The sequence below is a fragment of the Aliivibrio sp. 1S175 genome (genome assembly GCF_001690985.1).
Classification (GTDB): Bacteria; Pseudomonadota; Gammaproteobacteria; order Enterobacterales; family Vibrionaceae; genus Aliivibrio.
The window spans coordinates 1-108,849 of the sequence record NZ_MAJS01000018.1 but is presented as its reverse complement, the minus strand read 5'-3'; the positions used below and the strand labels follow the sequence as shown (position 1 = coordinate 108,849).

Sequence of the window (108,849 nt, the reverse complement as noted above, 5' to 3'; positions counted from 1 at the left end):
ATTGTGGTCTGTATTATCGTTGCCTTTATGCTTGGCCCATTGGCTTTTGTTGGAGCAGGGGCTTTTGCGCTCATGTCATTTGGGATGACAAATTTCCAGTCAACCGTAGATAAGAGCTATATATTCATTGATGAACGTAGTGTTGCTTTTAATGTGATGAATGATGGTGTGGTATCACTCTCGGTCCCTGGGAAGGGAAGCTTTGAATATGTGGGTGATATATATACGCCGACTCTCGAAAAAAAAGCTGAGCTACTTAATCATTTGATTTCACTTTTCCCAGAAATGGAAGTAGTCAAGATCAAAAGACTAAATGATAAATATAAACATCCAATTTATCAGCAAGATGAAGTTACAGAGTGATTTATTGAACCTAAATGTCTGAACACTGAAATGTATAGTATCATAAAATTAGGAGTATTTAAGGTGCAATACTTTACCAGCTCCAACCAACGAAGAATTTGTGATTGCTCAACAATCGGTAGAGCTTTTATAGTCGCTCTATAATGTAATAGATTGATAAAAGGCTCAAATTTTGGTTTGAGCCTTTTTTATGTCTTTCCAACACAATAATAGTACTAAAAAGACCGTTGATAAGATCAGACTTTTGTTTTTTTGAGAACATACTTATTTATAATATTCTTTCGAGTATCAAGTTATACGACATAAAGCACAGTATCTGATAAAAGAATGATACTGTGCTTTAAAATTCAAAAAATAGGCTGTTAAGTTATTGAAAAGTAATTAAGTAGAATAAAAAGTGATGTAAATCACAAATGCTGCTATAATCACCTGAAATTTGAAAAGCTGGACATTCGGGCCAGCTTTTTTATGTCTATTTGAATAACTAATTGGAATGTACTGTGCTAACGACTGCTAACATCACAATGCAATTTGGCGATAAGCCACTTTTTGAAAATATTTCTGTTAAGTTTGGTAACGGTAACCGTTATGGTTTAATCGGCGCGAACGGCTGTGGTAAATCTACCTTTATGAAGATCTTAGGTGGCGAGTTAGAACAGTCTGGCGGTACAGTTTCAACAGATCCAAATGAACGTATGGCTAAATTAGGCCAAGATCAGTTCGCATTCGAAGAATACACAGTAATCGATACTGTAATCATGGGCCACAAAGAGCTATGGACAGTTAAAGAAGAGCGTGACCGTATTTATTCTTTACCTGAAATGTCAGATGAAGATGGCATGCGTGTTGGCGATTTAGAAACTCAATTCGGTGAAATGGATGGTTACTCAGCAGAAGCTCGTGCTGGTGAACTTCTACTAGGTCTAGGCCTTCCTGAGTCTCTACACTTTGGCTTAATGAGCGAAGTTGCTCCTGGTCTTAAAGTTCGTGTTTTACTAGCACAAGTTCTATTCGCTGAACCAGACATCATGCTTCTTGATGAACCAACGAACAACTTGGATATGCATACTATTGCGTGGTTAGAAGACATTCTTCTTGCTCGTAACTGTACAATGATCATCATCTCGCATGACCGTCATTTCTTGAACGCAGTATGTACACACATGGCTGATGTGGATTACGGAAATATTTGCCTATTCCCAGGTAACTACGACGAATACATGACAGCAGCAACACAAGCTCGTGAGCAACTTCAAGCAGACAATGCTAAGAAGAAAGCACAAATTGCTGACTTACAAACGTTCGTAAGCCGCTTCTCTGCAAACGCATCAAAAGCGAAACAAGCGACTTCTCGTCAGAAGCGTTTGGATAAAATTGAACTTACAGAGATTAAAGCATCTAGCCGTCAATCTCCGTTTATTCGTTTTGACCAAGAAAAACCACTTTTCCGTAATGCATTAGAAGTTGAAGGTCTAAAGCAAGGTTACGGCGAAAACATCTTGCTTAACGGCGTTAACCTGATGGTTGAAGTGGGTGAGCGCATTGCGATCATCGGTGAGAATGGTATTGGTAAATCAACACTATTGAACACGCTTGCTGGTGCAATGGAACCAATGTCAGGCATGATCAAATGGTCTGAGAACAACAATATTGGTATGTACGCACAGGATCACGGACATGATTTCGCTGAAGATCTAAATCTATTGGATTGGATGGGACAGTGGAAACAAGAAGGCGATGACGAGCAAGTTGTTCGTGGTATTCTTGGCCGTATGCTTTTCTCTCAAAGCGATATCAAGAAATCAGTTAAAGTGATTTCTGGTGGTGAGCAAGGTCGTATGTTATTTGGTAAGTTGATTATGCAACAACCAAACATCCTATTAATGGATGAACCAACAAACCACATGGATATGGAATCTATCGAAGCATTGAACTTGGCGCTTGAGAACTACAAAGGCACATTAATGTTTGTATCTCATGACCGTCAGTTCGTATCTTCAATCGCAACACGCATCATCGAAATCACAAAAGATGGCGTTAACGATTTCCACGGTACATACGAAGAACACCTAATCAAACAAGGTTTAAAAGGCTAATTTAGCTAAAAACCTAAACAGATAAAATAAAATGGAAGCTTATTAATAAGCTTCCATTTTTTATGTCTGGACTATTATTCACCAAGTTGGATATGTTTTTGGGTTGTGTTGTGACTTAAAAAAGAGAGAGGATATCAATTGTGTTTTTGATAACTACCTCTACTCAATATAAGCTATGGTTCACCTTAAGTACTGGAGATAAGTTATGTCGGCAGATATCGATAATGATAAAACATTCAATCGAATTGATACTATTTTGGCGTATATCCATGAAAATATGGATAGCCCATTATCTGTTGAGATACTTGCAGAAATGAGTTGCTGGTCTCGTTGGCAATTACAACGAGTGTTCCTAAGCCATACCGGAATGAATGTGGCTCAATATGTACGAGAGCTACGTTTAAGCATGGCGGCTATTGAGGTGCTGAATAAAAAATACCGTATGTTAGATATTGCTTATTTATATGGGTTTACTTCAGAGATAGCCTTTAGCCGTTCTTTTAAACAATACTTTAAAATGTCGCCGCGAGAGTATCAAAAACAAGGTAAAAAAATAGGTATTCGTAAACCGTTTCTAAAAAGTCAAAGTCTGACAGAGATCCAAGGCTCTGGTTTTTATCAAGTGCGATTAGAATATAAAGAGAGTTTCACGTTAACGGGATTACCTATCACGCTGCAAGGTTTGCTTTCAGATGTTCCTGATTTTTTAGATAAAGTTCCTCAAATATGGGAAGATCTCGATGGGTATTTAACTCAGATGTCTTCATCTCCAGAGAGTAAATATGGCGTAATTGACACTCGAAATGATACCGAGTCCCTAATCTACTGGGCAGGTATTATTGAAGATGAAAGTCTATCGTCAGTATTAATGTCGTTAAATGAAAACGTATCACAAGTTATCATCCCATCTCAAGAATATGCGGTTCTCCCTTATATCGGGCCTTCAAGTGGTTTAGCTAAGTCCGTTGAATGGTTGATCTCAGAATGGTTACCGTTATCAGGCCATCAAGGCATTGAAGGATTTGATATTGAAATTTATCACCTGAATGAAAATGAAGAAATTATTGATGTTGAGTATTGGTTGCCGATCCGTAACTCGTAGCTTTTGTTATAAATCAATTTATCAGTAAAAATATTTATTCATGCCCCAAATTGTTAACTTTTCATAAAATAAATCATTATACTCATGCGCAAGAGAATCATTCTCATTAGCATTCAATTTAAGAAATTGTAAACAGGATTATAATGAACGTATCTACAAACCATTCAACATTTAATGTTTCGTTACTTGCAACGGCAATTGCTGCTTCTTTTTTCTTTCCCATTTCAGCAATGGCTAATGACAATAACTCTTCTGATGACATTGAGACGATTTCAATATTTGGTCAGGCTTATCGTAATACCGCAACAAAAACATCGTTAGAGCCAGAGGAAACCCCTCAGGGCATTACTATTCTCGATGGTGAAGCATTAGAACAACGCAGTGTTAAATCTCTTAATGAGGCACTACGCTATGTTCCTGGTGTGACAACCGAGCAGAAAGGTGGTGCAGTGACAATGTACGATACGTTCAATATTCGTGGGTTTGATGTAAACCAAAGCTATTATGATGGTTTGGTTTTACAAGGCTTAAATGGGTGGAATTTACAACCCCAGATTGATCCTATTGCGCTTCAACAAATTGAAGTATTTAAAGGGCCAACGTCAGTATTATATGGGTCAATGCCACCGGGTGGTATGGTCAATATGATCGCCAAATCACCACAAAAAGAAAAAAGTACAGATGTAAAATTAGCAACAGGTACTGGTAATTTAGTGGAAGCCTCTATTGATACGACAGGGCAGTTTGGAGACAGTGATTTCTCTTATCGTTTTATTGCCCTTGCTCGTCAAAAAGATGGTCAAGTTGATTACACAAAAGAAGAACGCTACGTTATTGCACCATCAGTTGATTGGCAAGTTAGTGACCGAACGCTGATCAACTTTAATATGTATTATCAGAATGATCCGTCAATGGGTATGAATTCTTCGATGCCATCTTCTGGAATGATTTACGACAATCCAAATGGCAGTACTGATCCATCCACATTTGTTGGAGATAAAAACTGGAGTACGTTTGAGCGTGAATTCTTTATGGCTGGTTATAAGATCAACCATGAGTTCAATAATAACTGGTCATTCTTACAAAACTTCCGCTATATGAATGCGTCGTTGTATCAAGAGAATACGTATCATCTTGAAAGTGGGTTTGATTCATCAACGGGTAACCTTGATAGAAATATTTACAGTACAGATGAAAGCTCAACGGGTTATACGATTGATAACCAATTATCTGGTCGTGTGATGGCTGGAGGTATTGAGCATAACTTATTATTTGGTATTGATTACCAGAAATTAGATGGTGACTCACTTTATCAAGAGTTTGGTACTACTAATCAGTTTGGTAATTTTAATATTTTTAATCCAAACAACGATATGATCGATAAAAGTAAGTTAACACAATCTTATGAATCGAAAGAAAAAATCAGTGTTGAACAATTAGGTTTCTATACTCAAGATCAAGTGCGAATTGATCGTTTAGTTCTGATTGCTGGCGGTCGTTTCGATCAATATAAATCAAGCAATACAACAAGCACAACGTCTAAAGATGCAGATCAAAGTCAATTCTCATACCGTGTTGGTGCACTGTATGAGCTTGAAAGTGGTTTCTCACCATTTATTAGCTACGCAACCAGTTTTGAACCAGCTGCCGGTCTTGATGGAAAAGGTAACGCTTATGATCCTGAATTGGGTGAGCAAATAGAGGCGGGTGTGAAATATGATTCAGCTGATTATACAAAAACAGCGTCAGCGTCTGTGTTTAGAATCGTGAAAAGTGACGCATTAATGTCAGATCCGACAGACCCATGGGGACCTCAATTGCAAATTGGTGAAATTCGTTCTCAAGGTGTTGAGCTGCAAGGTCAGTGGATGATTAATGATAGCTGGGACGTCGCTGCAAACTATACGTACATTGATATGGAAATTACCAAAGACAGTGGTAATGACTTAGAAGGTAAAACACCAATTTATGTACCAACCCATGCTGCTAGCCTTTGGTCTAACTACTATATCTACGATGGTATTCTAACGGGAACACGCATTAGTGGTGGTTTACGTTATGTGGGTGAAATGGAAATGGATGCGAACAATACAGACAAAGTGCCTGATTATACGGTTGCTGATGTCTCTATTGGTTATGAGTTGGATGGATTAAGTGAATCATTGGCTGGTGCAACGGCACAACTAAGTGCAACTAACCTATTTAATACTGAATATTACAGTTGTTATGACTCGGCTAACTGTTGGTACGGTGCAGAGCAAACGGTAGAATTGAGTGTTAATTATAACTTTTAAGCTTAATTAAGAAAAAGGGGGAAGTGCGTATCATTTTACGTGCTTCTTTTCTTGCGTTTTTGCCATGAAAGAAATGAATTAGGCATGACATAAAGAAGTCCATTTACACACATAAATAATGTAGCAGTATGTATCAACTAAACAATATAAAAGTGATCAGGGACGAACGTACGATTCTTGATATTGATGAATTAACAATAGATCCAACGGCTTTAACTGTCGTGCTTGGCCATAATGGCTCGGGTAAATCGACCTTGGTGAACTTGTTGGCGAATCAATTTTCACCAGAAGAAGGTGAAGTGAGATTAAATCAACAACGACTGTCTACGTTAAATTCGAAAAAATTCGCTCAAAAAGTGGCATTTTTACCTCAAAAATTACCAGAAGTCGCAGGGCTTAATGTTGAAGAGCTTGTTCGCTTAGGCCGTTATCCTTGGCGTGGGGTTCTTGGGCGTTTTAATAAAGAAGATGCTCAGATTATTGAAGAGTCGATGATCAAAACTGGCGTACAAACTTTTCGTTCAACATTGGCTGACCAACTTTCTGGTGGCGAAAGACAGCGAGCGTGGGTGGCGATGTTATTAGCTCAGCAAGCAGATATTTTGATTTTAGATGAGCCAACATCCGCATTGGATATCCATCACCAATATCAACTCATGGGGCTATTGAGCGAGTTAAACCAACAAACGAAAAAAGGGATCATTGTTATTCTGCATGATCTTAATTTAACGCTGCGTTATGCCACACAAATCATTGCACTTAAAGGCGGAAAAGTGGCCTTTAAAGGTGAAGCAGGTCATTTGCTTGATGATGCGTTATTGTCTGACTTGTATGGCACTCCGATCACCTTAATTGATCATCCTATTCATAATCATAAAGTTGCTATCGTATGTTGAAAAATCGTATTCCTTCGCTTATCACTCTTCTATTTTTGATGGTAAGTCACACTGCATCGGCTCAATTTGTTGTGCAAGACAGTCGTGGTGAACAAGTTCTGGATTCCATACCTCAGCGAGTTGTGGCCTTAAATTGGGATCTTGCTGAGCAAGTGATAGAACTCGGTGTCACACCTGTCGCAATCACAGATACCGCGGGGTACCGTGAGTGGGTAGTACAACCCGCACTGTCGAGTGATATTGAAGATGTAGGTACTCGCGCAGAACCAAATTTTGAGAAAATAGCGGCGGTAAAACCGGATGTGATTCTTGTTGCTTCTCCGCAGGCCGATTTAATTCCTCAGTTAGAAAAAATAGCCCCTGTGTTGTATTTTCAAACTTACTCTGCGGATCATGATAATAGCTTGATGGCGATTAATAACTTTGAAGCCATTGCCCTTGTGTTAGGAAAAGAGAAAGTCGCACAAGAAAAGTTAATTGAGATGGATACCGAGATAGCAGAATTAAAGCAGCAGTTAGCTGACGCATACGGTAATGCGTTACCAGCCGTGTCTGTGTTTCGATTCGCAACGATGACCTCGGTCTTTATGTATGGTGATAATTCAACAGCGCAATACGCGTTAAATCAGTTAGGGTTTACCACTGCGTTACCTCAAAAAAGTAACCAATGGGGAGTAACCCAACTTCGCTTAACAGAGCTTCGTCATATTGATGATGGCATTGCGTTGTATATAGAACCGTTTAATGAAGAGAGTAAATTAAACAAATCAGTTATTTGGAATGCGATGCCTTTCGTACGTGCCCATCGAGTGAATAGTGTTGAATCGGTATGGAGTTATGGTGGCGCAATGTCGATCAAATACACAGCGCAAGCATTGGCAAAAAGCCTACTTGAGGTAGCACCTAAATCAATCAATGTTAGTGGTAATAATGAGTAGTCAGTTAAAGGGCGTCTCTTTCCGTTATCTGTCGGTACTTTGTGTATTGATTGGGTTGGTGGTTGCTACGTTTCAATTTGATGCTGTATTGAGTTTATCTCAGCAATGGCAAGCAATAAGCCAAGCGAGTGTGGATCTCACTTTACTTGATGACTTTGATAAGATCATCTTTGTTGAGTCACAATTGCCTCGTTTAATCATGGCACTTTTGGTTGGTGGAATGCTTGGGTTAGTCGGTAGCTTAATGCAACAATTGACTCAGAATGCCCTCGTTTCCCCAATGACACTGGGTACGGCATCTGGTGCCTGGCTAGCCTTAGTGATTATGAATGTGTGGTTTGCTGAGTATGTGGCTGATTATGCGTCTATGGCGGCACTCGTTGGGGCATCGCTCACGTTTGGTTTAGTCGTTGCTATTGCTGGTATTCGAAATTTATCAGGCTTACCTATCGTATTATCTGGCATGGCTGTGAATATTTTTCTGGGTGCTGTTGCCACCGCTATTATTTTATTAAATGAGCAATATGCAAAGAACTTGTTTATTTGGGGGGCAGGGGATCTGGCTCAGAATGGATGGGATCAAATTGTATGGTTATTACCAAAACTATCAGCCGCTGTACTTATTTTTATCTTCGCGCCCAGAGTCTTAGCATTATTACGTTTGGGTAATGTTGGCGCTGCAGCTCGCGGACTTAATGTTATTCCTTCTTTCTTTGGATTATTTACCGTTGGTTTATGGTTGGTTTCCTCTTCGATTACTGTGGTCGGTGTGATCAGTTTTATTGGTTTACTTGCACCAAATATTGCGCGCCATTTAGGAGCTAGAACTCCAAGAGATGAATTGTGCTTTAGCTTATTATTAGGCGCTACGTTATTAGTTGGTACTGATTTATTGGCGGTCGTGTTCAGTCATTACACAACAGATATGATCCCAAGTGGAACGGCGGCGGCATTCATTGGCGCACCTGCACTTATTTGGTTTACTCGAAGAAGCATGACCTCGCAAGATCAACTGTCGATCAGTTTACCAAAAGGAAAATCGTATTTACCAACAGGGTTAATTCCATCATTGATTGTGGGTCTTGTGGTGGTTGTGGTTTTAGCGGTTGTGATAACAAAAGATTCAACCCAAACACTTCATCCGTGGGTAATGATGATCCCAAGTGAGTTCAGTTGGGAGTTAAAATGGCCAAGGCTACTTACCTCTTTATCTGCAGGGGCCGGATTGGCAGTTGCCGGCGTATTATTGCAACGATTGATTTATAATCCTTTAGCAAGTCCTGATATTTTAGGTATCTCAGCGGGAGCGACATTGAGCTTAATTGGTGGCAGCGTTTTCTTAGGGTTTAATATCTTTGAAGCTGCGCCTCTTGTGGCTTTTTGTGGAAGTTTAGCGGTATTAGTGCTGCTACTGGTGCTAGGGAAACGTCATCAGTATGCGCCTTCTATGCTCATTCTTACTGGGATAGCATTAACGGCATTAATCGATGCTTTAGTCCAATTTTCATTAGCAAAAGGGAATGAGGACTCATATTCATTATTGAATTGGCTTGCCGGTTCTACTTATCGAGTGTCTCCCCAATCTGCTTTTGTTTTGTTTTTTTGCGTCGTTTTATTGGTGGCTTTTGCGTTATTAACCCATCGTTGGCTAACTCTTATTTCAGCTGGTCGTTTGTTTGCACAAGCCAGAGGATTAAACGTAACTAAGAGTTTTATCGCATTGCTTATTTGTGTTGCGTTACTTTGTGGTGCAGTAACTGCTACCATGGGGCCGATTGCATTTATAGGCTTACTTGCTCCTCATATGGCGGTTCTTTTAGGGGCGAAAAAAGCATTTGAACAGATTGTCGTAGCGGCATTAATTGGCGCTTGGTTAATGGTGATTTCTGATTGGTTAGGTCAGCATATTTTATTTCCATCTCAAGTGGCGGCAGGAACGTTAGTGTCAGTGATTGGTGGCATTTACTTTATTGGTTTACTGATAAAAGGCCAACGCTCTGCACATTAACAATAGACGTTCAATAATGGCTAGCCTTGCATTGATATTGGCTAGATGAATTTAATTAATTAGCGATTTGATTATGATAAAAATGACGAAAAAAGCATGGCTATTGGTCATGATGGCACAACCAATAGCGGTATATGCCAGCGATTTAGGAACGGCTCAAGCCATTCAAAATAAGACCAATACGGCTTCAGCCCAAAGCCAGACTCGTATTAGTCATAGTGCCGATTCTACTTTATCGTTGCGTTCTGATATTGAGCAACTGGAAGAAGAAGTTAAAAACCTCGATGTTTACCGTAAGCATTTAGAAGCATTAGTAAAAGATCAACACAGTGAATTGAGTAATATTGATCAGCAAATTTCAGACATTGAACAAACTCGTCAAGGGGTCGTGCCTTTGATGTATAAAATGATTGATGGTCTAAAACAAACGGTTAAGAACGATAAGCCTATTCGTATTGAGCAACGTAATCTTCGCATTGAAAAGCTAGAGACCATGATGACAGTGGCGAATGTCAGTGATGCTGAGAAGTATCGTCGTATTTTAGAAGCGTATCAAATCGAACTGGATTACGGCATTAAGTTGGGTGTTTACCAAGGTAAAATTACGCTTGATGATGATAAAACCATTGAAGCTAACATTTTGTATTTAGGTCGAATTTCTTTAATTGCACGTAACTTTAACCAAGATAAATATTGGGCTTGGGATCAAAAAGAAAAGTCATGGACATTATTAGATTCTTCACTTAATTCGGATCTTAATCATGCGTACGCGGTAGCAAATAAAGAGGTAGCCCCAAGCTTGCTTACATTACCTGTATCACTGAATGTTACTGAGGAGAAATAAGATGAATTACGTATCCACACTTCTTAGTGTTTTATTATTAAGCCTTTCTTTTTCAGTGGCAGCTCAAGGTGATTTAGCAAGCAGTGCACAAACTCAAAATAAATCACAAAAATCGCATGATGTGCAGCGAGAATCGGGGTTTAAGCAAACAGAACAAACGTATCTACAACAGAAAAAAGAACTTGCAGAACGTAAACGCCAAGTTCAAAAAAAGATTAATGCATTGACGAAAACCTTCAGTGAAAATGAAGGGCTATTAGCAAAACGTGAAGAGAAACTTCGTTTAGATACTGGCAGTTTAGGTGAATTGTTTGGTGTGGTTCGTCAAGCTGCGAAAGAGTTGAAAAGCGAAAATCAAACCAGTGTTACCGGTGCGGATAATCTTCAATACTCACAAGCGGTAAACACCATCGTATCTGCTAAAACGTTGCCAACCTTACCACAGTTAACTGAATTATGGATGAGCATGGATGAACAAATCCAGGCCAGTGGTGAGCTGAAAAAAATTAATACCAATGTGATTGATGGTGAAGGTCAAACCGCTTCTCAAGCGTCGTATCGCTTAGGTTCGATAGGCTTAATTGCCGATCAAGGCTACTTGAATTGGAATGGCACACGTAAAGACGCCACTTATTATGTTAAGCAACCAGATAATGGCCCAAGCTTGAGTTCACTGTCTGATCTTGCAAGTGGCGATATGGAAACCATGGTTGTCGATCCGTCTCGTGGCTTTATGATAGACCAACTGGCATTAACACCAACCTTGGTTGAAAGACTGCAAGCGGGTGGTGTTGTAGGTAAAATCATTCTTGCGTTATTAACATTAGGATTGGTGATTGCGATTTTCCGAGGCGTTAAATTAGCGATTATTCAACAACAAATAAAAACACAGTTGAAGAACCCAGAAGCACCAACCGACAATCCGTTAGGCCGAGTGTTATCTGTTTACGATGAAGAAAAACATCGCAGTGTTGAGTCATTAGAATTGCGTTTATTAGAAGCGATTGTGGATGAACAACAAGGGTTAGAAAAAGGCCTTTCAATGTTGAAATTACTTGCAGCCCTTGCACCAATGCTTGGTTTGTTAGGCACCGTTACTGGCATGATCGAAACATTCCAAGTGATTACTCAGTTTGGCAATGGGGATCCAAAAGTCATGGCTGGAGGGATTTCGATGGCACTGGTCACTACCGTTCTTGGCTTAGTTGCTGCAATGCCGTTGTTGTTTGCTCATAATATCTTAAGCACTCAAGCTGAGAATATACGCAGTATTTTAGAGAAACGAGGCATTGGGTTAGTGGCAATACAGGCTGAAAATCAACCAAACCCGACAGCGAAAACGACGGTAGGAACTAACATCTAATGGCAATGTCATGGCTATCTAATTGGCTTGATACGTTACTGCAATTTATGGCACAAGGCGGTCATATCTTGTGGTGGCTGGCAGGGGTTGTGGTTGTATGTTGGTTATTTGTGGTTGAGCGTGTGATATATCTTGGTTTTTATTTTCCAAAGCGCCGCCAACAATGGGTAACACAATGGCATCAACGCAGTGAACATGAATCTTGGTATGCTCATGCGATTCGTGACAGTTGGTTAAATCAAGCGCACATAGAATTAAATCAAAATTTAAACCTAATCAAATGGTTAGTATCAATTTGCCCAATGTTAGGATTGTTAGGTACGGTTACAGGGATGATTTCTGTTTTTGATGTGATGGCGACATTAGGCAGTAGCCAACCGAAACTGATGGCCTCAGGCATCTCACTGGCTACGCTACCAACGATGGCGGGTATGGTTGCCGCTCTTGCTGGATTGTTTGTTCATGCCCGTTTAGCAAAAACGTGTCGTTTACGTGAATTGAAGTTAGAAAAATCATTAAGGAGTCCAACATGAGACTCGGAAGACGCGATACCAAAACAGAAGAAGCCCAAATTGACTTAACCTCAATGTTGGATATTGTCTTTATCATGCTGATATTTTTTATTGTGACGAGCTCATTTGTGCGTGAATCTGGGGTTGAAGTGAATCGCCCTCAAGCATCTAATGTGACGAGCCAGAAAGACGCAGGCATCTTTGTTGGCATTAATGCATCAAATGATATTTACATCGATAAACGAATCGTAGATGTAGAGCGTGTGCAAGCGACGTTAGAGCATCTGTTATTAGAGCAACCAGAGGCTTCTTTGGTAATCCAAGCGGATGAACACGCGTATAACGGCACCGTAGTTAAAGTGATGGATGCAGCAAAAGGCGCGGGCGTGAAGCAAATTGCATTGGCTGCGGAGAAACGATAGTGCTTAGGTTATTGATGGCGTTACCTATTGCACTGGCTATTAGTATTGCCTTATTTTCCGTGATGGCATGGATGATAGACAATGGTAACCAAGGAAAACCGGAAGCCAGTGAAAATCTAAGCTTTACTATGATGATGGTTGAACCTGAAAGTGATCTTCAACGTCGTCAACGTTCTGTTCCTGAGCAGCCTAAACCGCCAGAATTACCACCAGAAACGAAAGTATCTCAATCGCAATCAGAGATGTCTTCGGTGATGCCTGTAACACCAATGTCTTCGGTTGGTTTAGATACGGCGATTAACGGATTAAAAATAAGTGCGCCAACGTCGTTCGGAAGTTTTACGACCAATCAACAGGCAATGCCATTGTATCGCGTAGAACCACGATACCCGAGTAGAGCATTGAAACGAAAAATTGAAGGCTACGTTATTATGTCTTTTTCTATTGATGAAACGGGCGAACCTTTTGATATCGAAGTCAAAGGGGCGGAGCCAAAACGAATTTTTGACCGTGATGCGGTTCGAGCATTAAAGCAATGGAAGTACCAACCTAAGTTGGTAGAAGGAAAGGCCATTGTTCAGCAGAATCAAACCGTTAGACTGGAGTTTAAATTAGCCAAATGATAAAGAAAATTGCACTAATGGCTCTTTTTACCTTGCTCTGCAATGGTGTGACGGCCGCTGAATTGAGCCGATATACCGCTACAAAAGTACAAAGGGCACAAAACCTTCAGCAAAATGAAAAATTGAGTGAAGCCATTGATGTTCTTGCGGATGTTGATACATCGAAAGCCTATGATAAAGCATTCGTAGCTCGAATGTTGGGTGTGTTTTATTGGCAGAATAATCAAAGATCACAAGCGATTAAACAGCTTGATTATGCTGTTTCGAGTGGTCAATTACAGGATAAACAAGCGTGGACAACCCGAAAAATGTTGGCCGATATCCTCTTAATGGAACAAAAGTATAAAGCGGCGCTACCCCATTATTATCAATTGGTTAAAACGGTACCAAAGAATGAAAAAGGGGATGAGTTATGGCTTAGGATCGCTCAGATCCATTATCAGAGCTCAGAGTTTGCACCAACCCTTAAAGCGATTGGTCGATATGAATCGTACCGTAAGCCTGATGAATTAACGCCATTGTCGTTAAAGTTTGGTGCGCAAGTTCAACTCAAACAATGGAAGCAAGTTGTTCCTACCTTAGAGCGGTTAATTGCTCTACAACCTGAAAAATTAACGTGGTGGCGTCAGTTAGTTACGGCTCACTTGCAGTTAGGTCAAACCAAGCAAGCATTAAATGTATTGGTGTTAGCGGATATCAACAAATTATCTCTTCCTGAGCAAGACATTAAATTGTTGGCTCAGCTATACGCAAAACAAGGTATTCCAGAGAAAGCTGCACAGACATTAGGACGCTTATCAACAGCAAATACTGACGTTGATTTATTGGTAGAGCAAGCCGTGCATTGGCAAAATGCGAAAGAGTGGAATAAGTCCATTGCCTTCTGGAGTAAAGCCGCAAAGATATCGTCTCGTTATTACTGGCAAGAATCCCAATTACTTCTACAGCAAAAACAGTATGAAGCCGCATTGAGATCGTTAAATAAAGTGAACGATCCTAAGAAAAAACAAGCGGTATTATTAGCGAAGGTAAAAGCGTATTACAAACTGAATCGTTTAGAAGAAGGGTTGATTAATGCGAAAAAAGCCAATGATATATCAGCGTCTAATGAAACGAAGGGGTGGGTTAACTACTTGTCTAATTTGAGGCAATTAGAATCTCAATCTAAGATCTAAAAAAATGGAAGGTTAGCGATAACCTTCCATTTTTATATATCGATCTAGAACTAAAATTAGAACACGTTGCAAGCTATTGTGCTAATGCGTCAAATTCTGTAATTGGCGCTCGTCCACGTAGAGCAAGAAAGCTTAAAAACTGCTTAGGAGTGTGAGTAATAATCTTATCTAATGGAAAATCGACAGTATCAATTAACAATTCTACTTTCTCAAACTTACCAATATCATCACAGAAATGTGCATCACTACCCGTAGTGATAAACGCGCCTAATTCTTTTGCTGTTTTTGCTATCTCATAACAACGGTCAATACTTCCTATTCGACTTCCGCCTTTAAGAGACGTGTTATTAATTTCAATGGCGACATTATTATCGGCAGCACATTGAATCACCTCTTTAAAGTTAAAATCAAAATTGGGATTACCCAAGTGACCTAAGGCATCAACTCGACCTGATTCTATAATCTTGATTAATGCTTGAGTGTGTACTAACTTATTTGTAGGAGTAAAAACGGGTTCATGAAAGCTAGCAATCACCCAATCGAGGTTTTGCTCAACAGAGGGGGGGATATCGATATCTCCGTCAGTATTACGGATATTGACTTCGCAGCCTCTGATGATGGCAACGCCATGAAGAAAACGGGGTAAGACTCGCTGATTGCTAAAGAACCAATAATGTGGCGCCCCAGGCATTAAAGAGGCATGGTCAGTTGTACAAAACATAGGTAAACCAAGCAGAGAGGCTGAAAAAGCGTTTTCACTAATGGTGCTGTAAGCGTGACCACTAGCGTAAGTGTGAGTATGTGTATCTACCTGAATGCGCATTTGTTTTCTCCATTAAACAGCGATGTGGTTAGTATAACTTATTTATGCAACTTTTAGCTTTGACATTTGTCTGACATTTGTCTGACAAAGTGTAGGAAAAAGAGAACTACTATTCACGCTATTGATATAAAACATTATATATTCGAGATTTATTATGATTAATACTGAAAAACTAAAGAACGAGTTAAATGAGCTAACGGTCTACCAATTACGTAGTCTACAATATGCAGTCGCAAAAAAATTAGAAGAAAAAACAATGACTAAATCAGAAAATGCACTGCTTACTGATGAAGAATTAGATATGCTAGCAGAAGTAATGAGAAGTAATGAGAAGTTGATTGTTACCTGATCTAAACCGCTATTTTACCGTTAATTTAAACAATCATGCCTTCTTTTTATCCGCTGCTTTATCATTCTTGATGTACTACAAAATAATAGCAGTTTCCCCTTTTCGTTCAAACTCTAAATCAAGCGACCCTAATGCAGATCGCCTTATCTAGAGCCGATTAAACTACGCTATTACCCTACGAATAACCAAATCGCGACACCAATCATTAAACTGCCTGAAATACGGTTCATAATTTTCACGTTATTAGACTGACCTAATACACGTTTTAAGCCTTTTCCGCCTGCCGCATAAAGTGTCATACATAAAAATTCGCAGATCAAAATAATAGAAACAAGAGCGATTAACTGCGGTCCAATTGGATTACTTCCATCAATAAATGGAGGAAGTAAAGAAACCATAAAAGCCCAACCCTTAGGGTTTGCTATTGCAGTGACAAAACCCTGAATGACTAAATCCCAATCTTTACTTTTAGGTACTTCAGTTTGCTCTGCACTCATAGCAAGTTTGCCTCTTGAGCGCCACATTTGAATCCCAATATAAGCAAGGTATGCTGCACCAATGGCCTTAAATATAGTAAATAACCAAGGGTAATTGAGCATAATGGCTGCAACGCCTAACACCGCAGCAACCGCAACAACTGCGACACCGACTAATTCGCCCATCATCATCCACAGGGTACGACGATAACCAATACTCATTCCTAAGCTAAGTGCTAATGTCATGCACATACCAGGAGTAACAGAAACAAAGAAAAAGGTTGGGATAAATGCCCATAAAATTGCAGTATTCATTTATATGTATCAAGTTTAAAGAGGTAAGCAAAATAGAGTACGGAAATCAGGATTAAAATCAATGTAAATGTTTACATATTAATATGGTACTTGTTAATAGTGTTACTCGTATCAACTTAGTTTACTTTTTAAGTACTTAATAAAAAGTTGAGTTCGAGTGTGTTCATACTCTAATGTTGGATAATAAGCATTAACCAAGGTGTGATCTGCCGTAAATTCAGGAAGAACCGCAACTAGATTACCTGATTTTATATCGTCAATTAACATCTGCTTACTGGTTAATAATATACCCATCCCACGTTTGGCAGCATGGAAAAGAGCTTCAGGATTAGTGGTGGAAAAATTACCTCTTAGAGTAATGCGCTTTCCGTTTGCTAATTTAACCTCTCTAACGGGGCGCTCACCCCAAATAAGCATATTATGGCGTTTTAAATCATCAAGATCGCTCGGCATTCCTTTTTTTTCTATGTATTCTTTAGACGCAAAAAAACCTGAATGGTGTTCAAATAACGGGGTTGATTTATAACTGAACGTATTTAATTGTTCTAATTCACGACTAATAAAGACATCAATATTTGTGTCAGGTACTTGCCCTGGTAATGTCGTAATTAACAGTATTTTAATTTTTGGATAAATGACTAAAAATTCATCTAAATATTGAATGATAAATTTAGAGCCTACCGCAAGGGTGGCGCCTATTTTTAATAATCCCGTTGGGGTTTGATTAATCGCTCTAGTTTCATCAACAAGATGCTGCCATTGGTCAAGTTGTAAGCGTGCTCGTTGGTAAAATAAGATCCCTGCATCAGTTTGGTGTACCGAGCGAGTCGTTCTAGTAAGTAGTTGTACGCCAACTCGTTCTTCAAGCCAATTGATGCGTTTACTTATCGCAGAGCCTGATGTATTTAATTGAACAGCAGCACCATTAAAACTGCCTTCTTCAACCACTTTTATATAGCTTCTTACGCTTTCAATCCAATCCATGATTAATTCCTATAGGGACTCAATGTAATTCCTCTGCTGACTATTATCAATTATATTGATTGAATGTAAACTAATAAAATGAATGAAAATAATCCCCAAGCTCTGCCTGTTGGCCGCTTAAATAAAACACCCTTACTTCTTGCGATGATGATAATTGCAACGGGGCAAGTTGGTGTCAGCATTTATCTACCCTCATTGCCTTTAATTAGCCAAGATCTGGGCGTTTCCCCCGCGGATGTTCAGTTACTTATTACGTTATTTTTGGTTGGCTTTGGTGGTTCTCAGTTATTTTATGGGCCTCTATCTGATGCATTAGGTCGACGACCGATATTTATTTTAGGGCAGGGTGTTTATTTGTTAGGTACAGTTTTGTGCGTTTCAATGACAGATAATTTTACGGCTTTAGTGTTAGGGCGTTTGTTGCAAGGCCTAGGTGCGGGTAGTGCATCTGTATTAGGGCGTAGTGTATTAAGAGACAGTTATAGTGGTTACCATTTAACTAAAGCAATGTCTTATATTTCAATTACAGCTTCTATTCTACCCATTCTTGCTCCTGTGATTGGCGGTTGGATTGCGTGGCATTTTAGTTGGGAGTGGGTGTTTGGTTTTGTTCTGATTTATCTAATTTGCATTTTAACTCTTGGCTATTTCATTCTGCCTGAAACGCTACCTTATGAACCTCAAAAATTCAGTTTTAGACAAACATTACGGGATTATGGTTCTCTCTTTTCTAACGCTCAGGTTATGTCTAGCGCAAGTTTAAATTGGGTGAGTTATTTAGGAAGTCTTGTCTCCGTTTCTTTGCTACCTTTTTTACTGCAAGGTGGATTAGGATTAACGACAGCTGAATATGGGGAAGTAATGATTATTCCTTCTGCAGGTTTAATGATAGGCAGTTTCATACTTAATAGTTTGAATAAACGTTATTCAGTCGATGTATTGATTGGTCTTGCTTTAAGCATAATGACAGTCTCAGGCTTATGGTTAATTTTATTTGATACTTCGTTATTTTCATTAATATTTGCCTTCACATTACTTGCGGTGGCACAAGGTATTTCATTCCCATTATCGATCAACTTATTACTTGCTCCACATACGAAAAAAGTAGGGACGATCTCAGCTCTCTCTGGTTCAATTCAAATGTGCTTGGCAGGGTTACTTGGTGGTTATTTAGTAAAAAATTGGGTGGTAGACCAAGACAGCTTAGGGCTGTTTTATCTAACGATCACAATTATCATGCTTTTTGTTTTACTGTGGAATAAGCAAGTAAGAAGGAAACTTAATAATTATAAATCATAAACTTAAATTTTATTCAGTGAAGAGTTCTGGTTTTTTGATATAGCTAGAACTTAAACTGAATTTTAATTCTTACGTATCACAAAAAAGTAGTTCATTGTGCTTATTTTTTATATTTGTGAGAATTAAATCATGGATTAGTTTGATTTAATAGTATTTCTGCGTAAATAATGAAGTGTAACTAAATTGTTAAATTACTTATGCGGGAGGCAATATGATTCACTCACATGACACTACATTACAGCTGACACAGTTAAGCCATGCTGCTGTCCATCAACTCGCACCCTCATTTACGGGTCTACCTAAAACCACTCATGCAGATGGGAACTTTCGATTACGTCGTTATTCAGTGATCGAGGTGATTAATGACGAGGTGGTTGAAACCAACAAACATAATTTTGTTCAGAGTGAAGATATTAATCATTTTCAAGGGGACATAGTTCGTGAATTTGAAGGTATTGAAACGCATATTTTACACAGTGAAGGTATGGCAGAAATGTGCCAAGTCTTTATGGATTTAAATCATCTACCTAATGGGCAAGAGATTGAGATACACCAAATGCGGATCTCAGCAATCTATGCAGAAACGCAAATAGCACCAGAGGGTGTCCATCAAGATGGTTTTGATCATATTGCTTTGATTGGTATTGATCGATCTAATATCGAAGGTGGAGAACTGCTTGTATATAAAAATTCTAACGAAGAACCGTTTTTTAAAAAAATTTTAGAAGATGGAGAAGTGGCGATGGTGGATGACAGAAAGTTGTGGCATAACGGAAAACCGATACGCTTAGTTGACCACGCTCGTGAAGGGCATATGGATGTATTTGTATTAACAGCTAAGGATAAAGCTAATGATTTTCACGCCTGATAGCGTTCGTTCTCAATTTCCAGCTCTGTCACAAACGGTTGATAATCATCCCGTTTTATTTTTAGATGGCCCTGGAGGATCTCAAGTTCCAACATCAGTGTTAACGGCTATGGCAGAGTATTTAGGCTATTCGAACTCTAATCTAGGCGGTCATTTCTTCTCAAGCCAGAAGACAAATGCGGTTATGGATAATGCTCGAACTTGTTGTGCTGCTTTATTGAATGCACCAAGCAGTAATAATATTGTATTTGGCGCAAACATGACTTCGCTCACTTTTCAGTTAAGTCGTGCGATCAGTCGAAATTGGACAGCAGGCGATGAGATCATTGTTACAGCATTGGATCATTATTCGAATGTATCGAGCTGGCAGCAGGCTGCTGAAGATAAAGGCGTTATCGTTCATCAGGTTCGTGTTAATACAGACGATTGTACTTTGGATATGGATCATTTTCATTCTTTACTGTCTGATAAAACGGTACTTGTGGCGACAACGTATGCGTCAAATACAACAGGATCTCTTGTTGATGTGAAGTCAATGGTTGCGGCTGCCCATCATTTTGGTGCCATGATTTATGTTGATGCTGTTCATTATGCTCCGCATCATTTAGTTGATGTTCAAGATCTTGATTGTGATTTTTTAGTATGCTCTGCGTATAAATTCTTTGGGCCTCATGTTGGCATCGCTTATGTCTCTTCCCAATATCTCCAATCGTTGTCTCCTTATAAAGTTGAACCTGCAACAGATATTGGCCCAGGACGTTTTGAAACAGGAACACAGAGCTTTGAAGGGTTAGCGGGAGTAACGGCTGCAATTGAATATTTAGCTCAATGGGGCGATAAAGAGTGCAGCTTAAGAGAAAGATTAGTTAGCTGCTTCACCCAATATAAACAACACGAATTAGCATTAACACATTACTTTTTGAATAAGCTCGAAGAGCGTTCTGGGATGTCATTGTTTGGTATAAGTGATCCTGAAAATGCAGGTAATCGAACACCTACATTTGCAATCAGTTTTAAAGGCCACTCACCCGATCAGATAGCAAAAAAATTAGGGCAACATCAAATTTGTGTTTGGAATGGCCACTTTTATGCGTTGGGATTGATAAAGCAACTTGGTTTAGAGGAAAGTGGAGGGGTTGTTCGTATTGGTTTTATGCATTACAACACGTTCGATGAAATCGACTACCTATTCTCGATATTAGATACATTCGAATAGCAGAGGAATGGTTTTAAGGTGATGGATGTAATGACGATACAAAAAAGCCCCAGCACACCAAAGTGTCGAAAAAGGTTTCAGAGTATTAAAAAATTGTCTATTTACCGCAATGCAGTCTTTTAAGGTCTTACTGCTTAATTTTTGGTTGAGTAATCGGTCTCTATAATGCATTGCATTGGTGGGCTTATCTGCATTTAATTCTTTTAGATAGTACAGATACAAAAAAACCGCTGTAAAAACAGCGGTTTAATCTTTTAATTTGGTGGAGGGATAGGGATTTGAACCCTAGAACCGCTATTAACGGTTGCCGGTTTTCAAGACCGGTGCTTTCGACCACTCAGCCATCCCTCCAATGCCGCGTATAATAGGGTGTTCACCGTTTCTTGTAAACCCTTAAATGCATTAAAACTGACTGTTTGATTCATTATTCTACTATTATTGCTGTTTTTAAGTGTTTTTATTTATTCGCATTTTGATTTTAACCTAAAAAAACATGAGCTAAATATAAAGAAAACATTTTGATACATCTAATTAACTTTGTTTTATTCCTTATATATCAAGGCTGTTTACCTTGGATTTATTTTTTATTGTGTTTTTTGTTAACGTTTAACTCCTTCTGTATGAAAATTTTTATTATCTTGTTTTTAAATTGTTGGTCGCACTGTTTTTCTGTGAGACTTCATTTCATAGGAGACAAATTAAATGGAAATTAAAATGAATAAAAAACTACTCGCTTTAGCTATTGCTGCTGCTTCTTCAAATGCCGTTGCTGTTGAATTATATAATGAAGATGGGACAACATTTGATATCGGTGGGCATGTATCAGTAGCATTAGAAGGATCTGATGAAGGCGATACTGATATAACCGCAGTTTCTCCACGTATTAATTTTAATGCAACACATGACTTAGGTAATGGTTTTGTTGCTGATGCTAAAGGTGAATGGGCTCTTAACTATTTAGATGGTGGTGAAAATGCATTCACAACTCGTCTAGGCTACATCGGTTTGACACACGAAGATTTCGGTCGAGCAGTTGCCGGAACCCAATGGTCACCTTATTACGCTGTGGGTGGTGTAGCGGATATGCCAATAGCGTTTGCGAATGACTTTCTTTATGAGGACCATGGCAATTTAGGTACAGGCCGCGCTGAAGAAATGCTGAGCTACGGAAAAATGTTTGAACTGGGTGATGCTGGTAAATTTGGTGTTGCCGCTGGTTGGCAAGGACGTAAGACTGATACAGTTTCAAATGACTGGGATACTACAAAAATAGAGAACAATTACGGAAATCGTGGACAGGTTGCACTAAATTATAGCGTGATGGGATTCTCGGCGAATTACGCATATAACACCGGTGACGTTACGTATGGTTCAAGTGCAAAGTCAGTGACTTCTGAATCTCATGTATTGAGTGGGACTTACGGTACTTATGGAAGTGGTTTATACGTAGCAGGTGTGTATGCAATGAATGAGTATATGAATACTCCTCATCAATTGTCTACGACAGGAAACCCAATTGAAGACAGTTCAGCATACGAAGCTTTGGTTGCCTACGCTTTAGACAACAGTTTAAACCTAAGTTTGAACTATGAATCGGTTGTAGATAACGATGCAAGTAAAACGGTTTACAGTACATCAGCAATTCAAGCAGAATACAATTTCACTGATAAGTTTGTAGGCTTTACTGGTTACCAACTTGATTTAGGTAATGATTACAATAATAAAGAAGATAATAAGTGGATGCTAGGTGCGCGTTACTACCTATAATCTACAATGATTATTAATCTTTAACTTTCCTAAGATAATCCAGTGTACCTGCAAAGTACGCTGGATTTTTTTATAGCGCAACTTACTCTAGGGGAACCAATACTATTTTGCTACAATCGGCGAAAATTATTGTATTTAAAGGTTCATCATGTCATTTGCTTCACTAGGGTTATCTGAACAGCTTCTTAATACCGTCTCGGAATTAGGTTTTAAAGAAGCGACTCCAGTTCAAAAACAAGCTATTCCTCTCGTATTACAAGGACATGATGTACTTGCAGGAGCACAAACTGGTACAGGTAAAACTGCCGCTTTTGGTTTGCCTCTTATTCAACGTTTAATTGAAAACCCAATGAATCGTAGCCAGAATTCAAAAGTGATTGGTAGTTTGATTTTGACGCCAACTCGTGAATTAGCACAGCAAGTATTTGATAGTTTAGTTAGCTATGCAAAAAATACAGACATCAAAGTGGTGGTTGCTTATGGCGGCACGAGTATTAATGTTCAAAAAGATAACTTAGTTGGTGGCGCGGATATTTTAGTTGCGACTCCTGGGCGTTTATTAGATTTATTGCACATCAATACGATTACGTTGAATCAAGCAGGATATTTAGTACTAGATGAAGCTGACCGTATGTTAGATATGGGCTTTATTCCGGATATTAAAAAAGTACTACGTAAGATGCCAGCTGAACACCAAACGTTATTTTTCTCAGCAACGTTCAGTGCAAAAGTGAGAGAAATTGCTCATTACATGTTGCATAAACCAAAAGAAATACAGGTAACACCTACGAACAGTACCGCTGATACTGTTGAACAGATAGTATATCCAGTCGATAAACACCGTAAAAGTGAGTTGTTGGCGTATTTAATTGGCTCTCGTAATTGGCAACAAGTTCTTGTCTTTACAAAAACAAAACTAGGTTCTGATGAATTAGTTAAAGAACTCAAGAAAGACGGCATAAAAGCAGTTTCTATTAATGGTGATAAAAGCCAAGGTGCTCGCTTACGTGCGTTAGAAGAATTTAAAACTGGGAAAGTTCGTGCATTAATTGCAACGGATATCGCTGCTCGTGGTTTGGATATTGAGCAACTAGAATGTGTTATTAATTATGAATTACCATTTAAAGCTGAAGATTATGTTCATCGTATCGGACGAACGGGTCGAGCGGGATGTACAGGTAAAGCTATTTCATTAATGAGCAGTAACGAAGACTATTTATTAACGGCGATTGAAACATTGTTAGACACTCGTTTACCGCAAGAATGGTTGAAAGGGTATGAACCAGATCCTAATGCTCGAGTGGTAAAAGAAGATCATTCGCGTCAAAGTCGTGGACGTTCAGCAGATAAACGAAAGCTGAAAGCAAAGATGAAAGTGCACGCTAATCGAGGTAAAAATAAGCGTTAATATCGTTTTTATTTAACTCTACCCCTATCATTTCTGAATGGCCGATTTAATGACTGAAACGTCTTTAAATTGGCCATTACTGATCTTGCCAATCAATATCTTTCATATATTCCTATTTTTTATTTTAAATTGTTTTTTATTATGTGAAGTAGGCTGTAATTTGAGCTTTGAATGCATCAAATAAAACCTTGACAGTTTCATATGTAAATTAGTGTAAAGTTCGATTGAATGTATTCATGTGAGGCGTATGATTTTGGAAAACTGAAGCCAATTTTGGATTATTATCCTTCAGTATTCGGAGCCGTTATGTCGCAAAGGTCTCTTTCTGTACTTTGCTTATTATTTTTATCTTACTCTTCTTCTTTATTTGCAGAATCTTTTACACTACCCATTTGGAAAGATGAAGCGGAAGCTCGTGGTTATACTCTTCCTGAGGCTTTTGGCCTAAACGTTAGTTACATGAAACAAACTCAAGATATCTCAGTAGATAGCGTTGGATTCGAGGGTTCCTACCCAATTGATTTACCCTTTGGGCACACAATAAATGTTCCACTCGGTGATGTCGTTCAAATAGAGCCTGTAGGTACGGGTAAACAAATGAGCGAAGTTTTGACTTTGCGTGGTGATGTTTGGTTATTCCCATTTCTAAATTTATACGGCATTGTTGGTACGCTTAACGGCTATTCAGAAACTACGATCAAAGTTAAAGCCCTTGGTTCTGAAAAGTTATCGGGAACTATGCCATTCCGTCTGGATCTGAATGGCACTCTTTATGGTGCCGGATTTGTGCTTGCTGGAGGCTATAAAGATGTATTTACTTTAGTTGATGCAAGTTATACCGAAACTAAATTAAATGTAATTGATGGCACCATATCTTCGATTGTTATTTCTCCTCGAATTGGTTATGACTTTACCCGTTTAGGCGCTCCGTTACGTTTGTGGGTGGGGGCTATGTATCAAGATGTTGAGCAATCCTTATCTGGCAATTTAACGGATATAGGTTTAACGGGTAGCTTGGGTAATTTAGTGGGCAAGGTTGATAATGGTCGCTTTAATGTAGAGCAACACTTAGTCACACCATGGAACCCAATTGTAGGTATGCAGTATAAATTGCATGATCGACTCTATTTACTGGGTGAGGCGGGGTTTGGTAACCGTACAAGTTTATTCTTAAGCGTTGATATGCGATTTTAAATCATGAAGTTATTAAACCTATCTACGGCAGCTTTACTAAGTTGCTGCGCATTTTCGATCTCTGCGAAAGAGAAGCCACAAAACTGGGTTGATACTTTTCTAGAAGAGCTTGGCTCATCAGAAGATATTGATGTCAGTAAAGGGGGGGATTGGGCTGTGCTTCCCGGGCCTTTCGCTAACCCTGAGCAAGGTTTTGGTATTGGGGTTGCGGCTGTGGGTTTATATTCGCCACTTGAAGATAAACAGAGTGCGCCACTTTCTACGATTAATATTACGGGTTATGGTTCTACTTCAGGATCCTATGGCGTAGGTGTTAATAATCGAACTTATTTTGAGAATGATGACCTTCGGTTATTGGTTCAAGCCAAAGCAAGCCATACCCCTGAATACTATTGGGGCGTTGGTAAACAAGCGGCGGAAGTTGACAGCAATAAAACACTAGTTGAAGCTCAAATTTTTGGATTTACACCAAAGGTGGCGTATCAATTTTTACCTAATACCTATTTCCTTTTTGGTGCAGATATGGAGAGTTATCGTGATCTTTCGTCAGATACTGAGGTATTAGCACAGAGTGATCTGGAAAATACCTTTTTAAGTGCTGCTACGGTGAGTGTTGAGTACGACAGTCGTGATTTTGAGCTAAACGCCCATGAAGGCATGTTATTCAGTGTGAATTGGAATGCCTATCGTACTGAATTTGGATCCGATTATGATTTTGACAAAGTCACCATAAATTACCGTCAATATCACAAAATATTACCTAATACTGTTTTGGCGTGGGAAATATTTTCTGAAGATGTTCAAGGTGATATTCCTTGGTTTGCATTTTCCTCTTTAGGCAGTGATAAGCGAATGAGAGGATATTATTCAGGTCAGTATCGAGATAATAGTCAATTGTCTGGCCAAATTGAAATTCGTCAACAACTTAACAAACGGCATGGAATGGTTGCGTGGATAGGGGGGGGGAGTGTCGCGAGCTCTTATCAAGAGTTGTTTGATAGTAAATGGTTACCGACGTATGGCATTGGTTATCGTTTTGCGTTTAAACCAAGAGTTAATGTAAGACTGGATTATGGGTTAGGAAAAGATAGCCAAGCGGTATATTTTCAAATTAATGAAGCGTTTTAGAGGGTATTTATATGAAGAGTAAGATAGCTTCCATTGTCATCACGAGTTTTTTGTGTGGCGTGTCCTTATCTGCTTTTGCTGCTGATGCTCCAGCTGGTGTGAGGCCTTGCTGTGCTTTTGGGATCAACCTGCAAACAGAAATAGGGGGGATCCCTGTCCCTTTTGTTTCAGTAGAAAACGTAATGAATATAGAAGATCTTGGTGATCATATATATAACGATGGTACCCAAAGCGTTGCTAGTAGTTTGATGGGTTTTGGAGATGAAAGTAATGGTATTTTTTACTCTAAAAAAGGAGGTTTTTTAGATTCGGCTCATATTCGAGATACTGCTGATTTTACTTATTATCTTTACAATGAGTTTTACGCTCACCTAGGTTCTGATTATAAAGTGACATTGTCACGAGAGTTAAAAGATCGTGTTGTTCAAATGCACAAGAGTGTGGATGTGTATTCTGAAGTAGAACGTCAAAAAATCAGTATCGAATTAGCTGCGTTGACTGCATATCGATTTGCTCAATGGCATGAGATAGCGCAATGGTTTGGTATGGAATCAGTCGGAGGCTTTAAAGAATATGCCTCTGCTTTCTCTCCTGAAGATCTTTATTCAAATATGCTTGGTGCGCTGTTAGCCAGTGATGTTATTCGTGCCGATCCAAATTTAGATAAAAATGCTTTTTCCACTGCAATGACCAAAGCAATAAAAGCAAAATTTATTGAGTTGGGTGTGGGTACTAAAGAGCAATCTAAAACAGAAATAAAAAAAATGGATGGGGTATGGTGGGACAGTTCTAAGCGGCTACCAAACAAATGGGTTGTGATTCATCGGGAATACCATTTAGGAACAGACTTGCAGCCAAATGGGTTTAAAGGTGAAACGAAAGAGGGTGTTTCAACTGAGTATGAAGCATTAGCTACCTTTATGTTAATGCCAAATAAAAACGATAAAGATTTCTCAGTACTACCTGATTCATTAAAGAATAAACCCTATTGGACTCCGGATGATTTTCAACAGATTGCTGATTTTGCTAAGAAGCATGACGATAATGAGCAAGCTGAAAAATAACGTTTATTGATTTAAATACCAAACGACTATATAGATTGGTATAAAAAAGCCCCGAATAAGTACTTCATTTAAAGTAGTGTTCGGGGCTTTTTTTATTGATTATGCTTTTGCTTTATTTGATTTTTGAGTAGTACCGAACTTTTCAGTACTAAATCCTTTTATTAAGCTTACGCACATCATTAGAAGAATGAAGGTAAACGGTAATGCTGTTGATACCGTACCTGCCTGTAGCGCTTGCATTGCTTCTGTACCACCAACCCATAGTAATACCGCAGCGATAGAACCTTGAACTGTTGCCCAGAAAATACGCTGAGGTACAGGTGCATCAACTTTACCACCAGCAGTGATGCTATCGATAACTAATGAACCTGAATCAGATGACGTTACAAAGAAAACCATAATTAGAACAATGGAGATAACAGATAGAGCAGTACTCATTGGTAATGCGTCATACATGTCAAATAGAGCCATGGTGATGTCATTTAAGCCATTCTCACCAAGTTCACCAACTTTGTTTTTAACTTGTTCAATTGCAATACCGCCAAACGCTGACATCCATAAAGACGTTGCTAGTGTTGGAAGGATCATCACTGAAAGTAAGAATTGACGAACAGTTCGACCTTTAGAAACACGAGCAATGAACATACCTACGAATGGAGACCATGAAATCCACCAAGCCCAATAAAATACTGTCCAACCATGCATCCAAGTCTCATCTTCACGACCGTGTGGATTACTTAATGGAATGATATTCTCAGCATACCCAATAAGAGTTAATGGCAAAGCACTCATTACATCAGAGAAACCAATAACAATAATGAACAGAAGCAGTGCAACAGCAACTAACATATTCACGTTACTTAGTAGTTTTACACCACCATCAATGCCACGGATAACCGAGATCATTGCAAGTATAGTAACGAAAATAATCACACCGATTTGCATGTTAATGCCGCCATCAGTACCAAATACGTGGTTGATACCGCCAGCAGCCTGTTGTGCTCCTAATCCAAGAGAGGTTGCAAGACCAAATAGCGTCGCAAGCACGGTTAGGATATCAATGATGTGACCAAACCAACCCCATGTTCTATCACCTAAAATTGGATAGAAAACAGAACGCATAGATAAAGGTAACCCTTTATTATAGGTAAAGAAGGCTAAAGATAAAGCAACCAGACCATAGATTGCCCACGGATGAATACCCCAGTGGTACATAGTACCGCCAAGCGCTAGTTTTTTAGCTTCTTCAGTAAATGGTTCAACACCTAGAGGAGTGCCATACCAATCGGTATAGTAAGCAAGAGGCTCTGCAACACCATAGAACATTAAACCAATACCCATACCGGCAGCAAACAGCATTGCCATCCAAGATATCGTAGAATGTTCAGGTTTAGCGTGATCTCCACCAATACGGATTTTCCCAAATGGTGAAATGATTAATCCTAAGCAGAATATTAAGAAGATATTACTAGACCACATAAATAAACCATCAAAATTATCGATGATTTGTAATTTGACACCGTCAAGAAGGGATTTTGCCTCTGCTGGATCCATAATCAGAAGCACAGTAAGAAATAAAACAATTGCACCAGCACTAATGCCAAAAACTTGGTTATGTATATCAAAACCCCATTTTTGAATATTGTCCTGTCCAACCTCATAATCAGTACTGTCAATACTGTACTTATCCGTAGTACTCATGTGTCCTCACATAATTTTCATAACAGCTCCAATCGGAGTCTGTCAAACTACTGCAACATTCATGTAACAGCTTTTTTCGTGAGAATAATATCAGAGTTAAGATTTTAATTAAATGTTTTTCTAAGGGCTTGATATAAATAAAAGTGCCTTAAAACATGGGTTTAAGGCACTTTTTATACTATTAGGTTATTTAGTGGTCAAGGTATAGAAAGTTTTGCCAGGATTTCATACGGATTAATACTTTACGCATAATCGAAACATGTTCAAAACTGTCAGAGTAAACCGATATTTCGGCATTTGCCCCTGCAGGAAGGTGGAAAGCTGAGACGTCATCAGTCAATTTTAATTTAACAAGTGCTCTGCCGTTAGTTTGTATGGCGTTTGTACCCAATAAAGAACCTGAAGCTTGAATTTGTCCCTCTCCGATAGCTGGAATGACTTCAACAACTTCCCCTTTAAATACACGCCCAGGAATGGCGCGGAATAAAAATTCAGCTTGAAATCCTGATTGTAAACGCTGCAAAGAGTTTTGACGAAATGCACCTACATAATACTGAGCTTCGGTATGTACAAATGTCATCACAGGACGAAGAGGCAGAGGTACCGCCATCATACCTGGACGAAGAGCCATTTGAGTTACATACCCATCAGTTGGAGCTCTAACGGTTGTTTCATCTAAATTGAATTGTGCTTGTTCTAACTCCGCACGCATACGAGCAACCATCGTATTTTCACCATTTATCTCAGACTCTAGTGCCAGTTTGGCCTGTTGCTCTTGAGCTTGAACAGATTCAACCGTTGCCTGAGTTGCTTTGTAAGTTTGTTTGCGTGTATCTAATTGTTGTGCAGTAAAAGCGCCTTTTTTAAAGCCTTTTTCATAACGTTTAAATTCACGATACGCTTTATCTTTGTCTGCGATTGCTTTGATCGTGTTTGCTTGCGCTGATTTATAAATAGATTCTAATTGAAGAGCGGCTTGTTCTGCTTCATATAATGCAGCCTGTTTACGGACGACTTCAGCTCGAAATGGAATAGGGTCTATTTTGAAAAGGATATCGTCTTTTTTAAGGAGTTGGTTTGCCTCAATGTTAACTTCAATTACTTTACCTTTTACACTTGGAACAATCGGTGTAGTTACATAGAACTGCCCGCCAAATTGAGTAAAAGGGTGGTTATAATTCATTAATAAAACAAGTGTACCAACGAGAACGACACCACCTAATCCGGCAGTTGGAACTGTCCATTTATTCAACGGAATATTAAAGATTTTAAACACAGCAATACATAATGCGGTGTACGTAAGAATAAGCAATAAATCCATTATATTTGCTCCTCTTTAGTTGATTGCTGAGGTGGCTGCTTTACTTGATTAACTTCCATTTGAGAAATTTTTTCGGTCAGTAATTCAACTTGGTCATTAAGATGGTTAACACGAGTTTGAAGCTCTAATTGATTATTTTCAATTTTATGGAATCCCCAACCACGGTCTTCACGCCATAATGTTGCCCAAATCCAAAGAAAAGGCCATAAAACATGTAGCGTAAATAAACTAACCCAACCAGCAATATGTATCGCGTCTGAATGTGGGTGGTCACGCTTGTGAGCAATCTCATAGGGGATATCATGGATGACAATAATCCCGTAGAAAATAACCAATGCTACAAACACTAATAAACCAAGAGCAAAATAATCTAAAAACATAAACGCATCCTTGTGTACAACTATGAAAATTAACAAATTACCTATTTTTTAGTAACTTGAGTGTGACATTGGTTAGGTTAATACGCAAGATATAATCAAAGATTGAAATGAAAAAGCCGATATAACATTAACTAAAAAGTTATATCGGCTGGTTTTATATTTTTTAGGAAGGCTTTATTTATTGGCGAACACAATTCCGTCCGCCATCTTTAGCTCGATATAAAGCTTTATCTGAAGCTTTGATAACTTCTTGTGGCTTTTTGTATTCTGTATTATCAGCAACGCCAATACTAATGGTTACATTCACCACTTTGGTTTTGTTTGCTTTTCCTCTTTTTGCTTCGCCTTCCTTTTTGTCTTTAGGTCGGGTATTTGTATCTCTAATAATTAAATCGTAATTTGCAATATCTTCACGTAATTCTTCTAAATACTCTAAGCTCTGTTCAGCCGTTTTACCTTTAAATAGTACGGTAAATTCTTCACCACCATAACGGTAGACTTTTGCATTACCGCCAGTTTGCGCCATGATACTAGCCACGAGTTTCAATACATCATCACCAGTATCATGGCCATAGCTGTCATTGAATTTTTTGAAATGATCAACATCAAGCATTGCAATCGTGTAACGACGGCCTAAATGCTTCATTTCTGATTCAAGAGCGCGACGGCCAGGTATGCCTGTTAACTGATCAATAAAGGCCAATTCATGGCTGGCTGAGATTATGTAAAGTAGTAATAACAAGCCAGCAATAGAGAACATTGTACTAGAGATAAATTCAACGCTAAAAAGAGCAAAAGTTAACGAAGAATAGAGTAAACAGGTGTAAGACGCTAAATCTGTATTATTACTACGAGTTAAGACAAAAATGGCAGAAAGCCCGCACATAACTAAACTATAAAGAACGATAATAATAGGAAGAGGAGATACTTCAGGGATCGTAAGTAAATAAGTTTCCCAAATTTCAGTCATATCGTTGTCGGCAAAATGGGAAACAATAATCCAGCACCAAAAAAACATGAAAAGAAGGATGCCTAGATAACCAGCGCCATATTTGGAAAAAATCCGACGTTCAGGAAAGATAAAAGTGGCCATCATTGAGATGGGTAATAAAAAAGCGGTTAATGTAAATTCAATTCGGGTACTGCCATAAGAGAGAGGGACTTGTAATCGTTCTTGAATGATCCAATAAGCAATTGCCATTGTAATCGCTATCATCCCTATTCGGCCTTGATTGAAAGGTTGACTTAAAAGCAAAACAATAGAAAGTACGATGTATGGCAGTATGTATGAGAATCCTTGATTTTCAGATGATAATTGGATAATGCCATCCATACCGGTTATTACCGAAACAACAATAATGATAGGCAATAGAAGTTTAAATAGTGGATGGCTCAGAAGGCTAAAAGGCATTGTTTTTTAACGGATCCTTATTAATCTAAAAAAAGAAAGAGTTTGTCACTGAATTGCTAGGACAAGACGCTATTCTATCAATAACATCACTCTATTCATACGGTTGTAACGACACTTAGATGTATTTAATAACAATAAGGCCTTTTTATGGAATCAAGCATTAATAACTATATGGAAGCTCTGGTGGATAAGCGGTTTATTGAACTCGATTTCTACCAAAACTATACACATGATCAAATCACAGATATGAAGTGCATCAGCTTAAATCAACTTCCAACACTCTATATTCGTCATCGCTTAGATATGCTATCGGCAACATCTCAGAAAAGATTAATGGAATATAACAAAATGGTTTCAGTAGCAGTCGAAAATGCAGAAAAAATGGTTTTAAATGATAGGCGGCAGCGAGAAGAAGATGCAGAAAGTATCGTTGTTTATATGTCTAAAGATCGTTTTGAACTAGAGGATGAAGAGTTACCATTTTCAGGTGTGATAAAACTAGATTAAACAATCCCACACAATGCGTATTATTATGTGGGACGTTTAATGTTCAGATTAAGTGCTAAGCCTTAGCTTTAGTATCAGCATTAATCGCGTCAGTGTTTTCTGTTTGTGTTACTTCTGGAGCAGGAAAGGCTTGTAATGGCTTTGCCACCATATTACGAGTATCTTCTTTCACTTCAGCAAGAATTACAGTCAGATGGTCACCTAGCTTAAATGTTTCGTGTTTATCAATTGAAACAGACCCTTGATCTGCATTGCATTCAATGCGTTCTTTATTATCTACGATAAGAGATCCAGGAATAAAAGCAGCAGCGCCGTTTTCAATTAGGCGAACACGCATACCAGCACGGTTAATATCGAAAATTTCGGCCGTAAATTGTGTTTCTTTTGCTACTTCAGACGCTAATGTTCTGCAGTATAACCAATCGCTAACATTACGTTCCGCCATGCGGTGGTAACGACGACTTAGTGCTAACTCTTCACCCACGATATCGTCAGGGCGTTGTACTGGCTCTTTACCAAGGATGTGTGCCTTTAGCATTCGATGGTTAATCATGTCGCTGTATTTACGGATAGGAGAGGTCCATGTCGCGTAAATGTCTAAACCCATCGCATAATGAGGTAATGGTTCATTGCCTGTTTCGCTGTAAGTTTGGAATTTACGAATACGAGCATCAAGATATGATGTTGGTTGTTTACCAAGTAGACGACGCAGTTCACTGAACCCCTCAAGTGTTGCAATATGCTCTTCAGTAAATTCAGTATCATTAAGTTGATTTACAATCTCAACGACGTCTTTTAATTTTTCTGACTTGATCCCTGCATGAGAGTTAAATACACCCATGTTAAAAGTATTACGCAATGTTTTACCGGCACAAATATTTGCCGTTACCATTGCTTCTTCAACTAATTTATTTGCGCAACGACGCATATCCGCATGAATAGCAACAACGTCATTTTCAGCGTCTAATTCAAAGCGGTAATCTGGGCGGTCAGGGAAGATAACAGCATGAGTTTGACGCCATAAGGTACGTGCTTGCGCAAATTCGTGCAGCTCCGTAACCACTTGAGCGATAGTTTCGTTTGGTTGCCATTTGTCACATGACCCTGTTTCTAGGAAATCAGAGACATTTTCGTACGCTAAACGGGCATGAGACTTCATTGTTGCCGCAAAGAAATTGATAGATTCTTCATCAATCGTGCCATCAGAAGCTACGCTTACTGTACAACAAAGCGCTGGGCGGACTTCATTTTCGATCAGAGAGCATAATTGGTCACTTAAATCACGAGGCAGCATTGGAATGTTGCGGCCCGGTAAGTAGATAGTATAGCCACGTTTACGAGCGACTTTATCCATCTCATCATCTGGTGTGATGTAAGCGGTTGGATCTGCGATAGCGATTGTTAGCTCAAAAGAACCATCTTCTTGTTTTTTAATGTATAGAGCATCATCCATATCTTTAGTCGATTCACCATCAATAGTTACAAATGGTGTTTCTGTCATATCGATACGAACTAAATCAGCATCATCTTTGATTTCCCAGTGATCAATGCCATCAGGCTCTGAGTTTGGTAAATCGTTTTGAGCTAGTGTTACCCACCATGGCGCTATTTTGTCATCGCTATCAGTGATTTTATGGGTGACTTCGCATAGGAAGCTTTGATCACCTTTTAAAGGGTGTTGCGTAAGCTCTGCAACAACCCAGTCACCTTCTTTTAAAGTTTCTGGGTTTACACCTTTACGGGCCTTTGCTTTTATAGCGTTTTTTAGGCTAGGGTGATCGGGCATCACTTGCAGACGTTTTTTGAACATTTGAATGCGGCCGATGAATCGAGTAATTGACTGCTCAATTAATTGATCGGGTTCGGCTTGCTCTTTGTCATTTTCAGTGCGGATTAAAGCAATGATCTTGTCACCATGCATGACTTTTTTCATTTGTGCAGGTGCGATGAAGATACTTTTCTTCTTATCGTCTGATTCTAAAAAGCCAAAACCGCGGTCGGTTGCTTTTACTGTGCCTTCTTTTTTAGGAAGCTTATCTTGTATTTGTTGCTTTAATTGCGCTAGTAGTGGGTTATCTTGAAACATGAGCCTTCATACTATAAATAGGGAAATAACTCGTTAACTTTACTATTGCCCTTAATCTATTGCTAGAAAAGACCGATGAAATATGCAAAAAAGCATGCGTAATGTACGAAAAACTACCAAAAATAAGAAAATAGAGCTAAATTTGTGAAGTTGCTCAATTTTTTCTGGTAATTCTTGACGTATTAGGGCATCATCCGCGCCCTGAGTTAATCATCTTCTACTATATTAATTAATGAAGTGATAAACCGTCCTGTCCCGAGTGCTTGTGTGTGTGTATGGAACTTGCTGAGCAAATGGGACCTTTTTTATATGTTTAATTATTGGGATCCCAATGTCAGAAACTATTACTGAATTCCGCCAACTGGCTTTAGAAGAAACTTTATTATCTGCACTTGACGAAATGGGCTTTATTGCACCAACGCCTATCCAAGCAGAATCAATTCCTCTATTGTTAGCTGGACGTGATGCACTTGGTAAAGCTCAAACAGGTACTGGTAAAACAGCTGCTTTCTCTTTACCTCTTCTAAATAAAATCAACCTTAAGCAACATAACCCACAAGCAATCATCATGGCTCCAACGCGTGAACTTGCTATTCAGGTTGCTGCTGAAGTTAAAAACCTTGGTCGTAACATCAATGGCCTTAAAGTTTTAGAGATCTACGGTGGTGCATCTATCGTTGATCAAATGCGTGCTCTAAGCCGCGGTGCTCATATCATCGTTGGTACTCCTGGCCGTGTTAAAGATTTACTTAACCGTGACCGTCTAAATCTAGGCGAAGTTCATACGTTCATCCTAGATGAAGCTGATGAAATGCTAAAAATGGGTTTTGTTGATGATGTAACTTGGATTCTTGAAAAAGCGCCAGAAACAGCTCAACGTATCCTGTTCTCAGCTACTATGCCTCCAATGGTTAAGACTATTGTTGACCGTTACTTACGTGATCCTGCTCGTGTTGATGTTGCTGGTACTAACAATACTGTTGAACAAGTAACTCAAAACTTCTGGATTGTTAAAGGCGTAGAAAAAGACGAAGCAATGTCTCGTCTTCTTGAAACTGAAGAAACTGATGCATCAATCGTATTCGTTCGTACTCGTCAAGATACAGAGCGTCTAGCTGATTGGTTATCTGCTCGTGGCTTTAAAGCTGCTGCATTGCACGGTGATATTCCTCAGTCTCTACGTGAGCGTACTGTAGATCACATTAAACGTGGTGTTATCGATATCCTAGTTGCAACTGACGTTGTTGCTCGTGGTCTTGATGTTCCTCGTATTACACACGTATTTAACTACGACATCCCATTCGATGTTGAATCTTACATCCACCGTATCGGCCGTACTGGTCGTGCTGGACGTAAAGGTAAAGCGATTCTTTTAGTTCGCACAAACCAAATTCGTATGCTTCGTACGATTGAGCGTGTAACTAAATCTTCAATGATCGAAATTGAATTGCCACATCGTGATCAAGTTGCAGAAGCTCGTCTAGCGGTTCTTGGTGCTGAATTAGCAGCAGATAAAGAATTCGTTGCATTAGAAGCATTCTCTGACTTAATTACTAAGCTTCAAGAAACACTAGAAGTTGATGCAGCAACAATTGCAGCAATGCTTCTTAAGCGTCAACAAGGTAAGCGTCCTTTATTCTATAAAGGTCCAGATCCTATGATCGCAGCAATGGACCGTGCTAAACGTCGTCCAGAGCGTAGTGATCGTGGTGACCGTCCTGATCGTGGCGAGCGTCGTGATCGTGGTGACCGTCCAGAGCGTGGCGAACGTCGTCAATACAACAATGACGATTTCGATACGTACCAATTAGAAGTTGGTCGTGAGCAAGGTGTTCAAGTTAAAGACATCGTAGGTGCTCTAGCTAACGAACTTGGCTTCACTAAAGGTGCTATCGGTGCAATCAAACTTGCTCCGGGTCACACATACGTACAGTTACCTAAGAAAATGTCTGCAGACGTTGCAAGCAAACTTAAGCAACTACGTATTCGTCAAAACGAAGTTAAAGCGGTTGTTGTTGAAGGCGTAGACCTAACAATTGATCGTCGTCCTCGTTCTGGTGGTGCTGACGAAAACCGTGGTGGAAATAGCCGTGGTGGTTACCGTGGTAATCGTGAAGGCGGTAACCGTGAAGGTAACCGTGGTGGCGAACGTCGTTTTGACCGCAACAAAGGTGGCGACCACCGTGGCAGTCACCGTGGCGAGCGTGCTCCAGGCGCAAGCCGTGCTCCACGCACACCTCGTGAAGACTAATCAATAAGATTCAATAATAAAAACCGAGCTCATGTAGCTCGGTTTTTTTATGCCTGTTATTTGTGATTTATGTGCATTTATTTATTTCTGTTTTTATTGAATAGTGGTATTTTCTGATAATCGCAATATGGATAATCTCGTTTGCGATGACTATTATTTTATTAGTTAATGGATAACTATAATGAACAATGAAATTCGATTACGAGCTCTTGAACAAACTGATTTGCGTTTTATTCATCAGTTAAATAATAACAGATCGATAATGTCTTACTGGTTTGAAGAACCTTACGAGTCTTATTATGAGCTTGAAGATTTATTTCGTAAACATATTCATGACAGTACAGAGCGCCGTTTTATTGCTGAAAATAATGACCAACAGTCTATTGGTTTAGTTGAATTGGTTGAAATTAATAGCATTCACCGCAGTGCTGAGTTCCAAATTATTATAGCACCTGATTTTCAGGGTAATGGTTATGCAAGAGGCCTCATCCATCGTGCTTTAAACTATGCATTTACAATCTTGAATCTTCATAAGGTATATCTGCATGTTGCTGTTAATAATGATAAAGCGATTCACTTATATGAAAAATGTGGGTTTGCTGAAGAAGGGCATTTAGTTCAAGAGATTTTTGTTAATGGGGAGTATTGCGATATTAAGCGTATGTATATTCTTCAAGATCATTATTTAGAAAGCAGAAAATAAGATAGGTTGTAGTAACAATTCTAAATTGAATACAATAAATAGTGTCACATTTTATTAGTAAATGGACTTCTACTCTAAGGAGTCCTTTCATTCTCTAGCCTATTGTCCTATGTTGGTATTTCTTTATGAAAATCGACTTTTTAGTTGGTTTGATATTTGTTATTCTCATAATAATAGAGACTTTTAGTTTAAAAAATATATTTAGGGATAAAAAGAGATGCCAGCGTTATCAGTTTTATTGATGGATAGCTTTAATTACTTCAAAAAGCATATTGTCGCTTTTTGTATTCTTGTTCTACCATTTGCCTTGCTTACAAATGGGATTGCATTGAGCTTTAACGAAGAGGATGGTTCAGGTAAATTCTTACTTTACATGCTATTTATCTTAACTATTTATCCATTTTATAAAGGTGCAATTCTTTACTATATTGCTTATTCGTTTGATGGACGTCGTGTACCATTTAGTCAGCTATATCAAATCCCTGCAACAACGTGGTTTTCATTTGTATTGATGAATATTATTTTGGGAGCCGCTGTTTTAACTGGTTTTATAGCGTTAATTTTACCGGGCTTATATTTAATGGCTCGTTTTTCTTTTACCGAGATTTATTGCGTTCTTTATAAAGAAAAAGCCTTAGATGCAATTAAATTAGGTTGGAATGAAACAAAAGACAATTATTGGATCCTGTTTAAAGGGTTAGTTATTATTTTTGGTTTTACAACCGGGTTGATGTGGGTAATTGAAGCGAGTTTTACTTCTATTGGTCTTGAATCTACCGCCTTATCTTTCTTTTTCTCAGTGTGTGAAGTGGTTTTATCGATGATGAATACTATCTTCATGTTTAGAGTATTTACTGTTAAAGAAAAACGACTGGAAGAAATTCAAAAAATTGACTAAACCTTACCGAATAAGTTAATCACGTAAAAAAGCTCAGAAGTGATTCTGAGTTTTTTATTGTGTATGAATGGTGTCATGACATAGAGTAAGGCTATGATATTGATGTTTTATCTTTTTCCCAATATGCAAAAAGGCGAGATAGACTAAAGCAAAGAATAAAATAGCAGAGTGCCACAATAATCCAAATTTCAAATATCATTCCGCTAGAGTTTGCAATCTCGGTACCAACAAAGGTGAGTTCTTGTATTGATATTAAAGAGATAATTGACGAATCTTTAACTAAAGAAATACATTGACCAGCCAAAGAAGGAATAATTATTTTAAACACTTGAGGAGCAATGATATAACGGTAGCGGTCCCAAGTAGATAGCCCTAAGCTTCTTGCTGCTTCATGTTGCCCTTGTGGAATCGTATCAAGGCCAGAACGCACCACTTCACCTATATAGGCCGCAGAAATCATTCCTATGCAAAGTACCCCTGCAATTAAATTTTCCCATAAATTGGCAGAACCAAATAGAAAGTATTGCACTGCATTAATATCGCCATTGTGGTCTCGAAGCAATGACTCAAGACCAAATAGGGGAACGAGTTGATTGGCAATGAAGAAGTAAAAGATAAAAATAAACACTAACGGTGGTATATTACGAATAAGCTGAATATAACTGTTTGATATCGCTCTAAAGATAGCAAGAGGTGAACGGCGACCTAAGCCCAGTAGAATACCGAACACCAAAGCAAAGAGCATCCCCCAAAACGTTAGACGTAGTGTTGAGAATATACCATCGAAAAAATAGGGCAGGGAACCGTCGGCTTTACGTGTAAAAAGAAGATCAAGAGCGCGAGACCATTGCCAATGATAAGCAAGGCTACCGCTCTCTTTCACACATAACCAAGTAATAAAACTGACGATAATCGCCAGCAATATTAAATCTAATCGATTTAGTTTTAAAAATACTCTTTGCTGCATTATGTTTAGTTCGCTGTTTGTGATTGCCAATCTAGGCTAGTAAACCAATAATCATAGCGGTCTTGTAACCAACCATCGGCAGTACGAGCTTCAATCCATTCGTCAAAATAGGCTTTCTTATCGTCTTCGCCTAAACGAACAGCAAAGGCTTCATTTCCTTGAGACAAACGTTCTTTGAAAGGAAGGTATAAGATATCCGAGTATTTGATGGTATCGAACTCTGGTTTTGGAGTAGAAGCGGCAACCGCATGAGCATTGCCGTTCAATACTTCTTGGAATGCTTGTGCATCGTCATCAAACTGAAGAACCTTTGCTTTTGGGAAGTGTTCTTTAATTGCCGCTACAGTAATAGAACCACGGCGTGCAGCAAATTTCACACGACGAGAGTTGAATTGCTCACGCGTAAAGCCTTCCGTCATTTTTTTATTTGCAGCAACTTGAACGCCAGAATGAGAATAAGGAATAGTAAATAAAACACTTTTAGAACGTTCATCAGTAATCGTTAAACCACCGATGATGACATCAAATTTTCCTGAAATAAGAGACGGAATAATGCCATCCCAAGCGGTTGGAATAAATTCAATTTTTAAACCAGAATCTTTTGCTAAACGCTTGGCTACATCTACTTCAAAGCCAATAAGTTCCCCTTGTTTGTCTCTCATTGCCCAAGGTACGAAAGTACTTAAGCCGACTTTAAGCGTACCTCTGTCTTTGATTTTATCAACATTTGGCGTGCTATCTGATGAGGTAGCCGAAAATACTGAGCTACTAAACAGCAGGCTCAAGCTAAGAAATGACAGTAGTAATTGCTTCATGCGTATGTTTCTCCCTTAATGTGCATTATGCATTCGATGTTCTAACCAGGCTGATAGCCCAGAAAGTGTTAATGTGATAACTAAATAGATAGCCGCGACACTAAACCAAATTTCAAATGGCATCGCTGTATCTGAGACAATATTTCGCCCCTCAGTGGTTAAATCAAAAATAGCCATCACACTGACTATAGAAGAGTTTTTTACTAAAGAAACTAATTCGTTAGTTAAAGATGGAAGTGTATTTCGGATCACTTGAGGCAATACCACATATCGATAGCTATTGAATGGCGATAAACCTAAAGTGTTGCAGGCCTCTAGTTGCCCTTTTGGGAGGTTTACTAGACCGGAACGTAATATTTCAGCGGTATAGGCACCTTGAAATAAAGCCAAAGCAAGAATTGCCGTTGTCGTTCTATCTAGCCCTAAAAATGGACCGAATACAAAATACAAAAGATAAATTTGCACTAATAGCGGCGTATTTCTAATTAATTCAATGTAAATCGTAGCGATGCTGCGGCCCACGATAGAATCGGATAAGCGCAGTAGTGCGGTAATGAGAGCAATGAAAAGAGTTGCAATGGCACTAATCGCTGAGATATTGAGAGTGACTAATAACCCTTCGATAAGTTCGGCAGGGAACCACTCTCCATCTTCATAGAAAAATAGATAATCAGGAACGCGATCCCATTGCCATTGATAGTTCATGGCTTGTGCACCGCTGTCTAATATCCAATAAAGAGCAATGCCCAATAAAGTAATTTGCAGTAGTGCTGAAAAAATAGGGGATAAAACAGTTATCAAACGGCGCATAATATTAATAGCTTAAAATTTGATTTAAAAAATGTTGAGTTCGTTGATGTTGTGGGTTTTCAAAGAATTGTTGAGGTTTTGCAATTTCAACGATTTCTCCTTCATCCATAAATACGACTCGATCAGCCACTTTTTTAGCAAAGCCCATCTCATGAGTTACGCATACCATTGTCATTCCATCTTTAGCAAGGTCTGACATAACATCTAACACTTCACTGATCATTTCAGGGTCAAGTGCGGATGTCGGCTCATCAAAAAGCAAAACCTGAGGTTCCATACAAAGTGAGCGAGCAATAGCAACACGCTGCTGTTGTCCACCAGAAAGTTGAGATGGGTACTTATCTGCTTGCTCAGCAATGTTTACTCGGTGTAAATAAGTTAACGCACGTTGGTGTGCTTCTTTTTTTGACAGTTTTAAGGTTTTCATCGGAGCAAGGGTTAGATTTTCTAATACCGTGAGATGCGGAAATAAATTGAAGTGTTGAAAAACCATACCTACTTGCCCCTTCATTAATTGTTTAGAAGAGAGAGGTTGATTAAAAAGAGTAAGAGTCCCGTTTTGGGTTGATTCTAGTGTGTTAATACAGCGAATTAATGTTGATTTTCCAGAGCCAGATGGACCACAAATAACCACCTTTTCTCCTTCTGAGATAGAGAGGTTAATGTTTTTTAAGGCATGAAATTGGCCGTAATATTTATCCACTTTTTCAAAACTAATGATATTGGGTTTTTTAGCATTATTATTAGTCACAATTCATCCTCGTACTTAGTTACTAAACTTACTGTAACATATTCATAAAGCTAGAAAAGTGATTATTAATGAGTTGATTTATTTTTAAGCTAAATTTGTGCTTATGTGTGGTTAAAGTCAAATAAGGAGTGAGATAGATATTTATATTAAATTAACCGTTGCACAACATCACAAGACACGTTACGTTAACAGTATGGAGAATAAACATGCAGTATATAGAGTATATGTTGCATAAATAGATGGAAGCATAAAGATGTATCAAACTGATGATGTACGAATTAACAAAGTAAAAGAACTATTACCGCCTGTCGCTGTTTTAGAAAAATTTCCAGCTACTGAGGTTGCGGCAAAAACCGTATTTCAATCTCGTCAAGCTATCCATAATATTTTACAAGGTGATGATGATCGTCTTCTTGTTATCATTGGTCCATGTTCAATTCATGACACTAAAGCAGCATTAGAGTATGGTACAAAACTTAATACATTACGTAATGAGTTAGGTGATCGTCTTGAAGTTGTTATGCGTGTATATTTTGAAAAGCCACGCACAACGGTTGGTTGGAAAGGTTTGATTAATGACCCGTATATGGACGATTCATTTAAATTAAATGATGGCTTGCGTATGGGCCGTAAATTGCTTCTTGATCTGACTGATATGGGTCTACCAACGGCTGGTGAATTCTTAGATATGATCACACCCCAATACATGGGCGATCTAATCAGCTGGGGTGCGATTGGCGCTCGTACTACAGAATCACAAGTTCACCGTGAATTATCTTCAGGTTTATCTTGTCCTGTAGGATTTAAGAACGGAACAGATGGTAATATTAAGATTGCAACGGACGCGATTCGTTCAGCAGGTTCTTCGCACCATTTCTTATCTGTGACTAAATACGGTCACTCTGCAATTATTGAAACGGCAGGTAACCCTGATTGTCATATCATCCTTCGTGGTGGTAAAGAGCCAAACTACAGTGCAGAACATGTTAAACCAGTGAAAGAGCAACTTGCCGCTTCTGGATTACCAGAGAAAGTGATGATTGATTTTAGTCACGCAAATAGCTCAAAAGACTTTAAACGTCAGGTAATTGTTTCTGATGACGTATGTGGTCAAATTTCGGGCGGTGAAGATGCTGTATTTGGTGTGATGATTGAGAGCCACCTAGTTGAAGGTCGCCAAGATCTCGTTAATGGCAAAGCTGAAACTTACGGCCAATCAATTACAGATGCGTGTATTGGTTGGGATGATACTGAAAAAGTACTTCGTCAACTAGCAGACGCAGTAAGCGCTCGTCGAAATAAATAATAATACCAACATGCTATTAACAAAAAACGCCAGTGACGTAATGTGACTGGCGTTTTTCTTTTATCCTATTGTCGAGTGGTTATCCTTGTCCTTTTGCCATCGTAACCGTTCGTTTTAGTGTCCAACGTAATAGAACAGGAATGCTTTCAGGCCCTAATTCTTCGCTGTGTTGCACTATCGCTAACGCTAGATCGGGTTTAGCGAATTTCTTTAATGCTTTTATAATGATTTTTTTGGGTGGTACGGGTTGATCTTTTGTTATGTTAGATAGGGATCTAAATAACGCCTCAAATCCATTATGATAAAGGTAATGTTCAATATCTTTATGAGGCAATTCCGTTAGTCTATGACGTTCATGTTCATTATCGAGCTGATTTTTTACTATAAATGCGTATTTTTTACCTGCAGGATCGCCATCTGTGACGACATGCCATTCAATATGGAGAGCCTTGGCTATTTTGATTAGTGATTTTAAACCCGATTGAGCAAATTCAATGATTTGTACGCCTTCTGCAGCAAGGTTATAACCAAGCATTCGTGCCATTTCATTAAATAACCACACCTCAGTTTCTCCCTCAACAAGTAACCAACAACGTGCAAATAAAGCATTGGTTCTTTGAAAGCGAATGTGAAATGTAATTCTACGTAAGTCATCTCGAGATAAACTGGTTGGTGAGACTGAATAACAAGACGTCGAATCAGATTCTCTTACTAGACGGCGTATAGAACACAATGGAACGGCACTCAGTAATTCACTGCTATTTGTGGTGAGTATTTTTTGCATCGGTATATGGTTGAGTAAAGACCATGCTTGAATCAATTGCGTTGGGTGTAAACGGCCTTCAGGATCTTCAATGATCATTAATGGTCTAGCGGATTTTTTTAATGTATTTGGCCCTTTTGCTCTTAAATAGGTATTTAATAACCCAAGCAAAAGTAGTTTGGTTTGTTTGTTTTTATTTTGGTTAATAAATTGGGATAAAGAGACGCCATCGGTTTTCTGACCAAAAAAGAGGTCATCATGAATTCTATGAGTGGTATTTCTTTTATGATGTTTAAAAGCAAAGTAATGCTCGACCAATGATTGCATAGAATGGAGAGCACTTTTTATTTCACCACTATTTACTTGTCCTGGCGCTGTCATTAAACGGCGACAGGTGTTATTTATTCGTCTCTCAACTCTATCATTCGGAAGTGATTCAATCATTTCCTCGAAGTTAAGACGTCGAGAATCTCTAATCCGAATTACTGGATGGAGTCGCATTAATTCAGTGATGAGATATTCAATTTTATGATAACGGAGAATCTCTCCATCACTGCTTAAGAATGAACTAGATGACGTTATTTTTCCCTCATTATTTGTTGCACTAATACGATAATAAATTCGTTGATAGTCATCATCGGCAGAGCTTTGCCATAAGCTTGATAGTTTTCTATAACGACCAGCCTTGTGTTCATTTTTTTCAGTGGTTTTCCAGCTAATGATGATTTGAATATGTTGGTCTTGAGTATAAGAAATAGAGTGATCTTGGTGGAAGTCTTTTAGAGTAAATTGATGAAGCTCACCAGAAACAGGGAGCGCAATTGATAAAGCATCAAGCAATGATGACTTACCCCACGTATTTTCACCAATTAACGTTGTTAATTGTTCAAAAGAAAGGGATAAGCGCTTAATACCTCTAAATCCTGACACTTCTATTCGTTCTAAGAGCATAATACTTCCTCATTAGAGACACTTATTATAAATAACTATATAGCAACTAAATTAAGTAAAGCATTGTAGGAGTCACATTTATCAATGATTCTCTTATTAAGACATGTCGTTTGAAATGTAAATACTTCGTAAAATCGAACCCTATTAATGAGTTAACTGATAATGAATTCGTCTTAGGTACCGTTTAATAACTTGTTTGATGTGGTTTTAGTTGTAGTTTACTGGTATCGTTTTCAACGTTATATTTGTTTGCTCTAGGAAGGAAAGAGACAATGAAAAACCAAAAGAGCAATAGATTGAGAGTAATGCATATCAATGACACCCATTCTTATTTTGATGAATCAGTAATAGCATTGAACAGCGATGGTTTAGATAAATTTTATATCAAATGTGGTGGTTTTTCTCGTTTATCTCATCAAATTACACTTCTTTCAGAAGAACAAAAACAGCAAGAAGGTGAGGTTGCGTTATTCCATGCTGGAGACTGTTTTCAAGGAACCTTATATTTCTCCTTGTATAAGGGAAAAGCTAATGCTGATTTGCTTAACCAACTTCCTCTCGATGGTATGGTACTAGGTAATCACGAATTTGACTTAGGCAATGATTTGGTCAGTGACTTTATTGCAAATACACAATTTCCTATTTTAATGGGAAACTGGGATCTAAGCCAAGAAGAAGAATCTAAAGGTCATGGCTTAAAACACCAAGAACGGATTTTAGATTTTGATGCAGAGTTACGAATCGCTAATTACATGATTAAAAAAATTGGTCCTGTGGATGTCGTTATTTTTGGCTTAACGATTGATCAAATGGAAGTGCTTGCAAGCCCAGATCCAGATACTCCATTTATGAACGCAGTAGAAACAGCAAAAAATACAATGGCATATCTAGCCGGGAAAGGTATAAACAATGCTATTGTTATCAGCCACCTAGGTTATGAGTCGGATAAAAAATTAGCAATGTCGGTTGATGGTATTGATCTTATCATAGGTGGCCATAGTCATGTTCTTCAAGGAGATTTTACGGACATAGGTTTAGAAGAGCGGGATAATTACGGTGAAAACATTAATGATACCTATATTGTTCAAGCTGGGTGCCATGCATTAGCTCTAGGATATTGTGATTTAGACTATACAGATGATGGGCAGCTGATTTCTTTTAACGGAAAAAACATTCTTCTGCTAGATGATCTAGCCTATAAAGATAAGGCCTGTTCTCAATTGGTTGAAGAACCTGAATTATCTAAAGTTATTGATAAACTTAACTCTTTTGAATATGCGGTTTTCTGTCAAAAAGATCCGAAGATAGAAACGTTACTTATTACTAAATACAGAAAAGAAGTAGAGCGTTTATCTCAGCAAGTGATTGGCTACAGTATTGAAGATTTATTTCACCGTAGGATCCCAGATCAAAAAGGACAAAGTGATATAGCACCTTGGGTTGTAGAGTCTTTTTACTCCAAAGCGCATCAAATTGATAATCGAGTTCAATTTGCTATGCATAATGCCGGAGGAGTAAGAGCCGGGCTTAATCAAGGCGACATTACCTATGCAGACATTGCCGGAAAAGTATTGCCATTCGCGATCCCAATAGTCATTTATAGCCTTAAAGGAAAATATTTAAAGGCGGCGATAGAAGGGGCGATTGATAACGCAACAGATAATGGGGTCATTGGCAGTGGCTCAGGCAGTTTTCCCTACGTATCGCAACTGCGTTATTGTTATGAAGCCTCGAAACCAAGTGGTCAACGTATCACAGAACTTAGTATTTATAGCTCGATAATGGGGTGGCTACCTGTCATTGATGAACAAATATATTATGGAACGTCAACAGCCTATACCATTAAAGGAAAAGAAGGGTATGCCCCTTTAACTCATCGTGAAGAGATGCTGATAACGACCCCTTTTTCGATGGCAGATTGCTTTATTGATTATTTAACGCATTATCCTAATTTAGCCAAACCAACAGAGTGCTTGAATAAATATAAGCGAAATGAAGCGGTGATCTTCTAGTTGGCATAAAATTTGCTAAATCTTGTATGGATTGTTAATTAAGTTAATAGGTTAGTTATGAGTAGTGATTGGTCTGATCGACTTTTAGTCGTGATTTGGTTTTTTGCTTGGGCTGTTATTGCATATTTTGTTCAGTTTTCTGGATAACAAAAAGCTCTCTGATTAGTTAGAGAGCTTTTTACATTATGCTGAATATAGCAATAGTAAAACTTATCTTACTTTTTTGTTAGTGGGTTATATTAAAAAGTTATATGCAGATCTCTAGTGTTAAATATATGTTATTTTGGTTTTTATTCGCCTGGTGTAGCGCTATATGAATAAATAGTTATTTAATTTGCTTAAAGTAAAGAGAAACATTAGCATTAGAAAAACTAATGTTAGTTTGGAGAAAAAGTCATTTTTTGAGCCGTAAATTTAGTTTTATTATCTCGGCATCAAACATTAAATGACTTTTTAAGTGAGGCAATCATGGCACAAGCAGCAATGAACGTTAATAACATCGCTACTTCTTCTTTGGAAAAGAAGGCCTATTCAGTAACTATCAAAGGATTGATTGCTCATTTTGTTGATGTTTTATTTGGTAAAGGCCAAGTAAATTCGACATATTACTCTTCAGAATTATCAGAACATTTACAAAAAGATCTAGGTCTATATCGTTAAGTGTTTATAAAGTAAAAGCCAGCATTTATGCTGGCTTTTATTATGATTACGACATTTTAGTAAATACACACTTTATTTTTTCCTGAGCGTTTTGCTTGATATAGTGCTTTATCAGCTCGCAAGAATGTCGCTTTGTAATCTTCATTTTTTATGCTTTTCGTTAGGCCGATGCTTATTGTTAACATTCGGTCATTCAGCGTATTTTTCCAATTATAATCGGCAATGGCAACTCGACAGAATTCAGCAATTTCTTTGCCATTTTCGTCATTATTAGAGTCGATAATAATGATAAATTCTTCACCACCATAACGAGCTATATAGTGTGACGGGTCTATACTCTCTTTTAAAATTTGACCAACTATTTTTAAAACCACATCTCCCGTTAAGTGTGAATATTCATCATTTATTGATTTGAAATCATCAATATCAATCACTAATAATTGATATTTTTTAAGAAATGGTTTTATTTCTTTAATGAAGGTCGTTTCAAACCAGCGACGATTAAATAGTTTTGTAAGGCTATCATGAAAGACATCTTGTTGTAGCTTAGCTACAGTGTCTTTTTGCTGGTCAGATACTTTTTTTAATTTGATATTTTCAGATTCAGAAATATTTAAACGTAACTGCAACTCTAAACGAGTTAAGCGCCTTAATGACTGGCTACCTAGCTCGTTAATAGGAAAGTTTCTTATGATATTTACAGTCAGTGTGTGTGCTTCTTTTTCGCAATGTAATGCCTCCGAGAAATTGTTACAACTAGCCAGAGCATCACTTTTCACATCAAGTAATTGACGAATATAATAACCTTGTGAATATTTTTGGGTGATTTTTAATTGATGTGAAATTATAACATCAGCCAATTCACCCCGTTGCAGTTGTATTAAGCAATACGCAGTTTCAATTGAAAATAGCTTATTTAACCACGGATAATTATGGATGTTGGATTGCTCTCTGCGAAATGTAACCAATTGATTTAAAGCGCTTTGTGGTGATTTTTTTAATCTTAATAGTTTTGCTGAATACAGCTTAACTTGAGCGATAAGTTGCCAATCATCTGAAACAGATTGAATGAGTTGGCACTCTGCTAATATCTCTTTAGCTTTTGATAAACGGTTTAAATCTAATAGGCATGCAACGGTATAGAGTCTATAACGTAAAGATAGGTTATTGCTTTTAATACTTGAACTAAGCGCGTCTAATTTTTGGTAGTAACGTAAGGCTTTGAGATGGTCGCCATAAATAGAACATAAATTACCGAGACCTAAAATGGACTGAATATAAAATTCATTATCGCCATATTCAACGGCTAATTTGGATAAAGAATATAAATGCTCAAAAGCCTTCTGATATTCTCCGATGTCGGTGTATCGATAGCTAAGTGCCGAGTATATCTTTAACATTAACTCAAAATCTTGCGGTAAAGATAAAAGTAACAAAGCTCGTTGTAAGTGCAAGATACTGTTTTTTATTTGATTAGATTGCACTTCAAATTCAGAACACATCAAAAGAGCATAGGCTTTCTCTGTGTCTGATTGAGCAAAATGTTCAGCTACGAAACACCAAACGGTTAAAGACTGTTGAGGATTTAACTCTATCAGATTGATATTTTCTTCCGCTATGCGAGCTAAAAGGTTATCCATAAGGGGTCTCTATATGCATGTGAGATAAAATAGGGTGGGTTGATATGTCATGCAAACTAAAATTACGGATTGTTGGTACTGATGCATTTAATGAATATCGATACCATGGATAAGAAGTAAATAAAGCAGATAAAGAGTGTGAAATGTCTTTTGTTCTTTGCTCGTTTTCATTAATTAATAGAACGATTTCTGTATTACTTAAACGAGTAATACTATCGCCGTGCTTGCAGTAATGATGACCGAGTAGAAGAAGATTGTTTATTTTGTCTTCAGAAGGATCCATTATCGTTATCAAGTGATAATCACTGTTTAGAGAGTTAGACAATATAGATTGAATATTTTGGGTCCATTTATCTAAAGGTAATAAATAGGTCAGCGAAGATATGCTGTTAAACTCTAATTGAATTTCGATACGGTTGATTAATTTTTGGGCACGCAAATCTAATTGTTCTTTAGAGCTGCTTGTTTTGTCGCGACCTAAGCAATTTGATTGCTCTTGAAGTAACATTATTTCGTATTGACGATAACGCTTATAGGAATATAACGCGTGTTCATAATCTTTTGTTAGCTCAGCAATTCGTGATTGCTCAAGGCATATTTGAGATCGAAGTTCACCGTTATCAAATTGTTGAGCGATGACTTCAGCGTCTGTTAATAAATCATAAGCATTATCAAAATGCGATTGCGCAGAAGAAATTCGGGCTAAGCTAATTGCCGAATGGGCCTTCATCCAAATAAGATTATGTTGCAGTGCAATTTGATGAGCAAAACTGCAACATTGTAGGGCTGAGTTTAAATCGTTTAAGCCAAGAAAGGCTAGCCCTCTAAAATCATAAATTTCAGCTTTCCAAGTCAGGTTTGTATTATGAGTAAGTAACTGTTCTGCTTTCAATAGTATAGGTAGCATTGCTTGAAAATCATGTAATAAATAATTATCCCATGCTTGTAAAATGTATGCTTTCGCTTCTAAGTGAGAGATCCGATAATAGTTAGCTCTTTGTGCTGCTATTGAATGAGTTGAATTGGCTTCTGAAAGACGATTCGTCATTCGCCAGATGTTACCAAGACCAATAAGAGATTCAATTTCAATCTCGTTATCACCTAATAGAGAAGCCTGCTCTAATGCTCTTATCCAAAATTGCTGAGCTGAAAATAGCTTTGCCTGTCCCCATGAATGAAGAGCTAGCGTGTGTAAAATTGTAGGGAGTAAATCGTCATTTTCAAGCTCTTGATGGAGATGCAATAACTCTTTGGCTATTTTAAAGCCAGCATGGTATTGCATTAAATGCCAATGTGCTGTTGAGATAATGAGTTTTGAGTAGGCAATACCATCTTTGAAATGAATTTTTTCTGAAAGCAATAAAAATTGCTCGGCATCTTGTTTTACTTTTTCTGTATCAACTTCAATGATTAACTCTAATGCTTTGAGTTGGGAGATGATTTGATCTTTCGATTGTTTCACTATGACTCTTCCTTGTTAGTGACATCAATATAATATGGCTAATCTATTGATGTCACGAACTATTTTCTAGATGTGCGATCTAGTTAATAAGAGAAGTGCCGATAAATATTAAAAGAGGGACTATTCGTTTTCAGCGAGGTTAAGTAACGCCATTGCACAACTTACGCTGGTAGCAAGCACATCGATAACCCCTGTTCGTAATGCCCCCATAATAGAGAGTGCCTTACGACTCTCACTTGCCATTGCAATAACATTAGATATTTGGCGTAGGTCTTCCATTTCAAGCCCAATAACTCGGCCACGCATCAGCGTATCTGCGTTTGTTCCGTCTAGCTTAAAGAAATCAAAACCACCAATATCACCCACAATGCCATCATTTAAGCGAGCTTCAACAAATTCTTTTGGTGTAAAAAATCCCAGCTTAACCATATGGCTGTTTTCATCCATATCACCAATTCCAACGAGTGCAAATTCCGCTTTACGAGCTTGGTTTAAGGTTTCTTTTATTGTGCTATGTTCCATAAAAGCAGAGCGTAAACTTGGGTCATTAACATAAGCAGGAGCATATAAGGTTTCACTGCTGCCACCGTATTTTTTTGCTAATCTACGACAAATGTGATCAGCATTAATAATGTCACCGCTGCGGTGAGTTCCACCAATAGCAGAAACAAAACGAGCATTACGGTGAGAGACAATACCTGCATGGTCTGCAACCGCAGCCACATTTTGTCCCTGACCTACAGCGACCGCCATGTCGTCTTGTAAGTTATTGTTTAAATAAGAACTGACTAATGCGGCAACTTGTTTACGTTGTTCGTTAGTATTGGGTTGATCTAAGGTAATAAGAGCTCGTTTTAAATTAAACTTTTCAACCAGTTTTTGCTCTAGTTGAGCACTGTAAACGGGATGGAATTTTACTGTTATTTCTACAATGCCTTCTTCTCGTGCTTTTCTTAACATACGACCGACTTTGGCACGAGATAAACCAAATTTCTTTGATATCTCTTCCTGAGTCGCTCCTTCTTGATAATAAAGGATCGCTATTTCAGTGAGCATATCTGTATTTTCGGTTTGATCTTGAGAAGGCAATAGGGTCATAGCTTGTCCTAACTTAATAATTCTGCAAGAGTGATTGGTTTAGAAATCAACCCTAATTTTTGTGCTGGCGTGATGCCAAATTTATCTTGATGGCATAGATTATGCCATGATCTGAATATATCGAGTAGTGGAAGTAAACTCGCTGGACGTAATTTTCGTCTAGGCTCATCAACTAAACTCGTAAATTGGGTATAGAAGCGGTCTTGATAGTCTTTTGCTGTTGTTGCAGAAGCACGTTTTAACCAATAAACCTCATTGTTCTCAGCCCCATTAAGATGGCAGATCCCTTTATGTTGTTCGTTAACTTCAGTAAATGCCCAACGGTCACGCCACCAACCAACTAAATGGATATCAATTTTCTTTCCACTCTCTTCAAGAGGAAATGCGCTATCTTGAGTTACGTATAATAAATCAATGCTATTTTCTTGAATGCGTTTTAAAAAGACAGACATTGCTGCAGAGCGCAGCATGGGTTCTTGTGGCATATAAATTTCAATAGAATCACAATGTGAGAATGCTTGCTGTATTTCTAAAAAATGAGCGTATGAAGTATAAGGAGGTCGAATTATCGCTCCTTTTGATGGGTAATTTAAAGAAACATAATTGCCAAGAGGATCTTCTACATTTGCTCTGGCTAAAATTTCTTGATACTTATTATCTACTCGTTTAAAGATTGAATTTGAAGCGAGTGTTGGCTGTGAGTTAGCCTCACCAATGAAGGTATTAGGTAAGAATTGAGCTTCATCATTAAAAGGGTCGTGATCCGATTGAGTGCCTGGATTATCGCATTCAGAATAATTAATATGCTGAGCGATAACATAACCCGAATTCATTTCCACTGTCGTATACCAAAAAACACCGTTATTACTTAACGGTTGTAATGGGGTGGCATTGGACGCCAGTTGTATTTCTGTTCTGTCGTGCTGCAATCTTGTGTCAAACAAAGACATATGACGGCGACAACGATTAGCGATTTGATTTATATGATCGTAAAAGGTCTTAGGATTTATATGTAATCGTCGGCAAATTTCACGTACCGAATAACCCGTAAATAAAAAACCTAAAATCTTTTGTTGGATGAGACTTTTTTGATTCTCTCCTGACCACTTGTCAACAAAGGTTGATGCACAAGACTTACAACGATAACGTTGACGGTCACCACTGTAACCAAACGCATGGTAAAGTTCGCGATGAGTTAATACATCAAGACCAAGATGGTCGCAGGCAGGGTTATTACAAGAAGGTAACGAGTGAGACTGCACAGTACGCTGACGTGCCAGTTCATTCAATACTTCATTATTATTGATTAAGGGAGGAAAAGCGCCACATTTCCGGCAAACTAATGCAGGTCGCTTAGGGTTAGTACGTTGAACTAAATAATGTTGTTCATCGCTATTACCAAAATTGTCACACGCCAATGTTTTACAAAAATTGAGTTGTAACCCTTTAGCAGCCAACGGCAGTTTTTCGGTCGGCACTAGACACCCCTTATAGATTTTAAGCGCCAGTTTTATATACTGGCGCAAACATGATTACAATTTAATCGCTGTTTCTAATGCAACCGTCATCATGTCATTGAATGATTTTTGACGATCTTCAGAGCTTAGTTTTTCACCACGTTTAATATGGTCTGAAACCGTTAGAATTGTTAGGGCTTTTGCGCCTAAATCAGCGGCTACACCATAAATCCCTGCGGCTTCCATATCAACACCAAGAATGCCTAATTTTTCCATTTTGTCGAACAGATCAGCTTCTGGAGAGTAGAAAAGGTCAGCAGAGAATACATTACCTACTTTCACAGGTACGTTTAACTCACGCGCTTGAGCAACAGCCGTTTCTAACAAACCGAAATCAGCGATAGCTGCGAAGTCGTGGTTGTTGAAACGAATACGGTTTACTTTTGAATCAGTCGATGCACCCATACCAATAACGACGTCCATTAATTTAACGTCATCATGCACTGCGCCACAGCTACCAACACGAATTACGTTTTTCACGCCGAATTCTGCGATTAGCTCATGAACATAGATACAACAAGATGGAATCCCCATGCCGTGACCCATTACCGACACTTTTTTTCCTTTGTAAGTACCAGTGTAACCAAACATATTACGAACATCACATACTTGCGTTACGTCTTCTAAGAAGTTTTCAGCAATGAATTTTGCGCGTAATGGATCTCCAGGCATTAAAACTGTTTCTGCGAAATCACCAACTTGTGCATTAATGTGTGGGGTAGCCATAATAAGGTCTCCAGTCTAAAAGTTGAAATTAAATTCAGTATAACTAAAATTGTTGAACGGTTTTGTTCGATATGTAGCTATTTTAAGCCTATATTTTAAGGTGTCATGAGATTAATGTCACATTTTCTTGTTGAAACTACATTATTTTCAATATTGATAACTAAAATTGTTGAAAGTGATTGGGCAATCGCAACCTTTTGTAAGTGGTCTTAGCTTTAATACATAGGTTTAGTTTCCTTATCCTTAATTCTCAATTAGATTGAACTTATTACCTTCTAGGGGGATGATGCCAAAGGTAATTTATTATCATAATAAATAAGTGAGTGAATTTGATGAAAGCAAAAAATAAACAATACGCAGTAATAGGTTTAGGCCGTTTTGGATTAACCGTTTGTGAAGAGTTGCATCAATATGGTTCACAAGTGCTTGCTATTGATATAAATGAAGAGCGAGTAAAAAAGGCCACTGACTTTGTTTCTACTGCAATCGTGGCTAATTGCGCTAATGAAGAAACCATCTCAGAATTAAAGCTTGATGAGTACGATATGGTCATGGTTGCCATTGGTTCTGATATTAACGCGAGTATATTGACGACGTTAGTATTAAAAGAAGCCGGTGTTAAAACGGTATGGGTAAAAGCGAACGATAAATTTCACGCTAAGATTTTAACTAAAATTGGCGCAGACCATATAATTTTGCCAGAAAGAGACATGGGCATCCGTGTTGCAAGAAAAATGTTGGATAAGCGTGTATTTGAATTTCACCAACTGGGTAGCGGCCTTGCAATGACTGAAATTGTGGTTGGTGGTAAGAACATGGGGAAATCGCTCGATCAACTAGATTTCTGCCAAATGTCGGATGTGAAGATTTTAGCCCTTAAACGAGGTCCTGAAATAGAGAGTGCACCAGAGCACAGTAAAGTGTTAGAGATAGGAGACATTCTAATTATTGTTGGCCCTGAAGATAAATTAGCTAAAAAAATTAGAAGCTTATGAGTTATTTACCTAAACGCGGTTTATTTCCAATAAAGAATAGTCAAAAAGCAAAGGAATGGTCTGAACCAAAGATTATTCTTTTTTCATTTTTAGCTATTTTATTACCATCTGCGGTATTACTGACCTTGCCTGTATTTTCAGTGTCAGGATTAAGTTTTATGGATGCGCTATTTACAGCAACTTCTGCTATTAGTGTGACTGGCCTAGGCGTTGTAGATACAGGGTCTCACTTTACGATAAGTGGTAAAATTGTCTTAATGTTCTTGATGCAAATTGGTGGCTTAGGGCAGATGACATTATCAGCAGTCTTGCTTTATGTATTTGGTTTACGCTTGAGCTTACGTCAGCAAGCCTTAGCGAAAGAAGCATTAGGACAAGAGAAAAAAGTAAACTTACGCAAATTAATTAAAAGTATTATTTGTTTTGCTTTAGTTGCTGAATTGATAGGTATGATTATCTTATCTTTTCGTTGGATACCAGATCTTGGTATCGCTAAAGGGTTATTTTATGCGGCGTTTCATTCTATTTCAGCCTTCAATAATGCGGGTTTTTCATTATTTTCAGACAGCCTAATGAGTTATGTCGGTGATCCTTTGGTTATCTTGACGTTATCCTTGCTGTTTATTGGTGGAGGATTAGGTTTTACGGTTATTGTCGATTTAGTAAAAAACAGTTCAAAGGGATTCAGTCGTTTGCAACTGCATACAAAAATAATGATCATAGCGACACCAACCTTGTTAGTCATAGGTACATTATTTTTCTATGTTCTTGAATACAATAACCCAAATACACTCGCTGCCTTATCGACCGGAGATAAGTGGTTAGCGGCATTTTTTCAATCAGCAAGTGCTCGAACTGCGGGTTTCAATAGTGTCGATTTAACTCAGTTCACGCAGCCTGCATTATTTATCATGATTATTTTAATGTTGATAGGTGCCGGATCTACTTCAACGGGTGGGGGCTTAAAAGTATCAACGATTACCGTTGCCGCAGTAGCTACATGGACATTCTTGCGTCAAAAGAAAAACGTAGTCATGTTTAAACGTACGATTGGTTGGCCGATTGTAACTAAATCATTAGCCATTATCGTTGTTAGTGGTGTATTGCTTTCTATGGCAATGTTTTCTTTAATGATCACAGAGAAAGCAGGGTTTGATAAAGTTATGTTTGAGGTTATTTCAGCGTTCGCTACGGTAGGGTTAACAGCGGGCTTAACTGCGGATTTATCTGAGGCAGGTAAGTTTATTATGGTTATTGTGATGGTCATTGGTCGTATTGGTCCACTCACATTGGCTTATATGTTAGCAAGACCGGAGAAATCTTGTGTGAAATACCCTGAAGAGAGTGTGTTAACCGGTTGATTGTATAGTTAGGCAACCTAAATCGCGTTGTTCATAGAAAAGGGCATACATATAATGTGATGCCCTTTTTTATATTTGATTATTTGTTATTAACCGTGAGTGGCGTGATTACTCAACAGGTAATTGCTCAATTTTAAGGGTTTGAGTAGGGAAGGCGATTTCAGCATCGTGTCGTGCAATGATATCTCCAATCTTAATTAAGACATCTTGCTTTACCTTATGATATTCAATCCAATTGACGGTTTTGGTAAAGGTATACACCAATAAATCTAATGACGAAGGACCAAAGCCATTAAAGTTTACAATTAACGTTTGGTTTGAATCAATATCATTATGTTCAATCAACATTGTTTTAATGTCAGTTACAATAAGTTCTATATTTTTAAGATCATTATAACGAATGCCAATATCTTCTTTAATACGTCGGTTTAGCATTCTTGATGGATTCTCTACAACGATGCTACTAAATACTGAATTAGGAACATAAAGAGGGCGTTTATCAAAGGTTCTTATCACCGTCATGCGCCAACCAATATGTTCAACTGTGCCTTCTAAAGAACGGTCTGGAGATCGGATCCAATCACCAACTTTAAAGGGGCGATCAAAATAGATCATCATGCCACCAAAGAAGTTAGACAATAAATCTTTTGCCGCTAAACCAACAACTAAGCCGCCGACGCCACCAAAAGTTAATAAGCCAGATAAGCTTAACCCCATCCCTTGCATTAAAGACAGAAGACCTAATGAGATAAATATAAGTCGGCTGACTTTACCTAGAGCAAGTACGGTTGTCTCATCATGTTTAGGATTAGTTAAAACTTGCTTCTCTACTAGCGTGGTTAGTCTTAATGCAGACCAAATAAAACTCCAAACTAGAATGAATACTTGTAATTCAGGTAACCAAGTAATGCTGAAGCGCGTATGGACGGTAAGAAGGATCTTCAATGAAGCAGTCGCCGGCCATAACCAAATAATGAGCGTAATTGGTGAGGAGATGGCTGTAATGACAGCGTCATCCCAAGGGAGTTTGGTTTTAACTGCGATACGATGCAGGCGTTGAACAATAATACGCCAAGATAACCAAAGAAAAGCACTGAATAAAGAGATCACGATTATATTTTGTGCCCAATCGTGATCTTTAAATTCTAATAGGGTATTCCACCAATCAAGGAAACGAGTCATTGATAGTTCTCTTTTATTTAAAAAAGATAGCTTATCACTTCGCTTGCCCAAAAAAAGTAGATAATAAGAAATATCACCGTAAAAATAAGCCATGCAAAAATAGAGTGTTTCATTTTTGGGCTATTTCCAGTGAGTTCAGCATTACCCGTGAGCATGGGTTTGATTAAATTAATGCCTTTGAGTCTATAAAAAAATACCGCGGCAATGTGTAAACCAATAAAGCCAAGAAGAACATCAAAGCTTTGATGGTGTATTTGAGTTAAAAACCCACTTGTATCATAACTAACTAATGAAGCCAAAGGGCCTTCAGAGAGAATGTCATCATTGCTGAATAACCCAGTGATTAATTGTAATGATAGTAGGAAGAATAATCCTAGCACCATGTAACCACCCGCAGGGTTATGTCCAACAGAATGAGATAATGTTCCTTTTTTCTCTATTGATAAGTAATTAATTGCTTTTTTAGGTGACGTAACAAAATGAGAAAATTTAGCAGTATCACTGCCAATCACACCCCAAATAATTCGTGTACCTAATAAGGCCATTAGAAGGTAGGCGAGTGTAAAGTGCCACTCCATCAATCCTTCGTCTGCGGTATACCAAAGAGAGCCAAGTAATACCACTTGGCTCCAATGATAAACCCGGATAAAACCATCCCAGATTTTCATGAAAGTCCTTTATGGCTACTTCGCTTTATAATCAGTATGACACGCTTTACAGTTCTTAACTGTTTTCCCAAAAGCCTTACGAATTGCGGCTTTGTCACCTTTATCTGAAATACTTGCTAGTGCAGCAGCATCTTCTTGAAATTGAGTTAAGCGAGCTTCAAAATCAGGGAAATTCTTCCATACTTCTGGTAGTGCGTTTGTTTTTCCTTTATCTGAGCCTTCAACATAAAATGCATCTAACGGCATTAATGTTAGTTGAGATAATTGATTTGCTCGTTTAGCAAAAATAACATCACTCCATTCTGTTTTGCCTTTTACCATTTCACCCATTTCACTGACATTACCAGCAATCATAGTAAAAGCGGCTTGACGATATTTAATGGCTTTGTTTGCTTCATTAAAAGTATGCGCTAAAACAGAGGTTGAAGCGAAAAGAGTAGAAGCAATAACCAGTGCTTGGATTTTTTTCATGTTGAGACTTCCTTGAATTGTAATTATTTTAAGTCTTTATTATATTAAATGATCGATAAAAGAAGTAGTTAAGTAGCGCAACATTTACACTTTATTTACATTCTGTGCAAAGACGCACAAAAAAAGTGGATAATTTGAGGGCTGCATCAAAAAACAAAGTGCGTATAATGGAGTGGTTATTCTTATAAGTAGGCTTGTTCGTTTTTATGCGCATTTTAAATATTACAACGCATCCAGATATAGATCATTTAGACAATCAAAAAATTCTTCAACGTAATGCAACTCGCGCTATCATATTGAAAGGCGAAGATATTCTTCTCTTATATACAGAGCGTTACCATGATTATTCGTTACCTGGTGGTGGAATAGATGATGGTGAAGATGTCATTGCAGGATTAGTCAGAGAAATAAAAGAAGAAACGGGTGCTAAGAATATTTCGAGTATTGAACCATTCGGTATTTATGAAGAATTTCGTCCTTGGTATAAGCATGAGTGTAACGTATTACACATGATATCTTATTGCTATACGTGTGATGCAGACAAAGAGTTAGGGGACACCAATTACGAAAGTTATGAAATTCGTAATGGAATGAAACCAGTCTGGATCAATATTCATGAAGCGATAGCTCATAATGAAAATATTATTGCTCATAGTGAGAAAAAAGGAATGAGTATAGAGCGTGAAACCTTTCTACTTCATCTTATTGTAAAAGAGCGTCTGCATGTTCAATAAAGAACAAATCCTTAAATTAACTCAAATGAAAATGCCGTTTGGTAAATATGCTGGCCGTGTACTTATTGATCTTCCTGATGAATATCTTTTATGGTTTGAACGAAAAGATGGTTTTCCAAAAGGGGAGTTAGGAGAGTTAATGGCACTGTGCTTAGCAATGAAAATTGAAGGGTTAGATGAGGTTATTCGACCTTTGAAATATAAGCGATAGTGATAATAAAGCATGATTGAATACACTCATGCTTTATTTATATTGTTATTTGAATTGAGATTCACCTGATTTAGCTCGTTGAAAATCGTTAAGAAGTTCATCAGAATCTTTATTGTTTAAGTAACTTAAAGCAGAGCAAAAGCTGAGTGTTTCGTTGTATATTTCGCGAGAATGGTCTATATGACGTTCAGCTGTTCTTCTAACTTGTTCTGTGTTTTGAGAGTTACTGTATTGCACTTGTTGGTCGAAAATTTCTCTTACGTATTTTTGTTTGCAGATATCTTCATTGTCCGGAGTGACAACAACATCTGAAACAGAACTGAATGAAACCAATACGAGTAATAAGGCATAAAAATTTAGCTTTATCATCATGTTATAAACCTTGTATTCAATTTTTATTATTTACGATAAAAGGGATTATAAGAAAATAAAGGTACCTTGTCTTTGAGTAATTACTTTATTTTTATATTTAATACCAAGAGGAATTTAATTGAATCTGTCTTGATAACTTACTCATTATGTTTATTTCTGGATCTATATCACTGTAACTCTAAGTATTGCCCCCTAAGATAGGGGAATACAACGGAGAATATAATGATCAATAAAACAACGATTGCACCACAAGGCCCAGAATTTTCAGAGCTTGTTCAAGGTTATTGGAGACTTTCTGATTGGGGAATGAGCCCACAGCAACGATTAGATTTCTTAAAACAACATGTTGAATTGGGGATCACTACGGTAGACCATGCTGATATTTACGGTGGTTACCAGTGCGAAAGTTTATTTGGGGAAGCCCTTGCGTTAGAGCCTTCTATTCGCGATCAAATAGAAATAATTACCAAGTGTGATATTAATCTATGCACTCCTGACTTCCCAAATAGAAAGATTAATCATTACGATACATCGAAAGAACACATAATTAACTCTGTAAATAACTCTCTTACTCGTCTTAATATTTCAGAAATCGATGTGTTATTGATTCATCGTTTAGATGTGTTAATGAATGCCGATGAAGTCGCTGACACGTTTAATCAATTACAGAAAGAAGGCAAAGTGAAGCATTTTGGGGTATCTAATTTTACGCCAAGTCATTTTGATTTATTACAGTCGCGTCTTGATAAACCGCTCGTGACGAACCAAGTTGAAATTAATCCATTGAACTTTGATGTTGCACACGATGGTACGCTTGACCAATTACAGATGAACCGCATTAAACCAATGGCATGGTCGTGTTTAGCTGGCGGGGAGATCTTCTCTGGCCAATCAGAACAAGCGATCCGAGTAAGAAAAGTGCTAGAAGAGTTGAAAGAAGAGGTTGGTGCGCAAAGTCTTGATCAAGTGATCTATGCGTGGGTACGTAAATTGCCATCAAGTCCATTACCTATTATTGGCTCTGGTAAAATTGAACGTGTTAAATCAGCCATTGATGCGATGAGTATCGAATTGACGCGTGAGCAATGGTATCGCGTATGGGTTGAATCAAAAGGCCACGGTGTGCCATAGAGATGACAGGATCTCAATTCAGCTGATAAAATAGAAACAAAAATGGGATGCTAATTGGCATCCCATTTTTTATCGTAACGAGTTATACAAATAGGGACGTTATTTTACTAACCATTCCACCGCTTCACCCGCACGAATTGGCACAACAAAGTCATTACCAAATGTCATTGTTTCAGGAGCGATCCATGCTTCTTTTACTAACGTGATTGTATCTGTGTTGCGAGGAAGGTTATAAAAATCTGGACCATTAAAGCTTGCGAATGCTTCAAGGTTTTCTAATTTACCTTCGTTCTCAAATACTTCAGCATAAAGCTCGATAGAAGCGTGCGCAGTATACGAACCAGCACAACCACAAGCGGCTTCTTTCTTATCTTTAGCGTGTGGCGCAGAGTCAGTACCAATGAAGAATTTAGCATTGCCACTTGTTGCCGCTTCAATTAATGCTTGTTGATGCGTGTTACGTTTTAGGATTGGTAAGCAATAGAAGTGTGGTTTAATGCCGCCAACTAACATGTGGTTGCGGTTAAACAATAAATGGTGAGCCGTAATAGTTGCTGCTACATTTGGACCTGCGTTTTTAACAAACTCAGCCGCATCTTTTGTAGTGATGTGTTCAAGAACGATTTTTAACTCAGGGAAATCATTAACGATAGGTGCTAATACGGTATCAAGGAACGTCTTTTCACGATCAAAAATATCAACATCGTGCGTTGTCACTTCACCATGAATTAGAAGTAACATACCTTCTTCTTGCATCGTTTTTAAAATAGGATAAACCTTACTTACATCACTAACACCAGAGTCAGAGTTAGTTGTTGCACCCGCAGGATACAATTTTGCAGCAACGATATGACCTGTTGCTTTTGCTTTGCGGATCTCATCTGATGTCGTTTTCTCTGTTAGATACAAAGACATAATAGGAGAGAAGGTATCAGAGTGATTTTCTGCTTGAATGCGGTCGCGGTAGCTAAGGGCTAACTCTGTGGTTGTTACTGGTGGAACTAGGTTTGGCATAATTAATGCGCGGCCATTATAACGGCCTGAATCACGTACAGTATCTGTAAGTACGTCACCATCACGTAGATGTAAATGCCAATCATCAGGACGAGTAATTGTTAAAGTTGTCATTTGCTGCTCCCACCAGAAAAAGAAATAAGAGCCTAAGAATTATCGAGTTAATCGTTTGCTTAGGCGAAAGGATTCTAAAGCAAAACGAATAAAACAAATAGGATTAAGTCAAAATTAGTAACAAATTTGACTTAAAAGACATAAAGAAAACAGAATATGATTGTTTTTTATACTGTAATAAGATGCATATCTAAGCCATTTTAGTTTCGTGATGTAACTTGAGCTGTTTTTAGAGAGGATTGAAACTTCGCGGTGAAATCCCTTGAAATATCAATGCTCCCTTGTTGATTTTATACTCATTCGAGTCAGTAAGAGTGATCACATATTGATTTGGAATGAGGCTCTACTTTCTTTTATTTGATCAAGCGTACGACAAGTGATCCTGGAGCTCGAATGGATTCAATGTTGTGGCTCAGTACGGTTCCATTTGTTGGCGCAGTATAACGATGGATTTCATCACCAAAGCTGTCGTATTGAATTGCGACTAGGTCACCTTCTTCGACGGTATCCATCATAGCAACTTGCGGTAGCACAAAACCCCCAAGCTCGGCTCGGATGCTAATAATGTCAGATCCTTCGATGCATGGGATTATTGTGTCAACATCACCAACCAGTATTTGCTCATCATTCAATATATTTGTAATACCATTTACGGTGCGATTAATGAGATCTTGTTCAGTGTAACGACCCATTCCCACTTCAATGGTAATACTTGGAATGCCGTTGGCGTTCCATACGGTCTCTAGTACCCCAGGGTCACCAGCATCATTCAAAATTGCATCAGGATTGATTAAGCGAGCCATACGCAGAGCGGATTCTAATCTAAAATCAGCAAAAACATACAGAGGATAAACAGTGCCACTGGTTTGGGTATGAAGATCGATGGCAAAATCGGCATTGGGCTGTAATAGGTTATGCCACAATGCATGTAAATAGCGCTGTCCTTCGTTGCCGTTAGCATCGCCTGGGAAGAAACGGTTTAGGTTTGCAGGAGAGCAATCAGGATCGGCTGAGAAAAAGTCACGACTGTGATTAAGCATACCAGTTAGATTTACCGTTGGGACAATTGTCACTGTACCAGCTAACGATTGACCAACGAGTGAACGTGCCGTTTGTTGTGCTGCGAGTACACCGTTGTATTCGTCACCATGAACCCCTGCGGTAATCATCACTTTTTTCCCTGGTTGATCACCTTTGAAAACCAGTACTGGTAAGTATTGCCATTGTGATAGGGCATTAGTGGCTATACGAAACCAAAATTTATGTTCACCAGCAGTAAGATCGCTGACATCAAGAGAGTGAACTACTTGGTGACTTTGAATCACGTCATCTAAGAATTGGGTAGCCATAACGTATTTCTCCAATCGGGAAAATGAAAAAAGGCGAGAAATTATCTCGCCTTGAAAATAAGTGACTTAGGGTATTGTTATGAAAAGCCTAACAGTTGTGCTAGCACAATAACAATACTTGATAAGATAAAGAGTAATAGCATGAAGCGCCAGCAGAATTTCGCCCAGTCACCCCAATCGATACGACACACGCCCAATGTTGCCATTAACGGAGCAGACGTTGGAACGATAACGTTAGTGAAACCATCACCTAATTGGAACGCAAGTACAGCGACTTGACGTGTTACCCCTGCTATGTCTGATAACGGAGCCAGTAGTGGCATCGTGAGAGCTGCCTGGCCTGAACCTGAAGTCACAAAGAAGTTGAATATAGATTGGAATACGTACATCACCCAAGCTGATGCGACAGAAGGCATACCACTGATAAGGCCGCCAGCGCTGTTTAGAATCGAGTTTAGAACGCTTGCTTCTTCTGTTGATCCTCCGCCTAAGATAAGCAGAACCCCTTTAGCACAACCCACAAGTATCGCAGGTGGTAGCATAACGCTCGCCCCGTCTTTGAATGCCGCCGCTGCATCATTTAGTGTCATGTTGTTTAAACGGAAGATAGCCCCGATAATCGCAACAATAAAGCCCATAGTGAAGAATTGAGACGCGATTTCAGGAATGTACCAAGCGTGCATTACCACACCCCATACAACCCAAAGAGTTGAGGCTATAACAGTAAGAATAACAAGAGTATCACCAAGCCCCCAACGTGATTGAGTATCATCCAGCTTTTGTTGACGGAAGTGAGCATCGCTACGATGGCAGTAAGAGAACTCAGGGTTCGCTTTTACTTTTGCAGCGTACATCATGGTAAATGCGATACCAATTAAGGTAAAGAAAGCCCAAAGCCCCATACGAACTGTCATACCTGATAACACAGGAACACCAGCAATACCTTGTGCGATAGCGACAGAGAATGGGTTCATCCAAGATGTGCCGAAACCAATCTGCGTTGCAATATAGGTGACCATTACAGTCGTGATGCTATCGTAACCAAGGCGAACCATTAGAGGGGCAATGATAATAGCAAAAGCAACGGCTTCTTCACCCATGCCGAATACAGCACCGCCAAGTGAGAATAATAGGAAAATAACCGGAATAAATAGTGATTCGTTGCCTTTGGTTTTATCGATAAGACGTAAGATACCGTTGTCGATTGTACCTGTGCGCATAACTACGCCAAATGCACCACCGATAACCAGCATAAACATGATAACGCCAACAGCGCTGCCCCATTTTGAACCTGATACCAAACCTTCAAATGGGAAGTTCATTAGGCCAATGCCACCACCAGATGCAAAGAAGCCAACAGAGTTGTATACTAATTCGCCTTTTTCATCTGTTGCGTAAGCAAAAGAGTTCGGATCAATAACGGTACGCGCTTTTTCTACGCCTTCCATCATGTAAGTCACTTGTTGGCTATCAAACTGACCTGCAGGGATTAAATAAGTTAAGATAGCCGCGAAAATACCCACAATGAAAATGAGAATTAGGGTATCGGGCATCTGCCACGTTTTTTTTGTCGTAGATGGATCTGTTGTGTGAGATTGTGTTTGAGACATAGTAGAAATTTAAGGTTAACGGAAATTGCATGTAATTTCACTAATTTGGCATAAACAATCAAGTGTTTTATTTGGTTAAATCATAATTTTATAGAATGATCACATAGTATGTTGGATTATTGTTGGTATTGTGTCTGTATTTGATTCGTTGTTTAATGAAATGATACGTTAAGAAGGGGGGGTTTATACTGTATTCAACGTAAGAGACCAGTATGCAAAAACAGGAAATATCCAATATATTGCTTTTATAATTTAAAATCGTCTCTTGATTAATCATTTTCTGTGGTTTTAGAATTAACACCTTGTATATAAACTTAATTATAGTTACTGAACTACGCGTCTCTGGGTGACTTGGCTAGAGGCCTTAATCATCCAGATTAATAAGCGGTTAGTTGCGGTTATATTGATCGATTTGTTTGTATTTCATGCACTTAAATCCATTAATGAAAGAAAATGCTTTTCATTTTTTTAAATTATGGCATATTAGCTAGGTCTTCAAGACATAGCGTACTTCGTATAATGGCTATTACCTCAGCCTTCCAAGCTGATGATGCGGGTTCGATTCCCGCAGTACGCTCCAATCTCTTTTTATCTTCCTCAAGAGATTGTTCCTGTTTTAAAATTCCTATTTATTGAAAATAAAGCGCTTAGTGGCGTGTATTGTTGTATCTGGCGTTTGAGGATCTTTTGATCTTACTTATGATGAAGTGAAGTGAAGTGAAGTGATGGGGTGGCCAAGTGGTGGCTAAATCGGTGTCTACTATTTTATGTATACACCTGCCAGTCAGTATCGTATTTTTTAGTTATATAACGAGAGCAAAGGGTCACCGATTTTATATTTAAACTAACGGTTAGTGGCAGAAGATAATTGCTTATAAAAAATAGGCATAAAAAAAGCCCCGTTTCGAAAAACAGGGCTCTTAGTTGTTTAAGTCAATAATTAGTGACTTATTTCATTTGTAATCTTTAACCACGTATTATTGTGGGTTAAGACCTAGTTGTTCTAGTACCAGTTTAAAGTTAGCACGACGTTCTTTAATGTTATGAACTTCACCAGTAGAACAAACTAAATCAGGGCAACCACGGTTTACAATACCAGATACATCATCAATAAATGATGTGCCTTTCATACCGTTATCAACATACTGCTTAAGTTCGTTGTGGTAGTTCCAGTTACCGTATTGACCAGACTCATCAGGGTAAGCTTGAACTGAAGTAACCCAGTAGAACAGACCTGCAATCCACTTGATTTCTTTATTCTCTTCAGAGCTACAAATTAGGCCTGGGTTCGAACAGAAATCTAAGTCAGCGTATAGTGGATTTTCTGGTGGAGCTTGAACAATGATACCATCAATTTTTTTACCAATTGTCTCAGGGTCAACGTGTGAACGACCTAAGTAATGGTTAAGCGTACCGAAGTTTTGACGGCCAGTCGTTTGAATTACACCACGACCCCACCAACCACAACCTTCCACGTCTGCTTGGCTGCTGCCATCCCAGATGAATTTACCTGCTTTTTGGTCAACGTAAGTTTTACAATCGTCACGTTCCCATACTTGCTTAGAGCCATCTACAGATGTAGGTACATCATTACAGTGACCGCTGTTTGTCCAACGACCAACGCTACCGTTAACAAGTAAACCACGTTCTTCTAGTACTGCATTTGGTGCTGCGAATACAGGAGCAGGAGCGCCATACCATTTAGCATGAGTTAGTGCACTTACTTCCATTTTGTTATCACGAGGACAAGAGTAAGCGTGATCTAAACCAGACTCAGGGTTAACACCGTAATCTGCATATTTTTGACCAAGTTGACCACAGCTTGCAGACATTGGGTAATCTGTCGCTGCGCCGTATTTAATCTCAGCCCAGTTGTTCTCATCACATGCATTGTAGCGAATCGTTTCTTGCATACTTTGTGCTAAGAACGCAGCAATCGCAACTTTTGCATATTTGATGTTTGTTGCATCATCTACATTTTCATCAAGTAACCAGAACTTATTACCGGCAACACCAACGTTATGCATTGCATTTAAGCCTTTCATGAAGTCAGTCCACTTATAAACCGTAGAAGGAACCCATTGTGATTGAGGCGTTTCGTACAAAAATGCAGTGTTGTTCATTGTATCTTCAGCATTCATTAATTCGTTGTTTAACGCATCAATGATAGTTAACTTGCCATTTTCTGTTGATTCACCAACATAGTACAGTGGCATTTTAGCGTCTTGGTAATGCTCAATTTCACTTGTTAATGCAGCGGTGTTTTTGTCAAACAGAATAGCAAATACGTTGCTGAATGCCGCTTTACGAATTTGCGGTTTGTTTGCTTTATCACCCATAAAGTAAGCAGACGCTTGCTCTGTTGGGATATTGCTCAGCATTGCAGGTGTTTTAACAAAATCAGTTACTTGCTTAACGTACTCTAGCGCGTTGTGCCATTGCTCACTAGATAACGCTTCTGTTGAGTTTGATTTAGTGAAAGCAACGAAATCAGCTTTAGTTGCTGCTTCTGCTTTGTAAAGCTCTAATTTATCAAGTAAATCAGCTGTGTAGTTAGAAGCTTTATCCCAAACAGATTGTCTGCCAGAGTGAGTATCAAAAGCAAAATCACCAATGCTTAGAGACCAACCGTAGTTTGCTTCTGGTGCTAGCGTAGAAATGATTAGGTGATGAGCTTGAGCCCAACCTTTCAAGTCATTGCTAAGTGCGTTGATACCATCAATGTCAATCTTGTTGCCAGTGATATCCATTGCTTCAATTAGTGCTTCTTTAACCGCAATGCTGCTTGAAGATAATGCGTTATCTTGTGTCGCTGTATCAAGAACATCACTGTTGATGATGATTGATGCAGAACCTGCTTGTGCAGCTGCTTCAATGATTGATACAAACGTGCTTGTTAGCTTATCTAAATTAGCTAAATCAGCGCTGTTGCTCGCATTAATTGTCAACATTTTTGGTGCTGCTGACGATGGGCTTGCAACAACTAGTGTGTTTGGCCAGCCAGCAACTTCTAGACGAACTGGGTCCATCGGGTTTGGTAGAGAAAGAAGTGGCGCAGTACCTGGTTCTGTACCATCACAATTTAGGTGAAGAGCCCATGAGCTATCACTGCCTGGAAGCGTTTGAGTCCAGTAAATTGCAGAGTAAGCGATGTTGTTATGAACCATAATGTCGCCGCCAGTAGCGTGATCGCCATTTGTCCAGTCAGGGTAAACATTAAAGTCTTTACATAAATCGCCAGTTACCGGTGGCTCAACTGGCGGTTCAATCGTTTCTTCTTCAACGGTGATTTTCACACTTGTTGTAGATGAAAGGTATTGAGCATCAGTAACGATAGCGTTAAAAGTAACGTTACCTGCTTGAGTTGATTGCCACTCACATGTAAATGCTTCTGTGTTAGTTGCATCAAACGAACAGATTTGCGTGTTGTTTGCTTTAACAACCAATGTCGTTAAATCGTTATCTGCATCTGTCGCATTCACAGAAATAGAAACAGTATCATTCACTTTAATTGTTGAGCCATTTGTTGGCGTCACAAAAGTGACCACTGGTGCTACAAAGTCTTCATTAGCATCAGCTTCTACAGTAACAGAGACTGATTTTTGTTCGATTTTTTGGTTATTTTTATCGAAAACGAATACGTTAACTGTTGCACGACCTTCTTCACTTGGTGTCCAAGATTGAGAGTACTGTGTATTGTTTTGGTTAACTGTTTTTTCAGCAAGTTTCGCGTTATTAGCCCAAAACTCAACTTTAGCAGCTAGGTTACCATCAACGTGAGCGTTGATCGTGATCGTTTCATTTGCTTGTAGCACTTGGCCAGTAACAGGAGAAAGGATCGATAATTCAGTTACTTCTGGTTCTGGCTCAGGATCAGGATTTACTGGTTCGTCAGAACATTCAGTTAGTGCCCAGAACCAAGAACTCGCACTTGGCGTTTCCCATACACCCGGATTATTTTGCGCAATAAAACACTGGTTGTCATAAGAAACAACGTCGCCATTTGAAACCTGAGTTTTACCAGGAATAAAAGGAATTACGTCGCCCAAATCAGGATCTGGGGTTGGCTCAGGGTCTGGTGTCGGATCTGGGTCCGGCGTTGGCTCTGGATTAGGCTCACCAGAACATACTGCTGTATCCCAGAACCATGAGTCTGCTGTTGGAGATTCCCACACGCCTGGATTGTTTTTTGCAATAAAACAGTCACCATTAAAAGAAACCATATCGCCATTTTGAACTTTTGTTTCACCAGGAACAAAGGTAGTCATGTTAGATGTCGCGCTTACATCAGCGGCATATAGATACCCACTGAACATAACGCTAGTAATAGCGGCTGTTATTTTATTTATTTTTATCACTGCTTTTTCTTCTTTGTATTTATCTTATCGAGATAAATTTATTAGTTATTAAAGGTGCATAATGGATGGATTATTCATCATAAATATCCAAACCAAATTACACAAAACGCACATATCAATATTTATTTAATATTCAAATCTGAATTTTCGAGCATTCTAACGACAAGAAAAATCATGGATATTGATATTTATCATTTACGTGATCTTGCTTCTGATTTTAATCTTGGCTTTACGGGCTCAATATGTTATACGGTCAATTTTTTGGCTGTTTTACTGGTTTTGGCGCTCTTTATTAACAAATTAACCTGATGAATTTGTTTTATATCAAGAGTGTTGATGTTTCTATTTTGAGATTGTATTGCAAATTTATTTTGCAAAAATAAGTAATCTTACTAACGTAAGTTGAATTATGATTAATTTTCTGTCTCAGTAAGATTTTTATTATGAAGTGTAAGCCTATTAATATTTATCTACTTTTAGATTTTCACAAGCTTATAAACAGCATGGCACTTAGGCTAGTAATTACTATCTCTCTCACGAAGAAAAATTAACTTGAGAGAGAACATCATGAGCAAGCAAACTAACTACAGTAAATACCAAAAACGCGTTATTAAATTTTTAAACGATTTGCTTGGAACTGACACACCTTTCACTTATGAAAGAGCTAAAAATAACCACTTAAAAGTATTGATTGAAGGTATCCCCAAACCAATTTACACAGGCTCAACGCCATCGGATTGCAAATCAATTAATAACTTCATGGCAGAAGTAAAGAGAGAACTCAAAGCCAGAAAAAATCAGACAGAGGAAATGCCACAGCAAGAAAATTTGATATTAACCAGATCACTCGAACAAGCGAATGACAAACTCATTCAGAATTGCGTGAAATCGTTAAGAATACGGATTAGTGCATTAAAAAAACAAGAAGAAGCCAGCATTCTTGATAATCAATGCATTAATGGTATTAATCTAAAACGAATTGAAATTGTAAAACAATCAGTATCACTTGCCTTACAAGCACGTAAACAAGGGTCTTATCTCAAGACTAAAGATCTGAAAATGATTGAAGGCCTGGTGCATAATCATCTTAATTTCATGTTACCGAGCATGGCTTATTATGCAGAGTTATTAAACAGTAAATCAAAATATAAGAATGCTGAAGTTCAGCCGACTACAACTGAATCCTTAAATAACAACGTCATAAGTTTGGAGGATAAAACGCAAACCGCCCAGATAAAAGCGGAAAATAAAATGGCTAAACAAACAAAACAACCAGTGAGTAATAAAAAAATGAATACAAAAAACAGTAATTCAGCCACTGAGTTGATGGCTATGTCGGCTAACAATCGCGTTAGTCTGTTACGCAATTTAACCAAAGCCCAAGCCTTAATGTTAATTGATGACATTAATCAGGCAATGGCTGAAAACCGAGAGGAGGATATAGAGGCGGTGATCAACTTAATTCGAGATAAAGATCTGCCGTTAGAAGCCATTATCTCATGCATGGAAGCGGCGTAAAAGAGATCGTTTAAATATAAGAGCAGCAAGTCTGCTCTTTTTATTGACTGGACATTTAGGCTAAATACTTTCGCAATTCATCCATATTTTTAACAACAATTTGTTGCCCTTGTGGATTAGAATCTAGAACATGAATATCAATATTGTATGAATCTAAAACATATCGTATTAACGCCGCATTTGTATGGATACTTAACGCATTATTCGTCATACCAAAATCATTAGCGATAACAATCATCTGTTGCTTAGTAAAGCGAGAATCAGGTATCAACTCAATGGTGATATCTGTATTCCATAAATCATCTTGTTCCTTTCCCATACCTGTTTTATCGTTAAGGTCAGGAATACCTTGAATTCTGCTTAAAACAAAATCCCTATACCCGTTTGAATGTTCACAATAAGCACGAATATGCCAACGTAGAGGAGTGCAAACAAGGGTATGTGGCGAGATAATTCGCTCGACTTCTAAGCCATCTTTTAGAGGTGTGTAGCATATATCGACACGTTTTTTCTCTCTGATCGCTTGTATCAGTGGGCGCAAAATTGTTGGAGAAATGCTACGAGTTACAGGGCTAACGATCGAAGTATGTTCAAAACCTAGATTTAAGTCATTAAAGGTAAATGTGATATCTTCCGTTCTGGATAATATATGCAGATATTCATCAGTGTGCCCAGACGTTAATTTTGGTGAAAAGGTCTTGCTGGGCTTATAGCCTTTAAGGTGCTTATCATAGATAAGATTACCGGGTGCAATATCACTTAGATATGTATTTATGTCTTTAGATGCTTGTTGGCGGCCAATTCCAAAACTTTGCATTAAATGTTTAGTTGTTAGCCTTCCTTCCCATAAGGAAATCACTTCAATAAGTCGGTACCTTAATAGTAAATCCCATCTTATAGGCCATTTTTTCATTTAGTGACTCCTGTCTATTAATGCGACATGTTTAAGTACTCAGTATTTACCTGTCGCTATCAACGGCATAATATCGAAAGTGTAAATATTAACCAATGGCGGTTGATGTGTAAACGATTTATGGTGGAATGAAGATGGTTAAACCTAAGAGTTTGCTATTTCAGTTACATAAATACTGGGAAATTATTGAGCAATTAACACGACTTTCACGTCAATTAATGTCCTTTGACTTAAAAACTGTCGATCGAATTATTATTAATAGTTCGATAGGAAAACAAGACAGCAATGCAATTAAAAATAGTTTATTGAATGCCGATGTATTGCAAAAATTAACACGAACAGACGATTACCAACTTAATCCTATGGTTTTAGAATTTACCAAAGGATTAACCAGAGAGCATGAATTAGGGTTATCTGAAGTACTAAAAGCTCGTGTTGAAGGCATTAGACATGCGGCAAATTTATTATCAGAGGGGGTAGAAGAATCCAGTAGTGAAAAATTAGCGTCAAGCACCAAGCAGTTGGGGGATCTTTTTCGAAAAATCAGTCTGCAATTAGAGCAGGATAAACACGCAATTATGGAAATTGCAGAGAATGCTAAATCAGCAAGTACAAATATTCCTATTGAGCGTAGATACCGAGAAGTACTTGAAGCTTACGATCAATACGTAGAGCCTATGAATGCCATGCTAGACAGTGGGTCTGGAGGGAGTTTCTATCCTTTATTAGAGCAAACTGAGCGCATTTTAGATAAAGCTGTAGATACATTATCGAAACGTGGCGCATTATATAAACAACGCTTAGCTGTTCGTCAAATAGCATATCAAACCAAAGAGTTACGACTTCAAGGGCGGTTAATCGCGAAAGAGTGTGCTCAGATTTTATTACCTCTTCGTCAGGAAGTTCGTCAACATAATCAAATGACGGCTGTGATGAGTCGTTTATTAAGTGATATTAGAAAGCAAGGGGCAAGCAGAGTACTTGAATCGAGCGCTCTTCCAGGATGGTTAAGAGAAAGAAACAATCGAATACACATTGGAGAATCAACGCGATCATTTATGGCAGAAGTGGTCAATTATCAACCTAAAAAAGTTCAATTTCCAGATGAGGATGATTTACCTCTAGGTGAAGATATTGTTTGGGTAGATGAGAAAGTATTGAAAGCAAAGATTAAAGAAGAATTACCAGTTGATAATTTAATGGATTGGCTTTCTTTACATTATAGCAAATTACCTGATGATGCCTTGTTACGTTTATATCATGAGTTGGTACTAGATAAGCAGTGGTTTGCTTCTGTAAGCCCAGATCAAAGTCAAATTAAATTAAAAACAATCAAGGTTAAATATCACCGACATTCGCTAGAGAGAGGATAATAAATGGACGTTAATAATATCAATTTGACTGAATTACCGCAGTTATCGGTACTGTTTCGATCCTTAACATCAGGTAAGCATTTAAGTCGCAGTTCTGACCCTATTCTTTGGTATGAATTAGAAAAAAATACTGACGTGTATATTGTTTTATTTAAAGCGCTTAATTACAAATTAGAGGTGGATGCTAGAGGGTTTGCTTGGTTTGTTAATGATGAATTAACGGCAACAATGAACACTCAGTCACGAAAGTTAGCCCTGTTTTTCCTTGTGCTATTTGATTATCAAGCGGATACAGGCCAATCTCTGGGATCTTTTTTAGATTGGAAGATTAATTCGACACTGTTAGAAAATGCGTATCCAAGGCATAAAGAATTACTGAGTGCAGAGCAAATTGAGCAAGAAGATTTTATTAAACTCCCTGAGATAGCCGCACGAAATGGATTTATGGTTGAGGAATTTAATTATTGGAAATTATTACCACCAGCTTACCGATATTTAGATCACTTTGAATCTATTGTTGATAACACGAAAGATAAATTGTCAGAAATTATGGAGGATCTAGAACAATGTTAAATCCAGGTTTTCAACGTTTAGTTATGCTAGACAGTGCAGGGTATTCACGAGCAGAGTTGCCGTTAGATGACTCAGTATCCCTTATAGGTAAAAATAATAAAGGCAAAACGAGTTTAATTAATGCGCTTCAATTTCTGTTGATTATTGATAAACGAAGAATGAATTTTGGCGCACATAGTTTATCTAAATCCCAGCATTTCTATTTTCCTAGTAACAGTTCATACATTTTGCTTGAAGTATTACTTCCAGATACCGGCACCGTTGTATTAGGGGCGGTAGGCAAAGGACTTAGTGGTGAATATCAATATTTTGCTTACAAGGGAGAATTGAATAGTAAAGATTATAAGATGGATGATGGAAGTGTTGTAACGCAGCCTAAACTCATCGCGCACCTATCAACACATGGGCATATGGTTTATCGCTATGACGACAAGGAATTTAAAGAGCGTATCTATGGCGGAGCAAGGAAAATACAGCGTGATGAGCCAGATTTTACTGTTTTTAAATTAGAGCATGCGGCAGATGCAAAAATTTATCAGCAAATATTAACCAATACACTGAAGTTAGATAAATTAACGTCGAAATTGGTAAAAGAATATTTACTAATGATATTTACACGTGATTTAGCTAATTCAACGATTGATTTTAAGCAGGAGTGGGAAGCTGCGTTTAATGACGTCAATAGAGATCGTATGCAATATGATGCTGCGCTTAAGAACTCTGTTGTTATTGCGGATATGGATAATAACTATCAACAAAGCTTAACATTGAAAGGGAAAATACTCTGTTTACGACCTTTAATTGATCACGCATTAGAGGAATGGTCAGAGCATTATGAACTGCAAGTTGAACAGGTTGAGAAGAGACTTAACAGTGTATTGCAACAGCAGGAAGAGTTCACTAAAGAGCTGACAAAGAAAACAAATCTCAAGTCTCAGTTAGATCAAAAAATAGCAGGATTAACTAAATCAAATCAAGAACAGTCACGATTAGAAGCAAAATTCACATTAATATCAGATCGTTCAACAATTGAAATGAATGCGAAGTTCGCAAGACAAGCTTATGAAAAACAAGTGTCTATTTGTGAGCAATTAAAGCGTAAACCGTTAGAAGTAATAGATCGAGAACTGAAAAAAGTTAATACTCAAAAATATCAGCTTACTGGTCAATTAAATACATTAGGAAATAACTTATACCTTGAGCTATCAAAGTTGTTATCAAATGAAGAATTAGAAAGGCTAAATAAAGCCTTTAACCAAAATGTGTTTCAGCTGGCATCTGATACTTACACGATTGATATCCAAGCGCTCAAAACTGCATTAATGCAGAGCCCTCAAGATAAATTAACAGCATTAGGGATCACCATCTCGTTAGAACACTTGTTGCCTCAATTTGAGCAATTGACGGAAACCCAGATTAAAGAACAAATTGAACAGATAAATAAAGAGATTAAAGATCTTAATGAATTAAAAGAGGCCAGCCTCCAAGCGAAAAAAGCAGATGACGAAAAAGAACGCCTTGAGAGTGAGTATCAACAACGCGGTATTGATCTAAAAGAATATGACCAATGGCAGTTGTTGAGTTCTGAATCTTCAACCCGTGAATTCGAAATGGAAAAATCACAAAATCAGTGGAACCAACTTAATACTGAGATTGATAGTTCTCCAGAGCGATTAAAAGAATTAAACCAACAAGAACAAAATACGTTAGATAAAAAACGAAACCTTGAAGTTGGAAATAAAACAGTTACTGATTTGCGAGATCAAAGAATAGATAGTCGAGAACTTTTTCAGTATTTAGAGACTCAAAAACACCATACTTGGATAGAAGAAAAAGAGTTGGTATTAGAGAGCCTTCCTGATGATTTAACCGCTTATCATGATGATTGTAAAGAACTTGAAAGCATAACTACGTTACTTAGCCGTCACTTAAAAGATCTGCATATATCAGGGCTTACAAAATATCAAACAGCACAAAGCAGGGATGAAGAAATTAGCAGCATTATCAAATTTAATAATTGTCTTGAAGATGAAAAACGAGCATTAGAAAGAATGGCTCGAAGTTCTGTTGTAAATGTGACCTCTAGTCTGAAAGAACTTCGTAATGGATTAGATACTCTAGAGCACAAGATGCAGCAATTCAATCGATTAATTAGTCATCGTCAACTCTCTGATTTAAGGCTTTTTAAGATAAAAACGATGCCAGAAAAAGCCTTGGTTGATGCCATTGATTTACTGATCACAGAAGCTGGACAATCAGACAGCGAGCAAAACTTTGATTTATTTAATCAAAAAAACATTCTCGATAATGTAGATATAGATCAAGCGAAGCAAATATTGATTGATGAAGGAAATGCGAGACAAGGATTAAAAGTCTCTGATTTATTTCGCCTTGAATTTAGTGTCGCTAAGCATGGACAGGAAGAAGAATCATTTGAAGAAATAGACAGTGCTGCATCGAATGGAACAGTATTAATGGCAAAGTTAGTGACAGGCTTAGCGATGCTTCATTTAATCCAAGATAAGCGTCATCAAGTTAAAGCCGTATGTTATTTAGATGAAGCATTAGCATTAGACAGTATTAATCAAGCAAACTTAATAGAAATAGCCAGAGAGTTTGGTTTTTCGTTAATCTTCGCTTCACCATCGCCGCTAACGACAGTTCGCTATTGCGTGCCAATTAGTCAAAGTCATGGAAAAAACAGTATTGCTCGAAAATCGTGGCAAATATTTGAACAAATTGAGACTGAAGAACTAGAACTAGAACTAGAACTAGAACTAGAGGTAATGTAAATGAGTAAGGCATTAGTGAGTGCACTTCTTAAATTAAATCGTACTTTGTCTAGTTCGCTTTCTGGTAGCCAATTTACTGAAAATCAGAAAGAAGCATTAATGAATTTTGAAACAAAAACTCAAGCAATTCAATGCTTAAAAAAAGGACGAGGAATTACATTTAAAATAATAGATTCTCAAGTAGTAGAAACGCATTTAAATCATCATTCACCAGGCTATGACGGTAGAAATAAGGTGCCTGAACGAGCCGCTAATATCGCATTAAATCGTAATAGTAAAGGTGGTAAATCAAACCATGAAAAAGCATATATATTGCTCAAAACTGTTAATAATCCCTGTTGGATGAGAGAAGGGAAACTAATTATTGAATTGAATCAAAACACTGAACAATTTGGGATCTGTGCGCTTGAGATTGGTAATGAATCTAATACTGATCTGACAACAACCCATTCTATTTGGCTTGTAGAGAATCAAGCATTGTTTGATCAACTCGATTGGTTGCCAACAAATGAACCTACAACGGTTATTTGGTATCGTGGACATTTGAGTAATAAATTAATCGACTGGTTAACGATTAATCGAACAGCTAAAGTCTATCTATTTGCTGATTATGATGGGGTAGGTTTAAATAATTACGCCAGAATTACTACTAAGTTAGGTAATGATGTTGAGTTTTGGTTAATGCCAGAATGGAATCGATTACTCTCTACCTATGGAAGTGATGAAGTATGGAAATCGACAAAAGACGATGTTAATCATTTCTTAAAAACATCTGAACAGTTACTTGCCAATAAAGCCGAATTAAAAGAGCTAATTATAGAAATGCAAAAGCAAGGTTTAGCATTAGAACAAGAAGCGGTTTGGTTGGCTTAATCTCCAGCGGCTATATAATTTAAGTGAAATAAAGAGCATTTCGGTGCTCTTTTTTATTTTGATTTTGAATATCAAAAACAAGCATTCAATTCTCCTACCTATATCATCGTTTTATGTTTTAATTTCTGCTATAAAGCCTCATACGAAAATTTTAAGATAAATACAGGAAAAACCACACAGTTACATAAAATAAAACGTGGTTTACCAAATGGTTAGGTTGCATATGCAAAAATCAAATTTTGAGTTTCTAAAAGGCGTGAATGACTTCTTATATGCCATCGCGCGTGCGGCAGAGAATAACTTTCCAGATGATCCAAATACCACCTTAGTTAAGGTTCGTATTTTTGGCGAAGCCACCGCAAAGCACCTTGCTAAATTATTGGATATTGAAGCACCAGATAATCAACACGAGTTACTGCGTGAGCTAGGAAAAATACCTTTTGTTGATGACAGCATTCTTACTGTTTTTCATAAACTGCGTAAAATCGGTAACAAAGCGGTACATGAGTACCATAACGACTTACAAGATGCAGAGATGTGTTTGCGTTTGGCATTTCGCCTCGCCATCTGGTATTACCGCCTAGTTACCAAACAATTTGACTTTGCTGTTCCTGTTTTTGTACTGCCAAGTTCAGAAAATAGAGGGCAGTTTGAACAAGAAATGCAATCATTAAAACAAGAATTATTGCTTGTTCATCAAGCTGAAGTACAAACAAAAACCGAAATAGAAGCACAAAATGCGAAGCTCACTGCCTTAACGGGCTATATTTCGGTATTAGAAAGTAAACAAGAAGAAACTCAAGGGCAAACGCAAGATCGAATCGCCGCACTTGAGGCACAACTGCAACGCAAAGATAAAGAGATAACCAAGAAAACAGAAGCAGAGCGTAAAGCATATAAAAAACAAATTACCGATCAAGCCGCTTCTCGCTCGTTAGATCTCAGCGAAAGTGAAACTCGCTATCTTATCGATAATCAACTTCGAAAAGCCGGTTGGGATGCCGACAGTAAAGTATTAACTTTTGCCAATGGGACTCGTCCACAAATCGGTCGAAACCTTGCCATTGCAGAGTGGCCAACAAGCAAAGATGAAACAGGAAAGACAGGCTTTGCCGATTACGTCTTATTCATAGGTTTAAAAGCCATGGGTGTTATTGAAGCCAAAAAAGCCAATAAAGACGTGGTGGCAAAACTGAGCGAAGCTTACCGCTACAGCAAATATTTTGATAACGACTTTTTACGTAATGAATTACAGCACGCCGCCACTGATCAAACCGCACTCGCTCTAATTGCCGAATTATTGCCAACCTATTTACCAACATGGTCTGACTCATCCAGTTCAGAGCCGTATAAAATTCCATTTTGTTTTTCTGCCAACGGTCGTGCTTATCGCTCAGCAATAAAAACCAAAAGTGGAATTTGGTATCGTGACGTTCGTCATGCCACAAATATGCCAAAAGCCCTACCAGAATGGCACAGCCCAGAAGAGCTACTTGCCAAACTAGAGAGCGACAACCAACACAATAACCGTTGGTTTAGTGATAATGGCGATATGAGCGATCTCGGTTTGCGTTATTACCAAGAAGAAGCCGTAAAAGCCACAGAAGAGGCAATAACCAAAGGTCAACAAGACATTTTGCTCGCCATGGCAACAGGCACAGGTAAAACACGTACAGCCATTGCCCTAATGTATCGTTTGATCCAATCACAACGCTTTAAACGCATCCTCTTTTTGGTTGATAGAACCTCATTGGGTAAACAAGCGTTAGGTTCGTTTGAAGACACCAACATCAAAGGCGACACGTTTAATAGCATTTTTAATGTAAAAGGGTTAACCGACCGTTTCCCTGAAGACAGCACCAAGATCCACGTAGCAACAGTTCAATCACTGGTAAAACGCACACTGCAAAGTGACGAGACCATGCCTGTTGGCCGTTACGATTGCATTATTATTGATGAAGCCCACCGAGGGTATATTCTTGATAAAGAGCAGACCGAAGGTGAAGAAAAATTCCGTAATGAGTTAGATTTTATCTCCTCATATCGCCGCATTATCGATCATTTTGATGCAGTGAAAATTGCACTAACCGCAACGCCTGCACTGCATACCATTGATATCTTTGGTGGCGATAAGAAGCAGCCAGTGTACCGCTACAGCTATCGAAAAGCCGTGATTGATGGCTTCCTAACCGATCAAGAGCCGCCAATCCGCATCATCACCAAATTGAGTGACGGTGGCGTGTATTTATCGCAAGGCAGCGAGGTTCAACGCTTATCAAACCAAGGCGAGTTAATTAACGACACCTTAAACGATGAACAAGGCTTTGAAGTTGCTGACTTTAACCGAGCATTAATCGCCTCAAACTTCAATAAAGTGGTGTGTGAAGAGTTGGTGCATCATATTGATCCAACCTGCCCGAAAAAAACGTTAGTCTTTTGTGTGAACAATACCCATGCCGATGCCGTGGTGGAAGAGCTGCGAACCGCGTTTAAGGCCAAATACCTGCAATTAGAGCACGATGCAATCATCAAAATCACGGGTGATTCAGATAAAGATTCCAATAAAGTTCAATCCATGATCACCCGTTTTAATAAAGAACGCTTACCTAACATTGTAGTTACGGTGGATTTATTAACTACAGGTATCGATATTCCAAGCATTTGTAATATCGTCTTTATGCGCAAAGTACGCAGCCGTATTTTGTACGAACAAATGAAAGGCCGAGCCACGCGCCTGTGTCCAAAAGTGGGCAAAACCTCATTTAAAATTTTCGATGCGGTCGATCTGTATTCCACACTGCAAAGCGTTGATACCATGCGTCCCGTGGTGGTGCGCCCAACGGTAGAGCTACAAACCTTAGTCAACGAAATTACCGATTCAGAAACCTATAAAACCATAGAAGCGGACGGACGCAGTTTTGCCGAGCACAGTCACGAGCAGTTGATAGCCAAATTGCAACGAATCACTAGCCATGCACACTTTAACCGCGATAAATCCAAAGAGATCGAAGCGCATATAAAGCGATTTGATGAACTGTGTATGGATAACGCCGGGTGTGATTTCTTAGGTTTAGCCAACACGCTTAAAGATAAAGGGCCAAAATGGTCAGCCGAGATCTTCAATGTTATGCCAAACATGGTAGGACGTTTAGAACAGTTAAAGCTAGACATTAATGAACTGCGTGATATGCCGATTTTTACCGATATAGATGATGCGGTGATCAAAGTTGAAATTCTATATGGCGAGCACAAAAATGCCGACGATTTTTTAGAGGCGTTTGATGCTTTAGTTACACGTTCAACTAATCAGCAAGACGCGTTAGACATCATTATTAATCGACCACGAGATTTAACCCGCAAAGGCTTGTTAGAGCTACAAGAATGGTTTGATGCACAACACTTTAACGAACCAACGCTAAAAACCGCATGGAAAGAGAGTAAAAACCAAGACATCGCCGCGCGGTTAATTGGGCATATTCGTCGTGCTGCGATTGGGGATGCGTTATTGCCTTTTGAACAACGTGTCGATATCGCACTAGGTAGAATTAAATCAAGCAAAGAGTGGCAACCCGTTCAACTGCAATGGCTTGATCGCATCGCGAACTCAATAAAAGAGAAAGTCGTGCTTGATGACGACACGTTCAAAACGGGTAACTACAAACGCAATGGTGGAAAACGTAAGCTAATGAGCATCTTTAATGATGAATTAGACGGCATACTCATTCAATTCAATGAATATATGTGGGATGAGCCTGCTTAGGCGAGTACAATTCATCTCAATTTTTATACCGAATTAAATGCATTCAGCGATGGCGTGGATTTCGTCCATCGCACAAATTAATAGAGAAATAACATGAACAATAATGATCTGGTCGCCAAACTGTGGAAATTGTGTGACAACCTGCGTGATGGCGGTGTGTCTTATCAAAACTACGTGAATGAATTGGCGTCGCTGCTGTTTCTTAAAATGTGCCAAGAGACAGGGCAAGAGGATGATTTATTGCCAGAAGGCTTTCGTTGGGCCGATCTAACCGCAAAAATTGGTCAAGAGCAACACCAGTTTTACCGTAACATGTTAGTCCAGCTGGGAACCGATGATCACGCCATTGTTCGTGCTATTTTTCAAAACGTAAACACCACCATTACCCAACCTGCACAGTTAACAGAGCTTGTGTCGAACATGGACAGCTTAGATTGGTATGATGGTGAAAGTGGTAAAAGCCGTGATGATTTTGGTGATATGTACGAAGGCTTATTACAAAAGAACGCCAACGAAACCAAATCAGGCGCAGGCCAATACTTTACACCACGCGCATTAATCAGCACTATTGTGAATGTAATACAGCCACAACCTCGAGAGATCATCCAAGATCCGGCAGCAGGAACGGCAGGCTTCTTAATTGAAGCGGACAAATACATTAAATCAAACACTGACAATTTGTTTGATCTCCCAGATGAAGATCAAGACTTCCAAATGAAAAAAGCTTTTGTTGGTTTAGAGTTAGTACCAGAGACTCGCCGTTTAGCCTTAATGAACTGTTTATTACACGACATTGAAGGCCATGAAAATGATGGTGCGATCCGTCTAGGTAATACCTTAGGCAGCGCAGGTGAAAACCTACCCAAAGCCAACGTGATTTTAACCAACCCACCATTTGGTAGCGCATCAAGCACCAATATCACGCGTACCTTTGTTCACCCAACAGGTAATAAACAACTGTGTTTTATGCAGCACATTTATGATGCCCTAGAGCCGGGCGGCCGTGCAGCGGTGGTTATTCCTGATAACGTCTTATTTGAAGGCGGCAAAGGGGCAGACATTCGTCGTGATTTAATGGACAAATGTAACCTACACACGATTCTAAGGTTGCCAACGGGTATTTTCTACGCAGCAGGGGTAAAAACCAATGTGCTGTTCTTCCAAAAAGGCACGCCAGAGAACCCAAATCAAGACAAAGACTGTACCAAGGAGACATGGGTATTTGACCTACGTACCAACATGAACACTTTTGGTAAGCGCCGCCCATTAACCGAAAAGCACTTTGATGTGTTTGTGAATGCGTATGGCAGCGATGCAAACGGCTTATCTGCTCGTGAAGAAGGGATTTATGAAACGCTAGGCAACATCTTTGCTGAAGGTGAAACAGCAGAAAGCCTAAGCGAGAAAGCGCACAAGGAAAATAGTCTTGAAAACGCCCGCTTCCGCAAATTTAGCCGTGATTACATTCGTGATCAAAAAGGCGACTCGTTAGATATCTCTTGGTTGAAAGATTTAGAAGCCACCAGTGCAGAGAACTTACCAGCACCAGAAGTGTTAGCAGGGGAAGCAATGGCTGAGTTGACTGAGGCTATGTCAGAGATTTATCAGTTGATGCAAGCGCTAGGGGCGGATGATGTAGCTGAGGGGCAGAAGTTGTTGGTGGCAGAGGCGTTTGGGTTGAGAGAGCAGGAAGAGCAGGTTTCAGGATTCAGGGGTGGGGAGCTGGGCGCTCAGGCGCAGGAAGGTGAGCTATGAGTTCGTTGCCGAAAGGGTGGGTAGGGATCTCAATATCAGATGTAGCTGATGTGAAAGGTGGTAAGCGTCTACCTAAAGGGGGAGGTTTTTCTGAAGTAGAAACAAGTTACCCATATATTCGTGTATCAGATTTTGATAATGGGACAGTAAACACCCAAAAATTAAAATTTATTGATAGGGAAACTCATTTAGCTATTTCGAACTATGTAATTAGCTCAAATGATCTGTACATAAGCATCGCAGGAACAATCGGTTTAGTAGGAGATATTCCTAAAACACTAGATGGTGCTAACTTGACTGAAAATGCTGCTAAGTTATGCAATCTGCATATTCTTAATAAAGATTTCCTCAAATACTTTTTGCAGTCACCAAGTGCTTTGCAACAGTTTATTGATAAAACTACATCAAGTGGACAGCCAAAATTAGCTTTATTTAGGATCAAAGATTGTTCGTTAGGGTTAGCCCCACTAGCCGAACAAAAACGCATCGTTGAAAAACTCGATGAGGTATTGGCACAGGTCGATACCATTAAGGCACGTCTGGATGGTATTCCTAGTTTGCTAAAACGCTTCCGCCAATCGGTACTCGCTTCTGCGGTATCGGGTAAGTTGATAGCTGTTAAGACTCCTAGTCTTATGACTATTGGGGATGTGTCTGAGGATATTCGATATGGAACTTCTAAAAAATGTGATTACAAAGGAGGGGATACTCCTGTAATCCGTATTCCTAATATTGGTGATAGAAAACTAGATATTTCAGATTTGAAATCGGCAGATTTCACTGAGAAAGAACTTGAGAAATTAGCTCTTAAGTCGGGTGATCTTTTAGTTATTCGTTCTAATGGTAGCTTAGACCTCGTGGCTAAACCCGCCTTAGTCGAGTCTCAATATGAAGGTTTTTTATATGCTGGCTACTTGATCAGAATTAGGTGCGATAGAGAAAAAGTAATACCAAGCTTTTTGCTAAATGTTTTGAGTTCAAGAGTTGTGAGAAATGTTGTTGAATTGGGTGCTCGCTCGACTAGTGGAGTAAATAATATTAACTCAAAAGAGCTATCTGCCTTAGAGTTTGTACTACCTTCACTAGAAGAACAAAAAGAAATTGTCCGCCTAGTCGACCAGTACTTTGCTTTCGCTGACACCATTGAAGCGCAAGTGAAAAAAGCACAGGCGAGGGTGAATAACTTAACCCAAAGTATTTTAGCTAAGGCGTTTCGTGGTGAGTTGGTGCCGCAAGATCCAAACGATGAACCTGCGGATAAGCTACTTGAGCGCATTGCACAGGCTCGCAGTGAGGCAGAAGCGTTAGCTAAGGCGACAAAAAAAGCCCTTTCCGCCAAGAACGCGGTAAAAAAGAAAGCGCAAAAGGTGTAATAACAATAATGAAATGATAAGAAGTGGCAACCAATATGGATGCCACTTCAGGTTTAATAATATAAAAAATAAAATAAGGATGTTGGCTAGAGTTATGCAAAAAAATATAAGTACTGCCTCAAAGATTTGGCGTGGGACAAAATTGTTTATTAAATGGTTTTGGTTAATAACCATGTGTCTATTAGGCGTAAGTCTGCTTTTGGCTATGCCATTCGCAATGTTTGAATATTCCATCTCCTTATCAGAGTTAGATTTAATTGAAACTCTTTTTATTGTGTTCTTAGTGGTGTTTATCTATCAATACGGAAAACGATGCCGACAGATTGATGCACCGCTAGTAAGAAAAATCATTACACCATGGGTTCATCAAGCGCATTTACTTTTGGTGTTCCTTTTATTATCTATGATAAGCGCATCACTCCTTGGTTTAAACTTGAAGGATCTAGAGAGAATGCCTCTGTTGGATTTATTAGGGTATATTTTGATGGCGGCAACATTCGGATATAGCTATTACCGAATTGGTTTGTTCGCTAAAAAAATAGGTGAAACTGTAGAAGCCATCAGCACTGAAGGAGCAGTAGGATGAAACCTATTAATTACATAATCGCTATTCTTTTCTTGTTTGCACAACCGAGTTATGCGTTGGAACATTCAAACGCTAGACCTGGCAGTGCTGAGTTTCTGATCGCTGCTTGTCAGGAATACACTGAACTTTACAATAAAAAAGACGAGCTGGGTTTCGGTACTTTTCTGACTACCTCAAAAGAAGAAAGCTTCCGCGCTGGCTACTGCCTTGGGGCGGTCATGCATACCAATAGTACATGTTCGTATTCCTATACTCTGTCGGTGTATCAAGCTGCAAAAGTGATTGCTTCGGTTAATGTTAAGCAAAGATACTCCGAGACTAGATTGTTGGAAGATGCAGTATGCCGTTAGTTACAACGAATCAAGCAGTAAAAGACCTATTTGGTATTGAGGGCAGTGAACCATTGCGCTCTAAAGCCAATAGTTATCTGCGCAATGGGGTGATCCCATCATCTTTGGTTGTTGATGATGGGTTTAGCGACGAAAGCATGGGCAAGCGTGGCAAAAAATTACTTAAATCTCAGGCGGTAAATTGTTTATTTAACGCTCTAGTGTTGGATGCTTTTTTCAATGATACGAAATTAATCAAAGCGATTTTTGAGCAATCGAGAACGAGAGTAGCAAACGTAGTCTTGTGTGAAGAAGTATTACTCAAGGCACAAGAAGTAACAACGGTTATTCATTTATCAGACTTAGCACAGCAATTTCTCAGTCAGTTGAAAGATGAATCATTCAATTTACGAGAGCATCGCTTAACATGCCCATTTAATGAGCAGCGCTTGCCGCAAATGGATATGGCACTGCAAAATACAGGGTTGCTTTACCAATTACTTAGAGCACAACGTCTTTCCTTATCACATAAGGAACAAATCTGGCTCTGTTGGCTAGAGCAAGATCTTGCTGCAGCATATCAATTAGCTGACCAAGTAGACTCGGCGCTTTTAGAAAAAGATATAGCATTAAAAGAGATGGTTAAAAGAGTTCGTAGGGAATATCAAGAAGCACAAAGTTTTAATGCGCTATTAAGTTTCCTTCCAGACTAAAAAAACGCTTTTTTGTGCAGTGCACAAGTCAACACTACTCCTATCAACCAAAAGGAGTAGTGTTATGAACCAAGTAAACCAATTAGTAATTAATTATCACATCACTGAGAAGTGCAATTACGATTGCCATTATTGTTACGCAAAATGGGCGAAACCGAACGAAATTCATCGAAATTTAGATGACATGAAGACAGTACTTAGCAATTTGGCTGAGTACTTTCTTTCTCCTAATCCTATCCAGAAACAACTTCAGTATCAAAGCGTCAGACTCAACTTTGCTGGTGGTGAACCTTTACTCCTAAAGCAGCGATTTATTGATGCACTTGATTACGCCATCAAACTTGGCTTTAAGACTTCGATCATCACCAACGGACATTTAATTACCGATCAATTCATTGTAGATCATAGCCATAAACTGCAATTATTAGGTATTAGTTATGACTCTTATAGTATTGAGGGGCAGCAACAAATTGGCAGGATCACTCCAACAGGTAAAGTGTTGTCACCAGAGCGTTTGCAATCAATCTTTAAACAAGTTAAATCTCAATCTCCAACTACCGAGCTAAAAATAAATACAGTGGTGAATCAATATAATACGGAGGAAAACTTCACGGACTTAATAGCTGCGATTCAGCCGAATAAGTGGAAAGTACTGCGTGTTCTACCTGTATTTGATTCGATCCAGCCCATCAGTAATCAGCAATTTAATGCTTTTGTTGATCGCCACCAATCAGTCGCCCATTTCATGTCGGCTGAGAATAATAATTCTATGACCAATTCTTATCTCATGCTTAGTCCTGATGGCGCATTTTTCCAAAATGGAAATAACGAACAAGGCTATTTTAAAAGTCGCTCTTTGCTTACAACCCCAGTTGATATAGCACTAGCTGAAACGGGCTTTGATGCAGCTAAATTTGCACAACGTTATCAATAGGAGGAGGGGATATGAATCATCAACAAGTTACAGGCAGAGATGGTGTAAAAATTAAAATAATCACTCCTAAGGCTCCTCCTCGGATAATAAATAGAGCTAAACGGCTGATTTCAAAAATATTGGCGAAGGATATTTTACGTGGTATGCGGCCTAAAGTGATTCAAAGAAATAAAAAGTGGTTTAGCTATCGAGTGAACCGAAAGTATCGATTATTGGTACTGCGAACACGTTGTAATACAGGCCCTTATTATTGCCTGAGTCATACCGAGTACGAACACTGGGTTAATAATCACTAGAGTATTTAAAAGCCCACTCATCCCGAGTGGGCTTTTTTGTAAGCTTATAAAAGTAAAAATCCCAGTGATTATTTTATTATCAATTGACCGAATAGGTGATTGTTTACTCGGTCAGATTTATAAAGCGTGACGGTTGTCTTAGTTGAGGTTAATAACATAATTATCACTAGTTATTCGCTAAGTATAATAGCCGGATTAATGGGTCGGTGTAACCCTAACCAATGAGAATCAGCATGAATACAAAGTTTGTAGCAGAGTGGAAGTTGTCTAATGAGCAAGCCATTGATATGGCTAAAATGGATCTTCAAACCATAATAAAAAATGAAATAAATTCATTTGTTCATCCTACAACGCAGCAGACCAGCAATAATTCCGCATTGGTTCGTGCATTAAATAGCTGTTTTTCAAAAGTAGAAAAAGATTTTAATTCTGAGCGATGGGTGTGCTTTGAAGATGATATTTATTTTGATAAACAAGCCAAAGGTTTTTGGCAATTTTCACAAGATAAGATAAGCATTTCCCCATCTGGGATGTCTGAAATAAAACTGTTGCGTAAAATATATAATACGGGCCAAGGTAATAAAAATGATTGGGGAGTGCCGACATTTAATACTCTAAAGAGATTAACAAATTTAAGTAAAACCCCTTTTCGTATCGTTAATGGACGTTATCATATAAATAATTGTTATTTATATAAAATTAATCATAAAGTGCAGGGCTTTAATTGTGATTCTGGTTGTTTTGAAAAATCTAATACAGGAAGTTATATCCCTTTTTTAGCCCAATCAAAAATGGCTAGCCAAGGGCTTCGTTGTTTATTTATCAATGTCATCATGAATGGATTTACTCCAGTCAAACTTAAGAATGACCAACTATATAAAAAGATCATATCGACATTAAATGATAAGAAAACATCTACTGATTTAGATAGAAAAAGTAATTCATTTAAGGAGGAAATGTTATCTCACCAGATAATCCAAGGACTATTAAATGAAGATACTATTCGTGCGGATATGGTGCCTTATCATGCTAAAACTCTGGAAGATACTGAGTTAGGTCATTGGTCTTTATGGACTGATGAACTTGAAGCTAACGGACAACAAACATTAACGTTGCCAACGCCATTAGTGGCACGCGATCCAAAATCAAGCATTAATGAAGGTGTGGTAGGGATCGATTTTGGTACCAAAAGTACCGTAGTGGTTTATCAAAAAGAGAACGATAATATTCACCCAATGCGAATTGGCACGGGTGATTTAAGCTCAAGAATTGAGTCTTTCCATTATGAAAACCCAACCATTATGGAGTTTAAAGATTTAGAAGCCTTTATTGATGCTTACGATGTAAAGGCGAATAAACCTTATACTCGTTGGCAAGATTTAACGATTTCGCATACGGCTCAGAATGCCATGATGGGAAGTGAATCGGCCAAATTTAATACTTTCCTGGATGAAATTAAACAATGGGCAGGGGATAAGAATAGAAAGCTTAAAATTGTAGGGCAAAAAGGAAAGATAATCGATCTCCCTCCATTTTTACAATTAGCCGAAGGCGATTTTAATCCAATTGAAATTTATGCTTATTATTTAGGTTTATATATTAATAATCTAAATAACGGCATTTTTATGGATTATATCTTATCTTTCCCAGTGACTTATGAGATGCCGATTCGAGATAAGATCATTGAAAGCTTCAGAAAAGGGTTAATGAAATCACTTCCAGCAGAGTTGGGCAGTGAAGCACTTTCACAATTGAACGTAATGAAAGGCACAAGTGAGCCAGCCGCTTACGCATTAATCGCATTAAAAGAGAATCACTTCGAGCCAGAAGGTGACGAGCGTATTTTCTATGGCGTGTTTGATTTTGGCGGTGGTACAACCGATTTTGATTTTGGTATTTATAGAGAAGCAACGGGTAAAAAAGAGCGTCGTTATGATTATGTCATTGAGCATTTTGGGGCCAATGGCGATAAATTCCTTGGAGGTGAAAACTTACTTGAATTGCTGGCGTTTGAGATCTTTAAAAAGAACAAAAATGCGTTATTAGCAAAAAGCATTCAGTTTGAAAAACACCCCGAGAAAGATCATTTTGCAGGTAGCGAGGTCTTATTAAGTCATTCTCAAGAGGCAAAAACCAACACCAAGCAGCTTTGTATCGCTCTGCGTCCATTCTGGGAAGAGTATGAAGACTTCAGTTTTGATGCTTCTGGTGAGCTAACGATAACATTAACGGACATTCACGGAGTTCAGCATAGCGCTTTCTCTTTGGATATTGACGCTGATGAGTTAAAGGTGATTTTAGCATCGCGTATCGAGCGTGGGGTAGAAAACTTCTTTAATGCTTTACGTCTGGCTTTTTCAAATTCACAGCAGTCACTGCATGATATTAATAAAGTAAATATTTTCTTAGCGGGTAACTCAAGCCAATCAAGTATTGTGCAAGCCCTGTTTGATAAATACATTGCCATTGAGAACGCAGCGATTGGTCTTGCACAAGGAGAAAGTCACTTTGTGTTATTTCCGCCGTTGGGTTCAGACAAGAATGATGTAGAGAAACCAACAGGTAAAACAGGGGTGGCGTTTGGTTTAGTTGAATCTCGAAAGGGCGGCAGCATTAAAGTTATCGACAATAATGTGGAAGATAACGATATTCGCTTCAAGTTCTACCTTGGCGAGAGCCGTAAGAAATGCTTTAACTCCCTTATTGATAGAGAAACGCCATTTGGTCAGTGGGTCGATTTTATCGATGCGAGTGATGATGTATTTGAGTTGTATTACACCGAGCAACCAGCAGTAAGTACAAGTAAAATTTCTATTACAGACAGCAGTATTAAAAAGAAAATCATCAAGCTTGATGTGATTGATGAAGAGGCAATGGTGTATGTACGAATTATCTCTCCTACTGAAGTGGAATACGTCATTGCCTATGAAGATGACATCGAAAACAACCAATATTTAAATAACATCAACACCATTACGTTGGCATAAGAATTAGGAATAAAAATGAATACGAAAAGAATAACAGAATGGAAACTATCTAATAAAGCGGCGCAACAGTTGGGTGTTGATGTATCATTTGAAAAAATGGTGGAAAATTTAGAAGACACTATTCAAAAAGAGATTGTAGCCTTTGCTAATGGCGCAACGACATTAAGTAACCAGACGCCACTAATGAATGCATTGAATATGTGTTTTTCTGAAGTGGAAAGTGAGTTTAATGCAGAGCGTTGGGTCAGTTTTGATGGCGAGATTTATTTTGATAAGCAAGCCAAAGGTTTTTGGATGTTGTCAGAAGAAACCATTAAATCATTTAATCAAGGTGAATCGTTTTGTTCTGGTGAGTCTTATGATGACCTACTAGAAATAATTAATGACAGTTTAAGTGATGAGTTTAATGAATGGGATGTACCTAGTCTTGATGCATTAAAAAAATTAACGAATTTATCGAACACTCCATTTTCTATTAGCTCTACTGGAAGGATTAATTTTAGCGCTTATCATTTATATAAGATTGATAATTATACCCAAGGTTTTGATTGTGATGCAGGCTATCTTAAGAATAAAGATTATGGTTATTGTATCCCGTATTTACCTCAAGCAGAGTTTTCAACGTTAGGCAATAAAGGCATATTTATTAATGCGATTTTTAGCGGTTTTACTTCAACAAAACTAAAAAATAATGCGTTATATAAAGCTCTGATTGTCGCCTTAAATTACAAAAATAAAGAGGCTATTCATGGGCTAGAAAATCACACTGATATTTTAAATCAGATCGTGATTCAAAAAATAACCAACAGCTTATTACTTGAAGACAGCATTCGTGCCGACATGGCACCATACCATTCAAAAATCGTAGAAGACACAGGGTTAGGCCATTGGTCTTTGTGGACCGATGAGCTAGAAGGAACAAACGAGCAAACAATTAGCTTACCCATTCCTATGGTGGCTCGTGATCCAAAATCAAGCATTAATGACGGTGTGGTTGGTATTGATTTTGGTACAAAAAGTACAGTAGTGGTGTACCAAAAAGATAACGTGAATATTCACCCAATGCGCGTAGGTACGGGTGATTTAAGTACCGATATACAAGCGTATCATTATGAAAATCCAACAATTATGGAGTTTAAAGATCTAGAAGCCTTTATTACCGCTTATGATGCTAAAGCCAATAAGCCGTATACGCGTTGGCAAGATCTGACCATTTCACATACCGCAAAAAATTCAATGGAGGGGACCGAATCAAGCCAATTTAATACCTTCTTAGATGAGATAAAACAGTGGGCTGGCGACAAAAACAGAAAGCTTAAAATTGTGGGACAAAAAGGCAAAATTATTGACCTGCCGCCATTTCTTGAACTAACGGATGACGATTTCAACCCAATTGAAATCTATGCGTATTATTTAGGCTTGTACATTAATAACCTAAATAATGGCATTTTTATGGAATACATATTGTCGTTCCCTGTGACTTATGAAATGCCAATTCGAGACAAGATCATTGCTAGCTTTGAAAAGGGCTTAAAAAAATCACTGCCTGCCGAGCTAGGCACACAAGCCATTGAACAGTTGACGGTGACAAAAGGAGCAAGTGAACCCGCAGCTTATGCATTGACTGCGTTTAAATCGCATGATTTTGCCCCAGAAGGTGATGATCGTATTTTCTATAGCGTATTTGATTTTGGTGGTGGTACAACCGATTTTGATTTTGGTATTTTTAGAGAAGCCAAAAGTGGAAAAGAGCGCCGTTTTGATTATGTGATTGAACACTTTGGTGCCGGTGGTGATCAATTCCTTGGTGGTGAAAATTTATTAGAGTTATTGGCTTTTGAAGTGTTTAAAAAAAACAAAAGCAAATTACTTAAACAAGGCATTCAGTTTGAAAAACACCCAGAGAAAGACGCGTTTGCAGGGAGTGAGCAACTATTAAGCCATTCTCAAGAAGCTCGGAACAACACCAAAAAGCTGTGTATTGCTTTGCGTCCATTCTGGGAAGAGCACGAAGACTTTACCATCGATGCGTCAGGTGAGTTGAGCATCACACTAACCGATATTCACGGTGTTCAGCATTCGGGTTTCGCGCTTGATATTGATGAAGAAGAATTAAAGCAGTTACTGTCTGACCGAATTGAGCGAGGAGTGGAGAACTTCTTTAATGCATTGCGCTTAGCGTTCAGTAATAGTCAAGAATCCCTAGGTGATATTGATTCGGTGAAGATTTTCTTGGCAGGTAACTCAAGCCAATCCAGTTTTGTAAACGCCTTGTTTGAAAAGCATATTGCTTTGCAAGATGAAGGTATTGGAAATCAAACAGGTCAAAGCCACTTTGAATTATTTGCGCCATTAGGGGCAGATAAAAATGACGTAGAGAAACCGACGGGTAAAACAGGCGTTGCTTTTGGGCTTATTGAGTCACGTGAAGGCGGCAATATTATGGTTATCGATCGTAACCTTGCTGATGATGACATTCGTTTTAAATTTTATTTGGGTGAAAACCGTAAAGGAAAATTTAAACCCGTAATAGACCGTGAAATGGGCTTTAACCAATGGGTAGAGTTTATTGATGCTGGCTATCAGAAATTTGAGTTGTTTTATACCGAACAACCAACATCGAGCACAGGTAATGTGGTTATCTCAGACAGCAGCATTAAAAAGAAGACGATTAAATTAGATATGACCGATGACGACGCTTTGGTTTATATCCGTATCGTTTCGCCAACGGCAATTGAATACGTTATTGCGAATGAAAATGACATTGAAAATAACGTTTATTTAAACCGTATCCAAAGCTTAGAACTTTAATTATTTAAGGACAAATTATGTTAATTATCCCACCAACATTACTTCCATCGATTATTGCCGCTATTACTAAGGTAGCAACAACGGTTGGACCAATGATCACTAAATATGCACCTATTGTGATTAAAACATTAGGTGAAAATCTACCTAAAATGATTCAATTAGTTGAAGCCGTAAGTCTTGCTGCCAATGTATTAAAACCAAATGATAAAGTGGAAGAGTTAGGTGCCAAAGCAATGGCCGCAGATAAAAAGCCAGAAGATTTCGATAAAATAAATGATTATATCAATTACTTGCGTAATGAGGTCGAGGTTGATGAAGCAACGTTAAGCCAAGATCCAATAGATAAAACCGTTCGTCAAGCTATCGGTACTTCTATTGCGTTAAAAGCGTTAGGCAGTGAATTAAACACAGACATATCTTTACCGTTTTTAAGTAAAGTTAGCGAGCTAGGGCTTGAGTCAAAAGTGATACTAGAAATCATTAAATCTTACGCTAAAAGTGGATTAACTCCTGATGATGTAGAAGCATATATTGATGGTGATTTGACTTTAGATGAATCAAAAAAGCACAGCAATATTTTAGTTGATGCTTATCATAACGCTTACCCATCGATGACATCACAAGAAATCGAACAAGCGGTTATGAAGGACTTTTAAGATGTCAAAATCATTAATTGAATTATTAAAATGCAATGATAATGCGTTGTCTATTTCGACACCTGAGATAGAAAAACCGTTTTTGCTTGCTGAACATGAATTTTCGCTTTATCACATTAAAGAAGTGACTTTTGATGAAGAGTTACCAAGAAAAGAAGCGTTTGAAAACGTATTAAACTCGCTGCACATTGACGGTATCCTATTTCTGTATCTATTAATTGGTGATGGTGAAAGCGTTAAGTTTTTATTTGGGATTGCAAAAGACAAGCGTTATAAAGGGACGTTATCACTGGATGTCGATGATATTGGAGAGAGCATCTTAAAGCCCTCTCTAGAAGGTAACTTTAGAGGCAGTGTTGTTGAGAAGCTAACCAAAGCAGAGCGACAACAAGTTAAGGATGATGTCGCGTGTTTTTCTAAAGTATCTAAACTTGAAGGGGTCCCTAGTGTTCTTGAAGATAATGAACAGTTCCAAGGGGTCGATCGCTTAGTTGATATTATGAGTGGCGATCAATTCTGCCTTGCAGTGCTGGCTGATCCTCTCTCTTTATCTGATGTGAATAAGATAGAAGGCCAGCTGTATGAAATTTATGACAAGCTGTTGCCATTGTCTAAAAAAAGCATTCAAAGTGGTGAGAATAGTGCGGACACTAAGGGAACGAGTGAAGGGTCGAGTACAACAAAAACGACTGGAGAGAATGATGGTACAAGTATTAGTACTAATACGGGTAAGTCGGTAAATATAACGGATGGTACAACAGAAAGTACGAGTTCAGGAGCAAGTAATTCAAGCAGCAGTGGGACGTCAAAGAATGCATCCGTCACGGATCATAACAAACATAGAAGTGGTAATGAATCACAAACCAAAGGTACGTCAGAGTCGACCTCTATCGCTAAAAATATTGGTACCAATACTTCGAAACAAACTGGTTCATCATCAAGTGAGTCTCGTGAGTTTTCTGATAAAGCGGTACAAGAGTGGGTGAGTTATATTGATGATGTGTTGCTTAAACGTATCCAAATAGGTAAAAATAAAGGGCTATATCTGTCTAATATTTATCTGTTATCGCATTCAGAAGCCAGTGTGTTAAAACTAGGCAATACGGCGCGATCTATCTTTTCAGGTGAAGAGGCGAACAAATCACCGTTGACACTTAAAAAGGTCACGGCGAGCCATGAAATAACAACGCTGAAAAACTTTCAATTTCCCACATTAAAAGGGACTGAAAGCCAAGATAAAAATGCACATCAGTTTAATCTTTTGATGTCGAAAAATCCGTTTAATAAGTATTCGTGTAATTGGTTATCTACGAATGAACTAAGTGTAGTGGCGGGTTTACCACAAAAAGAGGTAGTCGGCCTTACCTTAAAAGAAGAAGTAGAATTTGGTTTGAACATCACTAAAAAAGTGACGGATGATAACAAACTATTTTTAGGTAATTTGATTAAAAGTGGCTTGAATCAAAAAACGGAAGTCAGCATTGATAAGCGTGATCTTGATAAGCATACCTTTATTGCAGGCGTAACGGGCAGCGGTAAAACAACCACCTGTCATCGTATTTTAAACTCGGCTCAAATGCCTTTTTTAGTGATTGAGCCTGCGAAAACAGAATATCGAGTATTAACGAAAAAACATAAAGATATCCTTATTTTTACGTTGGGGAATGATAATGTTGCCCCATTTAGGTTAAATCCGTTTGAATTCTTTCCACATGAAAATATCACGTCAAGAGTGGATATGATTAAGGCGAGCATTGAATCGGCCTTTGATATGGAAGCGGCGATCCCACAGTTAATTGAAGCGGCGATTTATCGTTGTTATGAGGTAAAAGGTTGGAATATAGCTAATTCAAAAAATAGTCAATATGAAGACCCATTTGCTCCGGGAGTCTATGCTTTTCCTACATTGGCGGATTTGATCGCAATGACGGAAGAGGTTGTTAAAGAACAAGGATTCGATGACAGGTTAAAACAAGATTACATCGGTTCAATAAAAGCGCGTTTACAAGGGCTGTTGATTGGATCAAAAGGGCAAATGCTAAATACACCACGCTCTATTAACTTTAAAGAATTAGCGCAGCGTAACGTTATTTTAGAACTCGAAGAGATCCGTAACCCAAGCGAGAAATCGCTTATTATGGGTTTTGTATTGGCTAATTTAAATGAAGCGGTACGATCGAATCATGAAGAATATAGAAAACGTGGTGAAAAATTTAGACACATTACGTTAATCGAAGAAGCGCACCGTTTGCTGTCGAAATACGAAGCGGGAGACAGTTCGAATAAGAAGAGAGGGGTTGAAACGTTCTCTGATATGCTGGCGGAAGTGCGTAAATATGGGGAGTCATTGATCATTGTTGATCAAATCCCAAATAAATTGACGCCTGAAGTATTAAAAAATACCAATACTAAGATTATCCATAAGTTATTTGCACAAGATGATAAAGAAGCGGTGGGTAATACAATGGCCTTATCGGATGAGCAAAAAGAGTTCTTGTCAAACCTTGAGCCGGGACGCGTAATTTTATCCAGTTCAGGCATGACTAAACCGCTGCAAGTACAAATCAAAGAGTTTGTTAGCACGACAGAAGAATCAGATGTTGAACCTGCTGAAATTAGGAAAACAGCATTGCAATATTATGCAGACAATTATAAATCGGGCTTAATTCAGGGGCTAGAGTTGCTAGAAAATAAACCAACGCTAGAAGTAGTTGAGAATATTCTGCAAGGTAATCTGACATTGATGTGGACTAATACGGTCAAGAATAGAAAATCAAATAGTGTATTGCGTAACCACCTTCAAGATTTTGGGCTTGAATTTATATATAAATATATTCTGACTACTTGCTATAAACCGCTTGGAGAGAGTAAAGAAAATAAAAAACAATTTAAAACAAGAAGTGAGCATTTAGCTATGTTTCTTTTTAACGCTTCTGAAAACGATGAAGTCGTATTTACTCTGGAACAAAAAGATGCGTTTATTGCAAATAAAAAAATTAAATTTTAATTAAGGAGTCGTTATGGGATTTTTCAGTAGTTTTTGCAGTTTTGTGAGTGGTGCGTGTAGCGTAATCAATAGTGCGGTATCAAGCATTGGTCGTGGTATTGCAAATGTTGCAACCAGTATTGCTAATTTAGGTGTAGAGTTCGCAGCCAAGGTCGCTGATGCGATTAAAGCTGTTGGGATTTCTTTAGGTATTATTAAACCAGAAGATACAATGGAAGAGCTGGGTGAGCGCGCGTTATTAAGTGATAAAAAGCCTGAAAATTTTGAATCTATTAATGATTACATTGATTATTTAAAAAATAATGTACCGTTTGATAAAGAGAAGTTTGCAAATTTAGATGAAAAAGAGTTATTGGCTCGTTCTTCAATCGGGGCATCTATTACCCTAAAAGGCATCAATGAGAAATTAAATGCCACAGTAACGCCCGAATTCATGGCAACGGTTGCTTCTCAAGAGCTTGAAGCGAATGAAATTATAGAAACAATCAAAATATATAAAGAGAAAGAACTGAATCTTGATGACTATGATTTGTATCTTAATGAGGAGTTAACTCTTGATGAAAACAATAAGCATAGCACCGCATTGGTAGAGGCTTATCAAAAATTAGAGCCTGAATTATCGCTTGAGCAAATCGAGCAAAAAGTGATGGGGTTAAGTAAATAAATGACCGATTTTTTTATTCAAGTACGAAATAATAAGGTAATGACAAGCCGAATTATTAATGGTGATCTCGATGTTATTCGCTTCTTTGGGGAGGAGTGGATAGCGGTGGATTTGTATTGGCAACGATTTAAAGAAAAAATTGAACATTCTGAGAGTGATACTCTAGCTTTGCTGATGATTTCAGATGATGAGTCATTCATGGTTGATCCTGACATTGTTATTTCTGATACGTTTGAAAATAGCCTAAGTGATTTGAAAGGGATTATTGATACTTCAGAGTTAAGTAATGCTCAAGTATTGTTATACCCTGAAATTTTTGGTGAATTAAAAGCAACATTGAAGGCTAGTAATCAGGTAAAAGATGCGAATAACCAGAAGCAAGATTCGGTTCAAAAAGAAACGATAGCACTGGAAACAATGAACAGTGGTAGCTTACAGAGTTACTATCGTAAGGCGACGAGAGAATTTAAGCGAGGGGCTCAGTAATGAATGACGCATCACTTAATAATCTAGATGTAAAACAGGCGTTATTGACGCTGTTAGATGATGTCGATGTTCGTGAAACCATCCGTCAAATCATGGCTGAATCTGATAATGCAGCATCAACAGAAATTCAAACACCAACCCTTGAAGGGTTAGTTAAGAGTGATCTTGAGCTAATCGAGAAATTACAAGATGAGAAAGAACACTTAGAAACTAAGATAAATACATTGTCTGATGAGAATGAAGAAATGAAAGCAATTATTGAAAAGCTTAAATCCTTATTAGGTTTGAAAGAGGAAGCGTTAAATGAAAGCACTCAATCAATCTCAGAATTAAATAGACATAAAATAGAGTTAGAGACTGACCTATCATCTGTAAATGCAGATTTGAATCAAAATAAACAATATTTATCAGACATTAGTCATCAGCATCAAAATCTAAAGAGTGAATTTGATTCACTTAAACAAGATCATGAAGAGCAAGAGAGAAAAATTGGTTTTTACCGAGATGCTTTTGAAGATGATCTACGAATTAAAGAGCTGTATGACGGTCTTTCATCTCAAACAAAATTATCAACAGAAGGGATATTTAAAGATACCAGTATAAAAGGGCTAATTGCCTGTGGTATTCAAGATAAGAATATTTCAAATTTATGGGATTATGTTAAAAGCGAAGTGGTTAATGGTACTAATCCAGACCAAGAGCGTATTATCCGATTATTTGAGCTTCTTTTCCAACGTTATAAACTGGCTTACCCAATGTTTGAGCTTCAACAAGTTGAAGTAGGTGACAAATTTGACACTCAATCTCATATTAAACATAACAGCAGTGAAAATATGAGTGGAAGTATTCAAAATGTCTTATTTTACGGTTATATCAACACAAAAACGGATAAAGTGATTAAATTATCCATTGTTGTTGTTTAATTATTGGTTAGTGAATAGATATTATGCCAACCCTATCCTGGTTGGCATTTATCATCCCCTGAGGTCCCATGAAAAGTATCCTTATCGCCGTTACTGGCGCCAGCCCTCAAGTATTAACTGAAACTATTTACGCGCTTCATACACAGGGCAAACCGATGCCAGAAACTGTGTATGTTATTACCACCGAAGATTCGAAACAGACCTTAGAAAATGGGCTTTTTGTACAAGGGTATTGGGATAAATTAATTGCGGATTATCAACTTCCACCAATCGCCTTTAATTCTGGTCATATTTGGGTAATTACCGATGATAAGGGTAATGGGTTAATGGATGCGAAAGGCATTGATGATCAATCCATAATGGCGGATTTTATTACGCAAAAGGTTGCTCAGTTAACTCAAGATGATGACGTTGCTATTCATGCCTCTATTGCTGGTGGCCGTAAAACCATGGCGTTTTATATGGGTTATGCGATGTCATTGTATGGTCGAGAGCAAGATGTGTTGAGCCATGTATTTGTAGATGATGAGTTTGAATTTGTCAGTGATTTTTATTATCCAACACCAATTGATTGTTTTATTCAAGGTAAGCTAGGAAAGACAATTAATGCGAAAGAGGCGACAGTAACCTTAGCTGAAATCCCGTTTGTACGAATGCGACGTCAAGTTGATGAGCGTATTATTAATCAAATGGAGGAACATTCTTTCTCTAAAACGGTGTCTGCACTCAATAGCGCAAACAATATAAAGACTCAAGTGATTATCTCTACAACAGAAAAAACGGTTGAAGTAGCGGGAATCAAAATTCCACTCACGGGTAAGAGTCTGGCAATTTATCTGTTCTTTTTGTTAAAAGAAGAAAGAAAAGAAACACTAGGCCGTTATTTTGAAGACGACAAAAGCCAAACGGCACATTATCTTAACGTATTAGATAAGATGAAGGCTGATGTTCGTTTATATAAGACCATGGGGTTAGAGGATGAAGGTCAATGGCGACAAAAATCTTATGATGAATTAGGGGAGTTAAAAAAAGACTTTATTCGTCAATCAATCACTGGATTGCATAAATCGTTAAAAGATAAATTAGTGCCTGATCTTTTTGATAAAATCAAAGTGCATTCTGATGGGATTAAATCTGGCTCAACGTATCATATTCAAGCTGATGTAGTGTTTATTTGTGACAATCTGACGTTGTGAAGTCGATTTAATGGGAGATAGGAGGTTCATCCATTAAATTATGATTATTGAGTTATATGAGATGATTTTACAAAAACCTTCTTTTTCAAATAGTTAAACGTAGATCACTTAATTGTTGTTTTTTTCAATCTATACTGATGAAAATCATAACAAAATAAGAGGTCGCCTTATGTCTACTTTACCTCTCACACATAAGCAAGTTTACCGTTCCGCTAACCTTGATGAGAACATCTGCAAATCAACCAAAAACATTACACCCATCGATGAAATCGTAGGACAAGATAGAGCACAGCAAGCGGTTGAGTTTGCTATGTCTATTCCTGACCGTGGTTATAATATTTATGCCGTAGGTCAAAATGGTCTAGGTAAGAGAACGATGGTGTTACGTTATTTAAAGCGGCATAAGCCAGTTGGAAATGGTTTATGTGATTGGTGCTACGTGACTAATTTTGATGACACGCGAACGCCAAAAGTATTAATGTTACCTGTTGGTAGCGGCTTAAGCTTCAAAAAAGAAATTGAAAAAATAACCTTAAAACTGGCAAAGGCCATTCCTCTTGCGTTTGATAATGAACTTTATTATTCACGAACAGGCACATTAAAGAATCAATTAGTAGATAAGCAAGAATCTTTACTTGGCACATTAACTAAAGAAGCCAAAACTAAAGGTATTAGCTTAGCGGTAACTACCCAAGGTGATTATCAGTTTATCGCAATGAACGGTGAAGAACTGCATACAGAAGACAGCTTTGATGCATTGGATAGACAAGAACAACGTCAGCTTGAATCTATTATTGACGAATTAGAGATAAAGTTGCGTAGCTTAGTTAGACAGTTAACCGAGTGGGAAGATAAATACTCTGACAAAATTGAAAAACTGAATGAAGAAGTCGTATCTCAAGTATTAACGGTTAACTTTGAAGCGATCAAAACTAAGTATCAAGAATCAAAAGTAGTAACTCAACATTTAAAAGAAATGGAAAAGGACATCTTAGAAAATTTTGATGTCTTCATTCAAGAGGGGAATGAGGATGCAGAGCTTGCTTATGCTTCTTTAGAGAAAAAATTGCCACGTCGTTATCAAATTAATCTTATTGTTAGCCAAAAAGATGAGCATTTTCCGTTAATCGTAGAGGAAAGCCCAAGCTATCATAACTTATTTGGTTATATAGAAAATGCGACGTTTAAAGGTACTGTATTTACTGATTTTTCTTTAATTCGACCAGGAAGCTTACATAAAGCTAATGGTGGTGTCTTATTAATGGATGCTGTAAAGGTATTAGAGCGCCCATATGTTTGGGATGGTTTAAAGCGAGCGTTACGATCTCAAAATCTAAATTTAAGTTCATTAGAAAAAGAAGTAACGCTTTCTGGTACGGTTTCTCTAGAGCCAGAACCTATTCCATTGAATGTTAAAATTATCTTGTTTGGTGATTATCAAACGTACCAATTATTACAACATTATGATTCAGAGTTTGGTGAGTTATTTAAAGTAACGGCTGATTTTGAAGACGATATGCTACGAACAGACGCCTCAGAGTTTCATTATGCTCAATTTATCTCAAGCATTGTCCAAGACGGTAATATGTTGCAGTGTGATAAAAGAGCGATTGAACGAATTATAGAATATAGCTCTCGTCAGACCGGTGATCAAAATCGATTGTCACTGCATTCGGCTGATATTTCTAATTTATTGAAAGAAACAAATTATATTGCCAGAGCAGCGAACTCTAACATGATACGTTTAAAACACGTAGAACAAGCATTAGCGAATAAAGAGCATCGAGTGAATCGAGTGCAAGATGGCGTAATGCAAAGCTTTGTTAACGGTACAACTTTACTGGAAACCGAAGGGGGAGTTGTTGGGCAAGTAAATGCATTATCGGTATTATCAACATCCAATCACCAATTTGGTATGCCAAATAGAATTACGGCAACGACGTCTTTCGGGAAAGGTGAAGTGTTTGATATTGAAAGAAAAGTTGAGCTAGGTGGTAGTATCCACTCAAAAGGTGTATTTATTCTTAGTGCTTATTTAGCATCGCTATTTGGAAACGAGAAGACGATACCGTTAAAAACGTGTTTAGCTTTTGAACAATCCTACGGCGGGGTCGATGGAGACAGTGCTTCTATGGCTGAGTTCTGTTCTATTATCTCTGCGTTTTCAAATATGCCGATCAGACAAGATCTTGCGATTACTGGTTCAATGAATCAATTTGGTGAAGCTCAACCTATTGGTGGGGTAAATGAGAAAATAGAAGGTTTCTATCAAGTATGTAAAATTAAAGGATTGAAACCGGCACAAGGTGTCATTATTCCTCAATCTAATGTTCAAAATTTAATGCTAAATCGGGAAATCGTTCAAGCAATAGAAAAAGGGTCATTTACTATTTGGCCAGTGAAGCATGTGAGTGAGGCGATTGAGTTATTTACAGGGCTTTCGGTTGAACTTGAAACCGGTGATGGTATCTATAATATAATACGTTCAAAATTAAACGCTTAATTCATTTTTTATAAAAGGCATAGGATCAATTCTATGCCTTTTTTTATATTGTTATGAAGATAATTGAATTAATATAACAAACGGTGATATAATCACCAATAGATAACAATAAAATAAAAGGCTCTTTCTCCAAGAGTTTTCTTTCTTTGTAGCTTGTTTCACTTACTCTATGTGCCCAGAGGTTTTATATGTACCACCCTTTATCGCCACGACTCGATTTTAGTACATTTCAAATTGTACGTGGAAAGAAAACGTATATTGAAGAAAACCTATTATTACGCGTAAAACTGGTTGATATATCAGGCACTGAATATTGGATCCCTATTGGTATTAACTGGAACGATGGTCAATCAACGAAGCGTCGTAGAATGGAGTTTGCACAAGTACGCTTTGCTCGTAAAGGCCAACCTTATTACAGTAAAGCTTATTACGCTGATTTTGAAAATGAAGAGAGTGATGTTGATGCCCGTTCCGAAGCGATAATTGAAGCGGCGTGGTCTATTGCTGAACTTGTTGAGCAAGATGAATATGAAACTGCCGATGCCGCAAGAAAAACCAAAACGTTTACGGCTAAATCTGCTTATAAAGGTCTACACCCTAACATACAATTAAAGTTATCAATGATAAATGGGACGCCTTACGTTAATAGCCATTTTGAACGACATGAAAGTAAATCTTGTTACCGTTCTCATAATTTTTCTCGTAGTTTATATAATATAGATTTTAATGATCTGGGCCGTTTTCTAGCAGAATTAAATGCAATCGGCGAGGTATTGGATACTTATTTAAAAACCAAAGACGCAGATATAAAAGAATTTAAGCCAAGTAAAACGTTAACGACAACGGCATTATCTAAATTTGAGATGCGTGAAATTTGTGACCAGCTGGTTCAAAAAGCGATGGATGGTTGTCAGGCCGAATTTGAAAAAACATGGTTTGAATTTAAACGTAAACCAAAACAAATTCTAATGATTGAAGCAGAAGATAAGTCTCATTTTATTGTTAGAAAAGAGTTTGTTAAAACAGGTTCAACAATTAATTTAAGTAAATTTGAAGCCTGTACGCATCCAACGCATGTAGTAAGAAAAGTGGCGTTAATGAAGGCAAATTATAATTGGGCGAATTATAAAACAGAGCGTAAAGCCGAATCAGCTAAAGGAAAATACTTTATGGCTGCCCATCCATCATCTAATGTTGTGGGCGTAGTGGCCAAAGTGATGGAAGATGAGGTTATCTTTAAAGGCATTATTGGCCAAACGCCTCGAAGTAGTTATAAATTCAAAACGTTCTCAACGAAAAAAATGAGTGAAAAGATGGCCTTTATTGAAGCTAAAAAAGCATTTTTAGAGGCGATGGAAGAAAATGAATGGTCCGATTATAAGTTAAATAAAGAGTTTTCAATTTACCAATCTAAATAATATAGACTTAATATTTATTTTTTACTCCTTATTGCTTTAATTAGGTCATAAGGAGTATAGATAAATTCAATCTAATTGTTTGTTGTAAAAATACTGAGATCTAATTTTATTGGTTGCCCTAACCATATCGCTGATGTTGTATGATCAATATATTCATCATCAGTGAGTGGATGTATAAGTATTGAAAGAGCTTCTCTATTCATTTTAAGCCATGATATAACTGCATCATAATCACTATGCTTAAAAGAAACTTGACGACTCCAGATTGGATGCGGACCTACGGGTTTTTTATTTATATTGCCTAACTCATATCCAAACTTTTCATATAATTCTTCTGTTAAATTAACCGCTAAATCAATACTGTTCTCATCGAAATAAATATGAACGTGATAACCATGAATTTCTAACTGGGACATATAATACTCTAAAAATGGTACAAAAAAGGCCAAACCGAAGTTTAGCCTTTATTTAATTCATTGTGAAATGAGAATTATTATTCCCAATCGAGAATAACTTTACCTGACATACCTGAGCGCATCATATCGAAGCCTGCTTGGAAGTCATCAATTTTGTAGTGGTGAGTAATGATTGGCGCTAGGTCTAAGCCTGATTGGATCAAGCTTGCCATTTTATACCAAGTTTCAAACATCTCACGACCGTAGATACCTTTAATAACTAAGCCTTTGAAGATCACTTGAGTCCAGTCTACTGTCATGTCTGATGGTGGAATACCTAATAGAGATATTTTACCGCCATGATTCATGTTAGTTAGCATGCTGTTGAATGCCGATGGCACTCCTGACATTTCTAAACCAACATCAAAGCCTTCAGTCATACCAAGATCGGCCATTACGTCTTCTAGTTTCTCGTTCATTACGTTTACTGCACGTGTTACGCCCATCTTTTTAGCAAGATCTAAGCGGTATTCGTTTACATCAGTAATTACAACGTGACGAGCACCAACGTGTTTAGCAACTGCAGCTGCCATGATACCAATTGGACCAGCACCTGTGATAAGAACGTCTTCACCCACTAAGTCAAATGATAGGGCAGTGTGAACCGCATTACCAAATGGGTCAAAGATTGATGCAAGATCATCAGAGATTCCAGCGGGGATCTTAAATGCATTAAATGCAGGAATAACTAAGAACTCAGAGAATGCGCCTGTGCGGTTTACACCAACACCTGTTGTATTACGACAAAGGTGGGTACGGCCGCCACGACAGTTACGACAGTGACCACAAGTAATGTGACCTTCGCCAGAAACACGGTCGCCAATCTCAAAACCACGAACTTCTTGGCCAATACCAACCACTTCACCTACGTATTCGTGACCAACAACCATAGGAACAGGAATGGTTTTTTGTGACCACTCATCCCAATTGTAGATATGTACATCAGTACCACAAATTGCGGTTTTCTTAATACGGATAAGAATATCGTTATGACCCATTTCAGGTTTTTCAACCTCGGTCATCCAAATGCCTTCTTCAGGTTTTAGTTTTGATAGTGCTTTAATTTTCATTATTTGATGATCTCCATGTCTTTACCTACAGCGATAAAGGCATCAATTGCGCGATCTAGTTGCTCACGAGAATGAGCAGCAGACATTTGTGTACGAATACGAGCTTGGCCTTTAGGTACGACTGGGAAAGAGAAAGCAACAACATAGATGCCTTTTTCTAACGCACGTTCTGCGAATTCAGCAGCTAGTTTTGCATCGCCTAGCATGATTGGGATGATAGCGTGGTCAGCACCACCCATTGTGAAATCAGCGGCTTCCATGCGAGTACGGAAATGAGCAGAGTTTTCCCATAAACTTGTACGTAAATCACCTGACTCAGCCAGTAAATCAAGAACACGAATAGAGGCAGAAACAATCGCAGGAGCAACAGAGTTCGAGAATAGGTACGGACGAGAACGTTGACGTAACCAATCAATGACTTCTTTTTTACCAGAAGTATAACCGCCTGATGCACCACCCATTGCTTTACCTAGCGTACCAGTAATGATATCGATGCGGTCAATAACGTCGTGATGCTCATGAGTACCCGCGCCGTTTTCGCCCATAAAGCCAACAGCGTGAGAGTCATCAACCATAACAAGTGCTTCGTATTTATCAGCTAAATCACAGATAGCAGGAAGATTTGCAACTACGCCGTCCATTGAGAACACACCATCTGTAACGATAAGTGTATGACGAGCACCAGCTTCTTTTGCTGCAATTAGTTGTTCTTCTAACTCAGCCATATTGTTGTTTGCGTAACGGAAACGCATTGCTTTACAAAGACGAACACCATCAATGATTGATGCGTGATTTAGGGCATCAGAGATGATGGCATCTTCGGCACCTAAAATTGTTTCGAATAAACCTGCGTTTGCATCAAAGCATGAGGTATAAAGGATAGTGTCTTCTTTACCTAAGAAAGTAGATAGTTTTTCTTCCAGTACTTTATGTGAGTCTTGAGTACCGCAGATAAAACGAACTGATGCCATACCAAAGCCATGTTCATCCATGCCATCTTTTGCTGATTGGATAAGTGCAGGATGATTAGCTAAACCTAAATAGTTGTTTGCACAGAAGTTTAGTACTTCTTGGCCTGTAGAAATAGAAACAGATGCTTTTTGAGCTGAAGTAATGATGCGTTCAGATTTGTATAATCCTTCACTTTTTACTTCTTCAATTTGATTTTGGATTTGAGTGTAGAATGCAGAAGACATTGTGTTCCCTTCTTTTAGTTATGATTATTACGTATTGAGTGTAATTAAAATCCGATAAATAGATTCTAATTCAAATCAATTACGACTATTATCCCTAAAAATGGAAAAGCATTAGTGAATCATGGTCACAAATAAACTGATTACCTTATTACCCGATCTGGCTACGTATATTGTAGTCGTTAATGAAGGCAGTTTTACTGCTGCGGCTAAAAAACTGGGCGTAACTCCGTCGGCGTTGAGTAAGCTTATTACTCGGTTGGAAAATGCACTCTCTGTTAAGTTGTTTGAGCGAACAACACGCAGTTTACTGATCACTGAATCTGGTAAAAAAATATACCAACAATCAGTCATTATGGTTGAGGCAGCGCAACAGGCGATTGATATTTCGAGTTCAGAGCATATTGTTCCGTCTGGAAGTTTAACGGTTGCGGCACCAAAAGCATTCTTAACGATAGTACTTCAACCGCTAATCACGCCATTCCTGAACAAATATCCTAAAATACAATTAAAGCTAAGAGCCTCCGATGGTGATATCGATATGATAGCTCAAGGGATTGATGTGGTTTTTCGTTTAACCGATAAACCAACGGAAGGGTTAATCATGAAAGAAATAGGGAAGGTGAATCTCAGTTTATGTGCCAGCCCTACTTATATAAAGGAGAGAGGGTTACCCATTAATCCACATGATCTTACCGATCACGACTGTCTTTATTTAGGAGAGACAACAACGGATCATATTTGGGAGTTTGTAAAAGGAGAAGAAAGCCATGTTATAGCAGTAACTGGACGTTACGCTGTTAACCATTCGCAAATGAGATTAAATGGCGTTAAGGATGGTTTTGGTATCGGGATTTTCCCTGATTTTGTTATTAAAGAGGCGTTAGATAATAACGAGGTTGTTCCTGTTCTTTCTGAATGGCAGATAAAAGGAAATTATCATGGTGTTATCGCGATGCAGTATGCACAGAATAAATACATGCCATCAAGAATAAAAGTATTTACTGAGTTTGTAAGGCAGAATTTAATGAAAGAACAGAGCTAGTTATGAATAAATTAGAATTGCGGTTATTGAGAGGTTTACCTGGTAGTGGAAAATCAACATTGGCAAAAACACTGGATTTGGTACATATAGAGGCGGATCAGTTTTTTGTGAATGATGATAATGAATATTACTTTGAAGGATCATTATTAAGTTCGGCTCATCAATGGTGCCAATCTCAATGTGAATTTAATCTTTATCATGGTAGAAGTGTGGTGGTGGCGAATACGTTCGTTAAACAGTGGGAAATGGATGCATATAGAAAAATTGCTCAACAATATAATGCAGAATTAATAATAGATATCTGCAGGGGGAAGTTTAAGAGCATACATAATGTGCCTGAAAATGTAATCAAACGAATGAAAAAGGATTGGGAAGTATAATTAAAGGACGAAGCTGATTGTTTTTATACCGACTTGATTGTTTTTTGAACGCTTAATCTTTTTATTAAATAAATGGCTTGCAACTCATAATTAAATCTCTATACTTCGCTTCCGTTGTCACAGCAAACCTTTATTAGTAAGGGTTAGCGAGATAGCAAGAAGTGAAACGTTGACGCGAACGGAGTTTTCAAAAGTTGCTTGCAACTTACTTTTAGTAATTTAAATGACACTTCAAGCAAGACAAAGCGAAAGCCTAGTTTTGAGCTCTTTAATAATTAGACCTTAGCAATCTGTGTGGACACTTATGGATTGATAGTCAAAATAGCTTAACTTATTTATAAGTGAGCAACTATCAATGAACTGAGTGACTACACAAATATATTTATGTAAGAAATCAGTATAAATCATTGAGTCAAAAACTTTAATTGAAGAGT

The 108,849-nt window shown here is 38.2% G+C and carries 88 protein-coding genes, 2 tRNA genes and 1 pseudogene; 60 read left to right on the top strand and 31 right to left on the bottom strand.

Annotated elements, in window-relative coordinates; all coding sequences use genetic code 11:
* From A6E06_RS08775 to A6E06_RS08715, 13 genes and pseudogenes are all read left to right on the top strand, one after another.
* Positions 1–363, top strand: a pseudogene (locus A6E06_RS08775) (hypothetical protein); the annotation flags it as partial.
* A gap of 500 nt (positions 364–863) precedes the next feature.
* Entirely contained in the window at positions 864–2,459 is a 1,596-nt protein-coding gene (locus A6E06_RS08770) for an ABC-F family ATPase (RefSeq protein WP_065592591.1), read from the top strand.
* A 205-nt stretch (positions 2,460–2,664) separates the two neighbouring features.
* Positions 2,665–3,561, top strand: coding sequence for a helix-turn-helix domain-containing protein (locus tag A6E06_RS08765; RefSeq protein WP_065592590.1), 897 nt, complete (start codon positions 2,665–2,667; stop codon positions 3,559–3,561).
* 143 nt (positions 3,562–3,704) lie between these two features.
* Positions 3,705–5,855 (top strand): TonB-dependent siderophore receptor, encoded by a 2,151-nt coding sequence (locus A6E06_RS08760; RefSeq protein WP_065592589.1) that lies wholly within the window; start codon positions 3,705–3,707, stop codon positions 5,853–5,855.
* A 128-nt stretch (positions 5,856–5,983) separates the two neighbouring features.
* Positions 5,984–6,751 (top strand): ABC transporter ATP-binding protein, encoded by a 768-nt coding sequence (locus A6E06_RS08755; protein ID WP_065592588.1) that lies wholly within the window; start codon positions 5,984–5,986, stop codon positions 6,749–6,751.
* Positions 6,745–7,689, top strand: a complete 945-nt coding sequence (locus A6E06_RS08750; protein WP_065592587.1) for an iron-siderophore ABC transporter substrate-binding protein — start codon at positions 6,745–6,747, stop codon at positions 7,687–7,689. Before A6E06_RS08755 ends, A6E06_RS08750 begins: the two co-directional genes overlap by 7 nt.
* A complete protein-coding gene (gene fhuB, locus A6E06_RS08745) occupies positions 7,682–9,697 on the top strand; it encodes a Fe(3+)-hydroxamate ABC transporter permease FhuB (RefSeq protein ID WP_065592586.1) in 2,016 nt (671 codons plus the stop codon). Before A6E06_RS08750 ends, fhuB begins: the two co-directional genes overlap by 8 nt.
* A gap of 82 nt (positions 9,698–9,779) precedes the next feature.
* Positions 9,780–10,541 (top strand): DUF3450 domain-containing protein, encoded by a 762-nt coding sequence (locus tag A6E06_RS08740; RefSeq protein WP_065592585.1) that lies wholly within the window; start codon positions 9,780–9,782, stop codon positions 10,539–10,541.
* A gap of 1 nt (position 10,542) precedes the next feature.
* The gene (locus tag A6E06_RS08735) at positions 10,543–11,904 is read left to right on the top strand and encodes a MotA/TolQ/ExbB proton channel family protein (RefSeq protein ID WP_065592584.1); all 1,362 of its coding nucleotides are present in this window, start codon (positions 10,543–10,545) and stop codon (positions 11,902–11,904) included.
* A complete protein-coding gene (locus A6E06_RS08730; protein ID WP_065592583.1) occupies positions 11,904–12,437 on the top strand; it encodes a MotA/TolQ/ExbB proton channel family protein in 534 nt (177 codons plus the stop codon). The genes A6E06_RS08735 and A6E06_RS08730 overlap by 1 nt, the downstream gene beginning before the upstream one ends.
* Positions 12,434–12,838: a biopolymer transporter ExbD gene (locus tag A6E06_RS08725; protein WP_065592582.1), complete on the top strand. Its 405-nt coding sequence runs from the start codon at positions 12,434–12,436 to the stop codon at positions 12,836–12,838. Before A6E06_RS08730 ends, A6E06_RS08725 begins: the two co-directional genes overlap by 4 nt.
* Positions 12,838–13,461 (top strand): energy transducer TonB, encoded by a 624-nt coding sequence (locus A6E06_RS08720; protein WP_065592581.1) that lies wholly within the window; start codon positions 12,838–12,840, stop codon positions 13,459–13,461. Before A6E06_RS08725 ends, A6E06_RS08720 begins: the two co-directional genes overlap by 1 nt.
* On the top strand, positions 13,458–14,636 hold the full coding sequence (locus A6E06_RS08715) for a lipopolysaccharide assembly protein LapB (protein WP_065592580.1): 1,179 nt from the start codon (positions 13,458–13,460) through the stop codon (positions 14,634–14,636). The genes A6E06_RS08720 and A6E06_RS08715 overlap by 4 nt, the downstream gene beginning before the upstream one ends.
* A gap of 73 nt (positions 14,637–14,709) precedes the next feature.
* Here A6E06_RS08715 and A6E06_RS08710 read toward each other — a convergent pair whose 3' ends face one another.
* Positions 14,710–15,459 (bottom strand): phosphatase, encoded by a 750-nt coding sequence (locus tag A6E06_RS08710; RefSeq protein ID WP_065592579.1) that lies wholly within the window; start codon positions 15,457–15,459, stop codon positions 14,710–14,712.
* 154 nt (positions 15,460–15,613) lie between these two features.
* Between A6E06_RS08710 and A6E06_RS08705 the strand changes: the two genes are divergently transcribed.
* On the top strand, positions 15,614–15,808 hold the full coding sequence (locus A6E06_RS08705; RefSeq protein ID WP_065592578.1) for a hypothetical protein: 195 nt from the start codon (positions 15,614–15,616) through the stop codon (positions 15,806–15,808).
* A 170-nt stretch (positions 15,809–15,978) separates the two neighbouring features.
* Here A6E06_RS08705 and A6E06_RS08700 read toward each other — a convergent pair whose 3' ends face one another.
* Both A6E06_RS08700 and A6E06_RS08695 read right to left on the bottom strand, forming a co-directional pair.
* The gene (locus A6E06_RS08700; protein ID WP_065592577.1) at positions 15,979–16,599 is read right to left on the bottom strand and encodes a LysE family translocator; all 621 of its coding nucleotides are present in this window, start codon (positions 16,597–16,599) and stop codon (positions 15,979–15,981) included.
* A 111-nt stretch (positions 16,600–16,710) separates the two neighbouring features.
* Positions 16,711–17,583 (bottom strand): LysR family transcriptional regulator, encoded by an 873-nt coding sequence (locus A6E06_RS08695; RefSeq protein WP_065592576.1) that lies wholly within the window; start codon positions 17,581–17,583, stop codon positions 16,711–16,713.
* 78 nt (positions 17,584–17,661) lie between these two features.
* Here A6E06_RS08695 and A6E06_RS08690 point away from each other — a divergent pair, with 78 nt between their 5' ends.
* From A6E06_RS08690 to A6E06_RS08680, 3 genes are all read left to right on the top strand, one after another.
* Positions 17,662–18,882, top strand: coding sequence for a multidrug effflux MFS transporter (locus A6E06_RS08690; protein WP_065592575.1), 1,221 nt, complete (start codon positions 17,662–17,664; stop codon positions 18,880–18,882).
* Positions 18,883–19,093: 211 nt separating this feature from the next.
* On the top strand, positions 19,094–19,750 hold the full coding sequence (locus tag A6E06_RS08685; RefSeq protein WP_065592574.1) for a 2OG-Fe dioxygenase family protein: 657 nt from the start codon (positions 19,094–19,096) through the stop codon (positions 19,748–19,750).
* Positions 19,734–20,966 (top strand): cysteine desulfurase-like protein, encoded by a 1,233-nt coding sequence (locus A6E06_RS08680; protein ID WP_065592573.1) that lies wholly within the window; start codon positions 19,734–19,736, stop codon positions 20,964–20,966. Before A6E06_RS08685 ends, A6E06_RS08680 begins: the two co-directional genes overlap by 17 nt.
* Positions 20,967–21,226: 260 nt before the next feature.
* Here the strand turns inward: A6E06_RS08680 and A6E06_RS08675 are convergent.
* Positions 21,227–21,317, bottom strand: a tRNA-Ser gene (locus tag A6E06_RS08675).
* 363 nt (positions 21,318–21,680) lie between these two features.
* Between A6E06_RS08675 and A6E06_RS08670 the strand changes: the two genes are divergently transcribed.
* From A6E06_RS08670 to A6E06_RS08650, 5 genes are all read left to right on the top strand, one after another.
* Positions 21,681–22,733, top strand: coding sequence for a porin (locus tag A6E06_RS08670; protein ID WP_065592595.1), 1,053 nt, complete (start codon positions 21,681–21,683; stop codon positions 22,731–22,733).
* A 148-nt stretch (positions 22,734–22,881) separates the two neighbouring features.
* Positions 22,882–24,141, top strand: a complete 1,260-nt coding sequence (locus A6E06_RS08665) for a DEAD/DEAH box helicase (RefSeq protein WP_065592572.1) — start codon at positions 22,882–22,884, stop codon at positions 24,139–24,141.
* 306 nt (positions 24,142–24,447) lie between these two features.
* Positions 24,448–25,335, top strand: a complete 888-nt coding sequence (locus A6E06_RS08660; protein ID WP_065592571.1) for a hypothetical protein — start codon at positions 24,448–24,450, stop codon at positions 25,333–25,335.
* Between the two features lie 3 nt (positions 25,336–25,338).
* Positions 25,339–26,463, top strand: coding sequence for a BamA/TamA family outer membrane protein (locus A6E06_RS08655; RefSeq protein ID WP_065592570.1), 1,125 nt, complete (start codon positions 25,339–25,341; stop codon positions 26,461–26,463).
* A gap of 11 nt (positions 26,464–26,474) precedes the next feature.
* Positions 26,475–27,527 carry a DUF4056 domain-containing protein gene (locus tag A6E06_RS08650; protein WP_065592569.1) on the top strand — a complete coding sequence of 351 codons (1,053 nt, stop codon included), beginning with the start codon at positions 26,475–26,477 and terminating at the stop codon, positions 27,525–27,527.
* 99 nt (positions 27,528–27,626) lie between these two features.
* On the opposite strand, the gene A6E06_RS08645 is transcribed toward A6E06_RS08650, so the two are convergent.
* The 4 genes from A6E06_RS08645 to A6E06_RS08630 form a co-directional block, all read right to left on the bottom strand.
* Positions 27,627–29,228 (bottom strand): BCCT family transporter, encoded by a 1,602-nt coding sequence (locus A6E06_RS08645; RefSeq protein WP_065592568.1) that lies wholly within the window; start codon positions 29,226–29,228, stop codon positions 27,627–27,629.
* A 190-nt stretch (positions 29,229–29,418) separates the two neighbouring features.
* Positions 29,419–30,549 carry an HlyD family secretion protein gene (locus tag A6E06_RS08640; RefSeq protein WP_065592567.1) on the bottom strand — a complete coding sequence of 377 codons (1,131 nt, stop codon included), beginning with the start codon at positions 30,547–30,549 and terminating at the stop codon, positions 29,419–29,421.
* Positions 30,549–30,929, bottom strand: coding sequence for a DUF3302 domain-containing protein (locus A6E06_RS08635; RefSeq protein ID WP_065592566.1), 381 nt, complete (start codon positions 30,927–30,929; stop codon positions 30,549–30,551). The genes A6E06_RS08640 and A6E06_RS08635 overlap by 1 nt, the downstream gene beginning before the upstream one ends.
* 178 nt (positions 30,930–31,107) lie before the next feature.
* On the bottom strand, positions 31,108–32,340 hold the full coding sequence (locus A6E06_RS08630; protein ID WP_065592565.1) for a GGDEF domain-containing protein: 1,233 nt from the start codon (positions 32,338–32,340) through the stop codon (positions 31,108–31,110).
* Positions 32,341–32,487: 147 nt separating this feature from the next.
* Between A6E06_RS08630 and A6E06_RS08625 the strand changes: the two genes are divergently transcribed.
* The gene (locus tag A6E06_RS08625) at positions 32,488–32,847 is read left to right on the top strand and encodes a late competence development ComFB family protein (RefSeq protein ID WP_065592564.1); all 360 of its coding nucleotides are present in this window, start codon (positions 32,488–32,490) and stop codon (positions 32,845–32,847) included.
* A gap of 55 nt (positions 32,848–32,902) precedes the next feature.
* Here A6E06_RS08625 and A6E06_RS08620 read toward each other — a convergent pair whose 3' ends face one another.
* Positions 32,903–34,933, bottom strand: coding sequence for an exoribonuclease II (locus tag A6E06_RS08620; RefSeq protein WP_065592563.1), 2,031 nt, complete (start codon positions 34,931–34,933; stop codon positions 32,903–32,905).
* Between the two features lie 331 nt (positions 34,934–35,264).
* On the opposite strand from A6E06_RS08620, the gene A6E06_RS08615 reads away from it, so the two are divergent.
* From A6E06_RS08615 to A6E06_RS08605, 3 genes are all read left to right on the top strand, one after another.
* Positions 35,265–37,184, top strand: coding sequence for a DEAD/DEAH box helicase (locus A6E06_RS08615; protein WP_065592562.1), 1,920 nt, complete (start codon positions 35,265–35,267; stop codon positions 37,182–37,184).
* Positions 37,185–37,365: 181 nt separating this feature from the next.
* On the top strand, positions 37,366–37,887 hold the full coding sequence (gene speG, locus A6E06_RS08610) for a spermidine N1-acetyltransferase (RefSeq protein WP_065592561.1): 522 nt from the start codon (positions 37,366–37,368) through the stop codon (positions 37,885–37,887).
* 217 nt (positions 37,888–38,104) lie between these two features.
* Positions 38,105–38,785: a hypothetical protein gene (locus tag A6E06_RS08605; RefSeq protein WP_065592560.1), complete on the top strand. Its 681-nt coding sequence runs from the start codon at positions 38,105–38,107 to the stop codon at positions 38,783–38,785.
* A 91-nt stretch (positions 38,786–38,876) separates the two neighbouring features.
* Here the strand turns inward: A6E06_RS08605 and A6E06_RS08600 are convergent, their stop codons facing one another.
* The 4 genes from A6E06_RS08600 to A6E06_RS08585 are packed head-to-tail and all read right to left on the bottom strand — an operon-like array spanning position 38,877 to position 42,128.
* Positions 38,877–39,752, bottom strand: coding sequence for an amino acid ABC transporter permease (locus A6E06_RS08600; RefSeq protein WP_065592559.1), 876 nt, complete (start codon positions 39,750–39,752; stop codon positions 38,877–38,879).
* Between the two features lie 5 nt (positions 39,753–39,757).
* Complete coding sequence (locus tag A6E06_RS08595; protein ID WP_065592558.1) at positions 39,758–40,567, bottom strand: transporter substrate-binding domain-containing protein; 810 nt, start codon at positions 40,565–40,567, stop codon at positions 39,758–39,760.
* 15 nt (positions 40,568–40,582) lie between these two features.
* Positions 40,583–41,377: an amino acid ABC transporter permease gene (locus A6E06_RS08590; protein WP_065592557.1), complete on the bottom strand. Its 795-nt coding sequence runs from the start codon at positions 41,375–41,377 to the stop codon at positions 40,583–40,585.
* Positions 41,378–41,381: 4 nt separating this feature from the next.
* Complete coding sequence (locus tag A6E06_RS08585) at positions 41,382–42,128, bottom strand: amino acid ABC transporter ATP-binding protein (protein WP_065592556.1); 747 nt, start codon at positions 42,126–42,128, stop codon at positions 41,382–41,384.
* Positions 42,129–42,381: 253 nt separating this feature from the next.
* Here A6E06_RS08585 and aroG point away from each other — a divergent pair, with 253 nt between their 5' ends.
* Entirely contained in the window at positions 42,382–43,434 is a 1,053-nt protein-coding gene (gene aroG / locus A6E06_RS08580; protein WP_065592555.1) for a 3-deoxy-7-phosphoheptulonate synthase AroG, read from the top strand.
* Between the two features lie 79 nt (positions 43,435–43,513).
* On the opposite strand, the gene A6E06_RS08575 is transcribed toward aroG, so the two are convergent.
* Entirely contained in the window at positions 43,514–45,148 is a 1,635-nt protein-coding gene (locus tag A6E06_RS08575; RefSeq protein ID WP_065592554.1) for an ATP-dependent endonuclease, read from the bottom strand.
* 272 nt (positions 45,149–45,420) lie between these two features.
* On the opposite strand from A6E06_RS08575, the gene A6E06_RS08570 reads away from it, so the two are divergent.
* Both A6E06_RS08570 and A6E06_RS08565 read left to right on the top strand, forming a co-directional pair.
* The gene (locus tag A6E06_RS08570; protein WP_065592553.1) at positions 45,421–47,160 is read left to right on the top strand and encodes a bifunctional UDP-sugar hydrolase/5'-nucleotidase; all 1,740 of its coding nucleotides are present in this window, start codon (positions 45,421–45,423) and stop codon (positions 47,158–47,160) included.
* Between the two features lie 468 nt (positions 47,161–47,628).
* Positions 47,629–47,820, top strand: a complete 192-nt coding sequence (locus A6E06_RS08565; RefSeq protein WP_065592552.1) for a hypothetical protein — start codon at positions 47,629–47,631, stop codon at positions 47,818–47,820.
* Positions 47,821–47,876: 56 nt separating this feature from the next.
* Here A6E06_RS08565 and A6E06_RS08560 read toward each other — a convergent pair whose 3' ends face one another.
* From A6E06_RS08560 to deoD, 5 genes are all read right to left on the bottom strand, one after another.
* Positions 47,877–49,460 carry a diguanylate cyclase domain-containing protein gene (locus A6E06_RS08560; protein ID WP_065592551.1) on the bottom strand — a complete coding sequence of 528 codons (1,584 nt, stop codon included), beginning with the start codon at positions 49,458–49,460 and terminating at the stop codon, positions 47,877–47,879.
* On the bottom strand, positions 49,453–50,922 hold the full coding sequence (locus A6E06_RS08555; RefSeq protein WP_065592550.1) for an ATP-dependent transcriptional regulator: 1,470 nt from the start codon (positions 50,920–50,922) through the stop codon (positions 49,453–49,455). Before A6E06_RS08555 ends, A6E06_RS08560 begins: the two co-directional genes overlap by 8 nt.
* Positions 50,923–51,042: 120 nt before the next feature.
* Complete coding sequence (locus tag A6E06_RS08550; RefSeq protein WP_065592549.1) at positions 51,043–52,020, bottom strand: sugar-binding transcriptional regulator; 978 nt, start codon at positions 52,018–52,020, stop codon at positions 51,043–51,045.
* An 8-nt stretch (positions 52,021–52,028) separates the two neighbouring features.
* Complete coding sequence (locus tag A6E06_RS08545; RefSeq protein WP_065592548.1) at positions 52,029–53,498, bottom strand: lactate dehydrogenase; 1,470 nt, start codon at positions 53,496–53,498, stop codon at positions 52,029–52,031.
* A 54-nt stretch (positions 53,499–53,552) separates the two neighbouring features.
* On the bottom strand, positions 53,553–54,263 hold the full coding sequence (gene deoD, locus A6E06_RS08540; protein ID WP_065592547.1) for a purine-nucleoside phosphorylase: 711 nt from the start codon (positions 54,261–54,263) through the stop codon (positions 53,553–53,555).
* 332 nt (positions 54,264–54,595) lie between these two features.
* On the opposite strand from deoD, the gene A6E06_RS08535 reads away from it, so the two are divergent.
* Positions 54,596–55,258 (top strand): TrkA family potassium uptake protein, encoded by a 663-nt coding sequence (locus A6E06_RS08535; RefSeq protein WP_060992348.1) that lies wholly within the window; start codon positions 54,596–54,598, stop codon positions 55,256–55,258.
* A complete protein-coding gene (locus A6E06_RS08530) occupies positions 55,255–56,619 on the top strand; it encodes a TrkH family potassium uptake protein (protein ID WP_065592546.1) in 1,365 nt (454 codons plus the stop codon). Before A6E06_RS08535 ends, A6E06_RS08530 begins: the two co-directional genes overlap by 4 nt.
* Before the next feature lie 108 nt (positions 56,620–56,727).
* On the opposite strand, the gene A6E06_RS08525 is transcribed toward A6E06_RS08530, so the two are convergent.
* From A6E06_RS08525 to A6E06_RS08515, 3 genes are read right to left on the bottom strand one after another with little or no spacing between them, the layout of a single operon-like run.
* Complete coding sequence (locus A6E06_RS08525) at positions 56,728–57,801, bottom strand: mechanosensitive ion channel family protein (RefSeq protein ID WP_065592545.1); 1,074 nt, start codon at positions 57,799–57,801, stop codon at positions 56,728–56,730.
* Between the two features lie 17 nt (positions 57,802–57,818).
* Positions 57,819–58,469: a cytochrome b/b6 domain-containing protein gene (locus A6E06_RS08520; RefSeq protein WP_065592544.1), complete on the bottom strand. Its 651-nt coding sequence runs from the start codon at positions 58,467–58,469 to the stop codon at positions 57,819–57,821.
* Positions 58,470–58,484: 15 nt separating this feature from the next.
* The gene (locus tag A6E06_RS08515) at positions 58,485–58,940 is read right to left on the bottom strand and encodes a cytochrome c (protein WP_065592543.1); all 456 of its coding nucleotides are present in this window, start codon (positions 58,938–58,940) and stop codon (positions 58,485–58,487) included.
* A 206-nt stretch (positions 58,941–59,146) separates the two neighbouring features.
* On the opposite strand from A6E06_RS08515, the gene A6E06_RS08510 reads away from it, so the two are divergent.
* Positions 59,147–59,674, top strand: coding sequence for an NUDIX hydrolase (locus A6E06_RS08510; RefSeq protein ID WP_065592542.1), 528 nt, complete (start codon positions 59,147–59,149; stop codon positions 59,672–59,674).
* On the top strand, positions 59,664–59,885 hold the full coding sequence (locus A6E06_RS08505; protein ID WP_065592541.1) for a DUF3820 family protein: 222 nt from the start codon (positions 59,664–59,666) through the stop codon (positions 59,883–59,885). Before A6E06_RS08510 ends, A6E06_RS08505 begins: the two co-directional genes overlap by 11 nt.
* 45 nt (positions 59,886–59,930) lie before the next feature.
* On the opposite strand, the gene A6E06_RS08500 is transcribed toward A6E06_RS08505, so the two are convergent.
* On the bottom strand, positions 59,931–60,257 hold the full coding sequence (locus tag A6E06_RS08500; RefSeq protein ID WP_255310658.1) for a hypothetical protein: 327 nt from the start codon (positions 60,255–60,257) through the stop codon (positions 59,931–59,933).
* A 222-nt stretch (positions 60,258–60,479) separates the two neighbouring features.
* On the opposite strand from A6E06_RS08500, the gene A6E06_RS08495 reads away from it, so the two are divergent.
* Positions 60,480–61,388, top strand: a complete 909-nt coding sequence (locus tag A6E06_RS08495) for an aldo/keto reductase family oxidoreductase (protein WP_065592540.1) — start codon at positions 60,480–60,482, stop codon at positions 61,386–61,388.
* Between the two features lie 99 nt (positions 61,389–61,487).
* Here the strand turns inward: A6E06_RS08495 and pyrC are convergent, their stop codons facing one another.
* From pyrC to yfcC, 3 genes are all read right to left on the bottom strand, one after another.
* Positions 61,488–62,516 carry a dihydroorotase gene (pyrC, locus tag A6E06_RS08490; protein ID WP_065592539.1) on the bottom strand — a complete coding sequence of 343 codons (1,029 nt, stop codon included), beginning with the start codon at positions 62,514–62,516 and terminating at the stop codon, positions 61,488–61,490.
* 353 nt (positions 62,517–62,869) lie between these two features.
* Positions 62,870–63,865 (bottom strand): succinylglutamate desuccinylase/aspartoacylase family protein, encoded by a 996-nt coding sequence (locus A6E06_RS08485; protein ID WP_065592538.1) that lies wholly within the window; start codon positions 63,863–63,865, stop codon positions 62,870–62,872.
* A 77-nt stretch (positions 63,866–63,942) separates the two neighbouring features.
* Complete coding sequence (gene yfcC, locus A6E06_RS08480) at positions 63,943–65,475, bottom strand: putative basic amino acid antiporter YfcC (RefSeq protein WP_083190305.1); 1,533 nt, start codon at positions 65,473–65,475, stop codon at positions 63,943–63,945.
* A gap of 505 nt (positions 65,476–65,980) precedes the next feature.
* Between yfcC and A6E06_RS08475 the strand changes: the two genes are divergently transcribed.
* A tRNA-Gly gene (locus A6E06_RS08475) sits at positions 65,981–66,055 on the top strand.
* Positions 66,056–66,452: 397 nt separating this feature from the next.
* On the opposite strand, the gene A6E06_RS08470 is transcribed toward A6E06_RS08475, so the two are convergent.
* Positions 66,453–69,833 (bottom strand): Ig-like domain-containing protein, encoded by a 3,381-nt coding sequence (locus A6E06_RS08470; protein WP_065592537.1) that lies wholly within the window; start codon positions 69,831–69,833, stop codon positions 66,453–66,455.
* A 567-nt stretch (positions 69,834–70,400) separates the two neighbouring features.
* On the opposite strand from A6E06_RS08470, the gene A6E06_RS08465 reads away from it, so the two are divergent.
* Positions 70,401–71,351, top strand: coding sequence for a hypothetical protein (locus tag A6E06_RS08465; RefSeq protein ID WP_065592536.1), 951 nt, complete (start codon positions 70,401–70,403; stop codon positions 71,349–71,351).
* 55 nt (positions 71,352–71,406) lie between these two features.
* Here A6E06_RS08465 and A6E06_RS08460 read toward each other — a convergent pair whose 3' ends face one another.
* Positions 71,407–72,264: a YafY family protein gene (locus A6E06_RS08460; protein ID WP_065592535.1), complete on the bottom strand. Its 858-nt coding sequence runs from the start codon at positions 72,262–72,264 to the stop codon at positions 71,407–71,409.
* A 134-nt stretch (positions 72,265–72,398) separates the two neighbouring features.
* On the opposite strand from A6E06_RS08460, the gene A6E06_RS08455 reads away from it, so the two are divergent.
* The 22 genes from A6E06_RS08455 to A6E06_RS08350 all read left to right on the top strand — a co-directional run bounded on the left by A6E06_RS08455 (position 72,399) and on the right by A6E06_RS08350 (position 104,272).
* Positions 72,399–73,637 (top strand): hypothetical protein, encoded by a 1,239-nt coding sequence (locus tag A6E06_RS08455; RefSeq protein WP_065592534.1) that lies wholly within the window; start codon positions 72,399–72,401, stop codon positions 73,635–73,637.
* A gap of 3 nt (positions 73,638–73,640) precedes the next feature.
* Complete coding sequence (locus A6E06_RS08450) at positions 73,641–74,210, top strand: hypothetical protein (RefSeq protein WP_065592533.1); 570 nt, start codon at positions 73,641–73,643, stop codon at positions 74,208–74,210.
* Positions 74,204–77,002 carry a hypothetical protein gene (locus A6E06_RS08445; protein ID WP_065592532.1) on the top strand — a complete coding sequence of 933 codons (2,799 nt, stop codon included), beginning with the start codon at positions 74,204–74,206 and terminating at the stop codon, positions 77,000–77,002. Before A6E06_RS08450 ends, A6E06_RS08445 begins: the two co-directional genes overlap by 7 nt.
* Positions 77,003–77,875 (top strand): Wadjet anti-phage system protein JetD domain-containing protein, encoded by an 873-nt coding sequence (locus tag A6E06_RS08440; RefSeq protein WP_065592531.1) that lies wholly within the window; start codon positions 77,003–77,005, stop codon positions 77,873–77,875. It begins immediately after the preceding gene.
* A 223-nt stretch (positions 77,876–78,098) separates the two neighbouring features.
* Positions 78,099–81,635: a type I restriction-modification system endonuclease gene (hsdR, locus tag A6E06_RS08435; RefSeq protein ID WP_065592530.1), complete on the top strand. Its 3,537-nt coding sequence runs from the start codon at positions 78,099–78,101 to the stop codon at positions 81,633–81,635.
* A 93-nt stretch (positions 81,636–81,728) separates the two neighbouring features.
* Positions 81,729–83,390 (top strand): N-6 DNA methylase, encoded by a 1,662-nt coding sequence (locus tag A6E06_RS08430; protein ID WP_065592529.1) that lies wholly within the window; start codon positions 81,729–81,731, stop codon positions 83,388–83,390.
* Positions 83,387–84,763 carry a restriction endonuclease subunit S gene (locus A6E06_RS08425; protein ID WP_065592528.1) on the top strand — a complete coding sequence of 459 codons (1,377 nt, stop codon included), beginning with the start codon at positions 83,387–83,389 and terminating at the stop codon, positions 84,761–84,763. Before A6E06_RS08430 ends, A6E06_RS08425 begins: the two co-directional genes overlap by 4 nt.
* Before the next feature lie 94 nt (positions 84,764–84,857).
* The gene (locus A6E06_RS08420; RefSeq protein WP_141676924.1) at positions 84,858–85,349 is read left to right on the top strand and encodes a hypothetical protein; all 492 of its coding nucleotides are present in this window, start codon (positions 84,858–84,860) and stop codon (positions 85,347–85,349) included.
* Positions 85,346–85,699, top strand: a complete 354-nt coding sequence (locus A6E06_RS08415) for a hypothetical protein (RefSeq protein ID WP_065592526.1) — start codon at positions 85,346–85,348, stop codon at positions 85,697–85,699. The genes A6E06_RS08420 and A6E06_RS08415 overlap by 4 nt, the downstream gene beginning before the upstream one ends.
* On the top strand, positions 85,690–86,391 hold the full coding sequence (locus A6E06_RS08410) for a hypothetical protein (RefSeq protein WP_065592525.1): 702 nt from the start codon (positions 85,690–85,692) through the stop codon (positions 86,389–86,391). The genes A6E06_RS08415 and A6E06_RS08410 overlap by 10 nt, the downstream gene beginning before the upstream one ends.
* Positions 86,392–86,455: 64 nt before the next feature.
* Complete coding sequence (locus tag A6E06_RS08405) at positions 86,456–87,325, top strand: viperin family antiviral radical SAM protein (RefSeq protein ID WP_065592524.1); 870 nt, start codon at positions 86,456–86,458, stop codon at positions 87,323–87,325.
* A gap of 11 nt (positions 87,326–87,336) precedes the next feature.
* Entirely contained in the window at positions 87,337–87,621 is a 285-nt protein-coding gene (locus tag A6E06_RS08400) for a hypothetical protein (protein WP_065592523.1), read from the top strand.
* A gap of 233 nt (positions 87,622–87,854) precedes the next feature.
* Positions 87,855–90,608, top strand: coding sequence for a molecular chaperone DnaK (locus A6E06_RS08395; protein WP_065592522.1), 2,754 nt, complete (start codon positions 87,855–87,857; stop codon positions 90,606–90,608).
* 15 nt (positions 90,609–90,623) lie between these two features.
* Complete coding sequence (locus A6E06_RS08390) at positions 90,624–93,419, top strand: molecular chaperone DnaK (protein WP_065592521.1); 2,796 nt, start codon at positions 90,624–90,626, stop codon at positions 93,417–93,419.
* 17 nt (positions 93,420–93,436) lie between these two features.
* Entirely contained in the window at positions 93,437–94,075 is a 639-nt protein-coding gene (locus A6E06_RS08385; RefSeq protein WP_065592520.1) for a hypothetical protein, read from the top strand.
* Position 94,076: 1 nt separating this feature from the next.
* Positions 94,077–97,082: an ATP-binding protein gene (locus A6E06_RS08380; RefSeq protein ID WP_065592519.1), complete on the top strand. Its 3,006-nt coding sequence runs from the start codon at positions 94,077–94,079 to the stop codon at positions 97,080–97,082.
* Positions 97,083–97,095: 13 nt separating this feature from the next.
* A complete protein-coding gene (locus A6E06_RS08375) occupies positions 97,096–97,746 on the top strand; it encodes a hypothetical protein (RefSeq protein WP_083190304.1) in 651 nt (216 codons plus the stop codon).
* On the top strand, positions 97,747–98,232 hold the full coding sequence (locus A6E06_RS08370) for a hypothetical protein (RefSeq protein WP_065592518.1): 486 nt from the start codon (positions 97,747–97,749) through the stop codon (positions 98,230–98,232).
* Positions 98,232–99,155, top strand: coding sequence for a hypothetical protein (locus A6E06_RS08365; RefSeq protein ID WP_065592517.1), 924 nt, complete (start codon positions 98,232–98,234; stop codon positions 99,153–99,155). The genes A6E06_RS08370 and A6E06_RS08365 overlap by 1 nt, the downstream gene beginning before the upstream one ends.
* A gap of 68 nt (positions 99,156–99,223) precedes the next feature.
* Positions 99,224–100,351, top strand: a complete 1,128-nt coding sequence (csm6, locus tag A6E06_RS08360; RefSeq protein ID WP_065592516.1) for a CRISPR-associated ring nuclease Csm6 — start codon at positions 99,224–99,226, stop codon at positions 100,349–100,351.
* A 169-nt stretch (positions 100,352–100,520) separates the two neighbouring features.
* Positions 100,521–102,854 carry a Lon protease family protein gene (locus A6E06_RS08355; RefSeq protein WP_065592515.1) on the top strand — a complete coding sequence of 778 codons (2,334 nt, stop codon included), beginning with the start codon at positions 100,521–100,523 and terminating at the stop codon, positions 102,852–102,854.
* 188 nt (positions 102,855–103,042) lie between these two features.
* On the top strand, positions 103,043–104,272 hold the full coding sequence (locus tag A6E06_RS08350; RefSeq protein WP_065592514.1) for a hypothetical protein: 1,230 nt from the start codon (positions 103,043–103,045) through the stop codon (positions 104,270–104,272).
* Positions 104,273–104,343: 71 nt separating this feature from the next.
* Here A6E06_RS08350 and A6E06_RS08345 read toward each other — a convergent pair whose 3' ends face one another.
* The 3 genes from A6E06_RS08345 to A6E06_RS08335 all read right to left on the bottom strand — a co-directional run bounded on the left by A6E06_RS08345 (position 104,344) and on the right by A6E06_RS08335 (position 106,993).
* A complete protein-coding gene (locus tag A6E06_RS08345) occupies positions 104,344–104,688 on the bottom strand; it encodes a DOPA 4,5-dioxygenase family protein (RefSeq protein WP_065592513.1) in 345 nt (114 codons plus the stop codon).
* A 77-nt stretch (positions 104,689–104,765) separates the two neighbouring features.
* A complete protein-coding gene (gene tdh, locus A6E06_RS08340; RefSeq protein WP_065592512.1) occupies positions 104,766–105,797 on the bottom strand; it encodes an L-threonine 3-dehydrogenase in 1,032 nt (343 codons plus the stop codon).
* The gene (locus A6E06_RS08335) at positions 105,797–106,993 is read right to left on the bottom strand and encodes a glycine C-acetyltransferase (protein WP_065592511.1); all 1,197 of its coding nucleotides are present in this window, start codon (positions 106,991–106,993) and stop codon (positions 105,797–105,799) included. Before A6E06_RS08335 ends, tdh begins: the two co-directional genes overlap by 1 nt.
* 121 nt (positions 106,994–107,114) lie before the next feature.
* Between A6E06_RS08335 and A6E06_RS08330 the strand changes: the two genes are divergently transcribed.
* Both A6E06_RS08330 and A6E06_RS08325 read left to right on the top strand, forming a co-directional pair.
* Positions 107,115–108,035: a LysR family transcriptional regulator gene (locus A6E06_RS08330; protein ID WP_065592510.1), complete on the top strand. Its 921-nt coding sequence runs from the start codon at positions 107,115–107,117 to the stop codon at positions 108,033–108,035.
* 2 nt (positions 108,036–108,037) lie between these two features.
* Positions 108,038–108,415, top strand: coding sequence for an ATP-binding protein (locus tag A6E06_RS08325; protein WP_065592509.1), 378 nt, complete (start codon positions 108,038–108,040; stop codon positions 108,413–108,415).
* Positions 108,416–108,849: the final 434 nt, after the last annotated feature.

Coding starts and splice junctions, on each gene's coding strand:
- A6E06_RS08765 (WP_065592590.1), top strand. CDS start 2,665: ATGTCGGCAGATATCGATAATGATAAAACATTCAATCGAATTGATACT.
- A6E06_RS08760 (WP_065592589.1), top strand. CDS start 3,705: ATGAACGTATCTACAAACCATTCAACATTTAATGTTTCGTTACTTGCA.
- A6E06_RS08755 (WP_065592588.1), top strand. CDS start 5,984: ATGTATCAACTAAACAATATAAAAGTGATCAGGGACGAACGTACGATT.
- A6E06_RS08750 (WP_065592587.1), top strand. CDS start 6,745: ATGTTGAAAAATCGTATTCCTTCGCTTATCACTCTTCTATTTTTGATG.
- fhuB (WP_065592586.1), top strand. CDS start 7,682: ATGAGTAGTCAGTTAAAGGGCGTCTCTTTCCGTTATCTGTCGGTACTT.
- A6E06_RS08740 (WP_065592585.1), top strand. CDS start 9,780: ATGACGAAAAAAGCATGGCTATTGGTCATGATGGCACAACCAATAGCG.
- A6E06_RS08735 (WP_065592584.1), top strand. CDS start 10,543: ATGAATTACGTATCCACACTTCTTAGTGTTTTATTATTAAGCCTTTCT.
- A6E06_RS08730 (WP_065592583.1), top strand. CDS start 11,904: ATGGCAATGTCATGGCTATCTAATTGGCTTGATACGTTACTGCAATTT.
- A6E06_RS08725 (WP_065592582.1), top strand. CDS start 12,434: ATGAGACTCGGAAGACGCGATACCAAAACAGAAGAAGCCCAAATTGAC.
- A6E06_RS08715 (WP_065592580.1), top strand. CDS start 13,458: ATGATAAAGAAAATTGCACTAATGGCTCTTTTTACCTTGCTCTGCAAT.
- A6E06_RS08710 (WP_065592579.1), bottom strand. CDS start 15,459: ATGCGCATTCAGGTAGATACACATACTCACACTTACGCTAGTGGTCAC.
- A6E06_RS08705 (WP_065592578.1), top strand. CDS start 15,614: ATGATTAATACTGAAAAACTAAAGAACGAGTTAAATGAGCTAACGGTC.
- A6E06_RS08700 (WP_065592577.1), bottom strand. CDS start 16,599: ATGAATACTGCAATTTTATGGGCATTTATCCCAACCTTTTTCTTTGTT.
- A6E06_RS08695 (WP_065592576.1), bottom strand. CDS start 17,583: ATGGATTGGATTGAAAGCGTAAGAAGCTATATAAAAGTGGTTGAAGAA.
- A6E06_RS08690 (WP_065592575.1), top strand. CDS start 17,662: ATGAATGAAAATAATCCCCAAGCTCTGCCTGTTGGCCGCTTAAATAAA.
- A6E06_RS08685 (WP_065592574.1), top strand. CDS start 19,094: ATGATTCACTCACATGACACTACATTACAGCTGACACAGTTAAGCCAT.
- A6E06_RS08680 (WP_065592573.1), top strand. CDS start 19,734: ATGATTTTCACGCCTGATAGCGTTCGTTCTCAATTTCCAGCTCTGTCA.
- A6E06_RS08670 (WP_065592595.1), top strand. CDS start 21,681: ATGAATAAAAAACTACTCGCTTTAGCTATTGCTGCTGCTTCTTCAAAT.
- A6E06_RS08665 (WP_065592572.1), top strand. CDS start 22,882: ATGTCATTTGCTTCACTAGGGTTATCTGAACAGCTTCTTAATACCGTC.
- A6E06_RS08660 (WP_065592571.1), top strand. CDS start 24,448: ATGTCGCAAAGGTCTCTTTCTGTACTTTGCTTATTATTTTTATCTTAC.
- A6E06_RS08655 (WP_065592570.1), top strand. CDS start 25,339: ATGAAGTTATTAAACCTATCTACGGCAGCTTTACTAAGTTGCTGCGCA.
- A6E06_RS08650 (WP_065592569.1), top strand. CDS start 26,475: ATGAAGAGTAAGATAGCTTCCATTGTCATCACGAGTTTTTTGTGTGGC.
- A6E06_RS08645 (WP_065592568.1), bottom strand. CDS start 29,228: ATGAGTACTACGGATAAGTACAGTATTGACAGTACTGATTATGAGGTT.
- A6E06_RS08640 (WP_065592567.1), bottom strand. CDS start 30,549: ATGGATTTATTGCTTATTCTTACGTACACCGCATTATGTATTGCTGTG.
- A6E06_RS08635 (WP_065592566.1), bottom strand. CDS start 30,929: ATGTTTTTAGATTATTTTGCTCTTGGTTTATTAGTGTTTGTAGCATTG.
- A6E06_RS08630 (WP_065592565.1), bottom strand. CDS start 32,340: ATGCCTTTTAGCCTTCTGAGCCATCCACTATTTAAACTTCTATTGCCT.
- A6E06_RS08625 (WP_065592564.1), top strand. CDS start 32,488: ATGGAATCAAGCATTAATAACTATATGGAAGCTCTGGTGGATAAGCGG.
- A6E06_RS08620 (WP_065592563.1), bottom strand. CDS start 34,933: ATGTTTCAAGATAACCCACTACTAGCGCAATTAAAGCAACAAATACAA.
- A6E06_RS08615 (WP_065592562.1), top strand. CDS start 35,265: ATGTCAGAAACTATTACTGAATTCCGCCAACTGGCTTTAGAAGAAACT.
- speG (WP_065592561.1), top strand. CDS start 37,366: ATGAACAATGAAATTCGATTACGAGCTCTTGAACAAACTGATTTGCGT.
- A6E06_RS08605 (WP_065592560.1), top strand. CDS start 38,105: ATGCCAGCGTTATCAGTTTTATTGATGGATAGCTTTAATTACTTCAAA.
- A6E06_RS08600 (WP_065592559.1), bottom strand. CDS start 39,752: ATGCAGCAAAGAGTATTTTTAAAACTAAATCGATTAGATTTAATATTG.
- A6E06_RS08595 (WP_065592558.1), bottom strand. CDS start 40,567: ATGAAGCAATTACTACTGTCATTTCTTAGCTTGAGCCTGCTGTTTAGT.
- A6E06_RS08590 (WP_065592557.1), bottom strand. CDS start 41,377: ATGCGCCGTTTGATAACTGTTTTATCCCCTATTTTTTCAGCACTACTG.
- aroG (WP_065592555.1), top strand. CDS start 42,382: ATGTATCAAACTGATGATGTACGAATTAACAAAGTAAAAGAACTATTA.
- A6E06_RS08575 (WP_065592554.1), bottom strand. CDS start 45,148: ATGCTCTTAGAACGAATAGAAGTGTCAGGATTTAGAGGTATTAAGCGC.
- A6E06_RS08570 (WP_065592553.1), top strand. CDS start 45,421: ATGAAAAACCAAAAGAGCAATAGATTGAGAGTAATGCATATCAATGAC.
- A6E06_RS08565 (WP_065592552.1), top strand. CDS start 47,629: ATGGCACAAGCAGCAATGAACGTTAATAACATCGCTACTTCTTCTTTG.
- A6E06_RS08560 (WP_065592551.1), bottom strand. CDS start 49,460: ATGGATAACCTTTTAGCTCGCATAGCGGAAGAAAATATCAATCTGATA.
- A6E06_RS08550 (WP_065592549.1), bottom strand. CDS start 52,020: ATGACCCTATTGCCTTCTCAAGATCAAACCGAAAATACAGATATGCTC.
- deoD (WP_065592547.1), bottom strand. CDS start 54,263: ATGGCTACCCCACACATTAATGCACAAGTTGGTGATTTCGCAGAAACA.
- A6E06_RS08535 (WP_060992348.1), top strand. CDS start 54,596: ATGAAAGCAAAAAATAAACAATACGCAGTAATAGGTTTAGGCCGTTTT.
- A6E06_RS08530 (WP_065592546.1), top strand. CDS start 55,255: ATGAGTTATTTACCTAAACGCGGTTTATTTCCAATAAAGAATAGTCAA.
- A6E06_RS08525 (WP_065592545.1), bottom strand. CDS start 57,801: ATGACTCGTTTCCTTGATTGGTGGAATACCCTATTAGAATTTAAAGAT.
- A6E06_RS08520 (WP_065592544.1), bottom strand. CDS start 58,469: ATGAAAATCTGGGATGGTTTTATCCGGGTTTATCATTGGAGCCAAGTG.
- A6E06_RS08515 (WP_065592543.1), bottom strand. CDS start 58,940: ATGAAAAAAATCCAAGCACTGGTTATTGCTTCTACTCTTTTCGCTTCA.
- A6E06_RS08510 (WP_065592542.1), top strand. CDS start 59,147: ATGCGCATTTTAAATATTACAACGCATCCAGATATAGATCATTTAGAC.
- A6E06_RS08505 (WP_065592541.1), top strand. CDS start 59,664: ATGTTCAATAAAGAACAAATCCTTAAATTAACTCAAATGAAAATGCCG.
- A6E06_RS08500 (WP_255310658.1), bottom strand. CDS start 60,257: ATGATGATAAAGCTAAATTTTTATGCCTTATTACTCGTATTGGTTTCA.
- A6E06_RS08495 (WP_065592540.1), top strand. CDS start 60,480: ATGATCAATAAAACAACGATTGCACCACAAGGCCCAGAATTTTCAGAG.
- pyrC (WP_065592539.1), bottom strand. CDS start 62,516: ATGACAACTTTAACAATTACTCGTCCTGATGATTGGCATTTACATCTA.
- A6E06_RS08485 (WP_065592538.1), bottom strand. CDS start 63,865: ATGGCTACCCAATTCTTAGATGACGTGATTCAAAGTCACCAAGTAGTT.
- yfcC (WP_083190305.1), bottom strand. CDS start 65,475: ATGTCTCAAACACAATCTCACACAACAGATCCATCTACGACAAAAAAA.
- A6E06_RS08465 (WP_065592536.1), top strand. CDS start 70,401: ATGAGCAAGCAAACTAACTACAGTAAATACCAAAAACGCGTTATTAAA.
- A6E06_RS08460 (WP_065592535.1), bottom strand. CDS start 72,264: ATGAAAAAATGGCCTATAAGATGGGATTTACTATTAAGGTACCGACTT.
- A6E06_RS08455 (WP_065592534.1), top strand. CDS start 72,399: ATGGTTAAACCTAAGAGTTTGCTATTTCAGTTACATAAATACTGGGAA.
- A6E06_RS08450 (WP_065592533.1), top strand. CDS start 73,641: ATGGACGTTAATAATATCAATTTGACTGAATTACCGCAGTTATCGGTA.
- A6E06_RS08445 (WP_065592532.1), top strand. CDS start 74,204: ATGTTAAATCCAGGTTTTCAACGTTTAGTTATGCTAGACAGTGCAGGG.
- A6E06_RS08440 (WP_065592531.1), top strand. CDS start 77,003: ATGAGTAAGGCATTAGTGAGTGCACTTCTTAAATTAAATCGTACTTTG.
- hsdR (WP_065592530.1), top strand. CDS start 78,099: ATGCAAAAATCAAATTTTGAGTTTCTAAAAGGCGTGAATGACTTCTTA.
- A6E06_RS08430 (WP_065592529.1), top strand. CDS start 81,729: ATGAACAATAATGATCTGGTCGCCAAACTGTGGAAATTGTGTGACAAC.
- A6E06_RS08425 (WP_065592528.1), top strand. CDS start 83,387: ATGAGTTCGTTGCCGAAAGGGTGGGTAGGGATCTCAATATCAGATGTA.
- A6E06_RS08420 (WP_141676924.1), top strand. CDS start 84,858: ATGCAAAAAAATATAAGTACTGCCTCAAAGATTTGGCGTGGGACAAAA.
- A6E06_RS08415 (WP_065592526.1), top strand. CDS start 85,346: ATGAAACCTATTAATTACATAATCGCTATTCTTTTCTTGTTTGCACAA.
- A6E06_RS08410 (WP_065592525.1), top strand. CDS start 85,690: ATGCCGTTAGTTACAACGAATCAAGCAGTAAAAGACCTATTTGGTATT.
- A6E06_RS08405 (WP_065592524.1), top strand. CDS start 86,456: ATGAACCAAGTAAACCAATTAGTAATTAATTATCACATCACTGAGAAG.
- A6E06_RS08400 (WP_065592523.1), top strand. CDS start 87,337: ATGAATCATCAACAAGTTACAGGCAGAGATGGTGTAAAAATTAAAATA.
- A6E06_RS08395 (WP_065592522.1), top strand. CDS start 87,855: ATGAATACAAAGTTTGTAGCAGAGTGGAAGTTGTCTAATGAGCAAGCC.
- A6E06_RS08390 (WP_065592521.1), top strand. CDS start 90,624: ATGAATACGAAAAGAATAACAGAATGGAAACTATCTAATAAAGCGGCG.
- A6E06_RS08385 (WP_065592520.1), top strand. CDS start 93,437: ATGTTAATTATCCCACCAACATTACTTCCATCGATTATTGCCGCTATT.
- A6E06_RS08380 (WP_065592519.1), top strand. CDS start 94,077: ATGTCAAAATCATTAATTGAATTATTAAAATGCAATGATAATGCGTTG.
- A6E06_RS08375 (WP_083190304.1), top strand. CDS start 97,096: ATGGGATTTTTCAGTAGTTTTTGCAGTTTTGTGAGTGGTGCGTGTAGC.
- A6E06_RS08370 (WP_065592518.1), top strand. CDS start 97,747: ATGACCGATTTTTTTATTCAAGTACGAAATAATAAGGTAATGACAAGC.
- A6E06_RS08365 (WP_065592517.1), top strand. CDS start 98,232: ATGAATGACGCATCACTTAATAATCTAGATGTAAAACAGGCGTTATTG.
- csm6 (WP_065592516.1), top strand. CDS start 99,224: ATGAAAAGTATCCTTATCGCCGTTACTGGCGCCAGCCCTCAAGTATTA.
- A6E06_RS08355 (WP_065592515.1), top strand. CDS start 100,521: ATGTCTACTTTACCTCTCACACATAAGCAAGTTTACCGTTCCGCTAAC.
- A6E06_RS08350 (WP_065592514.1), top strand. CDS start 103,043: ATGTACCACCCTTTATCGCCACGACTCGATTTTAGTACATTTCAAATT.
- A6E06_RS08345 (WP_065592513.1), bottom strand. CDS start 104,688: ATGTCCCAGTTAGAAATTCATGGTTATCACGTTCATATTTATTTCGAT.
- tdh (WP_065592512.1), bottom strand. CDS start 105,797: ATGAAAATTAAAGCACTATCAAAACTAAAACCTGAAGAAGGCATTTGG.
- A6E06_RS08335 (WP_065592511.1), bottom strand. CDS start 106,993: ATGTCTTCTGCATTCTACACTCAAATCCAAAATCAAATTGAAGAAGTA.
- A6E06_RS08330 (WP_065592510.1), top strand. CDS start 107,115: ATGGTCACAAATAAACTGATTACCTTATTACCCGATCTGGCTACGTAT.
- A6E06_RS08325 (WP_065592509.1), top strand. CDS start 108,038: ATGAATAAATTAGAATTGCGGTTATTGAGAGGTTTACCTGGTAGTGGA.